Origin of the sequence: Blastococcus mobilis (assembly GCF_900188025.1) — a bacterium.
In the GTDB taxonomy this organism is placed as follows: domain Bacteria; phylum Actinomycetota; class Actinomycetes; order Mycobacteriales; family Geodermatophilaceae; genus Blastococcus_B; species Blastococcus_B mobilis.
In genome coordinates, this window is record NZ_FZNO01000012.1 from 56,695 (window position 1) to 158,389 (window position 101,695).

99 protein-coding genes and 4 pseudogenes (1 of these 103 cut by a window edge) are annotated in these 101,695 nt (G+C 72.7%); 59 read left to right on the forward strand and 44 right to left on the reverse strand.

The features are described from left to right. Positions 1 to 1,044, reverse strand: the 5' portion of a protein-coding gene (locus CHB94_RS12310) for a DEAD/DEAH box helicase (RefSeq protein WP_303395985.1). 555 nt of this gene lie to the left of the window's left edge; 1,044 of the gene's 1,599 nt are visible here — the first part of the coding sequence; it begins with the start codon at positions 1,042 to 1,044; the stop codon falls past the left edge of the window. 376 nt (positions 1,045 to 1,420) lie between these two features. Here CHB94_RS12310 and CHB94_RS12315 point away from each other — a divergent pair, with 376 nt between their 5' ends. Then, a complete protein-coding gene (locus tag CHB94_RS12315; protein WP_254920598.1) occupies positions 1,421 to 2,749 on the forward strand; it encodes an MFS transporter in 1,329 nt (442 codons plus the stop codon). A 19-nt stretch (positions 2,750 to 2,768) separates the two neighbouring features. Here the strand turns inward: CHB94_RS12315 and CHB94_RS12320 are convergent. The 3 genes and pseudogenes from CHB94_RS12320 to CHB94_RS12330 form a co-directional block, all read right to left on the reverse strand. After that, positions 2,769 to 3,026: pseudogene (locus tag CHB94_RS12320) on the reverse strand (nuclear transport factor 2 family protein); the annotation flags it as partial. Between the two features lie 55 nt (positions 3,027 to 3,081). After that, the gene (locus CHB94_RS12325) at positions 3,082 to 4,725 is read right to left on the reverse strand and encodes a GMC family oxidoreductase (RefSeq protein WP_089336865.1); all 1,644 of its coding nucleotides are present in this window, start codon (positions 4,723 to 4,725) and stop codon (positions 3,082 to 3,084) included. Next, positions 4,722 to 6,272 (reverse strand): aldehyde dehydrogenase family protein, encoded by a 1,551-nt coding sequence (locus tag CHB94_RS12330; protein ID WP_089336866.1) that lies wholly within the window; start codon positions 6,270 to 6,272, stop codon positions 4,722 to 4,724. Before CHB94_RS12330 ends, CHB94_RS12325 begins: the two co-directional genes overlap by 4 nt. Positions 6,273 to 6,715: 443 nt before the next feature. On the opposite strand from CHB94_RS12330, the gene CHB94_RS12335 reads away from it, so the two are divergent. Then, positions 6,716 to 9,700, forward strand: a complete 2,985-nt coding sequence (locus tag CHB94_RS12335; protein WP_089336867.1) for a sacsin N-terminal ATP-binding-like domain-containing protein — start codon at positions 6,716 to 6,718, stop codon at positions 9,698 to 9,700. A 365-nt stretch (positions 9,701 to 10,065) separates the two neighbouring features. Here the strand turns inward: CHB94_RS12335 and CHB94_RS12340 are convergent, their stop codons facing one another. After that, positions 10,066 to 10,434, reverse strand: a complete 369-nt coding sequence (locus CHB94_RS12340; RefSeq protein WP_089336868.1) for a hypothetical protein — start codon at positions 10,432 to 10,434, stop codon at positions 10,066 to 10,068. A gap of 216 nt (positions 10,435 to 10,650) precedes the next feature. Next, positions 10,651 to 10,980 (reverse strand): hypothetical protein, encoded by a 330-nt coding sequence (locus CHB94_RS25165; RefSeq protein WP_176445534.1) that lies wholly within the window; start codon positions 10,978 to 10,980, stop codon positions 10,651 to 10,653. Positions 10,981 to 11,183: 203 nt separating this feature from the next. Between CHB94_RS25165 and CHB94_RS25170 the strand changes: the two genes are divergently transcribed. The 3 genes from CHB94_RS25170 to fabG all read left to right on the forward strand — a co-directional run bounded on the left by CHB94_RS25170 (position 11,184) and on the right by fabG (position 13,889). After that, positions 11,184 to 11,570, forward strand: a complete 387-nt coding sequence (locus tag CHB94_RS25170; protein ID WP_176445535.1) for an STAS domain-containing protein — start codon at positions 11,184 to 11,186, stop codon at positions 11,568 to 11,570. 163 nt (positions 11,571 to 11,733) lie between these two features. Next, entirely contained in the window at positions 11,734 to 12,945 is a 1,212-nt protein-coding gene (locus CHB94_RS12350; RefSeq protein WP_089336870.1) for an acetyl-CoA C-acetyltransferase, read from the forward strand. 179 nt (positions 12,946 to 13,124) lie between these two features. Beyond that, positions 13,125 to 13,889, forward strand: a complete 765-nt coding sequence (gene fabG / locus CHB94_RS12355) for a 3-oxoacyl-ACP reductase FabG (protein WP_089336871.1) — start codon at positions 13,125 to 13,127, stop codon at positions 13,887 to 13,889. 57 nt (positions 13,890 to 13,946) lie between these two features. Here the strand turns inward: fabG and CHB94_RS12360 are convergent, their stop codons facing one another. Together CHB94_RS12360 and CHB94_RS12365 are read right to left on the reverse strand one after the other, a co-directional pair. Continuing rightward, positions 13,947 to 14,813 (reverse strand): DUF1206 domain-containing protein, encoded by an 867-nt coding sequence (locus CHB94_RS12360; protein WP_089336872.1) that lies wholly within the window; start codon positions 14,811 to 14,813, stop codon positions 13,947 to 13,949. 48 nt (positions 14,814 to 14,861) lie between these two features. Further along, complete coding sequence (locus tag CHB94_RS12365; RefSeq protein ID WP_089336873.1) at positions 14,862 to 15,713, reverse strand: DUF1206 domain-containing protein; 852 nt, start codon at positions 15,711 to 15,713, stop codon at positions 14,862 to 14,864. Between the two features lie 137 nt (positions 15,714 to 15,850). Here CHB94_RS12365 and CHB94_RS24525 point away from each other — a divergent pair, with 137 nt between their 5' ends. Genes CHB94_RS24525 through CHB94_RS12380 form a run of 3 tightly spaced genes read left to right on the forward strand, consistent with a single transcriptional unit; the run spans position 15,851 to position 18,702 of the window. After that, positions 15,851 to 16,510, forward strand: a complete 660-nt coding sequence (locus CHB94_RS24525) for a hypothetical protein (RefSeq protein WP_141137479.1) — start codon at positions 15,851 to 15,853, stop codon at positions 16,508 to 16,510. A gap of 51 nt (positions 16,511 to 16,561) precedes the next feature. Further along, entirely contained in the window at positions 16,562 to 18,181 is a 1,620-nt protein-coding gene (locus tag CHB94_RS12375) for an SIR2 family NAD-dependent protein deacylase (protein WP_089336874.1), read from the forward strand. A gap of 5 nt (positions 18,182 to 18,186) precedes the next feature. Continuing rightward, a complete protein-coding gene (locus CHB94_RS12380) occupies positions 18,187 to 18,702 on the forward strand; it encodes a hypothetical protein (protein WP_089336875.1) in 516 nt (171 codons plus the stop codon). Positions 18,703 to 18,736: 34 nt separating this feature from the next. Here CHB94_RS12380 and CHB94_RS12385 read toward each other — a convergent pair whose 3' ends face one another. Beyond that, the gene (locus CHB94_RS12385; RefSeq protein WP_254920599.1) at positions 18,737 to 21,049 is read right to left on the reverse strand and encodes a HelD family protein; all 2,313 of its coding nucleotides are present in this window, start codon (positions 21,047 to 21,049) and stop codon (positions 18,737 to 18,739) included. A 105-nt stretch (positions 21,050 to 21,154) separates the two neighbouring features. Here CHB94_RS12385 and CHB94_RS12390 point away from each other — a divergent pair, with 105 nt between their 5' ends. Then, positions 21,155 to 21,469 carry a DUF6191 domain-containing protein gene (locus CHB94_RS12390; RefSeq protein WP_141137480.1) on the forward strand — a complete coding sequence of 105 codons (315 nt, stop codon included), beginning with the start codon at positions 21,155 to 21,157 and terminating at the stop codon, positions 21,467 to 21,469. Here CHB94_RS12390 and CHB94_RS12395 read toward each other — a convergent pair. Together CHB94_RS12395 and CHB94_RS12400 are read right to left on the reverse strand one after the other, a co-directional pair. Next, positions 21,451 to 21,732 carry an alpha/beta fold hydrolase gene (locus CHB94_RS12395; RefSeq protein ID WP_176445536.1) on the reverse strand — a complete coding sequence of 94 codons (282 nt, stop codon included), beginning with the start codon at positions 21,730 to 21,732 and terminating at the stop codon, positions 21,451 to 21,453. The genes CHB94_RS12390 and CHB94_RS12395 overlap by 19 nt on opposite strands. 196 nt (positions 21,733 to 21,928) lie before the next feature. Then, positions 21,929 to 22,678, reverse strand: a complete 750-nt coding sequence (locus tag CHB94_RS12400) for a hemerythrin domain-containing protein (protein WP_089336877.1) — start codon at positions 22,676 to 22,678, stop codon at positions 21,929 to 21,931. 226 nt (positions 22,679 to 22,904) lie between these two features. On the opposite strand from CHB94_RS12400, the gene CHB94_RS12405 reads away from it, so the two are divergent. From CHB94_RS12405 to CHB94_RS12415, 3 genes are all read left to right on the forward strand, one after another. Further along, the gene (locus CHB94_RS12405) at positions 22,905 to 23,705 is read left to right on the forward strand and encodes an alpha/beta fold hydrolase (protein WP_176445537.1); all 801 of its coding nucleotides are present in this window, start codon (positions 22,905 to 22,907) and stop codon (positions 23,703 to 23,705) included. Then, positions 23,702 to 25,972, forward strand: coding sequence for a SpoIIE family protein phosphatase (locus tag CHB94_RS12410; protein WP_254920600.1), 2,271 nt, complete (start codon positions 23,702 to 23,704; stop codon positions 25,970 to 25,972). The genes CHB94_RS12405 and CHB94_RS12410 overlap by 4 nt, the downstream gene beginning before the upstream one ends. Before the next feature lie 67 nt (positions 25,973 to 26,039). Continuing rightward, positions 26,040 to 26,339 (forward strand): hypothetical protein, encoded by a 300-nt coding sequence (locus tag CHB94_RS12415; RefSeq protein ID WP_089336878.1) that lies wholly within the window; start codon positions 26,040 to 26,042, stop codon positions 26,337 to 26,339. A gap of 6 nt (positions 26,340 to 26,345) precedes the next feature. Here the strand turns inward: CHB94_RS12415 and CHB94_RS12420 are convergent, their stop codons facing one another. Beyond that, entirely contained in the window at positions 26,346 to 26,945 is a 600-nt protein-coding gene (locus tag CHB94_RS12420) for a DinB family protein (protein ID WP_089336879.1), read from the reverse strand. On the opposite strand from CHB94_RS12420, the gene CHB94_RS12425 reads away from it, so the two are divergent. The 3 genes from CHB94_RS12425 (at position 26,944) to CHB94_RS12435 (ending at position 30,481) form a co-directional block, all read left to right on the forward strand. Beyond that, positions 26,944 to 28,107: an acyl-CoA dehydrogenase family protein gene (locus CHB94_RS12425; RefSeq protein ID WP_089336880.1), complete on the forward strand. Its 1,164-nt coding sequence runs from the start codon at positions 26,944 to 26,946 to the stop codon at positions 28,105 to 28,107. The genes CHB94_RS12420 and CHB94_RS12425 overlap by 2 nt on opposite strands. Before the next feature lie 76 nt (positions 28,108 to 28,183). Beyond that, positions 28,184 to 29,254: an acyl-CoA dehydrogenase family protein gene (locus CHB94_RS12430; protein ID WP_089336881.1), complete on the forward strand. Its 1,071-nt coding sequence runs from the start codon at positions 28,184 to 28,186 to the stop codon at positions 29,252 to 29,254. A gap of 3 nt (positions 29,255 to 29,257) precedes the next feature. Next, complete coding sequence (locus CHB94_RS12435; RefSeq protein WP_089336882.1) at positions 29,258 to 30,481, forward strand: CaiB/BaiF CoA transferase family protein; 1,224 nt, start codon at positions 29,258 to 29,260, stop codon at positions 30,479 to 30,481. 3 nt (positions 30,482 to 30,484) lie between these two features. Here the strand turns inward: CHB94_RS12435 and CHB94_RS12440 are convergent, their stop codons facing one another. Both CHB94_RS12440 and CHB94_RS12445 read right to left on the reverse strand, forming a co-directional pair. Then, positions 30,485 to 31,705: an MFS transporter gene (locus CHB94_RS12440; protein WP_089336883.1), complete on the reverse strand. Its 1,221-nt coding sequence runs from the start codon at positions 31,703 to 31,705 to the stop codon at positions 30,485 to 30,487. An 82-nt stretch (positions 31,706 to 31,787) separates the two neighbouring features. Continuing rightward, positions 31,788 to 32,546: an SDR family NAD(P)-dependent oxidoreductase gene (locus tag CHB94_RS12445; RefSeq protein WP_089336884.1), complete on the reverse strand. Its 759-nt coding sequence runs from the start codon at positions 32,544 to 32,546 to the stop codon at positions 31,788 to 31,790. Positions 32,547 to 33,053: 507 nt separating this feature from the next. Here CHB94_RS12445 and CHB94_RS12450 point away from each other — a divergent pair. The 8 genes from CHB94_RS12450 to CHB94_RS12485 are packed head-to-tail and all read left to right on the forward strand — an operon-like array spanning position 33,054 to position 42,863. Then, a complete protein-coding gene (locus tag CHB94_RS12450) occupies positions 33,054 to 34,073 on the forward strand; it encodes a TAXI family TRAP transporter solute-binding subunit (protein ID WP_089336885.1) in 1,020 nt (339 codons plus the stop codon). Positions 34,074 to 34,091: 18 nt separating this feature from the next. Beyond that, positions 34,092 to 34,664 (forward strand): hypothetical protein, encoded by a 573-nt coding sequence (locus tag CHB94_RS12455; protein WP_089336886.1) that lies wholly within the window; start codon positions 34,092 to 34,094, stop codon positions 34,662 to 34,664. Continuing rightward, positions 34,661 to 36,952, forward strand: a complete 2,292-nt coding sequence (locus CHB94_RS12460) for a TRAP transporter permease (RefSeq protein ID WP_254920601.1) — start codon at positions 34,661 to 34,663, stop codon at positions 36,950 to 36,952. Before CHB94_RS12455 ends, CHB94_RS12460 begins: the two co-directional genes overlap by 4 nt. Positions 36,953 to 36,970: 18 nt before the next feature. Beyond that, complete coding sequence (locus tag CHB94_RS12465; RefSeq protein WP_089336887.1) at positions 36,971 to 37,816, forward strand: DUF6282 family protein; 846 nt, start codon at positions 36,971 to 36,973, stop codon at positions 37,814 to 37,816. Further along, entirely contained in the window at positions 37,813 to 39,993 is a 2,181-nt protein-coding gene (locus tag CHB94_RS12470; protein ID WP_176445538.1) for an Ldh family oxidoreductase, read from the forward strand. The genes CHB94_RS12465 and CHB94_RS12470 overlap by 4 nt, the downstream gene beginning before the upstream one ends. A 16-nt stretch (positions 39,994 to 40,009) precedes the next feature. Beyond that, positions 40,010 to 41,290: an MFS transporter gene (locus CHB94_RS12475; RefSeq protein WP_254920602.1), complete on the forward strand. Its 1,281-nt coding sequence runs from the start codon at positions 40,010 to 40,012 to the stop codon at positions 41,288 to 41,290. Beyond that, positions 41,287 to 41,970: an RraA family protein gene (locus CHB94_RS12480; protein ID WP_089336890.1), complete on the forward strand. Its 684-nt coding sequence runs from the start codon at positions 41,287 to 41,289 to the stop codon at positions 41,968 to 41,970. The genes CHB94_RS12475 and CHB94_RS12480 overlap by 4 nt, the downstream gene beginning before the upstream one ends. Next, positions 41,967 to 42,863, forward strand: a complete 897-nt coding sequence (locus CHB94_RS12485; RefSeq protein WP_089336891.1) for an NAD(P)-dependent oxidoreductase — start codon at positions 41,967 to 41,969, stop codon at positions 42,861 to 42,863. The genes CHB94_RS12480 and CHB94_RS12485 overlap by 4 nt, the downstream gene beginning before the upstream one ends. A 6-nt stretch (positions 42,864 to 42,869) precedes the next feature. On the opposite strand, the gene CHB94_RS12490 is transcribed toward CHB94_RS12485, so the two are convergent. The 3 genes from CHB94_RS12490 to lhgO are packed head-to-tail and all read right to left on the reverse strand — an operon-like array spanning position 42,870 to position 46,749. Beyond that, positions 42,870 to 44,096 (reverse strand): MFS transporter, encoded by a 1,227-nt coding sequence (locus tag CHB94_RS12490; protein ID WP_089336892.1) that lies wholly within the window; start codon positions 44,094 to 44,096, stop codon positions 42,870 to 42,872. Between the two features lie 5 nt (positions 44,097 to 44,101). Continuing rightward, positions 44,102 to 45,514 carry an FAD-binding oxidoreductase gene (locus CHB94_RS12495; RefSeq protein WP_089336952.1) on the reverse strand — a complete coding sequence of 471 codons (1,413 nt, stop codon included), beginning with the start codon at positions 45,512 to 45,514 and terminating at the stop codon, positions 44,102 to 44,104. Between the two features lie 11 nt (positions 45,515 to 45,525). After that, positions 45,526 to 46,749, reverse strand: coding sequence for an L-2-hydroxyglutarate dehydrogenase (lhgO, locus tag CHB94_RS12500; RefSeq protein ID WP_089336893.1), 1,224 nt, complete (start codon positions 46,747 to 46,749; stop codon positions 45,526 to 45,528). A 143-nt stretch (positions 46,750 to 46,892) separates the two neighbouring features. Here lhgO and CHB94_RS12505 point away from each other — a divergent pair, with 143 nt between their 5' ends. Genes CHB94_RS12505 through CHB94_RS12520 form a run of 4 tightly spaced genes read left to right on the forward strand, consistent with a single transcriptional unit; the run spans position 46,893 to position 50,233 of the window. Next, positions 46,893 to 47,780 carry a dihydrodipicolinate synthase family protein gene (locus CHB94_RS12505; protein WP_089336894.1) on the forward strand — a complete coding sequence of 296 codons (888 nt, stop codon included), beginning with the start codon at positions 46,893 to 46,895 and terminating at the stop codon, positions 47,778 to 47,780. A gap of 29 nt (positions 47,781 to 47,809) precedes the next feature. Continuing rightward, complete coding sequence (locus CHB94_RS12510; RefSeq protein ID WP_089336895.1) at positions 47,810 to 48,664, forward strand: fumarylacetoacetate hydrolase family protein; 855 nt, start codon at positions 47,810 to 47,812, stop codon at positions 48,662 to 48,664. A gap of 4 nt (positions 48,665 to 48,668) precedes the next feature. Next, positions 48,669 to 49,457 (forward strand): SDR family oxidoreductase, encoded by a 789-nt coding sequence (locus tag CHB94_RS12515; protein ID WP_089336896.1) that lies wholly within the window; start codon positions 48,669 to 48,671, stop codon positions 49,455 to 49,457. Further along, on the forward strand, positions 49,457 to 50,233 hold the full coding sequence (locus CHB94_RS12520) for a fumarylacetoacetate hydrolase family protein (protein WP_089336897.1): 777 nt from the start codon (positions 49,457 to 49,459) through the stop codon (positions 50,231 to 50,233). The genes CHB94_RS12515 and CHB94_RS12520 overlap by 1 nt, the downstream gene beginning before the upstream one ends. Before the next feature lie 159 nt (positions 50,234 to 50,392). Here the strand turns inward: CHB94_RS12520 and CHB94_RS12525 are convergent, their stop codons facing one another. Next, positions 50,393 to 51,064: a TetR/AcrR family transcriptional regulator gene (locus CHB94_RS12525; protein WP_254920603.1), complete on the reverse strand. Its 672-nt coding sequence runs from the start codon at positions 51,062 to 51,064 to the stop codon at positions 50,393 to 50,395. 116 nt (positions 51,065 to 51,180) lie between these two features. Here CHB94_RS12525 and CHB94_RS12530 point away from each other — a divergent pair, with 116 nt between their 5' ends. The 6 genes and pseudogenes from CHB94_RS12530 to CHB94_RS25175 all read left to right on the forward strand — a co-directional run bounded on the left by CHB94_RS12530 (position 51,181) and on the right by CHB94_RS25175 (position 58,033). Further along, positions 51,181 to 53,349 (forward strand): acetate--CoA ligase family protein, encoded by a 2,169-nt coding sequence (locus CHB94_RS12530; RefSeq protein WP_089336954.1) that lies wholly within the window; start codon positions 51,181 to 51,183, stop codon positions 53,347 to 53,349. A gap of 30 nt (positions 53,350 to 53,379) precedes the next feature. After that, positions 53,380 to 54,117 carry an enoyl-CoA hydratase/isomerase family protein gene (locus tag CHB94_RS12535; RefSeq protein ID WP_089336898.1) on the forward strand — a complete coding sequence of 246 codons (738 nt, stop codon included), beginning with the start codon at positions 53,380 to 53,382 and terminating at the stop codon, positions 54,115 to 54,117. A 124-nt stretch (positions 54,118 to 54,241) separates the two neighbouring features. Next, a pseudogene (locus CHB94_RS12540) lies at positions 54,242 to 55,687 on the forward strand (UGSC family (seleno)protein). Continuing rightward, on the forward strand, positions 55,684 to 56,727 hold the full coding sequence (locus CHB94_RS12550) for a hypothetical protein (protein ID WP_089336901.1): 1,044 nt from the start codon (positions 55,684 to 55,686) through the stop codon (positions 56,725 to 56,727). The pseudogene CHB94_RS12540 and the gene CHB94_RS12550 overlap by 4 nt, the downstream one beginning before the upstream one ends. Further along, positions 56,724 to 57,773 carry a hypothetical protein gene (locus CHB94_RS12555; RefSeq protein ID WP_089336955.1) on the forward strand — a complete coding sequence of 350 codons (1,050 nt, stop codon included), beginning with the start codon at positions 56,724 to 56,726 and terminating at the stop codon, positions 57,771 to 57,773. Before CHB94_RS12550 ends, CHB94_RS12555 begins: the two co-directional genes overlap by 4 nt. Positions 57,774 to 57,859: 86 nt before the next feature. Beyond that, on the forward strand, positions 57,860 to 58,033 hold the full coding sequence (locus tag CHB94_RS25175) for a hypothetical protein (RefSeq protein WP_176445539.1): 174 nt from the start codon (positions 57,860 to 57,862) through the stop codon (positions 58,031 to 58,033). 49 nt (positions 58,034 to 58,082) lie between these two features. Here the strand turns inward: CHB94_RS25175 and CHB94_RS12565 are convergent, their stop codons facing one another. Further along, the gene (locus tag CHB94_RS12565) at positions 58,083 to 58,703 is read right to left on the reverse strand and encodes a putative quinol monooxygenase (RefSeq protein ID WP_089336903.1); all 621 of its coding nucleotides are present in this window, start codon (positions 58,701 to 58,703) and stop codon (positions 58,083 to 58,085) included. A gap of 177 nt (positions 58,704 to 58,880) precedes the next feature. Further along, positions 58,881 to 60,125 (reverse strand): polyhydroxyalkanoate depolymerase, encoded by a 1,245-nt coding sequence (locus CHB94_RS12570; RefSeq protein WP_089336904.1) that lies wholly within the window; start codon positions 60,123 to 60,125, stop codon positions 58,881 to 58,883. A gap of 181 nt (positions 60,126 to 60,306) precedes the next feature. Here CHB94_RS12570 and CHB94_RS12575 point away from each other — a divergent pair, with 181 nt between their 5' ends. After that, positions 60,307 to 61,047 (forward strand): alanyl-tRNA editing protein, encoded by a 741-nt coding sequence (locus tag CHB94_RS12575; RefSeq protein WP_089336905.1) that lies wholly within the window; start codon positions 60,307 to 60,309, stop codon positions 61,045 to 61,047. A 636-nt stretch (positions 61,048 to 61,683) separates the two neighbouring features. Further along, positions 61,684 to 62,034 (forward strand): SGNH/GDSL hydrolase family protein, encoded by a 351-nt coding sequence (locus CHB94_RS24530; protein WP_089336906.1) that lies wholly within the window; start codon positions 61,684 to 61,686, stop codon positions 62,032 to 62,034. Between the two features lies 1 nt (position 62,035). On the opposite strand, the gene CHB94_RS12585 is transcribed toward CHB94_RS24530, so the two are convergent. The 5 genes from CHB94_RS12585 to CHB94_RS12600 all read right to left on the reverse strand — a co-directional run bounded on the left by CHB94_RS12585 (position 62,036) and on the right by CHB94_RS12600 (position 65,135). Beyond that, positions 62,036 to 62,929 (reverse strand): hypothetical protein, encoded by an 894-nt coding sequence (locus tag CHB94_RS12585; protein ID WP_089336907.1) that lies wholly within the window; start codon positions 62,927 to 62,929, stop codon positions 62,036 to 62,038. After that, positions 62,926 to 63,513 (reverse strand): DUF6318 family protein, encoded by a 588-nt coding sequence (locus CHB94_RS12590; protein ID WP_089336908.1) that lies wholly within the window; start codon positions 63,511 to 63,513, stop codon positions 62,926 to 62,928. Before CHB94_RS12590 ends, CHB94_RS12585 begins: the two co-directional genes overlap by 4 nt. Before the next feature lie 93 nt (positions 63,514 to 63,606). After that, entirely contained in the window at positions 63,607 to 63,852 is a 246-nt protein-coding gene (locus CHB94_RS26150; RefSeq protein WP_254920604.1) for a hypothetical protein, read from the reverse strand. Further along, positions 63,849 to 64,046, reverse strand: a complete 198-nt coding sequence (locus CHB94_RS26155; protein WP_254920605.1) for a hypothetical protein — start codon at positions 64,044 to 64,046, stop codon at positions 63,849 to 63,851. Before CHB94_RS26155 ends, CHB94_RS26150 begins: the two co-directional genes overlap by 4 nt. 54 nt (positions 64,047 to 64,100) lie before the next feature. Next, positions 64,101 to 65,135: a glutathione S-transferase family protein gene (locus tag CHB94_RS12600; RefSeq protein ID WP_089336909.1), complete on the reverse strand. Its 1,035-nt coding sequence runs from the start codon at positions 65,133 to 65,135 to the stop codon at positions 64,101 to 64,103. 125 nt (positions 65,136 to 65,260) lie between these two features. Here CHB94_RS12600 and CHB94_RS12605 point away from each other — a divergent pair, with 125 nt between their 5' ends. The 3 genes from CHB94_RS12605 to CHB94_RS12615 are packed head-to-tail and all read left to right on the forward strand — an operon-like array spanning position 65,261 to position 66,860. Next, a complete protein-coding gene (locus tag CHB94_RS12605; RefSeq protein ID WP_089336910.1) occupies positions 65,261 to 65,611 on the forward strand; it encodes an ArsR/SmtB family transcription factor in 351 nt (116 codons plus the stop codon). After that, entirely contained in the window at positions 65,611 to 65,895 is a 285-nt protein-coding gene (locus tag CHB94_RS12610; RefSeq protein ID WP_089336911.1) for a hypothetical protein, read from the forward strand. The genes CHB94_RS12605 and CHB94_RS12610 overlap by 1 nt, the downstream gene beginning before the upstream one ends. Then, positions 65,895 to 66,860, forward strand: a complete 966-nt coding sequence (locus tag CHB94_RS12615) for an NAD(P)-dependent alcohol dehydrogenase (RefSeq protein ID WP_089336956.1) — start codon at positions 65,895 to 65,897, stop codon at positions 66,858 to 66,860. Before CHB94_RS12610 ends, CHB94_RS12615 begins: the two co-directional genes overlap by 1 nt. 19 nt (positions 66,861 to 66,879) lie before the next feature. Here the strand turns inward: CHB94_RS12615 and CHB94_RS12620 are convergent, their stop codons facing one another. After that, positions 66,880 to 67,299 carry a DUF1810 domain-containing protein gene (locus CHB94_RS12620; protein WP_089336912.1) on the reverse strand — a complete coding sequence of 140 codons (420 nt, stop codon included), beginning with the start codon at positions 67,297 to 67,299 and terminating at the stop codon, positions 66,880 to 66,882. 62 nt (positions 67,300 to 67,361) lie between these two features. On the opposite strand from CHB94_RS12620, the gene CHB94_RS12625 reads away from it, so the two are divergent. Further along, positions 67,362 to 67,943 (forward strand): TIGR03086 family metal-binding protein, encoded by a 582-nt coding sequence (locus CHB94_RS12625; RefSeq protein ID WP_089336913.1) that lies wholly within the window; start codon positions 67,362 to 67,364, stop codon positions 67,941 to 67,943. Between the two features lie 51 nt (positions 67,944 to 67,994). Here CHB94_RS12625 and CHB94_RS12630 read toward each other — a convergent pair whose 3' ends face one another. Together CHB94_RS12630 and CHB94_RS12635 are read right to left on the reverse strand one after the other, a co-directional pair. Next, positions 67,995 to 68,615 (reverse strand): antibiotic biosynthesis monooxygenase, encoded by a 621-nt coding sequence (locus tag CHB94_RS12630; RefSeq protein WP_089336914.1) that lies wholly within the window; start codon positions 68,613 to 68,615, stop codon positions 67,995 to 67,997. Between the two features lie 114 nt (positions 68,616 to 68,729). Further along, positions 68,730 to 69,488 (reverse strand): DUF6308 family protein, encoded by a 759-nt coding sequence (locus tag CHB94_RS12635; RefSeq protein ID WP_089336915.1) that lies wholly within the window; start codon positions 69,486 to 69,488, stop codon positions 68,730 to 68,732. Positions 69,489 to 69,593: 105 nt separating this feature from the next. Here CHB94_RS12635 and CHB94_RS12640 point away from each other — a divergent pair, with 105 nt between their 5' ends. Beyond that, positions 69,594 to 69,836, forward strand: a complete 243-nt coding sequence (locus tag CHB94_RS12640; protein ID WP_089336916.1) for a hypothetical protein — start codon at positions 69,594 to 69,596, stop codon at positions 69,834 to 69,836. Positions 69,837 to 69,870: 34 nt separating this feature from the next. Here the strand turns inward: CHB94_RS12640 and CHB94_RS12645 are convergent, their stop codons facing one another. The 3 genes from CHB94_RS12645 to CHB94_RS12655 form a co-directional block, all read right to left on the reverse strand. Beyond that, the gene (locus tag CHB94_RS12645) at positions 69,871 to 70,437 is read right to left on the reverse strand and encodes a tetratricopeptide repeat protein (protein WP_089336957.1); all 567 of its coding nucleotides are present in this window, start codon (positions 70,435 to 70,437) and stop codon (positions 69,871 to 69,873) included. Positions 70,438 to 70,460: 23 nt separating this feature from the next. Further along, positions 70,461 to 71,090: an antibiotic biosynthesis monooxygenase gene (locus tag CHB94_RS12650; RefSeq protein WP_089336917.1), complete on the reverse strand. Its 630-nt coding sequence runs from the start codon at positions 71,088 to 71,090 to the stop codon at positions 70,461 to 70,463. Between the two features lie 169 nt (positions 71,091 to 71,259). Further along, entirely contained in the window at positions 71,260 to 72,093 is an 834-nt protein-coding gene (locus tag CHB94_RS12655) for a hypothetical protein (protein WP_089336918.1), read from the reverse strand. A 281-nt stretch (positions 72,094 to 72,374) separates the two neighbouring features. On the opposite strand from CHB94_RS12655, the gene CHB94_RS12660 reads away from it, so the two are divergent. The 3 genes from CHB94_RS12660 to CHB94_RS12670 all read left to right on the forward strand — a co-directional run bounded on the left by CHB94_RS12660 (position 72,375) and on the right by CHB94_RS12670 (position 75,279). Further along, on the forward strand, positions 72,375 to 73,778 hold the full coding sequence (locus CHB94_RS12660) for a DUF4407 domain-containing protein (RefSeq protein ID WP_089336958.1): 1,404 nt from the start codon (positions 72,375 to 72,377) through the stop codon (positions 73,776 to 73,778). Positions 73,779 to 74,099: 321 nt separating this feature from the next. Continuing rightward, positions 74,100 to 74,594 carry a hypothetical protein gene (locus tag CHB94_RS12665; protein ID WP_089336919.1) on the forward strand — a complete coding sequence of 165 codons (495 nt, stop codon included), beginning with the start codon at positions 74,100 to 74,102 and terminating at the stop codon, positions 74,592 to 74,594. Between the two features lie 151 nt (positions 74,595 to 74,745). Next, complete coding sequence (locus CHB94_RS12670; protein ID WP_089336920.1) at positions 74,746 to 75,279, forward strand: DUF4916 domain-containing protein; 534 nt, start codon at positions 74,746 to 74,748, stop codon at positions 75,277 to 75,279. A 208-nt stretch (positions 75,280 to 75,487) separates the two neighbouring features. Here the strand turns inward: CHB94_RS12670 and CHB94_RS12675 are convergent, their stop codons facing one another. The 5 genes and pseudogenes from CHB94_RS12675 to CHB94_RS26740 all read right to left on the reverse strand — a co-directional run bounded on the left by CHB94_RS12675 (position 75,488) and on the right by CHB94_RS26740 (position 82,127). Further along, positions 75,488 to 76,690 carry a DUF3322 domain-containing protein gene (locus CHB94_RS12675; RefSeq protein ID WP_089336921.1) on the reverse strand — a complete coding sequence of 401 codons (1,203 nt, stop codon included), beginning with the start codon at positions 76,688 to 76,690 and terminating at the stop codon, positions 75,488 to 75,490. A gap of 1 nt (position 76,691) precedes the next feature. Further along, on the reverse strand, positions 76,692 to 77,168 hold the full coding sequence (locus tag CHB94_RS26160; protein WP_254920610.1) for an SbcC/MukB-like Walker B domain-containing protein: 477 nt from the start codon (positions 77,166 to 77,168) through the stop codon (positions 76,692 to 76,694). A gap of 2,726 nt (positions 77,169 to 79,894) precedes the next feature. Continuing rightward, a pseudogene (locus tag CHB94_RS26165) lies at positions 79,895 to 80,179 on the reverse strand (ATP-binding protein); the annotation flags it as partial. Next, entirely contained in the window at positions 80,080 to 80,730 is a 651-nt protein-coding gene (locus tag CHB94_RS12685) for a DUF4194 domain-containing protein (RefSeq protein WP_089336922.1), read from the reverse strand. The pseudogene CHB94_RS26165 and the gene CHB94_RS12685, both read right to left, overlap by 100 nt. Then, positions 80,727 to 82,127, reverse strand: a pseudogene (locus tag CHB94_RS26740) (DUF3375 domain-containing protein). Before CHB94_RS26740 ends, CHB94_RS12685 begins: the two are co-directional and overlap by 4 nt. Here CHB94_RS26740 and CHB94_RS25725 point away from each other — a divergent pair. Next, positions 82,008 to 82,253: a hypothetical protein gene (locus CHB94_RS25725; protein WP_217899290.1), complete on the forward strand. Its 246-nt coding sequence runs from the start codon at positions 82,008 to 82,010 to the stop codon at positions 82,251 to 82,253. The pseudogene CHB94_RS26740 and the gene CHB94_RS25725 overlap by 120 nt on opposite strands. Before the next feature lie 14 nt (positions 82,254 to 82,267). Here CHB94_RS25725 and CHB94_RS12695 read toward each other — a convergent pair whose 3' ends face one another. After that, positions 82,268 to 83,560: a Fic family protein gene (locus CHB94_RS12695; protein ID WP_089336923.1), complete on the reverse strand. Its 1,293-nt coding sequence runs from the start codon at positions 83,558 to 83,560 to the stop codon at positions 82,268 to 82,270. Between the two features lie 187 nt (positions 83,561 to 83,747). On the opposite strand from CHB94_RS12695, the gene CHB94_RS25180 reads away from it, so the two are divergent. After that, entirely contained in the window at positions 83,748 to 84,554 is an 807-nt protein-coding gene (locus CHB94_RS25180; protein WP_176445527.1) for a hypothetical protein, read from the forward strand. Further along, complete coding sequence (locus tag CHB94_RS12705; protein WP_254920606.1) at positions 84,539 to 85,030, forward strand: plasmid pRiA4b ORF-3 family protein; 492 nt, start codon at positions 84,539 to 84,541, stop codon at positions 85,028 to 85,030. The genes CHB94_RS25180 and CHB94_RS12705 overlap by 16 nt, the downstream gene beginning before the upstream one ends. A 37-nt stretch (positions 85,031 to 85,067) precedes the next feature. Here the strand turns inward: CHB94_RS12705 and CHB94_RS12710 are convergent, their stop codons facing one another. Together CHB94_RS12710 and CHB94_RS12715 are read right to left on the reverse strand one after the other, a co-directional pair. After that, the gene (locus CHB94_RS12710; RefSeq protein WP_217899286.1) at positions 85,068 to 85,445 is read right to left on the reverse strand and encodes a type II toxin-antitoxin system VapC family toxin; all 378 of its coding nucleotides are present in this window, start codon (positions 85,443 to 85,445) and stop codon (positions 85,068 to 85,070) included. A gap of 2 nt (positions 85,446 to 85,447) precedes the next feature. Further along, positions 85,448 to 85,669: an antitoxin gene (locus tag CHB94_RS12715; protein WP_089336926.1), complete on the reverse strand. Its 222-nt coding sequence runs from the start codon at positions 85,667 to 85,669 to the stop codon at positions 85,448 to 85,450. Positions 85,670 to 85,901: 232 nt separating this feature from the next. Here CHB94_RS12715 and CHB94_RS12720 point away from each other — a divergent pair, with 232 nt between their 5' ends. Both CHB94_RS12720 and CHB94_RS25185 read left to right on the forward strand, forming a co-directional pair. After that, positions 85,902 to 87,740 (forward strand): putative bifunctional diguanylate cyclase/phosphodiesterase, encoded by a 1,839-nt coding sequence (locus CHB94_RS12720; RefSeq protein WP_089336927.1) that lies wholly within the window; start codon positions 85,902 to 85,904, stop codon positions 87,738 to 87,740. A gap of 70 nt (positions 87,741 to 87,810) precedes the next feature. Beyond that, complete coding sequence (locus CHB94_RS25185; RefSeq protein WP_176445540.1) at positions 87,811 to 87,954, forward strand: hypothetical protein; 144 nt, start codon at positions 87,811 to 87,813, stop codon at positions 87,952 to 87,954. A 36-nt stretch (positions 87,955 to 87,990) separates the two neighbouring features. Here the strand turns inward: CHB94_RS25185 and CHB94_RS12725 are convergent, their stop codons facing one another. Continuing rightward, positions 87,991 to 88,611: an antibiotic biosynthesis monooxygenase gene (locus tag CHB94_RS12725; RefSeq protein ID WP_089336928.1), complete on the reverse strand. Its 621-nt coding sequence runs from the start codon at positions 88,609 to 88,611 to the stop codon at positions 87,991 to 87,993. A gap of 451 nt (positions 88,612 to 89,062) precedes the next feature. On the opposite strand from CHB94_RS12725, the gene CHB94_RS12735 reads away from it, so the two are divergent. The 4 genes from CHB94_RS12735 (at position 89,063) to CHB94_RS12750 (ending at position 91,084) form a co-directional block, all read left to right on the forward strand. Next, positions 89,063 to 89,659 carry a hypothetical protein gene (locus CHB94_RS12735; protein ID WP_089336930.1) on the forward strand — a complete coding sequence of 199 codons (597 nt, stop codon included), beginning with the start codon at positions 89,063 to 89,065 and terminating at the stop codon, positions 89,657 to 89,659. Continuing rightward, the gene (locus CHB94_RS12740; protein WP_141137483.1) at positions 89,656 to 90,213 is read left to right on the forward strand and encodes a GIY-YIG nuclease family protein; all 558 of its coding nucleotides are present in this window, start codon (positions 89,656 to 89,658) and stop codon (positions 90,211 to 90,213) included. The genes CHB94_RS12735 and CHB94_RS12740 overlap by 4 nt, the downstream gene beginning before the upstream one ends. Before the next feature lie 251 nt (positions 90,214 to 90,464). Then, complete coding sequence (locus CHB94_RS12745) at positions 90,465 to 90,800, forward strand: hypothetical protein (protein ID WP_089336932.1); 336 nt, start codon at positions 90,465 to 90,467, stop codon at positions 90,798 to 90,800. Then, complete coding sequence (locus tag CHB94_RS12750; protein ID WP_089336933.1) at positions 90,752 to 91,084, forward strand: hypothetical protein; 333 nt, start codon at positions 90,752 to 90,754, stop codon at positions 91,082 to 91,084. Before CHB94_RS12745 ends, CHB94_RS12750 begins: the two co-directional genes overlap by 49 nt. Before the next feature lie 48 nt (positions 91,085 to 91,132). On the opposite strand, the gene CHB94_RS12755 is transcribed toward CHB94_RS12750, so the two are convergent. Beyond that, on the reverse strand, positions 91,133 to 92,908 hold the full coding sequence (locus CHB94_RS12755) for a DUF2075 domain-containing protein (protein WP_217899287.1): 1,776 nt from the start codon (positions 92,906 to 92,908) through the stop codon (positions 91,133 to 91,135). A 214-nt stretch (positions 92,909 to 93,122) separates the two neighbouring features. On the opposite strand from CHB94_RS12755, the gene CHB94_RS26170 reads away from it, so the two are divergent. The 6 genes from CHB94_RS26170 (at position 93,123) to CHB94_RS12780 (ending at position 97,377) form a co-directional block, all read left to right on the forward strand. Continuing rightward, positions 93,123 to 93,257 carry a nucleoside triphosphate pyrophosphohydrolase family protein gene (locus tag CHB94_RS26170; RefSeq protein ID WP_254920607.1) on the forward strand — a complete coding sequence of 45 codons (135 nt, stop codon included), beginning with the start codon at positions 93,123 to 93,125 and terminating at the stop codon, positions 93,255 to 93,257. 66 nt (positions 93,258 to 93,323) lie between these two features. Next, a complete protein-coding gene (locus CHB94_RS25730) occupies positions 93,324 to 93,467 on the forward strand; it encodes a nucleoside triphosphate pyrophosphohydrolase family protein (RefSeq protein WP_217899288.1) in 144 nt (47 codons plus the stop codon). A gap of 355 nt (positions 93,468 to 93,822) precedes the next feature. Continuing rightward, complete coding sequence (locus CHB94_RS12765) at positions 93,823 to 94,437, forward strand: HNH endonuclease (protein ID WP_089336961.1); 615 nt, start codon at positions 93,823 to 93,825, stop codon at positions 94,435 to 94,437. Positions 94,438 to 94,781: 344 nt separating this feature from the next. Then, the gene (locus CHB94_RS12770; RefSeq protein ID WP_089336934.1) at positions 94,782 to 95,906 is read left to right on the forward strand and encodes a hypothetical protein; all 1,125 of its coding nucleotides are present in this window, start codon (positions 94,782 to 94,784) and stop codon (positions 95,904 to 95,906) included. A gap of 65 nt (positions 95,907 to 95,971) precedes the next feature. Then, positions 95,972 to 96,466 (forward strand): helix-hairpin-helix domain-containing protein, encoded by a 495-nt coding sequence (locus CHB94_RS12775; protein WP_141137484.1) that lies wholly within the window; start codon positions 95,972 to 95,974, stop codon positions 96,464 to 96,466. A gap of 125 nt (positions 96,467 to 96,591) precedes the next feature. Further along, a complete protein-coding gene (locus CHB94_RS12780) occupies positions 96,592 to 97,377 on the forward strand; it encodes an enoyl-CoA hydratase/isomerase family protein (RefSeq protein WP_254920608.1) in 786 nt (261 codons plus the stop codon). 516 nt (positions 97,378 to 97,893) lie between these two features. On the opposite strand, the gene CHB94_RS12785 is transcribed toward CHB94_RS12780, so the two are convergent. Beyond that, entirely contained in the window at positions 97,894 to 99,255 is a 1,362-nt protein-coding gene (locus CHB94_RS12785; protein WP_089336936.1) for an ABC1 kinase family protein, read from the reverse strand. Between the two features lie 28 nt (positions 99,256 to 99,283). Further along, positions 99,284 to 99,511, reverse strand: a complete 228-nt coding sequence (locus CHB94_RS12790; RefSeq protein WP_089336937.1) for an alpha/beta fold hydrolase — start codon at positions 99,509 to 99,511, stop codon at positions 99,284 to 99,286. Positions 99,512 to 99,678: 167 nt separating this feature from the next. On the opposite strand from CHB94_RS12790, the gene CHB94_RS25190 reads away from it, so the two are divergent. Further along, positions 99,679 to 99,846 carry a hypothetical protein gene (locus tag CHB94_RS25190; protein ID WP_176445541.1) on the forward strand — a complete coding sequence of 56 codons (168 nt, stop codon included), beginning with the start codon at positions 99,679 to 99,681 and terminating at the stop codon, positions 99,844 to 99,846. A 420-nt stretch (positions 99,847 to 100,266) separates the two neighbouring features. On the opposite strand, the gene CHB94_RS12795 is transcribed toward CHB94_RS25190, so the two are convergent. Next, a complete protein-coding gene (locus CHB94_RS12795; protein WP_089336938.1) occupies positions 100,267 to 100,890 on the reverse strand; it encodes a hypothetical protein in 624 nt (207 codons plus the stop codon). Positions 100,891 to 101,695: the final 805 nt, after the last annotated feature.

Below are 101,695 nucleotides of genomic sequence, written 5' to 3' on the forward strand. Positions count from 1 at the left end.
CTCACGGGCGTTCTGGCTGAGGTTGCCGTGCAGGTCGACCGCCGGGATGCCCTGGGCGGTGAGCTGCTTGGCGAGCTTCTTGGCCTGGTGCTTGGTGCGGGTGAACAGCACGCTGCGACCCAGGCCGGAGGCGAGCTGGCGGACGACCTCGGCCTTGTCGGCGTTCTGCACCTGCAGGACGTGGTGGGTCATGGTGCTGACCGGGGCCACGGCCGGGTCGACCGAGTGCGTGATCGGGTCGGACAGGTAGCGCTTGACGAGGACGTCGACGCCGTTGTCCAGGGTGGCCGAGAAGAGCAGCCGCTGGCCGACCTTGGGGGTGCGGTCCATCAGGCGCTTGACGCCGGGCAGGAAGCCCAGGTCGGCCATGTGGTCGGCCTCGTCCAGGATCGTGATCTCGACGGCGCCCAGGTCGCAGTGGCCCTGGCCGATGAGGTCCTCGAGCCGGCCGGGACAGGCGATCAGCACGTCGATGCCGCCGGCGAGGGCGTGCACCTGCGGGTTCTGGCCGACGCCGCCGAAGATCGTCGTCGTCCGCATGCCGAGGGCGCGGGCCATCGGGTCGACGACCGCGGCGACCTGGTTGGCCAGCTCGCGGGTCGGGACGAGGATCAGCGACCGCGGCCGCTTGGGCAGCCGCTTGCTGTCCGACGCGGCGAGGCGCGCGACCAGCGGGATGCTGAAGGCCAGGGTCTTGCCCGAGCCCGTGCGGCCGCGACCGAGCACGTCACGGCCGCCGAGGCTGTCGGGCAGCGTCGCGACCTGGATCGGGAACGGCGCGGTGATGCCGCTGCCCGTGAGCACCTCCACGAGGGGGGCGGGGACGCCGAGGGCCTCGAAAGTGGTGTCGGTGGGGAGGACGGTGGCGTCACTGCCGATCGGCACGACGGCGGGCGCCGGGACGACCGGCGCGGTGGGGGCCGGGTGCTGGGTGTGCTGCTGCTCGCCGGTGGGGCGGGCACCCCGGCCGCGGCCGCCGCGACGACGCCGGGGGCGGTCGTCGGCGTTGCTGTGGGTGGACGGGGAGACGTTCTGCGAAGTCATCGGTTCCTCGACGCTCGAGTGGCCGCACGACGACCTCGGCGGAAGCGAGCGCGGGCGCACCTGCGCGGTGGGCAGGGCGGGCTCACATCGTCGCGAGACGTCGGACAGCCGGGCGCACCTCGGTGGCGCAGCCTCAGCCCGACGTCGTTTCCTGCCGCTCCGGATGAGCGAGGGCGGCGCCGGTACACCTCACTCAACCAGAGATCGACGCAGCGTGTGCCCACTGACGCGGAGTCCCCGGTCACATCGGGTGAGCGCCGCCTCACGGCCGAAGTGGCCACCATGGCCGCTCCGGCGGCGGTGGTGGCCGGATATCGGCGGTATCCGGCCGACCTGCTCGTCCCGTCCCGGGTGCCCGCAGGCCATGCTGGTCGCCGTGACCGCGCTCGACCAGCCCGCCGCGTCGCCCACGCACCGCATCCATCCCGCCTGGTGGGTGGCCGCGGTGACGTTCCTGGCGCTGGTCGGCGCCGCCGCGTTCCGGGCCGTGCCCGGCGTCCTGATCGACCCGCTGCGCGAGGAGTTCGGCTGGTCGGTCTCCACGATCTCGGCCGCCGTCGCGGTCAACATGGCGCTGTACGGACTCACCGCGCCGTTCGCCGCGGCGCTGATGGAGCGGTTCGGCATCCGCCGCGTCGTCATGTCCGCGCTGCTCGTCGTCGCCCTGGGCAGCGGCCTGACCGTCTTCATGACCGCGAGCTGGCAGCTGCTCCTGCTGTGGGGCGTGCTGGTCGGGCTCGGGACCGGGTCGATGGCGCTGTCGCTGGTGGCGACGGTGACCGGCCGCTGGTTCGTGGCCCGGCGAGGACTGGTCTCGGGGATCCTCACCGCCGGTGGCGCGGCCGGGCAGCTGATCTTCCTGCCCCTGGTGGCCTGGGTGGACTCCGTGTGGGGATGGCGGGCGGCCTCCCTCGGCACGACCGCGGCCGCCCTCGCCGTCCTCCCGCTGGTGGCCTGGCTGCTGCGGGACCGGCCTCGCGACCTCGGCGTCGTCCCGTACGGGGGGACGGCGGCAGACGACGTCGACCCCGTGCGCACCGGTGCCGCCCGCGCGGCGGTCCAGGGACTGGTCGTCGCGGCGCGGTCCCGCCCGTTCTGGCTGCTGGCCGTCGGCTTCTTCATCTGCGGGATGTCGACCAACGGGCTGGTGCAGCCGCACTTCATCCCGGCCGCGCACGACCACGGCATGCCGGTGACGACGGCGGCGGGCCTGCTCGCGGTCGTCGGTCTCTTCGACATCGCGGGCACGATCTTCTCCGGCTGGCTCACCGACCGGGTCGACCCGCGGGTGCTGCTGCTGGCCTACTACGGCCTGCGCGGCCTCTCGCTGTTCGCGCTGCCGACCCTGTTCGGGCCCGACCTGCACGTCAGCATGATCGCGTTCATCGTCTTCTACGGCCTGGACTGGGTGGCCACCGTGCCGCCGACGCTGGCGCTCTGCCGCGAGCACTTCGGCGCCCGCGCACCGGTCGTCTTCGGGTGGGTGTTCGCCTCCCACCAGCTCGGCTCGGCGGCGGCGGCGTTCGGCGGTGGCGTCATCCGCGACGTCACCGGCTCCTACGACCTGGCGTGGTTCCTCGCCGGCGGGCTGTGCATGGTCGCCGCGGCCGCGTCGATCGCCATCCGCCGGAACCCGCCGCCGCCTCCCGAGACTGCGCTCCCGACCGACCCCCAGGAGGCCGCAGCCGCCCAGGCCCACGGCTGAGCGGTGTGGCGGGACGACGTCAGGCCGTGGATTCGAGTGTGAATCGCACCGTCTGCACCCGGATCTCGTCGTCGCGGAAGACCAGCGTATCGACGCCGTCGGTGATCCGGGCGTTGCTTCCGATGGCGGTCCATTCGGTGAGCAGGACGTCGCCCTCGTAGATCCGCGTGTAGACGTCGAACGTCGCGTCCGGGATCTGACCGAGCATCGCGGTGAACGCCTCGCGGACAGCCTGCCTTCCACGGACCGCTCCTTGCGGGGTGATGAGCACGGCGTCCTCGGCGTAGTCGGCGAAGAGACGGAACCCGAGAGCCGCTCGCCGACCGAGGAGCTCAGCCGGCGGCGGCCAGCGCCGGGTCGACGGTGCGGCCCAGGATCAGGTCGGCGGCACGCTCGGCGATCATGATCGTCGGAGCGTTCGTGTTGCCCCGCACCAGCGTCGGCATCACCGACGCGTCGACCACGCGGAGGCCCTCGATGCCGCGCACCCGGAGCTGGGAGTCCACGACCGCCTGCTCGTCGGTGCCCATCCGGCAGGAGGACACCGGGTGGTACAGCGACTCCATGGTGTTCTTGACCGTCTCCCGGAGGGCGTCCCGGCCGTGCACGGTGCCGCCCGGCGACCACTCGTCGGCCAGCACGGACGCGAGCGGGCCGACCGCCGCGATGTCGCGGGCCTTCTCCACGCCGGACACCAGGGCCTCGAGGTCGCGCTCGTCGGTCAGGTATCCGGCGTCGATCGCCGGCGCCCAGGACGGGTCGGCCGACCGCAGCCGCACCGAGCCCCGCGAGTGCACGTGCACCAGCACGACCGCCGCGGTGAAGGCGTCGACGTCGGGGTCGACCTCGGCCTGCTTCCAGTACTTGACCGGCAGGAAGTGGAACTGCAGGTCCGGTTCGGGCAACTCCGGCACCGACCGGGTGAACAACCCGGCCTCGGCCAGGTTGGAGGTCAGCGGTCCACGGCGGGCGCCGAACCACTTGGCGTAGCCCGAGGGCGACTCCGCGCGGAACAGGGACTTGCCCGACCGCACGTTCCACACGACCGGCACGAGCGGGTGGTCCTGCAGACCCCCGCCGACGCCGGGCAGGTCGTGGACCACCTCGACGCCGACCTCGCGCAGATGGTCGGCCGGGCCGATGCCCGAGAGCATCAGCAGGTGGGGGGAGTTGACCGCGCCGCCGGAGAGCACGACCTCGCGGGCGGCGTACGCGGTGTGCACCCGCCCACCGGACCGGTACTCGACCCCGGTCGCGCGGCCGTTCTCCACGAGCACCCGGGTGGTGAGCGCGCCGGTCCGGACGGTCAGGTTGGGCCGGCGCTCCGCGGGATGCAGGTAGGCGTCGGCCGACGACCAGCGGCGTCCCCGCTTCTGCGTCACCTGGTACTGGCCGACGCCCTCCTGGGTGGCGCCGTTGAAGTCGTCGTTGCGCGGGTAGCCGGCGGCCACCGCCGACTGGACGACGGCGCGGGTCCACGGGTGCGGTGACCGCAGGTCCTCCACCCGCAGCGGCCCACCGACACCGTGGAAGCGGTCGGCCCCGCGGGCGTTGTCCTCCATGCGTCGGAACAGCGGGAGCACGTGGTCGTAGGACCAGGACGGGTCGCCGGTCAGCTCGGCCCACTCGTCGTAGTCGGCCCGCGCGCCCCGGATGTAGATCATCGCGTTGATCGACGACGAGCCGCCCAGCAGCTTGCCCCGGGGCCAGAACAGCTTCCGGCCGTCGAGACCCGGCTGGGGCTCGGTCGTGTAGTTCCAGTCCAGTCGGGTGCGGAAGGTCTTGTAGAGCGCGGCCGGCACCTGCACCTCGAGGACGTCGTCGGAGCCACCCGCCTCGAGCAGCAGCACCCGCAGCGTCGGGTCCTCCGACAGCCGGCCGGCCACCGCGCAGCCGGCCGATCCCGCGCCGACGACGACGACGTCGAACTCGTCCCGGCCGGCGCTGTCCGGCCGGCCGTCGAGGGGCGCGCTCACCGGTGGCGCCCGTGGATCAGGCCCATGACGCGGGCGACCGCGTCGGTGGCCGAGGCAGGGCGGCTGAAGCTCATCAGGTTCACCGGCAACGCGACCCGCTGGCGGGTGATCGCCTTCGCGCGGGTGAACTCCTTCAGGCCGTCCTCCCCGTGGATCCGGCCGAAGCCGCTCTCGCCGACCCCGCCGAAGGGCAGGGCCGGGATGGAGGCGAACGTCAGCACGGAGTTCACCGACGTCATGCCGCTGCGCATCCGGCGGGCGAGGTCCATGGCCCGCGCCTTGGAGCCGGAGAACACCGCGCCGGCCAGGCCGTAGGAGGTGGCGTTGGCGCGCTCGAGCGCGTCCTCGGCGTCGCGGACCTTCGTGATGGTCAGCGTCGGCCCGAAGGTCTCCTCGCGCACCGCGGGGGAGGACTCGGGCACGTCGAGGAGCACGGCCGGAGCGAGGTAGTTCTCGTTCGGGAACAGGGCCGGGTCGGCCTCGCCGCGCACCACCCGCCCGCTGGCCGCCACGTGGGAGACGTGCCGGCGGACGATGTCGCCCTGCGCGGCCATCGTCATCGGACCGTAGTGCGCCTCGTCGTCCGAACCGGGGCGCAGGCTGCGCACCTGGGCGGTGACCTCGGCGACGAAGCGGTCGTAGACGGCGCTGGTCGCGTAGACCCGCTCGATCCCGATGCACGTCTGGCCGGCGTTGCTCATCGAGCCCCAGACGGCGGCGTCGGCCGCGGCGACCACGTCGGCGTCGTCGTCGACGATCATCGCGTCCTTGCCGCCGAGCTCCATGAGCACCGGGGTGAGGGTCTCCGCGCACGTGGCCATGACCTTGCGGCCGGTCGGCGCGGACCCGGTGAAGGCCAGCTTGCCGACTCCCGCACGGCACAGCGCTGCGCCGGTCTCGCCGTAGCCCGTGACGACCTGGAAGGCGTCGGCGGCGTCGGGGACCGCGGCCCGCCAGGCGGCGGCCAGCCACGCGCCGACGGCGGGCGTGTACTCCGACGGCTTGAAGACGACGGCGTTGCCCGCGGCCAGCGCGTACGCGATCGAGCCCATGGGTGTGAACACGGGGTAGTTCCACGGCCCGATCACGCCGATGACGCCCAGCGGCTGGTACTCCAGGTAGGCGGCGTGGTTGGCCGCGAGCATCCCGGCCCTCACCCGGCGCGGGCCGAGCGTCTTGCGGGCATGCGCGCCGGCCCAGGCCAGGTGGTCGATGGCGAGGGTGATCTCGAGGATCGCGTCACCGTGCGGCTTGCCGTTCTCGCGGTGGACGAGGTCGGCCAGCTCGTTCATGCGCCGGGCGAGATAGCCGCGGTAGGCCGACAAGCGCTCCTTGCGCCCGTCGAAACCCAGCTCGCCCCAGTGCGTGGCGGCCGCGCGAGCCCGCTCGACGGCCTCGTTCACGGCATCGGCGTCGTGCACCGGGAAGACGCCGACGACCGCGCCGGAGGCAGGGTTCGTGGATTCGAAGGTCTGCGTGGTGGCGTGGCGGTCGACGGTTCCCGCGGAGGCGTCGGTGACCGCGTCCATCTGCTCGACGAGCGACATGGTGACGGAGGTTACCCGCGGGTCACTTGCCTGGCAGGAGAGGCGACCCGACCGGGCGAGGTCGCCCCGTCGACGCGGTCGTCGGCGTCGATGACGGCCCAGACCGTCACGGTGCCGCGCGCCTGGAACCAGCCGTGCCGCAGGGAGAGGTCGGCGACGAGGTGGAGCCCCAAGCCCCCGAGCCCCGGATCGCGGCCCTGGGCGGGGATCGGGAGAACCCCCGTCGAGGAGTCGCTGACCGCCAGGAGCCACAGGTCGCCGGTCCGGCTGAGCGACGTGGCGACGGGCGCGCCGCCGTGCCGCAGCCCGTTGGAGGCGAGCCGCCTCGTTGCCGGAATGCTCCGAACCTCCGTGTCACCCGGTGGTCGGGAAGATCCGACGGGGGCGCCGAACTAGGGTCGGCGGCGAGTGGGCCTGCCGGCCCGGTGCAGGGAAGGCGGAGCATGCAGACCGCGATCGACGGCGCCCCGGGCGACCCGTTCGGCACCGCGGAGATCCGTCGCCGGGTGCTGGCGGCCTGGGCCGAGGATCCGGCGCGCTTCCGCGAGGACGCGAACGCCGAGGAGGACCTCGTCCGGGGCGGCTACCGCGACCGGTTGCTGGTCGAGCTCGCGCAGAACGCCGCCGACGCCGCCGTCCGCGGGGGAGTGCCCGGCCGGCTGCGCCTGGAACTGGACGCAGGAACGCTGCGGGCAGCCAACACCGGAGCCCCGCTGGACGAGGGTGGCGTGCAGGGGCTGGCCACGCTGCGCGCCTCGGTCAAGCGCGACGAGACCGGCAGCGTCGGCCGCTTCGGGGTCGGCTTCGCCGCGGTGCTGGCGGTCACCGACGAGCCCGCCGTGCTGTCGGCGGCGGGCGGCGTGCGGTTCAGCGCCGCGCAGACCCACGACGAGGTCGTCGCCGTCCCGGCGCTCGCCGCCGAGGTGGCCCGTCGTGGCGGTGCGGCTCCCGTGCTGCGGCTGCCGTGGCCGGCCGAAGGCGCCCCGCCGGACGGGTTCACCACCGAGGTCGTGCTCCCGCTGCGGGACGGCGCGCCGCCCGTCGTCGCGGCCGCCCTGGACGCACTCCCCGCGGAGCTGCTGCTGGCGCTCCCGGGACTGGCGGGGATCGACGTGATCGTGGACGGCGCGCAGCGCTGCCTGCGCATCGAGCGTTCGGCCCGGTCCGCGCGGATCACCGACGGCGGCGGGACGACCTGGGCGATTGCCGAGCGGTCCGGCGAGCTGCCCGCCGAGCTCCTGGCCGACCGCCCCGTGGAGGAGCGGTCCCGTCGAGCCTGGACGGTGACGGCCGCGGTGCCCCTCGACCAGGAGGGGCGGCCGCGTCCGCTCCCGTCCGGGCAGGTGGTGCACGCGCCCACCCCGAGCGACGAGCCGCTGTCGCTGCCCGTGCGGCTGATCGCCCCCTTCCCGCTCGGCCCCGACCGCCGGCACGTGGCCCCGGGGCCGGTCACGGACGCGCTGGTGGCCGCGGCCGCCGGGACGTGCGCGGACCTGGTCGTCGGGCTGCCGGCCGACCCCGCGGTGCTCGCCCTGGTGCCGCAGGTCGGTCTGGCCGGGGCGGAACTGGACGCCGCCCTCTGCGCCGCGGTGCTCGAGCAGTTGCGTGCCACCTCCTGGCTCCCCGTCGCCGCGGACCCGACGGCCCGGCAGGCGCCCGACCGCGCCGCAGCCCTGGACGACCCCACCGAGGAGCGGGTCGCCGCGCTCGCCGACGTCGTCCCGGGCCTGCTCCCCGCGGGCTGGTCCCGCCGCTCGGACTCGCGGTCGCTGACGGCGCTGGGCGTCCGCCGCATCGGGACCGCGGCGGCGGTGGAGGCGGTGCGGGGTGTGGATCGGCTGCCGTCCTGGTGGGCCGGCCTGTACGCCGCCCTCGACGGTGCCGACCGCGAGGAACTCGGCGCGCTGCCGGTGCCGCTGGCCGACGGGCGGACCGCCCACGGACCGGCCGGCGTGCTGCTGCCGGAGGCCGGGCTGCCGGTGCACCGGCTGGGCGCGCTGGGCCTCCGGCTGGCCGAGCCGGAGGCGGTCGCCCCGCCCGCGGCCCGCCGCCTGCTCGAACGGCTGGGCGCGCAGCCGGCCACCGCGGTCGCCGTGCTCGCCGACCCGGCGGTGCGCGCCGCCGTCGAGACCTCGATGGACATCGTCGACCACGCCGTCGACGGTTCGCCCGAGCCGGAGGAGCTGGCCGAGGCCGTGCTCGCCCTCGTGGCGGTGGCCCGGCCGGCGGTGGGGGAGCTGCCCTGGCTCGCCGGGCTCGCCCTGCCCGACGCCGACGGCGGCTGGGCACCGGCGGGGGAGCTGGTGCTGCCGGGATCGCCGTTGGCGGCCGTCCTCGCCGAGGGCTCGCTGGGCGTGCTCGAGGCCGAGACCGCGGCAACCGCCGATCCCGATGCGCTCCGGGCCGTCGGCGTGCTCGACACCTTCGCGCTGGTACGCGCCGAGGACCCCGACGAGCTCGACGTCGACGGCGCCGACCGCTGGGCCGACGCGGTTCTGGACCGACTTCCGCACGACGCGCCCCCGCCGCAGTGGCCGTTGCTCACCGCCGTCCGCGACCTCGAACTGGTGGCGGACTGGGCCGGCGCGCTGCCGTTGCTGGCATCGCTGCCTCCCGAGGCGTGGGCGGACGTCGTCGTCGGCGGCGTCGCCGTGCCGGGTTATCTGCGCTGGTGGCTCTCGACCCACCCGGTCCTGGGCGGCGAGCGTCCCGACCGGCTCCGGCACCCGGAGAGCGAAGAATTACAGGGACTGTACGAATCTGCGACGGCGGCTCCGGAGGTCCTCGCGCTGCTCCGCCCGCCGGGCAGCGTGGCCGACGTCCTGGCCGACGTCGACGGCGCCATCGACCTGCTCGACCGGCTCGGGGATCCGGCCCGCACCGTGCGTCCGGGCGTGCTGCGCACGGTCTATGCGCAGCTGGCCGACGCTCTCGACGGGATCGACGTCGATCCGCCCGACCGGGTGCGCGTGGCCCCCGACCGGGTCGTCGAGGACGCCGTGGTGCTCGACGCTCCGTACCTACAGCCACTGGTCCGAAAGCCCCTCGTGCCGGCCGCAGGCGCCCCGGGCGCCGTCGCGGACCTGCTCGACCTGCCCCTGGCCGGCGAACTGGTGCGCGGCACGGTGACCGGGCGGGGGGAGCGTCGCCGCTGGGCGGATCTCCCCGGAGCAGCACTGGCCGCAGCCCGGCTGGACGTCGCCGAGCTGACCGGCGAGGTCGAGCTCCACGACGGCCTCGACGTCGACGGCCGGCCGGTTCCCTGGTGGCCCGGGGAGGACGCCGACCACGTCGACGGCACCCCGGAGAGCCTCGGGCGGGCCCTCGCCTGGCGGGCCGGCGCGTGGTCGCGCCGGCAGGCCCTGGCCGAGGCGTTCGCCTTTCCCGACCGCGCCGCCGAGCTGGCCGCCGAGGACGCCATCGGCTGAAGGGCGCGGCCCTGTCCCGGGTCCCGCCCCGAGCCTGCGAGGGGTGAGAGGGACGGGGTCGGGACCAGTGGCCCCGTCCGGAGGCTCGCCGCGAGCTTGCGAGTGGTGAGGGACGGGGTCGGGACCAGTGGCCCCGTCCGGAGGCTCGCCGCGAGCTTGCAAGTGGTGAGGGACGGGGTCGGGACCAGTGGCCCCGTCCGGAGGCTCGCCGCGAGCTTGCAAGTGGTGAGGGACGGGGTCGGGACCAGTGGCCCCGTCCGGAGGCTCGCCGCGAGCTTGCAAGTGGTGAGGGACGGGGTCGGGACCAGTGGCCCCGTCCGGAGGCTCGCCGCGAGCTTGCGAGGGGTGAGAGGGACGGGGTCCTTTCACTGGCCCCAGCGGGGGATGGCGCTCGCGCCCGGGGCGTGGCCCTGCGTCGAGGGGCGGCCGCCGCGCCGTCCGGCCGGTGCGCGGGGTCCGGGTGCCCGCGAGGCCGCGCTCCAGCACTCGTAGAGCGACAGCCACTGTGCCGGGGTGAGGGCCGTCGGCCGGGTGGTCGGCGGCAGGCCCTCCTGGTGCAACCAGCGGACGCCGGCGGCGCCGGGCAGCTGCGCCCGGAGGAGAGCCCCGAGCGGAGCGGTGGGCGAGGCGAGGACGGCGCCGGCGAGCCGGTCGAACGCCGCCGTCTCGGCCTCCGGCAGCGAGGAGCGGGCAGCGGCGGCGGGGCCGTCGCTGATCGGGGACGGGCGTGACACGGGGTACCTCCGACGAGGTCACAGCGGTGCCCGGGGACGCCGGATGCAGCCCGGCCGGCGGGGAGGAGTGGCGCCCGGGACGACACGGGCGCGGACGGCGGGCGGCGGGGCCGCTCCGCGGGAGATCGGGCTCAGACGGTGCGCAGGCGCACGGAGTACCGCATGTCCGAGACGCTAGGGCGCGGGCGTGGCCGGGTCGACCGAATTGTCCGGCCGCTACTGCTCCGGCTGTGCCGCCTGCTTCGCTTGCTGCTCCTTCGCTCGCTGCTTCGCTTCCTGGCGCGCCCGGTGGGCCTCCCACTTGGCGCGGTCGCGTGCGCGGGCGTCCTTGCCGCGCTCCCACTTCTCCGCCCGCCGGCGGGCGCGCTCGAGCTCGCGCTGTTCGAAGGTGGAGTGGCGGTCCCAGTCGCGGGCGAAGAACGCCATGGTCAGGGCGGTCACGAGCACGATCGCCACGAACGCGGCGAGGACCGGGTCCAGATAGACGAAAGCAGCCACGGACCCGACGACTGCAGCAACGCCCCACACCAGCCATCCGACGGACACGTCGACCAGTATCCGCTGTCGCCGACGGCGACCGGCGTCGCCTGCGGTGGGACACGTGGGAGGTGCGTGATCGGCAGGCCCTTGCGGTGCTGGGGTCCCGTCCCTACGTTGGGGGTGCGGTTCAACAGTCAGCCGTCTCGCCGGTGCCGTGGTCCAGCAAGCAACGAGGCCCCGATCGATTCATCTCCACGAGAGGCACCCCCGTGACCGCAGCCTCACTCGATCCGCCCCCCACCGACCTCGTGTCCATCGACGTCTCCGGCTCCCCCCCGACCGTCCGCGTGACCGTCGCCGGTGAGGTCGACTCCACGTCCGCCCCGGTCCTCCGCCAGCACATCGAGCCCCTGCTCGACGGCGACGTCCGCGAGCTCACCATCGACCTCGGGCAGGTCACGTTCCTCGACTCGGCGGGCCTCTGCGTCCTGGCCGCGGCCCACCGTCAGGCGGTCCGCCAGGACGTGACCATGCGTGTGCTGGCCTCGTCCCGTGCGGTGATCCGCCCGTTGCAGATCACCGGCCTCTGGGACCTGCTCAAGGCCGAGCGGGTCGACGGGTCGGCCACGCTGCCGACTCGGCAGGGCGTCGCTTGATCCCCACCGCTTGATCCCCACCGCTTGATCCGCACCGCTTGACCTTTCCACCGGCGTCCGGACAGGGTGCTCGCGCGGGCACTTCCGTGCCGGGGCACACTCGGTCCTGCCCTCCCACCTGCCGGGGGACGGGCTCGGTCGTGGAGGAACAGGGAGGACCACCGTGCGGGATGCGGTCATCTGCGAGCCGTTGCGGACCCCGGTCGGGGGCTTCGGCGGATCACTGCGGGACGTGCCGGCCCAGGAGCTCGCCGCGACGGTGATCCGGGCGCTCATGGAGCGCACCGGCCTTCCGCCGGAGTCGGTGGAGGACGTCCTCCTCGGCCACTGCTATCCGACGATGGACGCGCCCGCGATCGGTCGCGTCGCGGCGCTGGACGCCGGACTCCCCGTGACCGCCTCGGGTCTGCAGATCGACCGGCGCTGCGGCTCGGGCCTGCAGGCGGTCGTCTACGCGGCAATGCAGGTGCAGTCGGGCACCTCGGACGTCGTCCTGGCCGGTGGTGCGGAGTCGATGAGCAACGCGCCGTTCTACTCGACCGCCATGCGGTGGGGGGTCAAGGCCGGGCCGGGCGTGCTGCTGCAGGACGGTCTGGCCCGGGGCCGGGTCACTGCCGGCGGGCAGAACCATCCCGTGCCCGGCGGGATGCTGGAGACGGCGGAGAACCTGCGCCGGGAGTACAAGATCTCCCGCGAGGAACAGGACGAGTACGCCGTCCGCAGCCACCAGCGTGCGGCCGCCGCCGCCGAGGCCGGCCGGTTCGCCGACGAGATCGTCCCGGTCACCGTGAAGAGCCGGAAGAGCGAGATCGTCGTCGACCGTGACGAGCACATCCGTCCCGACTCGAACGTGGAGACCCTCGCCAAGCTCCGCCCGATCATGGGCAAGGACGACCCCGAGGCCACGGTCACCGCGGGCAACGCCAGTGGCCAGAACGACGGCGCCGCGGTGTGCGTCGTCACCCACCCGGACAAGGCCGCCGAGCTGGGGCTGCGGCCGCTGGCGCGACTGGTCTCCTGGGGCGTGGGCGGGGTCCCGCCCAGGACCATGGGGATCGGCCCGGTGCCGGCGACGGCCAAGGCGCTCGCCCAGGCCGACGTCAAGCTGTCCGACGTCGACCTGATCGAGCTCAACGAGGCCTTCGCCAGCCAGGTGCTCGCCGTGACCCGGGAGTGGGGCTTCACCGAGAGCGACTTCGAGCGGACCAACGTCAACGGCTCGGGCATCTCCCTCGGTCACCCGGTCGGCGCCACCGGCGGGCGGATCCTCGCGACGTTGTTGCGCGAGATGGAGCGCCGCGACGCGCGGTACGGCCTGGAGACGATGTGCATCGGCGGCGGCCAGGGCCTGGCCGCGCTGTTCGAGCGGGTCTGAAGAAGGACCCCGCTGCCCCCCGCCACTCGTAGAAGGACCCCCAGAAGGACCCCGTCCTCCCCACCCCTCGCATGCTCGGGGCGGGACTCGGGACGAGGCCCTCCGAACCGCTCGCAGGCTCGCAGCGAGCCTCCGGACGGGGCCGACCCCGCTTTCCCTCCGAGTAGTAGGAGTTCTGCATGACTGCGTCCCTCAGCTCCCGTGTCGCGATCGTCACCGGTGCCGCCCGTGGCATCGGTGCCGCCACCGCCCGGCGGCTGGCCGAGGACGGGTTCGCCGTCGCCGTCCTCGACCTCTCCGAGGACGACGCCCAGGGCACGGTGGGGGAGATCGAGGCCGCCGGGGGGCGGGCGCTGGCCGTGGGGGCCGACGTCGGTGACTCCGAGCAGGTCCAGATCGCTGTCGACCGGGTCGCCGCCGAACTCGGCCCGCCGGTGGTGCTGGTCAACAACGCGGGGGTGACGCGCGACAACCTGCTGTTCCGGATGACCGACGCCGACTGGGACCTGGTCATGCACGTGCATCTCCGGGGGGCGTTCCTGATGAGCCGTGCCGTGCAGAGGCACATGACGGAGGCCGGATGGGGCCGGATCGTCAACCTGTCCAGCACCTCGGCTCTGGGCAACCGCGGTCAGGCCAACTACGCCACCGCCAAGGCCGGACTCCAGGGCTTCACCAAGACCCTCGCCATCGAACTCGGGAAGTTCGGGGTCACGGCGAACGCGATCGCGCCCGGGTTCATCGTCACCGAGATGACGAAGGCGACCGCCGCGCGGCTCGGCCAGGAGTGGGAGCCCTACGTCCAGGCCCGCGCCGCGGCCATCCCGGTCGCGCGGGCCGGCCGACCCGAGGACATCGCGCACACGGTCTCGTTCCTCGTCAGCGAGGACGCCGGATTCGTCTCCGGTCAGGTCATCTACGTCGCCGGCGGTCCCCGCGCGTAACGGCTCCCTGCAGGGGCCCGCCGCGAGGGAGCGAGCGGCAGGGTAGGGGGTCCTTGTTCAGGACGACGGGTCGCGGTCGGGGTAGCGGGCGCGGGCCAGCGCGTACACCCCGAACGCGCCGAAGCCGACGGCGACCGCGGTGAGCAGCCAGGACCCGGCGGTGACGCCGGCGATCACCGTCATGGCGCCGTCGAGGCCGGTCGCGGTCGAGACGTCGGCCGAGCGGGCCGCCCGCCACAGCAGGACGCCGACCAGCCCGAAGGCGATGCCCTTGGCGACGTACCCGACCCGGCCGATCCCCTCGATCAGGGGCTCCCAGCGATCGGGGGCGGCCGGCAGGTCGATGTCGCGCATGAAGCCGCCGGTGAACCCGCGCACCAGCGTATAGAGCCCGACCACGACGACCCCCGCGGCGACCGCGGCCACGAGCACCCCGCCGCCGGGGATGTCCAGCGTCTCGTCGGTGAGGTCGCTCAGCCGCTCGTCGGCCTGGTAGCCGGCCCCGACGGCGAACAGCAGGGCGGTCACCCCGAGGACGGCGTAGACCAGCGCCTTCGCCAGGCACTTGGCGCACACGACCGCGGTGCGGAGGCGGTGCGCCCGGTCCAGCAACCCGTGCCACCACAGCAGCACCTCGCCGGCCTGCCAGAGCGCGAGGGCGAGCATGCCGAGGCCGATGACCCACAGCAGCACCCGGCCGCCGGGACCGTCGGCCACCGTCTGCAGTGCGCCGGTCTGGTCGGCGTCGGCACCGCGCAGCCGCCAGGCCATGCGGACGGCGAGGTAGCCGATCAGCAGGTGCATCGCGCCGTAGGCGATCAGCCCCGCGCGGGCCAGGTGGGTGAGGACCGGATGGTCGGTGACGGCTCGGGCCCGACCGACGGCGCCGTGCACGCGGTCGAGCAGTGAACGGGCGGAGGGCACGGGCTGATCGTGCGGGACGGCTGCCCCCGCGGCGACCGGGGACCCTGCCTAGGTGCGCTCGGGGTAGCGGGCCCGCACGAAGCAGTAGGCGCCGAACGCGGCGATCCCGACGGCGACGAGGGTGAGCAGGAACTGACCGAACGGCAGCCCGAGGATCGTGTGCAGGGCGCCGTCGAGACCGCGTGCCTTGGACGGGTCGACCGTGACGGCGGCGTAGGCGAGCAGGCCGCCGACGACCGCGAGGGCGAGGCCCTTGCCGGGGAACCCGACCTGCCCCAGGCGCGTGACCAGCCGGGTCGCCGACGGCGAGCTGCCGGCGGTGTCGATCTCCTTGAGGAAGCGCTTCGTGACGCCCTTGTAGACGTGGTAGGCGCCGACACCGATGAGGACGAGCCCGGCGACCCCCACCAGCCACCGTCCGGCCGGCCACCCGAAGACACCGGCCGTGGTCTGTTGCTGCTGCTGGGAGCTCGACTGGCCACCACCGGTGGCGAAGCGGATGGCCAGGACGGCCAGCGCGGCGTAGATGACCGCCTTGGTGATGGCCTTGCCGGACTTCTTGACGGCTTTCGTGCGGGTCTTGCCCGACGCCGACCAGCCGTGCCGCCAGCGCAGCACCTCGGCGGCCTGCCAGACCGCGAGGGCGATCAGCCCGACGGCGATGATCCACAGCAGGGGCTTGCCGACCGGTGACTCGGCGACGGTCTGCATCGCGCCGGACTGGTCGGCCGACTCGCCGCTGCCGCCACCCCAGGCCAGTTGCAGGGCCAGCCAGGCCACCAGCAGGTGCACGACCCCGTAGGCGATCAGCCCGACGCGGGCGAGGTGCTCGAGGCCGTCGCTCTCCCCGGCCTGGCGGGCGGCGCCCATGGCCGACCCGGCCGCTCCCTGCACGCTCATGACCGGCTCCTTCGGTGGCGTGACGACAACGGCTCAGAGTGGCACACGGCACGGTTCCCGCGCCTGCGGAAGCGCATCTCCGCCCAGGTCGGAGGCGCCGTGCCGGGGCGGGGCTGACGGTGAGGGACACTGGGCTCGTGGCGAACGGCGGAACCGGCATCCTGACGACCAGCACCGAGTCGATGGCCCCCGAGGTCGCCCGGCGCACCTGGCCCCTGTGGGCCGGGCTCGGCGTCGCGATGATCGCCGTCGCCGTCACCGCGGTCCTCTGGGGCCCCGCCGGTGCGCGGCTGCTGCTGGGGGCGCTGGGCCTCTTCCTCGCCGTCCGCGGAGCCCTGCTCCTGCGCGGCGCGCAGTCGGCCGCGCAGGATTCCGACCTGGCCGCTCGGGCGCGCGGGCTGGGGGGGACCGCGGTGGCCTGGGGCGCCGGGGCGCTCGTCGTCGCGCTCGTGTTCCCGGCCCTGGCCGCGGCCGTGCTGCTGGTCGCCGTCCCCGTCCTGCTGCTGGCGGCCGGGGCGGCGCTGACCACCCGCGGTGGCACGGCCCGCCGCGGCGGGCGGGCGCTGCTGGTGTGGGCGGTCCTGACGACCGGGCTGCTGGTCGCCACCGGCCTGGGGCAGAACTGGGAGCGGGCCGCCGACGTGGCCACGGTGATCGCCGCACTGGCCGTCGCCGTCCTGGCCGTGCCGGTCCTCGTCGGCGCCGCCGCCCTGCGCACGGTGGCCGCCCGGCCGGTGCCGGCCGTCCGGGCGGGCTGCGGCGGCTGCGCGTGCGGCGCGGGCGGCTGCGGTTCCTGATCCGACCCGGTCCCGGCGGTTCCGGACCGCAGCACGGGTAATGCTCCGGGCGTGAGTGGTCACGTCTTCGTCGTCGGCGCGGACCTGACGCGGCTGTCGTGCGACGACGTCCTGGTTCCGACCGACCGGACGCTGCGGGTGGCGCCGGGCTGGTGCCCGCTGCTGCCGTCCGGGGTCGTCACCGGGCACGTCGCGGACGGAGCCTGCGTCGGGCTGGAGTGGTCCGGGGACGAGCGGGTGCTCGAGGTGCCCGGGGACGGTGACCGGCGGGTGTGGCTCGTCGACACCGTCGCCGACAGCGGCCCCGATGGCCACGGGAGCCTGCCCTGGCTGCTGGACGGGGCCCGGCAGGCGCTGGCGGCCGTCGCGCGGCGGGACGTGCCGCGTCCCGCGCACGGCCGGGCCCGCCGGCTGGTCGGACTGCCGGCCCTGGGCACCGGCTGGGGTGGCGCGGCCGGGCAGCGTGGCGCCCTCCTCCAGCAGCTGCTGCCGGTGCTCCGCGAGGCAGCGGCAGAGCACGGGTTCGACGTCGCGCTGGTGCTGCGCGGAACCAGTGACCTCGCCGCCGCGCAGCGGGTGCGCCGCGGCGAGGACACGGGATGGGACCTGCCCGACGACCTCCGGGTGCTGGCCGAGCAACTCGGCGAGAAGGCCCGCCGCGGGCAACTGGCGGTCTTCTTCGGCGCCGGGGTGAGCGCGGCGGCTGGGCTGCCCACCTGGGAGCAGCTGGTCGACGAGCTGGCCGAGGCCTCGGGGCTGGCCGGTGAGCTCCGCGACGGGCTGTCCCGGCTGCCCCCGCAGGACTCCGCGGCGCTGCTCGCCCGAGAGCTGGGCCGCGAACGGCTGGAGGCGTTCGTCAAGGAGCGGTTCGGCCCCGGTTCCTACGCGCTGGCGCACGCGCTGATCGCCGACCTGCCGGTCCAGGAGTTCGTGACGACCAACTACGACCCGCTGGTGGAGCAGGCTGCCGCCGACATCGGCCGGCGGGTGCGGGTGCTCCCGTTCGAGGAGGCCGCCCCCGGTTCGCCGTGGCTGCTGAAGCTGCACGGGGACGCGGCGCATCCCGACAGCGTCGTCCTGACCCGTGAGGAGTACCTGCAGTTCGGCGACACCCGGGCGGCGCTGGCCGGGGTTCTGCACTCGCTGCTGCTGACCCGGCACGTGCTGTTCGTGGGCACCTCGATGCTCGACGACGACCTCATCCGGATCGCCCACCAGGTGCGCAGCGCCCTCCAGCTGCAGGGCTCCGCGTCGGGACGGCGCAACGGCACGGTGCTCGCCCTGCGCGAGGACGGGGCCCGCGCGCGCCTGTGGGAGCGGGACGTGGAGACCGTCGCGATGGGTGGGGCGGACAGCTCGTCCGCCGAGGCGGCCCGGCGGCTCGAGGTCCTGCTCGACCTGATCGGGTGCCTGTCGACGCCGCCGACCGGCTATCTCCTCGACCCGGCCTACCGCGGTCTCCTCGACGAGGAGGAGTGCGACCTGGCCGACGCACTGCAGCAGACGGCCACGGCGGTGCAGTCGGACTCGCGGTCCACCGCGGCGCAGGAAGTCGTGGCGCTGCTGCGCCGGCTGGGGCACGGCGGGTCGGCAGCGGACGGCGACGACCGGCCGCCGGACGGGGGCACCGCCGGGCCCGACGACCGCGTGCAGGAACAGCGCCCCGGATGAGGGCGGTGCGTCGTCCCTGGACCCGGCTGGCCAGTGCCGCCCTGGCCGGGCACGTGTTCTTCGAGCTGGGCGCCGGCGTCGGGATGCCGTTCGCCTCCGTGCTGGGGCCGGTCCCCGCGGCTGCCTTCTGGGCTGCGGCGACGGGAGCGGTGCAGCAGGCCGCGGGATCCCCGTCGCGGGACACCACCCTGGCCCTGGTCAACGGCGCCGGCCTGGCCGCCGTCGTGGGGCACCTGGCCGGGTGGCCGCGGCGGCGCACCCGGGTGGGGCTGCCGTGGCTGATTGACTGCGAGGGGCTCGGGCCTGAGCTCATGCGCTGGTACAACCCGATCATCTACGCCGGGGGCGTGGCCTCGGCTGTCGCGCTGCTGAGGGAGAACCGGGCGGCTCCGCGGTGGGCCGGTCTCGCCCCGCTGCTCCTGGTCCCGGCGCTGGTACGGGTCCAGCACGTCGAGCACGAGCGGCTGCGGCGGCTGGCGCTCCGGCGTCCGGGCTGGTGGAACCGGCGGCTCGCCCTCTGATGTCGCCTCGCCGAGGCGGCGTGCGCGGCCGAAGCTAGCTGCGCGCCTCCAGCCCGGAGAGTGCGGCGGGCAGGTCCCCGGGATGGACGACGCCGAGCCGCTGCGTCGCCCGGGTGAGTGCCACGTAGAGGTCGTTGTGCCCCCGGACTCCCTCCTCGACGATCCCGGACGGGTCGGCCACGAGGACCGAGTCGAACTCCAGCCCCTTCACTGCCTCCGGGGGAAGGACGACGGGCCCCGTGGTCAGGTCGCCATCCGTGGCGGCCCCGGGCAGTCGGGCACGAACGGCATCGGCGATGGCGTCCAGCCGGCGACGGGGGACGACGACGGCAAGCGTGCCGTCCTCCTTGTCGAACTCCGCGGCCGCCTCGGCGACGACGCCGGCGAGGTCGGCCTCGGGCGCCCGCTGCGACCAGGGCCGCTCGCCGGTGGAGCGCACCGCCTGGGCCGCCGTCCCGCCGGAGCCGCTGCGGGCCAGCACCTCGTCGGCCACCGCCATGATCTCGGCCGGCGTGCGGTAGTTGACGGTGAGCTCCTCCAGCCGCCAGTGCCGGCCGACGTGCGGGGTCAGCACCTCTGCCCAGCTGGAGGCCCCCGCTGCCGAGCTGGTCTGGGCGACGTCGCCGACAACGGTCATCGACCGCGTCGGGCACCGCCGCAGGAGCAGCCGCCACGCCATCGCGGAGAGCTCCTGCGCCTCGTCGACGATCACGTGCCCGTAGGTCCAGGTGCGGTCGGCGGCGGCCCGCTCGGCGGTGCTGCGGGTGTCGGCGGCCTGCTGGCGCTCGGCCAGGCTCTCGGCGTCGAGCAGGTCGCCGGCGCTGAGCTCCTCCGACTCCTCCGCGGTCTCGCTGTCCTGGGAACGGGAGCCGTGCAGGAGGTCCAGGGTCTCCTGGGCGTGCCGCAGCCGACGCTGCTCCTCCCGGCGGGTGGCCGAGCGCTGCGCCGAGTCGTCGACGCCGAGCAGCTCGTCGGCCTCGTCGAGCAGCGGGACGTCGGCGGGCGTCCACGGCGACGACGGCGGCCGGCGCAGCAGCGCCCGGTCCGCGTCGCTCCAGCCCGGGGAGGCCGTGGCCAGCTGCTCCGGCGAGGCGAGGAGGTCGGCGAGCAGCCGTTCGGCGGTGAGCCGGGGCCACAGCCGGTCGACCAGCCGGTGGACGGCGGGCTCGGCGGCCACCTCGCGGCGCAGCGCGGCGACGTCGTCCCGGCCGAGGAGGTTCGCCTCGCCGAGCACGTTCTCGCCGAGCTTGTCGGCGTACTTGCGGGCCACCAGGTCGATCACCGCGCGGGCCGCGGCGGGGCGCGCCTCGTTGTGCAGCCGCGAGGCGCTGCGGGCGCGGGAGCGGATGCGGGCGGCGTCGGCCTTGGTGAAGCGCAGCCGGGTGCCGTCGATGTCCAGCTCGACCGGCCGGTCGAGGACGGCCTGCCGGTTGCGGACGGCGGCCGCGACGACGTCGGCCATCGCCAGCCGGCCCTTCACCTCCGCCACCTCCGGTCGCTCGGAGGCCCGCGCCTGCAGGCCCGGGCGCAGTCCGCCGAGGTCGGCCAGCACCACGCCGGTCTCGCCGAGGGAGGGGAGGACGTCGGCGATGTAGCGCAGGAAGGTGGGGGTCGGGCCGACGACCAGCAGTCCGCTCCGGGCCAGTCGCTCGCGGTGGGTGTAGAGCAGGTAGGCGGCGCGGTGCAGCGCGACGGCGGTCTTCCCGGTGCCGGGACCACCCTGGACGACGACCACCCCGCGGGAATCGGCCCGGATGATCCGGTCCTGCTCGGCCTGGATGGTGCGGACGATGTCGGTCATGCGGCCGGTTCGCGTGGCGTTCAGTGCCGCCAGCAGGACCGACTCGCCGGCCAGGCCCGACCGCTCGGCCACGTCCGGATCGTCGAGGTCGAGGGTCTCGTCGGCGATCGAGACGACCGTCCGCCCGCGGGTGCGGATGTGCCGCCGGCGTCGCACGCCGAGGTCGTGCAGGGGAGTGGCCGTGTAGAAGGGCTGCGCGGCGGGAGCACGCCAGTCGACCAGCAGCGGCTCCTCGTCGCCGTCCTCCGACGACAGCCCGATCCGGCCGATGTAGCGCGGCACGTCGGCGTCGTGGCGGTCGAGCCGGCCGAAGCACAGGCCGCTCTCCGCGGCGTCCAGGGCAACGATCCGCTGGGTGTGCAGCTCGACCTGTGCCTCGCGCTCACCGATGGCCTGCGGGTTGTGCGGGACGAGGGCGAGCTGCTCCTCGAGCCGCCGCACGGTGCGCGCCCGGAGATCGTCCAGTCGCGTGTAGAGGCCGCCCACGTAGCGCTGTTCCACCGCCAGATCGGCCGCAGGGGCGACCTCGGGCCGAACCGTCGACAAGCTTTTCTCTTCCTGCTGGAATGGTTGTAGATCAATTCATCGCCGCAATTCACGGCAATTCTCTATTGTGCCACGCGCGGGCGCCGTCGCGTTACGTTCCCGCGCTTGGGTCCCCGCAGGGGTGCGGGTGCGCTGTTCGCGCTGACGATGCCGGGACTGATGATCCTCCTGGTCGTCCTGGCGGCGCTCGAGCATGCCCGGTCGCGCCTGGGCCGCCGCAGCCGGCTGCACGGTCGTGAGCGGCACGCCCTGTCCGCCCGTGGCATGGACGTCTTCTCCGCGGCGCTGATCCCGGGCAAGGCCGTGGACCTCGAGGAGCAGCGGGTTCGGGAGATGTGCCGGGACGACGTCGAGGACGGCGCCCCGCCCGGGACGCGGATCGACCTCGACAGCGGGGTGGCCTACCTCGATCCGAGGTAGCTCTCCAGCCGGTCGGCGAGCTCGGCCGGGCGACTCAGCGCCAGGCAGTGCCCGCCGGGCACCGCGTCGACGTCCAGGCCCAGCCGAACCGCTGCGATCTTCCGCTGGAATTCGAGCGGGAACAGCCGGTCCTCGCGGCCGGCCACCACCCGGGTGGGAACGGCGGGCCAGCGATCGAGCGGCCACGGTTCCTCGAACGGCCGGCCGGTGGGCCGGAACTCATCGGTCCCCTGACCGCAATCGTGGCGACACGTTCTCGTCACGGCCGCTGCCTACCGTCGTCGACGGGCCTCGGCACGAGGGCTGGGGTGAGTCCCACGGAGGGGGAGTCGACCATGAGCACGACCACCGAACGGACGACCTGGATCTGCGACAACTGCCAGGGCGTGACGGCTTCGGCCCGCAAGCGCTGTCGCGACTGCGGGACGTCCCGTTACTGAGTCGCCCGTGGGTCCCGCCTCAGGCGGCCGGTGGAGCACCGCGCAGGCGGACCACCGCAGCCCGGTAGCGCCGGGCGCCGTACACCCGCCACGCCGTGCGGACCGACCATGGCAGGCCCTCCAGCAGGCGGACCCGATCGCCGGCGCAGGAGTCCTCCAGCGCCAGCCCCAGCACGAACAGCTGCTCGGGACCGGACAGCCGGCAGTGCGACGACGCCGCGATGGCGGCCCAGTCAGCCGCTGCCAGGTGCTCCCCGAGCAGCGGCAGCAGCGTGCGCTCCTCCTCGGCGGTCTGGACCTCGACCGCCTCGGCCAGGGCCCGGCAGGCTGACGCGAAAGCGTCCCGGGCGGGGACGGTGCCGGCGACCTGCCACTGCCGAGCAGCGGTGACGACGTCACGCAGCATGTGGTCGACCCGCGCGCAGCGGGCCGTCCAGGCCTCCACCGCGTTCCGGGCGGCGGGGACGGCGCGCAGCAGCGCCGGCCACACCGCCTCCCGCTCCACGGTGTGGTGGTGCAGGAGGACACGGCTGATCAGCTCGGCGTGCCCAGCCAGGGCTGCGCTGCGCTCCTCCTCGTCGGCCGGCGCCCAGCTGCCGAGGTCGGCGAGCAGGCCGAGCTCACGCCGCACCAGCTGGTGCAGCACCCGCTGGTAGGCGACGGCTCGGCAGGCGGTCGAGGCAGGGCCTGCGGGGAGCGGGACGGTGTCGTCGGCGGCGGCGCGGGGAGCGGGGATCAGGCTCGTCGGACGGACCGCGGTGGCGGTCATGGGGCACCTCGTTCGGCGGTCGTGCCGGCGCACCGGCGGTCCTGCCGGGCGGTTGCGGGCAGGGTAGGAGCAGCCGGAGTAGGTGCGACAGGGGTTTCCGGGTACGGCCGGCGGGCCGTCGCGCTCGCGGCGCGGCGCGTCGTCTCCGCCCGTGTCCGGCCGGCTCAGCACCGTTCCGGGGGGACGGCACCACGACACCGTGCCGCACGTCGCCTAGGGTCGACCGGTGGCCACCGTGTTCGAGCGCAACTGCGTCCGCGTCAGCGGCGTGGTCGGCGGCCGGCCCATCGTCTTCGTCCACGGGTTCGGCTGCGACCAGGCCATGTGGCGGTTCGTGGTGCCGGACTTCGAGGTCGACCACCGCATCGTCCTCCTCGATCTGGTGGGGTCGGGCAACTCCGACCTGTCCGCGTACGACCCCGACAAGTACGGCTCGCTGCGCGGCTACGCCACGGACATCGTGGAGATCTGCCGGGAGCTGGCGCTCACCGACGTCGTCCTGGTCGGGCACTCGGTCAGCGCGATGATCGGCGTCCTGGCCTGGAAGCAGGCCCCCGAGCTGTTCGGGGCGCTGGTCATGGTCGGACCGAACCCCCGGTACATCGACGACGGTGACTACGTGGGCGGCTTCAGCCGGACCGACATCGCCGGCCTGCTCGACGCGCTGGATGCCAACCACCTGGGCTGGTCGGCTCAGATGGCTCCGGTGATCATGGGGAATCCGGACCACCCGGAGCTGGCCGAGGAGCTGACCAACAGCTTCTGCCGCACCGATCCCTACATCGCCCGTCAGTTCGCTCGCGTGACGTTCCTGTCCGACAACCGCACCGACCTCCCGGACGTCACCGTGCCGACCCTGGTGCTGCAGTGCAGCGAGGACGTCATCGCGCCCGAGGTGGTCGGCCGGTTCGTCCACGCGAGCATCCCCGGCAGCAGGTTCACGCAGCTGAGGGCCACCGGGCACGTGCCGCATCTGAGCGCGCCCGAAGAGACCACGGCCGCCATACGCGCCTTCCTGACGGGGTGAGCGGCACGGACCCCATCGGCAACCCGGGCCACGATCCGCGCGCGCAGCTCGGCCGCCTGCTCGAGGAGGACCCGGCCGACCTCTACGAGAACGCGCCGATGGGCTACCTCTCCACGCTGCCCGACGGGCGGATCGTCAAGGTCAACCGCACGTTCTGCGCGTGGACGGGCCGAACCCCCGGCGAGCTGATCGGCACCCGGTTCCAGGACCTGCTCAGCGTCGGCGGGCGGGTGTTCCACGAGACCCACCTCGCCCCGCTGCTGCGGATGCAGGGGGCCGTCCGCGAGATCGCGCTGGACGTCGTCCGCGTCGACGGCTCGCTGCTGCCGTGCCTGCTCAACGCCGTGGAACTCCGGGACGACGACGGCGCGCCGGTGCTGGTGCGGGCGACCCTGTTCGAGGCGACCGCGCGGCGGCGCTACGAGCGCGAGCTGCTGGCCGCGCAGCGGGCGGCGGAGGAGTCCGAGGCCCGGTCGCGGACGGTGCAGCGGGTGGTGTCCGACCTCGCAGCCGCCATGTCCGTCGACGACGTCGCGAGGGTGATCGTGGAGCGCAGCCGGGCCGTGCTGCACGCGGCCGGCGCCGCGCTGGTGCTGGTCGAAGGGAACCCCGCCAACGCGGGGTCGGTCCCGGCCCTGCGACCGGTCCGGGTGGAGGGTCTGCCGGAGGCGTTGCTGCAGGCGCTTCGCGAGGCGGCCAGCGGGCAGCTGACCCTGGAACTGGCCCAGGGGGTTCGGATCGTTCCGCTCGACGACCGGATGCGGTCGGTGCAGCCGGCGGTCGCGGCCGCGATGGCCGACGCCGGGCTGACGGCGCTCGTGATCGTGCCCGTGTCGGCCGACAGTCGCCGGCTCGGTGCGCTGGTGCTGGGCATCGGGGGCATGGGTGAGAACGAGCTGATCAACCTGGACCAGCCCGACGTGCTGCCCGGCAGTGCACCGGCCGACGTCGACCTCCTGCGGACCCTCGGCCGGCAGGCGGGGCAGGCCCTCGAGCGGGCGCGGCTGCAGGAGGAGACCGCCCGGCAGGCCCAGCGCGCTGCGTTCCTGCTGGAGGCCGCCCGACTGCTGGCCGAGGCCGCGGACGTGACCGAGACGGTGGAGCGGCTGGCCACTCTGGCGGTGGAGCGGCTCGCCGACCTGTGCGTCATCGATCTCGTCTCCGAGCAGGGGTTCACCCGGCCGGCGGCGCGGCACCGCGATCCACGGCTGCAACACCTGGCCGACGAGGTGCGGGACCGGCCGCTGACCACGCGCCGGGACAGCCATCCCAGCGTGCGGGCCCTGCGGGAGGGCCGCACGCAGTGGGTGCGGTCGCTGGATCCGGACTTCGTCTCCTCGATCGCCTCCGACGACCGGCACGCCGAGGTCGCGCAGAGCCTCGACCTCGCCGGCATCGTCGCTGTCCCGCTGATCGCGGACGGCCGCCGCCTCGGGGTGGTGACGCTGTGCGCCGACCGTCGGCGCGGGGCGTTCACCGAGGCCGACGTCGAGGTCGCCGAGCAGCTCGGACTCCAGGTGGCGCTGGTCGTCGCCAAGGCCCAGCGCTACGAGCTCGACGTCCTCACGTCCCACACCCTGCAGGCGAACCTGCTCCCGCCGGAGCCGCCGGAGCTGCCCGGGTTGACGACGGCGGTGCGCTACCTGGCTGCGACGCACGGGGTGGAGGTGGGCGGCGACTTCTACGACGTCGTCCGGCTGCCGAACGACCACGTGGCGCTGGCGGTCGGCGACGTGGTCGGCCACGACATCACGGCTGCAGCCACGATGGGGCAGCTCAACTCGGTGTACCGGGCGCTGCTCGTGGACCGGCCGGCCCCGAGCGCGATCATCGACCGGCTGCAGGCCAGTTGGTCACTGCTCGGCCTGCAGCGGATGGCGACGGCGCTGTTCGCGTCGCTGGACCCGGCGACCGGTCAGTTGCGGATCGCCTCGGCGGGGCACCTGCCGCCGCTGCTGCTGACCGAGGGCCACGCGGAGTTACTGCCGGTGACGCCCAGCCGGATGCTGGGGGCGCCGCCCGCTCCGGCTCCGGCACTGGAGTGGGCCGGGGTGCTGCCCGCCGGGGCGACGCTGCTGCTGTTCACCGACGGACTGGTGGAGAGCCGGTCCGCCGACCTCGACGAGGGGCTCTCCCACCTCCTGGCTGCCGCGGCCGGCGCGGGGACCTCGGACCCCGACGAGCTGTGCGACCGGCTCCTGGCCGACCTCACCGGCGCGCACCGTGCCGACGACATCGCGCTCCTGGCACTGACCCGGCTGGCCTGAATCGGGCTCTTCCGCCATCCCGCGGATGGGGTGACCATGACAGTGGACCCCTGCACTGGAGGCGGCCATGGACTCTTCCTCGAACCCCATAGCGACTTCCATCGATGGCGCGACCGGTGACTGGTCGATGTCCGGCGACGCGATGCGCTGGTCACCGGAGCTGGCGGACCGGGAGGGCTCACTCGGCGAGCTGCGCGGGATGGATGTCGCGGCCGGCCTCGGCGCCGGCCTCGGGCTCGACATGAACGGCGTGCGGCGGCTGGTCACGGGGGCGCTGAACTCCCTCGGTGCGGTCGCCACCGACGTCGTCACCGAGTTCCGCCAGCTCACCCGGGGCTCGTCGGAGGAGGACGGCTCCGAGCGCTGAGCCGGGTCAGCCGGCGGCACCCAGCCCGCGGTCGGCGTCCATCAGGTGGTGGCCGACCTCGTGCAGCGTGTGCCGGGCCGGCCAGTCGACGTCGCGAACGGCGGTCGCGGGGTAGTTGTAGACGCCGGTGCGCGCCCACCCGGTGTCGTCCAGGCCGTCGAGCAGCTCGGCGATCGCTGCCCCGGCCGAGTGGAGTTGCTCGGCGACCCGGGCGGGGTCCTGGTCGTCGTAGGCCTCGTCGACGGCGCGCCGGTCACGGTTCATCGGCGCGAACACCGGCTGGTCCTCGGCCTGGGTCCGGAGGATCCGGTCGCGCTGGACAGCGAGCACGTCGCGGACGTGGCAGGCGTACTCCAGCGGTGACCACACGTCCGGAGCCGGCCGGCGGCGGAGCGCGTCGGCGGCGGCGGTCAGCCGTGCGGCGTGCTGTGCCGCGCCGAGCGCGAGGGACGCCGCCAGAGCCGGGCGGGGGAGGGCCGCATGGTCGTAGCCGCAGGCGGCGCAGACGTCCATGGCGGCGGAGTATCCCGGCCCCCCCGTGCGCTTCTGGACCTCGGACGGGTAGAACCGACCTGAGCACGGCCACATCGACGTGGGGAGTCTCATGAGCAGCAACTCCTTGACGCTGGCGCCCGCGCCGGCGTCCGAGGCCGCCGAGCAGGTGCGGGCGGAGGTCCGCGAGTTCCTCGCCGCCGAGCTGGCCGCCGGCAGCTTCCAGACGCACGTGGACACCTGGCTGTCCGGCGTCGACCCGGCCTTCTCGAAGAAGCTCGGCGAACGCGGCTGGCTCGGCATGACCTGGCCGAAGGAGTACGGGGGGCACGAGCGTTCGGCGATGGAGCGCTACGCCGTCACCGAGGAGCTGCTCGCCGCCGGCGCCCCGGTCGCGGCGCACTGGATCGCCGACCGGCAGTCCGGCCCGAACCTGCTCGCCTACGGCACCGAGAAACAGCGGCAGGAGATCCTCCCCCGCATCGCCGCGGGAGAGTGCTTCTTCGTCATCGGGATGAGCGAGCCCGACTCCGGCTCCGACCTCGCCTCGATCCGCACCCGGGCGGTGCGCGACGAGGCGGGTGACTGGGTGGTCAACGGCGCCAAGGTGTGGACGTCGAACGCGCATCATTCGCACTACGGGATCGTGCTCGTGCGCACCTCGCCGTCGGACTCCTCGAACCGGCACGCCGGGCTGTCCCAGCTGCTGATCGACCTGTCGCTGCCGGGCATCACGATCAACCCGATCCGCATCCTCGACGGCGGGCACCACTTCAACGAGGTCGTGTTCGAGGACGTCGTCGTCCCCGGTGACATGCTGCTCGGCGAGGAGGGCAACGGGTGGCACCAGGTGACCGCCGAGCTCGCGTTCGAGCGATCGGGCCCGGAGCGCTTCCTGTCGACATATCCACTTGTCGCCGAGTTCGGCCGGCGGGTGGCCGAGACCGGTGACCCCGCCGCCGTGGCGACACTGGGCCGGCTCTCCGCCCGCATCCTGGCGTTGCGCCAGATGTCGCTACGGATAGCGGCTGCGCTCGACCGGGGCGAGCTGCCGAACATCCCGGCAGCGTTGGTCAAGGACGTGGGGACGACGTTCGAGGGGGACGTGATCGAGGAGATCCGGCGGGTGGTCGATGTGACGCCGTCCCTGGAGTCACCCGATCCGCTGGGCCGGGCATTGGCGGAGGCGCAGCTGCACGCGCCGGGATACACGCTGCGGGGCGGGACCAACGAGATCCTGCGAGGGATCGTGGCGCGCGGGCTGGGGCTGCGATGACGACAGCGAGCGAGCATCGCAGCGAGGAACGAGCGAGGAGCGGAACGAGCGCGGAGTCGAGCCGGGGAGAGCTGCGATGAGCGACCAGGACCTGGTGGTCGAGACCGTCCGGGACATCCTCAGCGGCTTCGAGCCGTTCGCGCTGACCGCGGAGCGGCGGTGGGACGCCGGGCTTTGGGGCGCGCTGGCCGAGGCCGGGCTGACCGGCGTCGGGCTTCCGGAGGAGGCCGGCGGCTCGGGCGGCGAGCTGGCCGACGCCGTGGCCATCGTGGCCACTGTGGCCCGGGGCGCCGGGGCGGTGCCGGTGGCCGAGCAGCTGCTGGTGGCGGGTCCGGCGCTGCTGGCGGCCGACCTGGACGTGCCGTCGCCGGAGCAGCCGATGACGTTCGCGGTCGCCGATGCGGTGACCGTGCACCCGGTCGACAACGGCGACGGTCCGGGGCGGTTCACGCTGACCGGCACGGTCACCGACGTCGCATGGGCGGGGGTGGCCGCGCACGTCGTCGTCCTGGCGCCCGCCCCGGCAGGGATCGAGGGCGCGGTGCTGGCGCTGATCGACGCCTCGGGGCTGCCGGCCACCGATGCCTTCAACCTCGCCGGTGAGCCACGCGGGTCGCTGGTGCTGGACGAGGCGCCGGCGAGCGGGTCCCTGCTGACCGAGGCGCAGGCCGGCGAGGTGCGGGCGCGGTACGCGCTGGCGCGCGCCGTGCAGCTGGCCGCGGCATCGGAGCAGGTGCTGGCGTGGACGGTGCAGTACGCGGGGGAGCGCCACCAGTTCGGCAGGCCGCTGGGCAGGTTCCAGGCGATCCAGATGGAGCTGGCCGAGATGGCCGGCGAGGTGACCGCGGTGACGGCACTGACCGACGCCGCCGTCCAGGCGCTCGACCGCGGCGAGAACGTCGTGCTCGCCGCCGCCGCGGCCAAGGTCAGGGCGGGTGCCGCCGTCGAGGTGGTCGCCAGGCTGGCGCACCAGGTGCACGGCGCGATCGGGTTCACGCAGGAGCACAAGCTGCACCACCTGACGCGGCGCTTGTGGTCATGGCGGGACGAGGCCGGCAGCGATCTCGCGTGGTCGCGCGTGCTCGCGGGCGGGCTGCTCGCCGACGGGCCGGACGGTCTCTGGCCGGCCATCACCCGGGTCGTGTGATCGGTGGGGGCGCCCCGTGGCCCGCTGGCCGGCCTCACGGTGCTCGACCTGACGTCGACGTTCCTGGGGCCGTACTGCGCTCTGCTGCTCGCGCAGATGGGCGCCCGTGTGATCAAGGTGGAGCCGCCGGAGGGCGACATCATCCGGTACGTCGCCGACGAGCGGCACACGGGCCTGGGACCCACGTTCCTGAACTTCAACCGGGGCAAGGAGTCCGTCGTCCTGGACCTCGTCGCGCCGGCAGGACGGGAGGCTCTGGATCTGCTGATCGACGACGCGGACGTCTTCCTCCACAACATGCGGCCCGGCGCGATGACGAAGCTGCGGATCGACCCCGCCACCGTGCTCGCCCGTAATCCCCGCGTCGTGTACTGCCACGCGGTCGGCTACGGCTCGGGCGGCGGCTACCGGCACGAGCCGGCCTACGACGACGTCGTGCAGGGGGTCTGCGGCCTCGCCGCCGTGCAGGGGGGCAGCGGCGAGCCGGAGTACGTGCGCACGCAGGTCGTCGACAAGACCGTGGGTGTCATGGCGCTCGCCGCGATCCTGGCGGCCGTGCACGAACGGTCGGTCTCGGGATGCGGCCAGGCCGTCGAGGTGCCGATGTTCGAGTCGATGGCCACCTTCCTGCTCATGGAGCAGCAGGGGGGCCGGGTGTACGCGGGGCGAACGGGTGGCACCGGGTACGCGCGGACGGCGTCCCCCTACCGGAAGCCCTACCGCACCGCTGACGGGATGATCTCGGTCCTGCTCTACACCGACGGGCACTGGCGGACCTTCTTCCGGTTGATCGACCGTCCCGACCTCGCCGACGACCCGCAGCTGCGCAGCATCCGCGGCCGGACCGAGCGGATCGACGAGCTCTACCGGCTGGTCGAGGAGGAGCTCGCCCGGCGCACGACCGCTGAATGGCTGGAGGTGTTGCGGAAGAACGCCGTCCCGTCGATGCCCGTGAACTCCGTCGAGGACCTCTTCGCCGACGAGCACCTCGCCGCCGTCGGCCTGTTCGAGGACGTCGAGCACCCGACCGAGGGCCCGCTCGTGCAGACCCGGCTTCCGTGGACCTTCTCCCGCACGGGCGCCGCACCGTTACCCGCGGCCCCGAGCCTCGGCCGGCACACCGTGGACGTCCTGAGCGCGGCAGGCCTGGACGACGAGGCGATCAGGGCCGCGACGGGACGACCGCACCACCCCGTCGGCGAGCCGCAGTCGGGCCCGCCTGCCTGAGCCTCAGACCGCTTTCGCGGCCCGCTCCGAGGCCAGCAGCAGCGCAGCCGCGGCCAGCGTGCACGCCGCGATGGCGGCGAAGGCCGCGCCGTACCCCAGTCCGGTGATCAGGGCGCCGACGGTGACCGGCGCGACCACCCGGCCGGCCTGGCCCGCCAGGGCCTGATGCCCCGACACGGTGGCGAACACCGACGGCGGGACATAGGTGCCGAGCAGCGCCGGGCGGGCGATGTGGATGACGCCGAAGCCCGCGCCGAAGAGCAGCACGAACACGACGGTGGCGGCCGGCTGCGGCAGGAGGAACAGCAGGCCGACCCCGATCGCCTGTCCGGTCACCATCAGTGCGGTGACCCGGCCGATGCCCGCACGCGCGGCGAGGACGGTCAGGACCACGCGACCCGCCACCGACAGGGCGCCCAGTCCGCCCGCGGCCACCGCGGCCAGCCCGGGCGGGGTGCCGCGTTCGAGCAGATACGCGACCAGGTGCACCGCGACGGCGGCGTTCGCGAGCATCTCCAGCGCCGTGGCCAGCGTCAGCCAGCGCACGGCCGGCCGACGCCACGCACCACCGGCTCCGCGGTCGGCACCGTCCTCCGGCGATTCCGTGGCGACCGGTTCGGACGTGGCCGGCGGCTCCTCGGGGAGCTCGTCGGGCCGACCGTCGGGGACCGTGCCGAGGTCGGCGGGCGAGCGGCGGAGCAGGAGGGCGTGCGGCAGGGCGCAGGCCGCGAGGATCCCGGCCAGCAGCAGCAGCGCCGTCCGCCATCCCACGCCGTCGATGAGCAGCTGCGAGGTCGGCAGGAAGATCGTGGAGGCGAACCCCGCGACCACCGTGAGGGTCAGCAACGCCTTGTGCCGGTCGCGTCGGAACCAGGTGTTGATCACCGCGTACGCGGGCTCGTACAGCACCGCCGCGCTGGCCAGCCCCACGCCGACGAAGGCGAGGTAGAGCTGGACCAGGTCCCGCGCCTGCGACCAGGCGACCACCGATGCGGCGCCGAGCAGGCTGCCCGCCGTCATCACCCAGCGCGCCCCGTACCGGTCCAGCCAGCGACCCACGACGACCGCGCCGAGGCCGGTGAGCGCCATGGCGAGGGTCAGCGCAGCCGACAGTTGCGCGGTGCTGGCGTCGAACGCTTCCCGCATGGGGACCAGGAACACCGCGAACGAGTAGTAGAGGACCCCGTAGGCGACGGTCTCGGTGACCGACAGCGCCCAGACCATGCGCCAGCCGGGGAAGTCCCGACGGCGCCAGGCGGCCGCCCGGGCCCGCGCGTCGCTGCCGGCCCCGGTGTTCAGCGCGGAGTCATCCCTTCCTGCGTGCGACCTTGCCGGAGCCGGCCTGGTCGACGGGGTAGACGAGCACGTCGGCGATCACCACGTGTGGAGGCCGGCCGGCGATCCAGGTGACCACATCGGCGATGTCGCTCGGCCGGAGCGGCGTGAGCCCCTCGTACACGGCGTTCGCGGCGGCCTCGTCGCCGTCGAAGCGGACGAGGGAGAACTCGGTTTCCACCATGCCTGGGTCCACCTGGCTGATCCGCACCCCGCTGCCCAGCACGTCCATGCGCATGCCCCGGGTGATCCGTTCGACGGCCGCCTTCGTGGCGCAGTAGACCGCGCCACCCGGATAGACCTCGCGACCGGCGTTCGAGCCGATGTTGATCACGTGGCCGGAGCCGCGCTCGACCATTCCGGGGAGGACGCACCCGGAGACGTTGAGCAGGCCGCGGACGTTCGTGTCCAGCATCCGATCCCAGTCGTCCGGGTCGTCGGTCTGGATCGGACCGCGGCCGGCGGCCAGCCCCGCGTTGTTCACCAGCACATCGATCGGCGCCCATTCGGCCGGCAGGGCCGCGAGGGCGGAACGGACGTCCTCGCGGTCGCGGACGTCCATGGGCACCGGCAGGACCGATTCCTCCCGGCCGGCGACGAGTTCCTCCAGCCGGTCGGTGCGGCGGGCGGCTGCGATCACCCGGGCGCCCTGCGCGAGGAAGGCCTCGACGCACGCCCGGCCGATGCCGCTCGACGCGCCGGTCACCAGCACCACCGGGTTGTCGGACATGGTCCTCCTCGTCGAAGCGCGCCTGGACGTGAACGGGTCAGGCGTCGATCAGGGCGCCCCGCGGGGCGGTGCCACGCCGTGGGACGCCTCCGGCCCCGAGGCCAGCACGCGGTCCGGCCCCTCCGCTCTTCGTGCCTCGAGGTACGCGTCGCGGGACATGGCGATGCGATGTGCAGGCGCATCGCCTCGGCGAGCACCACGCGGTGGAACCGGGCCGTGCGGGCGGCCATCTGCTGAGCTGGCACTCCCTGGCGGAGATCCTCGTCCGCCTCGTCCCAGACGCTCAGCATCGACCACCGTGCACCACCCTCCGCGCCGTCGCGACGAATCGTCATGGCTCGCAAGATCGTAAACAGTAGACACCGCAGATTGTGAGGTGCTTCACTCCGATCACCAGTTCACCTGTAGCCCGGATCGGGCCTGCGGGGTGGTGGCACGGTGTGCGGTGGATCGACGCGCAGGTGGCACGGCCCTCCCGCCTGGACGGTTTCGCCAGGAAGGCCGACCATGACCTCCGGTTCGATCACTGCCTCTGGACGGCGACCCCGTCTGTTCCTCGCCGCGGGCCTCGCCGCGAGCATGGTCCTCACCGCCTGTGGTGGGGACGAGCCCGACGGCGGCGGCGGCGGTGGGGGCGAGACCGCCGCCGAGGAGCGCAACGAGAACCTCACGTTCGCCACGGGTGGTACCGGCGGCGTGTACTACCCGTACGGCGGCGGCATCGCGAACCTCCTCAGCGCCGAGCTGCCGGGAGTGACGGTCACCGTTCAGGAGACCAACGCGTCGGTCGACAACATGCTGCTGCTGGAGTCCGGCCAGGCTCAGATGGTGTTCGCCCTCGGCGACGTCGTCGCCGACGCCGTCGCCGGCGAGAACACGTTCGAGGAGCCGCTGGACGTCTGCTCCCTGGGCAACATCTACAACAACTACGTCCACTTCTTCACGACCGCCGACACCGGCATCACCTCGGTGGAGGACCTGAAGGGCAAGCGTGTCTCGCCCGGAGCCGTCGGCTCGGCCTCCGAGGTCACCGCCGACCGCATCATGCAGGCGGCCGGCGTGGACCCGCAGGCCGACATCGAGCGGGTGCAGCTCGGCGTCGCAGAGACCGTCGCCGCCATCCAGGACGGCACGGTGGACGCCGGCGCGTGGTCGGGCGGTCTGCCCACCGGCGCCATCGTCGACCTGGCCAGCTCCGAGGAGCTGGTGCTGCTCGACACGGGTGAGTACGCCGACGAGCTGGCGGAGGAGTACGGGGACTACTACTTCGCCGATGACATCCCGGCCGGCACCTACGAGGGCCAGGACGAGGACGTGCCCAACGTGGTCTCGCCCAACATCCTCGTCGTCCGCACGGACATGGACGAGAGCCTGCAGGAGGACATCACCCGGACCATCTTCGAGAACAAGGAACAGCTGCTGACCGTGCACCCCGCGGCCGAGGAGCTGGACCCGGCGACCGCAGCCGACATCGAGTTCATCGAGACCTGCCCGGGCGCTCAGGCCTACTTCGACTCGGCCAACTGACGACCCGATCGGCCGAGCATGTCCCTGCTGCCGGGTGCCGGAGTTCCCTCCGGCCCCGGCAGCGCCGGCTCCACCCGTCGGCGTCCCCACCGGCTCGGCCGGCTGGTCGCACTCGTCGTCGCCGGCGCCGCGGTGGCGACGACGAGTGCGGTCGCCGCCCGGGGTGACGGGGAGCACGCTGTGACCGTGCGCACGCCGGACGACGACCTGGTCGCCCGCCTCCCGCTGGCGGGCGACAGGTTCGCGGTCAGCTACCGCAACAGCGTCTACACCACACTCGCGGAGGAGCGTTACCGGGTGCTTCCCGACGGCCGGTTCCAGCTGGTGGAGATCGCCGCCGACCAGCTGGCCGTGCTCGAGGAGTACTACGCCGTCCCGGGCGCCCCCCGCCCCGCTCCGCCCGGTGACCGCCGCGCCTACGTGGTCGATCCCGACCCGGCGCGGCCGGCCGTCTTCGAGAACCTCAACATCGCCGCCACCGACCTCGGCGAACGAACGCTCTGGGTGCCCGGACACCCGCCCGTGCCTGTCTGGCAACGCGTCGACGGTGACGACCCGACCGTGCTACTGGATATCGAGGAGACACCATGAAGCTCCTGGGGCGTGGACGCGCAGCCACCGCAGACCACCCGCAGCGGGCAGGCCACTCGCCGCACCACCACCTCGCCCACAGCGCCGGTCATCGTCCGAGCGGCGTCCTGGACGCGGCCACGATCGACGAGAGCGGACACGGTAAGCGGATCGACCCGGACCAGATCGACGAGGAGGCCCTGCTCGCCGAGTTCGAGGCCGAGAAGCCGGCCCGCCACCTCGTCGGCATCCCCGGCATGGTGGGGGCCGTCGTCGGGGTGGGGCTGTCGCTGTACGCCCTGTACTGGGTCTTCAACCCCATGCCGCGGCAGGTCTACCTGCCCACGTTCCTGAGCATCGGGCTGTTCCTGACCTTCCTGACCTACCGCGGGTGGGGCCGGTCGGACAAGGCCAAGGCGTCGGGCAAGCCCGACCACCCGAACGTGCTCGACTGGGTGCTCGCCCTGGCGTCGCTCGCCCCGGGCTTCTACATGGTCGCGGACTGGCAGGGCTTCTTCCGCCGCGCGGTGCTGCCGACCGACGTCGATCTGCTCATGGGCACGCTGCTGGTGGTGCTGATCCTCGAGGCGGCCCGCCGAACGGTCGGGGTGCTCGTGCCCCTCGTGGTCATCAGCTTCCTGGCCTACGCCTACTTCGGGTCCTCCATGCCGTCACCGTTCACCACCGCCGACTTCCAGTGGAGCCGCCTGATCGGCCACAACGTCATGGGCACGCAGGGCATCTTCGGCACGCCCCTGGAAGTGGCCGCCACCTACATCATCCTGTTCACCGTCTACGGCGCGGTCCTCGCCGCCTCCGGTGCCACCAAGTTCTTCATCGACCTGTCCTTCGCGGCCTTCGGCCAGTCCCCGGCGGGACCGGGCCGGACGGTGACCCTGTCGGGCTTCCTGCTGGGCACGGTCTCCGGTTCCGGCGTCGCCACGACCGTCACGCTCGGTGGCTTCGGCTGGCCGCTGCTGAGGAAGGCCGGCTACCCGGCGGAGGCGGGCGGCGGTGTGCTGGCCGCCGCCGGTATCGGCGCCATCCTGTCGCCGCCCACGCTGGGCGCGGCGGCGTTCATCATCGCCGAGCTGCTGAACGTCTCCTACCTCGAGGTCCTGGTCTGGGCGACGATCCCGACGATCCTCTACTACCTCGGGATCATCCTGGCGATCGAGATGGACGCCCGGCGCCACGGAACCCACAAGGTCGACGTCGATTCGCAGTCCGCCTGGAAGCTGTTCCTCCGGTTCGGGTACCACTTCAGCTCGCTGATCGCGATCGTCGGGTTCATGGCGCTGGGCTACACGCCCTTCCGTGCCGTCGTCTACGCCACCGCACTGGCCTTCGTGCTCAGCTTCCTGGACCGCCAGCACTGGATCACTCCCCAGCGGGTGTGGCACTCGCTGAGCCAGGGCGCGACCGGTGCCCTCTCGGTCATCCCCGTGATGGCCGTGGCCGGGATCATCGTCGGCGTCATGACCCTGACGGGGCTCGCACTGCGCCTGGCCGGGATCATCGTCGACCTCGCCGGTGGCAGCCTCCCCCTCACGGCTCTGCTGTCGGCGATCGTGGTGGTCCTGCTCGGCCTGGCGGTCCCGGTCACGGCCAGCTTCATCATCGCGTTCGTGATCATCTCGCCGGCCCTGCAACAGGTGGGGGTCGAGCCCTTCGCCGCCGCGATGTTCATCTTCTACTACGCCGTCCTCAGCGAGGTCTCGCCGCCCACGGCGCTCTCACCGTTCGCGGCCGCGGCCATCACCGGAGGCAAGCCGGTGAAGACGATGTGGCTGACGTGGAAGTACACGCTGCCGGCGTTCCTCGTGCCGTTCATCTTCGTCCTGTCCGAGAACGGCGTGGGCCTGCTGTTCGAGGGTGACTGGAGCACGGTCCTCATCGCCTTCGTCGCCTCGGTGTTCGCCGTGTCGGCGCTGGCCGTGGTCACCGGTGCCTGGCTGCTCGGCCCGGCGAAGATCCCGGAGCGGCTGCTGTTCGCTGTCGCCGCCGTGGCCCTCCTGGTGATGACGCCGCTGTACATGGCGATCGGTGCGGCGTTCATCGTCGCCGGCGTGGTGGTGCATCTGGTCGGGCGCCGGAACGCGGGGGGAGGGGACGCCTCAACCCCGGAGGGCACCGGAACGGACGACGCCGCGGCTCTCTCCGATGCCCCGACCGGCGCCTCCGGCGCGACGGGCGCCTCCGGCCCGACGGGAGCCGCCGTGGCCGGCAGCCCCACGGGCCGGAGCACCACGGGTGGTGGAGCGACGACCGGCGGCGCCACCTCCGTCGACCGCGACCCAGGTCGCTGAGGTGGCGGCGCGACAGCAGTGGGCGAGGTCGTGATCTCGGGGGTCGCCGATCTGCACGTCCACGGGGCCCCCAGCCTGGTGGAGCGGCACGGCCTCGATCACGAGGTGCTCGCTGCGCACGGGACGGTCGGCGTCGATTTCGCGGTGCTGAAGGCGCACGAGGGCTCGACGGTCGAGCGCGCCGTGCTCGCGGCGCGGCGGGAACCGGCCGTCCAGGTCGTCGGCGGGATCGTGCTGAACTCTCCGGTGGGGGGAGCCAACCCCGACGCGGTCGAGGTGGCCGCCCGGCTCGGGGGGCGGGTGGTGTGGATGCCGACGGTCTCGGCGCCCGCGCACATCGCCTCGTCGTCGAACCCCGAGCTGTCGGTGCACCGCAACCTCGCGTTCCGGCAGGTCGACGTGCTCGACGGCGCGGGAGCGCTGCTGCCTGCGTGGCAGGACGTGCTCGAGGTCGTCGCGGCGCACGACCTGGTCCTGGCCTCCGGGCACCTGACCTGCACCCAGGCACTGGTCCTCTTCCGGGCGGCGAAGGCGGCCGGGGTGACCCGGATGCTGCTCAACCATCCGCGGATGCCGTTCCTGGAGTGGGACGACGCCGCAGCGCCCGAGTTCGCCCGGCTCGGCGTCGTTCTCGAACTCGGCATCCTCCCGGACATCCTGACCACCGGAGGCCCGCCGTCGACCACGCTCGGGAAGGTGTACCCGCACGACATGCTGGCCTTCGGTGGCGACCTCGGGCACGCGCACTACCCGACGATGGCGGAGGCGCTCCCGGGGTGGCTCGCCGACCTCGAACGGTCGGTGGGGGAGTCCGACACCGAGCTGATCATGACCTCGGTCGGCCGCCGGCTGGTGCAGCGGTGATCCGGATCGCCCTGCTGCCAGGCGACGGTGTCGGGACGGAGGTCCTGGACGGGCCGTCCCGGTTGCTGCGCGGGCTGGCGGACCGGGGCCTGGTCGAGGTGACCGGGCCGTGGCCGGTCGGCGCGCGGGCCGCGGCCGGCACCGGGTCGGTTCTCCCGGACGAGACGCTCCAGGCGTGCGACGACGCCGACGCGTTGCTGCTCGGGGCGGTGGGGGAGGACCCCGGCGTGCCGGTCGAGGTCTGCCCACGGCCCGAGGTCGCCCTGCACCGGCTCCGGGAGCGGTACGACCTGCGCATCTCGGTCCGCGAGATCCCGGTCGACGAGCACAACGACCTCACCGTGGTCCGCAACCTGATCGGCGGCTCCTACGGCGGCGCTGCCGACCGCACCTTCAGCGTCGACGGTGGCGAGGCCGCCGACGTGCTCCGGCTGACCCCCGAGCGGGTGGCCGAGGTGGTGCACCTCGGCTACGACGTCCTCGAGCAGCGTGGTGGCGGCCGACTGGTGTCGGTGGACAAGGCCAACCTCTACGCGACCGGCCGGCTCTGGCGCCAGACCGCGGAGGCGGTCGCCCGGGAACGTGGCCGGCCGGTCGAGCACCGCTTCGTCGACCGGGCCGCCTTCGAACTCGGTTCCGGCGCGGAGCTGCCCGAGGTTCTGGTCACCGAGGGCCTGCTCGGTGACATCCTCAGCGACCTGGCCGCCGGCCGGGCCGGGTCACCGGCCCTGTGCGGCTCCGCGTCGATCCATCCCGGGGCCCCGGTCCGGGGACGGTGCCAGGGCCTGTTCGAGCCGGCCCACGGCTCGGCGCCCCGCCGCACGGGACGCGACGAGGTGAACCCGCTGGGTGGCTTCCTCGCGCTGGTGGCGTTGCTGCAGCACTTCGACGAGACCCGTGGGCTGGGCATGCGGCTGCGGACGGCGACGCTCACCGTGCTGCGCCAGGGCCCGTGGACCTACGACCTGGCGCCGGAGGACGTCCCCGCGGCGGGGACGTCGGAGGTCGCCGACGCGGTTCTCGCCGTCTTCCACTCGCTCGACCCCGAGGCCGCCCCGGCCGGCGTGGAGGACGTCGCGGTGGTGGCGGAGTCCGACGTCCGCGTTCCGGCCGACGTGCTCCGGTCATGGACCGTCGAGGTCCTCGAGGCGGTGGGCGTGCGCCCGGCACACGCCCACGACGTCGCGCGGGTGCTGGCCTACGCCGATCTCTCCGGCATCGACTCCCACGGCATCGCCCGGCTGCCCGCGTACGTCGGGGCCATCGGCACCGGCGTCATCCGGATCGACGGCGAGCCGACGGTGCACTCCGCCGGCGGCGCGGTCGCCCTGGTCGACGGGCACGGCCTGCTCGGACACCCGGTCACCGCGGTGGCGCTCACCGAGGCGGTCGACCGGGCCCGCCGGTACGGCGTCGGCTGGGTGAACGTGCGGAGCAGCAGCCACCACGGGGCCAGCGGGTGCTACGTCCACGAGGCCGCGCTGCAGGGCCTGGTCGGGCTGGCCGCCACCAACACCGGTCCGGTCGTCGCCCCCACCGGCGCCTCCCGGCCGTATCTCGGCACCAATCCGCTGGCCCTGGGCATGCCGGTGGCCGGCGAGGAGCCGATGGTGTTCGACATGGCGACCTCGGCGGTGGCCGGCGGCAAGTTCGAGATCGCGCTGCGCGCCGGCAAGCCGGTGCCACTGGGCTGGGGGATCGACGCCGAGGGCCGGCACACCACCGATCCGACCGCCGTCTACCCGGGCAAGGGCGCCCTGCTGCCGCTGGGCAGCGACCGGGAGCGGTCCAGCCACAAGGGCTACGGCCTCGGGCTGCTGGTCGAGCTGCTGACCGCGGTGCTGTCCGGAGGGCCGACCGGGCCCGGCGTCGGCAACCTGACCTTCCGGTCGGGTGCGCGGCCGCCGGGCACCAGCCACCTCGTCGTCGTCCTCGACCCCGCCCGGCTGGGAGATGCCGGCCGGATGCAGGTGGAGACGCAGCGGCTGCTCTCCGAGCTCCGGGCGATGGCGCCCGTCGACGACGAGCTGCCGGTGCGCACTCCCGGGCAGCGGTCGGCCGCCGAACGGGCGCTGCGGCGGGCGGAGGGCGTTCCGTTGGACGCCGGGACCCACCGCGCCCTGCTCGCGCTCGGTGAGCAGGTCGGCCGGTCCCTGGCCGTTCCATCCCGTCGTTGATACCGGGGCGGACACCGTGAACGGCCGGCCCTCGGCCACCGCCCGGGCGACCCTGCAGGCCGTGGCCGTCTCCGTCCTCGGTGTGCTGCCGGCGTTCCTCGTGGGCGCGCTCGCCGTGCAGATCCGCGCCGACCTGGGCGTGGGGCTCGCGCTGTTCGGCTTCGCGGCCGCGACCCTGTTCGGGGTCTCCGGCGTGTGCGCCCGCCCCGGAGGCCGGCTCGTCCAGCGGCTCGGCTTCCGGAAGGGGACGGCGCTGGCCGCGGTCCTGTCCGTCGTGTCGCTGACGGCTGTCGGCCTCGCCCAGTCGGCGGTGTGGCTCATGGTCGGTCTGGCCATCGGCGGACTCGGGAACGCGGTGGCGCAGCCGTCGGCCAACCTCGGCATCTCCGAGCTGGTCACGGAGGCGCGCCTGGGTCTGGCGTTCGGCATCAAGCAGTCGTCCGTCCCGGCCGCCACCCTGTTGGGCGGGCTGGCGGTGCCCGGTATCGCGCTGGTCTTCGGCTGGCGCTGGGCCGTGGCCGCCGCGGTGGCGCTGGCGATCGCGCTGCTGGTCTGGTCGCAGGTCACCGGTCGTGACGCTCACGGCGGGTCGCGTCCCGCCGATGGCGGCGCCCCCGACAAGGGCCTGCCCCGAGGCGGGCTCGTCGTCCTGACCCTGGGCGGCTTCCTGGGCTCGGCGGCGGCCACGCCCACGGGCGTCTTCCTCGTCGACTCGGCGGTGGCCTCGGGCGTCGCGCCGGGGACAGCCGGCCTGCTCTTCGCCGCCTGCTCCGTGCTCGGTCTGGGCAGCCGCGTCGGGTTCGGCTGGCTGGCCGACCGGCATCCCGACCGCAGCCGCTACCTGTTCATCGCCAACCTGCTCACCGGTGGGGCCGTCGGCTACGGCCTGCTGGCCACCGGCGAGGCCCCCATGGTCGTCGCGGGATCGCTGTTCGCCTACGGGATGGGCTGGGCCTGGACCGGGCTGTTCCACTTCGCCGTCGTCAAGGACAACCGTGCCGCGGCCGCCTCGGTGACCGGCTTCGTGCAGACCGGGCTCTCGCTCGGCGCGGCGACCGGGCCGCTCTTCTTCGGCATCGTGGCGCAGACGTTCTCCTACACGGCGGCCTGGCTGACCGCCGGCGTGCTGAGCCTGGCGGCGGCGGTCACCATCCGGGCCGGTCGCCGCATGGTCCGCCGCTCGCGTGGGCTGCCGGTGGCCGGGCTGCGCCGACGGGCACCGGCGGCCGACCCCCGGCCTGCAGGCACCGACGGGACCGCCACCCGCACGACCCCACCCAGAGAGAGGGCGACATGAGCACCTGCCGGCTGCACCGACCGGGGCCGCGCCCGGATACCGCCCTGCTCGAGCAGTGTCGTGACCTGCCGACCAGCATCCTGTCCGACAGCATGGACCGCGTCGGCGGCGTGCGCGGCGTCCACCGGGTCCCGGGCGGGCGGTGGCCGCGGGTCGCCGGCCCCGCCCTGACCGTGCGCACCCGCGCCGGCGACAACCTCGTCGTCCACCGGGCGCTGGATCTCGCCCGGCCCGGCGACGTGCTGGTCATCGACGCCGGCGGGTCCCTGGAGCGGGCGATCCTCGGGGAGATCATGGGCCGCTACGCCGCGGTGCGGGGGATCGCCGCCCTGGTCGTGGACGGAGCCGTCCGCGACAGCGAGGGGCTGGCGGCCGGGCCGGTGCCGGTCTTCGCCCTCGGCATCAACCACCTCGGTCCGTACAAGGACGGCCCGGGTGAGCTGCACGGGCCGGTGCAGGCCGGTGGCACGGTGGTGCGCTCGGGGGACGTCGTCGTGGGGGACGGCGACGGCGTGGTCGTGCTCCCGTACGAGCGGGCCGCCGAGGTGGTCGCACGCGGGCAGGAGCGGCTGCGCGACGAGGAGGAGCAGTTCGCCGCGATCGCGGGGGGCACGCTCGACCGGTCCTGGGTGACCCGGGCGCTGGCCGAGGTGCACGTGGGCCACGAGGTGGACCGGTGAGCCGGCGCTGGGGCCTGATCGGCTTCGGCGAGGCCGGCCGGATCATCGGTGGCGCGATCGCCGCGTCCGGCGTGGAGCTCGCGGTGCACGACCGACTGCTGCTGGACGCCGCCCGCGGGCCGGCCGCGCGCGCGGCGGTCGAGGCGGCCGGCGCGATCCCGGTCGAGGACCTCGCCGCGCTCGCCGACCGCGAGGTGGTGCTGTCGCTGGTCACGCCGGCGACCGCGGTGCCGGCGGCGGCCGGCTTCGCGCGGCACGCGTCGTCCGGCGTGCTCTACGTGGACCTGAACTCCACCGCACCGGGGGCGAAGCGCGAGGTGGCCGCGGCGCTCACCGGCGTGCGGGTGGTCGACGGCGTCATGACCGGCGGCGGCATCCAGCTCGACGGGGCGAAGATCCCGATCTCGCTGGCCGGGCCGGACGCCGCCGAGGCGGCCCGGCGGCTCGGCCAGGCGGGACTCAACGTCGCCGTCGTCGGCTCGGAGATCGGTGCGGCGGCCGCGCTGAAGATGCTGCGCAGCGTCGTCATCAAGGGGATGGAGGGTCTCTGGGTGGAGGCACTGCTCGCCGCCCGGCGGATGGACGTCGTCGAGCCCCTGGTCGCGATGATCGAGGAGACACTCGACCGGTACTCCGCTCGCGACTTCGCCACCATGCTCGTGACCACCCACGTCGGGCACGCGGGGCGCCGGCAGGTCGAGGTGCGGATGGCCCGGGACACCGTTGCGGGCACTGGAGTGCCGCCGCTGCTGTCGGACGGGATCGTCGCCCGCCACGAGCACACTGCCCGGGGACTCGCGGCCGCCGGTGCCGAGCCCGGTGCCGTTCCGCCGTCGCTGGCGGCCGCGCTGGAGATCCTGGGCAGGCTGGCGGGCGAGACGCCGCCCGGCTGAGACCGCTCAGCGATGCGCGGACCGTCGCCGGAGCTGCTGCGCGGCGACGAGCCCGGGGCGGTCCCGCAGCAGCATGCGCCGGCCCTGCACGATCACCGCACCGGCCACCACCGACGTCGCCGCGGTGCCGTACCAGGCGACGGAGTACGAGCCGGCCGACACGACGAGGCCGAACACGAGGGGGCCCAGCGCGGCACCGGCGCCCATCCCGCCCTGGGTGATCGAGGTCGCGCGGGCGGCCATGCCCGGGTGCATCCGCGCCACGGAGTAGGTGGACAGTCCCGCCCACGCCCAGCCGGTGCAGTAGCCGATCAGCGCACCTGCCGCGATCAGCACCTCCACCCCGGTGCCCAGCAGCGCATAGGACAGCCCGCCGACCGCCATCTGCGCCGCGACGACCAGCAGCCACTTGGTCCGCACCCGGTCGGCCAGCCAGCCCATGGCGATCCGGGCTGCCGCGCCGGTGCCGCTGGCCACGGCGGCCAGGACACCGGCGGTCGCGGGCGTGATGCCGCCGTCGACGGCGGTGGCGACGAAGAAGGAGCCCAGCGCGTTGCCGGTCGCGGCGCCGAGCATGAGTCCTACGGCGAGCACGATCAGCGGTCCGCGGCGGAACGGGCCGGCCGCTTCCGACGGCGCGGCCGACCCGGGCGACCGCAGCCGTGCGCCGCCCGGCACGCCCAGCATCACGACGACCGCCAGGGCGGCGCCGAGGGCGAACGCCGGTCGCCAGCCCAGCGGGATCGCGACCAGCGGAACGGCGACGCCGGCCAGCATCGTGGACAGCGGGATCGCCGCCTGCTTCGTCCCGTAGGCCAGTCCGTGCCGGTCCGGCGGCACCGCCCGGGCGATGAGGTCGTTGCTCGCCGGCTGCCCGATGCCGTTGCCCCATCCGGCCACCACCAGAGCAGCGACCAACGCGGCGGTGTACTGCGCCGCCAGTGCGATGACCAGCATCGTTCCGGCGCCCACCAGCGCCGACATCCGTACGACGGGGGAGGTCCCGAAGCGGCGCACGAGCAGCCCTGCGGTGAGCGCGGAGACCGCCGACGTGGCGAAGAAGCACGCGACGAGGACGCCGAGCAGCGACGGGCCGAAGCCGAGATCGGCACGCAGCTGCACCCAGAGCACCCCGACCATGTAGACCGGCAGCACGCCCACCGTGGTGACCGCGACCGCCGCGACGGCGGCCGAGCGGCTGCTGGCGAGGCGGTTCCGCCGGGGCGGGCGCACGGCGGTCAGCCCGGCCTGCGAGCGCCGTCGAAGGGCAGCAGGGCGCGGCCGAGGCGGCCGTCCGGGTCCAGCGCCCGCTTGACGGCCAGCATCGCGGCGACCTCGTCCCCGGTCCGGTTGAGCCGCAGCAGGTGCGCCTTGGCCCGCCCGATGCCGTGCTCGGCGCTGATGCTCCCGTCGTGCTGGGCGGCCAGCGTGAGGACGGCGTCGTCGAGCGCGTCGTCGCGGGGGTCGGCGTCGAGGATGTTCACGTGCACGTTGCCGTCCCCGAGATGGCCGAAGAAGAACGGCCGAGGGCTCCGGCCCGACAGCGGGTCCCGGGTGGGCCACTCCCGCACGAGTGCGCCGCAGCGCTCGACGAACTCCGCGGTCCGGGCGGCCGGCACCGAGAGGTCGAACTTGTGCGGCACGCCGAAGGCGCTGACCGACTCGGTGATGCGGTCCCGGTAGCCCCACAGCCGACGCACCCCCGCGGCGTCGTCCGCGGCCGCCAGATCGATCAGCGGGTCGTCGGTGACCCCGGCGCCGGCGAGTGCCGTCAGCAGCCGGTCGAGGCCGGCCGGCCCGTCGGCGAGTTCCAGGACCAGGTGGGCCGGGTGCCGCCGGGGGAGCGGATCGGGCTCGCCGGTGGCCGCGAGCACCAGGCGCAGGCACGCGTCGTCGACCAGCTCCGCAGCCCGCAGCTGCGGCACCCGGACCCGCATCTCGGCGAGCACGTCGACAGCCGCCTGCACACCGGGCAGGCCCAGCAGCACGACCGCGCGGGACGCCGATCGCGCCACGACCCGGAGCAGCAGCCGCGTGATGACGCCGAGGGTGCCCTCGCTGCCGACGAGCAGGGCCGACAGCGAGTACCCGGTGTTGTCCTTGACCAGCGGATGCATCCGCACCAGCGGGCGCCCGTCCACGGTCAGCGCGTCGACGGAGAGCACCTGCGAGCGCATCATCCCCTGCTGCAGCACCCTGATGCCTCCGGCGTTGGTGGCCGCCATGCCGCCGACGGTGCAGCTCTCCCGGGCGGCGAGGTCGACCGGCAGCTCGAGGCCGTGCGGGCGGAGGAAGTCCTGCAGCGCGGCCAGGGTGACGCCGGCCTCGGCCACCACGGTGCCCGCCACCGGGTTCACCGGGCCGATCCGGGTCAACCGTGTCGTCGACAGGAGGACGTCGCCGGCCTCGGGCACGCCGCCGGCGACCAGCCCCGTGTTGCCGCCCTGGACGACGACGCGCAGCCCCGCGGCGGCGACCTCGGCGAGCACCGCCGCGGTCTGCCCCTCGTCGGCGGGCCGGACGACCAGCGCGCAGTCGCCGCGCCATCGCCCGGTCCAGTCGCGGACGTAGCCCTCGACCACCGCCGGGTCGACGAGGACGTGGTCCGGCCCGACCACACCGGCGAGGCGCTCCGCGAGCGCCTGTGTCATCGGGGCAGAGGTCACGACGCCGGGCCGCGGCCCAGGAGGGCGTCGACGATGTGCTCGGCGATCGCCAGGGAGGACGTGGCCGCGGGCGAGGGGGCGTTGCGGACGGCGACGACCGCGCCGGTCTGGGTGATGCGGAAGTCGTCGACCAGGCTGCCGTCGGTCTCCAGCGCCTGGGCGCGAATGCCGGCCGCGGCAGGAACCATGTCCTCGACGGTCAGCTCGGGTACGTAGCGCTGCGCCGCCGCGGTGAACGCCCGCTTGCTCAAGGACCCGCGCAGCTCCTCGATGCCGGTCCGCCAGTGCTGCCTGGCGAACCTGCGGAAGCCGTCGTAACGGACGATCTCCGCCAGTTCCCGCACCGAGACGTCGCGCCGGCGGTAGCCCTCGCGGGCCAGGGCCAGCACGGCGTTCGGGCCGATGAGCACCTCGCCGTCGAACCGCGGGGTCAGGTGCACGCCGAGGAAGGGGTACCGCGGGTCGGGCACCGGATAGACGAGGCGGTTGACGAGCGAGCGCTTCTCCGGGACCAGCGCGTAGTACTCGCCGCGGAACGGGACGATGCGCGGCGCGTGGACGTCGCCGGCCAGCTCCGCGAGCCGGTCGACCTGGAGGCCCGCGCACAGCACGACCTCGTCGACGACGATCTCCTCGCCCGACGCCTCGCGGACGACCACCTCCTCGACGGGGCCGCCGGTGGTGTGGTCCAGGCCGGTGACCGTGAAGCCGGTCCGGATGGTGGCCCCCCGCGCCTCGGCGTCGGCCGCGAGGGCCCGCGTGATCCCGGCGTAGTCGACGATCGCGGTGGTGGGGGAGTGCAGGCCGGCGATGCCGGTGACGTGCGGCTCCAGCTCCTTCAGCTCGGCACGGTCGATGATCCGGATGCCCGGGACGCCGTTGGCCCGGGCGCGCTCGGCGATCGCGGCGAGCCGCTGCTGCTCCTCGGCGTCGAGGGCGACGAGCACCTTGCCGACCTCGTCGTAGGCGAGGCCCTGCTCGGCGCAGAAGTCCTTGAGCAGGCCGACGCCGCGGCGGCACAGCAGCGCCTTGAGCGAGCCGGGCTCGTAGTACAGGCCGGCGTGCACGACGCCGCTGTTGCGGCCGGTCTGGTGGGCGGCGAGGTGGTCCTCCTTCTCGAGGAGGGTGACCTGCGCATCGGGCCGCAGCTGCAGGAGCCGGCGGGCGACCGCGGTTCCGATGATGCCGCCGCCGACGACGGCGTAGCGCGAGACGGACATCGCTCTCCGATCCCTGCCACCGCCCCGGAGCCCGGACGCGACGACGGGCGTTCCGGATGCGGTGGCCGTTACGGTGTGACCATGATCGCAATCGTGGTGCATGCCGGGCGAGCGGCTCGCGCCTCCCAGCAGGGTAGTTGCCGGTGACCGCCCTCCAGGGTGTGCTACCGATCACACTGACCCCGTTCACCGACGACGGCGACGTGGACGAGGGCAGCATCGACACCCTGGTCGAGGACTACCTGGACGCCGGGGCGCACGGCCTGACGATCCTCGGGATCATGGGTGAGGCCGCCAAGCTCCTCGACGACGAGCGGGAGCGGGTGCTCCGCCGCTACATCGACGCCACCGCCGGCCGGGTGCCGGTCGTCGCCGGCGTCTCGGCGCGCGCCACCCGGATGGCACTGGAGTACGCCCGACGGGCGGAGGACGCGGGCGCGGCCGCGGTCATGCTGGCACCACCGGACAACGCCAAGAATCTCGACCTGGTCTTCGAGCACTTCCGCCGGGTCGCCGACGCCGTCTCCGTCCCGGTCGTCGTGCAGGACGAGCCCGTGAACACCGGCGTCACGATGCCGGCGCCGTTCCTGGTGCGGCTGCTCGACGAGATCGAGGGCTGCCGCTACCTCAAGCTGGAGGAGACGCCCACCCTGCCCAAGATCTCGGTGGTGCGGCACAGAGCGACGTCGCAGGTCGGGATCTTCGGCGGCCTCGGTGGGCTGTACCTCTACGAGGAGCTGCTGCGCGGGGCCGACGGGATCATGACCGGCTTCGGCTTCCCGCAGGTGCTGGTCGGCACCTACGAACGGTTCGTCGCCGGGCAGCGCAAGGAGGCGCAGGAGTACTTCTTCCGGTACCTCCCGCTGATCCGCTACGAGGCGCAGCTGGGCGTGGGGGGAGTGACGATCCGCAAGCAGGTCTTCGCCCGGCGGGGGTCGATCAGCTCGCCGCACGCGCGCTTCCCCGCCCCCCCGGTGGACGAGCTCACCCTGGCCGAACTCGACGACCTGATCGCTGCCGTCGGTCTCTGACGGCCCCTCCGACGAGAGGTAGGACTCCCATGCGGCTGACGTCCCTGCGGATGGACGGCGCCGAGCCCGCGGCACTGGTGCGTCCGTCCGGCGCGGTGCTGCTGAGCGCGGTGAACGAGGCGCTGGGTACCAGCTGGGCCGGCACCGTGCAGGAGCTGCTCGAGCAGGGCCAGGTCGAGCAGCTGCGCGACTGGGTGGGCGGCGCCCCGTCCGGGCTGCTCGACGAGCTGGCGATCCCGCAGGACCAGCTGGTGTACGCGCCGCTGTACCGGCGGCCGCGCAAGATCTGGGGGATCGGGCTGAACTACGTGGAGCACGCCGCGGATCTGTCGGCGACGGCGCCCTCGACCGAGCCGGCCAGCTTCCTCAAGCCCGACACCGCCATCATCGGCCCGGGGGAGGCGATCCGGATCCCGCCGCAGTCGCAGCGGACCACCGCCGAGGGGGAACTCGGTGTGATCATCGGCCGCGAGTGCAAGAACGTGGACGAGGCCGACGCCCCGGGCGTCGTGGCCGGCTTCACCACGGTCGTGGACATGACCGCCGAGGACATCCTCGAGAAGAACCCGCGCTACCTGACCCGGTCCAAGAGCTTCGACACCTTCTTCAGCTTCGGCCCGGAGCTGGTGACCGTCGACGAGGTGCCCGACGTCGACGCGCTGGAGGTCTCGACCCTGCACAACGGGGACGTCCACCGCCGCAACGTCGTCTCGAACATGACCTTCCGGCCGTGGTGGCTGGTGGCCTTCCACTCGCGGGTCATGACCCTGCTGCCCGGCGACATCATCTCGACCGGGACCCCGGGGGCCGCTCACATCCGCCCCGGTGACACCGCCGGCTGCTCGATCGTCGGCTTCCGCGACCTCTCGAACCCCGTGGAGTGACCCGATGGACCTGGAACTGACCGGCAGGGTCGCGCTCGTGACCGCGGCCAGCAAGGGGCTGGGGCGGGCGACCGCGACCCAGCTCGCCGCCGAAGGCGCGCGTCTGATGATCTCCAGCCGCGGCGAGGAGCAGCTGGCGAAGACGGCCTCGGAGATCGCCGAGGCCACCGGCGCGCAGGTCGAGTACTGCGCGGCCGACGTGTCCGACGCCGCCGACCTCGGCCGGCTGCTGCAGGAGACCGAGCAGCGCCTCGGCGGCGTCGACGTGCTGGTGAACAACGCCGGTGGCCCGCGCCCCGGTGGGTTCGACGCGCTCGACGACGACGCCTGGCGCGAGGCCTACGAGCTCAACCTGATGAGCACCGTCCGGCTGATCCGCGGCGTCCTGCCGCACATGCGCGAGCAGCGCTGGGGCCGGATCGTCACGGTCGCGTCGTCGTCGATCAAGCAGCCGATCGAGAACCTGCTGCTGTCCAACACCTACCGGGTGGCGATCCTGGGGCTGGCCAAGAGCCTGGCCATCGAGTTCGCGCCCGACGGCATCCTGATCAACACGATCGGCCCCGGCCGCATCGCCACCGACCGCGTCGCGGGTCTCGACGCCGGCCGCGCCGAGAAGGCGGGCCTGTCCGTCGAGGAGGTGCGGGCGCAGGCCGAGAAGGCGATCCCGCTGGGCCGCTACGGCACCGCCGAGGAGTTCGGCAAGGTGGCGGCGTTCCTCGTGTCCGGCGCGAACACGTACACGACCGGGCAGCACTTCCTGGTCGACGGCGGCATGGTGAAGGCCATCTGATGCGCGTCGCCCGCTTCGCGACCGCAGCCGGCGGCCCGGCGCGCTACGGGGTGGTGGAGGGGGACGGCGAGGGCACCGTCGTGGCGCACCTCGACGGGCCGCCCTTCGACGGCGTCCGCGAGACGGGGGAATGCACCCCGCTGTCCGAGGTGACCCTCCTGGCGCCGGTGGAGCCCAGCAAGGTCCTCGCGTTCGGGCGCAACTACGCCGAGCACGCCGAGGAACTCGGGAACGAGGTGCCCGAGATCCCGATCGTGTTCCTCAAGCCCTCCACGGCGGTCGTCGGCCCGGACGCCGAGGTCGGGTACCCGGCGCTGACCTCCGACCTGCACTACGAGGGCGAGCTGGCCGTCGTCATCGGCCGGCGCTGCAAGGCCGTCCCGGCCGGGGACGTCGCCGGCGTGGTCTTCGGGTACACCGTCGCCAACGACCTGACCATGCGCGACATTCAGAAGTCCGAGGGGCAGTGGACCCGAGGCAAGGGGTTCGACGGCGCCTGCCCGCTGGGCCCCTGGGTGGAGACCGAGCTCGACCCGTCGGCGCTGTCGCTCCGGTCGACCGTCAACGGCGTGCTGCGCCAGGACGGCACCACCGCCGACATGCTGCGCGACGTGGGCGAGTGCGTCTCGTGGGTCAGCCAGGCGATGACCCTGCTGCCCGGCGACGTGGTGCTCACCGGCACCCCCGCCGGGGTCGGCGCGCTCCAGCGCGGGGACGACATCGCGGTGACCATCGAGGGCATCGGCACCCTGGTCACCCGGATCTCCGCAGGCTGAACAAGGGGCCCCTCGCGATTCCAGTGAGGTGCGGGGCCGCCAGCCAGCCGCCGATGAAGTGCGCTGACGCCCAGTTCCCGGCGAAGAAAGGGGGCGTGGGCGCACTTCATCCCGTTGGCCGCGCTCTCATCGCGCTCAGATCGTGAGGGGGACCGGGGCTCAGTCGCCGGGCGGGAGGCCGAGCGATCGGGCCCAGAGCCCGGTCATGGTGGCCACCAGCCGGTCCTCGTCGAACTCGGCCCCCAGCACCAGCCAGTAGTGCACCAGGCCGTTGACCATGGCGACCAGTGCATGCGCGCTGTACTCCGCGTCGACGTCGGCATCGACGTGCCCCTCGGCCTGCAGCTGCGCGATGCTGTGCCCCACGCGGCCGACCATCCGCTCCCGGGCGGCCTGACGCAGCGCGCGCACCTCCGGATCGAACGTGGTCACCTGCTCGAACAACGCCATGAGCGCGGTGTTCTGGCGGTACATCGCGACGAAACGGCGGTTGGCCCGGTCGATGCGGCGGACGGCGTCCCGCGGCCGGTCCCCGCTGGGCAGATCGCCGCCCGGTGCACCGTCGCCGGTGCCGAGCGAGGCGTAGAGCTCGTCCATCGTGGCGGCGACCAGGGCCCGGAAGATCTCGGTCTTGGACCCGAAGTACGTGTAGAAGCTGCCGTGGGCGACGCCGGCCGCTGCCGAGATGTCGGTGACGCGGGCGTCGAGGAAACCGTCCCGCTCGAAGACCTCGCGGGCGGCCTCCAGCAGTCGCGCACGCATCCGGCGACCACGCTCGGTGGCGGGCAGCGCCCGGTCGACGGGACCCTCCGTCGTGCTTGGCTGGGACACGCGTCCCACCTCCCTCCCGGCCGCCGGACCGGGGTCCCGGCGGTGGGTTGACACCGACGTCGGTGTCAACTTAGCTGCGCATGTTCCTGCTGTCGCCCGTCGGGAGGCGCCGCCCGATGACCGTGCCGCCGTCCGCGACCGCCTCCGGGCCGTCGGCCGACCGCGGGTCCGACGGTCTGCAGGCGCTGCTGCGTCCGCGGGGCATCGCGCTGCTCGGCATCTCCGGGCGCTCGGAGAACCTGATGGCGCGGCCGCTGCGCTATCTCGTCGAGCACGGCTACGAGGGCGGCATCCACCCGGTCAACCCCCACTACGACGAGCTGGTCGGGCAGAAGTGCTATCCGACGCTGGCCGACGTCCCGGGCCCGGTGGACCTGGTGCTCGTGCTCGTCGCCGCCGAGCGGGTCGAGGACGCCGTCCGGCAGGCCGCCGGGGTCGGCGCCCGCGCCGCGGTCGTGTACGCCTCCGGCTTCGCGGAGGTCGGGCCCGAGGGGGTGGCCCTGCAGCAGCGGCTGGCGGCGGTCGCCCGGGAGACCGGGGTGCGCGTCCTGGGGCCGAACTGCCAGGGCTTCCTCTACGCCCCCACGGGCGTCGTCGCCACCTTCACCGCCGCGGCCGACCGGCCGCTGGCGCACGACAGCGGGGTGGCCTACGTCGGTCAGAGCGGTGCGGTCGGTGGCTCCGTGCTCGACCTGGCCACCGACATGGGCCTCGGCCTGGCCGCGTGGGCCAGCACCGGGAACCAGGCGGATCTCGATCTGGTGCAGGTCTCCCGTGAGCTGCTGGAGGACCCCGCGGTCCGGGTGCTCATGCTCTACGTCGAGGCCACCGACGACGGCGCGGCCTACGCCGCCCTGGCCCGGCGGGCGCGGGAGACGGGCAAGCATCTCGTCGTCCTGCGGTCCGGCCGGTCCAGCGCCGGCCGGCGCGCCGTGGCCAGCCACACGGGCTCGATGGTCGGCGACGACGTCGCGTTCGTGCTGACCTCCCAGGAGCACGGGGTCGTGCTGGTCCACGACATCGACGAACTGCTCGCCGTCGCCGCGGTGCTGGCCACCGGTAAGCGATCGGAGGGGCGGCGGGTCGCCGTCGTCACCACCTCGGGCGGCGCGGGAAGCCTGGCGGCGGACCAGTGCGAGGACCTCGGCCTGGAGATGCCGGAGCTGTCGGCGCAGACGCAGGACCGGCTCCGTCCGCTGATCCCGGCGTTCGGCGCACTGGCCAACCCGGTGGACGTCACCGCCCAGCTGTTCAACCGCGGCGCGCACGCCTTCGGCGACGTCTGCCGGATGGTCGCCGACGACCCGTCGGTCGACGTGGTGGCGGTCTTCGTGACGATGGTCGTCGGCGAGGCCGGTGCCCGGCTCGCGGAGGACCTCGTGGCCACCGCCGGCAAGCTGCCCGTCCCGCTCCTGGTCGGCTGGATCGCCGGCCAGGAACTCACCACCGAGGGCCGGGCGGTCTTCCGCGAGGCGGGCATCCCCGTCTTCAGCTCGGTCGGTGACGTCGTCCGGTGCGCGGCGCGCATGGCCCCGCCCCAGCGGACCGGCACCGTCCCGGCCCTGCCCCGGGCACCGCAGGTGCCCGTCGACGAGGTCAGGGCCCTCGTTCGGGCGCCGGTCGTCGACGGGCCGGCGCTGCTGCGCACCATCGGCATCGCGCAGCCGGCCTCGACACTGGTGACCGACGCGGAGGCCGCGCGCGAGGCGGTCGCCGCGCTACCCGGGCCGGGCGTGCTGAAGCTGTCGGCCGGCGAGCTGGCCCACAAGAGCGACGTCGGCGGCGTGCGGGTCGGCGTCCCGGCCGAGCAGGCCGCGGCGGTCTTCACCGAGCTGCTCGACGCCGCGAAGCGCCACCACGTACCCGACGTCGAGGGCGTGCTGGTGCAGGAGCTCATCCCTCCGGGCACCGAGCTGATCCTCGGTGCCACCGCAGGACGGGACGGCTTCCCTCCGGTGATCACCGTCGGCCTCGGCGGGGTGACCACCGAGCTCTACCGGGACATCGCCTCGGGACTGGCTCCGGTGAGCCCGGAGGGCGCCTGGGCGATGCTGCGCAGCCTGCGCGCCTGGCCGTTGCTGGCCGGGTTCCGCGGTGCCGAGCCGGCCGACGTCCCTGCAGCCGTCGACGCCGTGGTTCGGTTGTCACAGGCCATCGTCGCGGGCGGGGATCGGCTCACCGAGCTCGAGGTCAACCCGCTCATCGTCGCCCCGCGCGGCCGCGGCGCCACCGCCGTCGACGTGCTGGTCGGCACCACCGGACCGGGCGCCCCGCTCGGCGAGTGAGTCACCCAACAGAGAGGCAGGACATCCGCCGTGGGACAGGTACAGCTGGAGAGGCAGGGCGGCATCGCCGTCTTCACCATCGACAACGTCGAGGTGAAGAACGGCCTGACTCCCGAGATGGGGCTCCAGCTGTCCGGCCTGTGCGACGAGGTCGACGCCGACCCGGCGATCGGCGCGGCCGTCGTCCGAGGTGCCGGCGGCATGTTCTGCTCGGGGGCAGACCGCCGGCGCTGGACGGCGGGGGCCGACCAGGCCGAGGACCGGACCTACAAGGAGCTCGGCGCGGTCTACACCGCCTTCAAGCGGGTGGGCACCCTCCAGGTGCCGACGATCGCCGCCGTGCGCGGCGCGGCGGTCGGCGCAGGGCTCAACCTGGCCCTCTCCACGGACCTGCGCATCGTGTCGGAGAGCGCACGCCTGCTGGCCGGCTTCCTCCGCATCGGGCTGCATCCGGGCGGGGGTTACTTCACCATCTCCAGCCGCACCGCAGGCCGGGAGGCGACCGCTGCGATGGGGTTGTTCAGCGAGGAGATCGACGGCGTCCGGGCCGCCGAGATCGGACTCGCCTGGAAGGCCGTGCCCGACGAGCAGGTCGAGGACGTCGCCCTCGAGCTCGCCGGTCGCGCGGCCAAGGACCCGGAGCTGGCGCGGGAGGCGGCGCGCTCCTTCCGTACCGAGGCGGGCCCGCCCGGGATCGGCTGGGACGCCGCGCTGCACTTCGAGCGGGCCACCCAGATGTGGTCGCAGCGACGGCGCGAGACCGCCTGACCCACTCCCGCGCGGCCCGCGCGGGCACCCCCCACCCCGGGAGTCCAGCCATGACGTTCGGACCGTTCGGCCGGCCGGGCGCCGGCGAGCTGTGGCCGCAGATCCAGACGGGAAGGGTGGGGGCATGACCGACTTCGACGTGGCAGTGGTCGGCGCGGGGGTCGCGGGGCTGACGGCGGCGCGGGTGGCGGCGGAGTCGGGGCTCCGCGTCGTCGCCTTCGACCGGCTCTCTCCCGGCGGTCAGCTGGTCAACCTGACGACCGTGCACGACTACCCGGAGCCGGGCGGGTCGGCGGAGTCCTGGCCGGTGGTCTCGGAACTGGTCGCCCGGGCGGAGGCCGCCGGGGTCACGATGCGCTTCGACGAGGTCACCCACGTGCGGGCCGGGGAGCCGGTGCGGCTGGAAACCGGGGGCGGCGACGTGACCGCGGGCGCGGTGGTGATCGCCACCGGACTCGGCAACGGACGGCTGGGGCTGCCCGGTGAGGAGGCGCTCGTCGGCCGGGGCCTGTCGACCTGCGCCGGTTGCGACGGTCCGCTCTACCGCGGCAAGGCCGTCGCCGTGGTCGGTGACGACGAGTGGACCGCCGAGGAGGCGCTCGAGCTCGCGGAGCTGGCGTCGGCGGTGACGGTGCTGGTGCCGGAGTTGCCGACCTGGTCGGCTGCGCGGGCCGAGCGGCTCGCCGCGGCCGACCGGGTCGCGGTGGTGACGGGCGCCACGGTCACCGCGGTGCACGCCGACGGTGTGCTGGAGGGGGTCACCGTCCGAACCGCCGACGGGGAGCGCGAGCTCGCGGTGCAGGGCGTCTTCCCCTACGTCGGGCGCCGCGGACCGGCCGGGCTGGTCGAGGCCGCGCAGACCGACGAGGAGCAGCGGCTCGTCACCGAGGACGGCGTGCGCACCGCCGTCCCGACGATGTTCGTGGCCGGCGACGCCCGCGCCCGTGCCGGCCAGACGATGTCGGAGGCCATGGCCGACGGGGTCGCGGCGGGCCAGGCGGCGGTGGCCGCGCTGCGCCCGGTGACCGGCCCGAGCCTGACGATCGTCGACCCGACGTCCGGCGTCCTGCCCGCGGAGGAGGAGGCCGGGTCGCTCGCCGGCGGGACCGCCGGCTGGACGCAGGTCGCGCTCTTCTCCAACTCCAAGCCGAACGCGACCGAACTGCTGCAGGGCATGGGGGAGCGGCTCAAGGAGCACTGGCAGCTGGCCGACCTGGGCTTCGCCAGCAAGCCGAACGCCTCCACGGCGGCCGACAAGGACACCATCGACTGGCTCGCCCAGTGCTACAGGATGGTGCTGGTGGCGGTCGGTGATTAGGGCTCGTGCTCGTCGTGGAGTTTCCATGACTCGGTCGAACTGGAGAAGCGTGGCGTCGTGGCACCCCTCGTGGTGACCGAGACGTTCCTGCCGCTGGTGGAGGCGCAGGCGAAGGCGCGGCGGCTGACCCCGCGCGTTCTCGTGGTGCCGCACCCGGTGGGCGGGCTGAACGGCGCGGAGTTGGCCGGCCGGATCGAGGCCGCGGCGGCCTCCCTGCTGCCGATGGCCGATCAGGCGCGAGGTACGGCATGACCTCGGCCGTGTCGGACGGCGTGCTCGACCTGGTCGGCGTCACGGAGGACACCTGGCAGGAGGAGGCGCTCGCGCGCGGCTGGGGTGACGGGCTGCCGCTCGTGGCCCCGACGCCGGCGCGGGTCGAGGCAGCGCTGCGTGCCCTGGAAGGCAGGGAGCTGGAGCTGGGTCCGCTCCCGCCGTCCGGGCTCGTACCGACCCGGCAGAGTTTCGCCGCGAACGCGGTGATGGCCGGCTGCCGGCCGGCCGATCTGCCGGTGGTGCTGGCGGCGCTGCGGGCGATGCTCGCCCCGGAGTACAACCTGCACGGCGTGCTGGCGACGACGCACCCGTGCGCGCCGCTGGTGATCGTCAACGGTCCGGTGCGGACGTCGCTCGGCATCAACTGCGGCACCAACTGCTTCGGCCAGGGCACGCGGGCCAACGCGGTGATCGGGCGAGCGGTGCAGCTGCTCACGATGAACGTCGGCGGCGCGCGGCCGGGGTCGATGGACCGCGCGACGCAGGGCAATCCGGCCAAGTACTCGTGGTGCTTCGGCGAGAACGAGGAGGAGAGCCCGTTCGAGCCGTACTCGGTGCGCCGCGGGTTCGCCCCGGGGGAGTCGGTGGTGACGGTGGCCGCGGCGGAGGGTCCGCACAACATCAACGACCACGGCAGCACGACCGGCGAGGGGCTGCTGATGACCATCGCCGGGACGATGGCGCAGACGGGATCGAACAACCTGTACGTGAAGGGCCCGCACTTCCTGGTGCTCGGGCCGGAGCACGCGGCGACGCTGCACCGCGACGGGTGGACGGTCGAGGCGCTGCGGGAACGGCTGTGGGAGCAGGCGCGCATCCCGGTGTCCCAGGTGTCGGAGGAGAACCACCGCCAGTTCGAGGACTGGGGTGTGCAACCCGACGGCGGCTTCTACACGGTCAGCACCGGCCCGGAGGTGCTGCACATCCTGGTCGCGGGAGGGGCGGGCAAGCACTCCGCGTGGATCCCCTCGTTCGGCGCGACGGCCGCCGTGTCGCGCCCGGTGCCGGTCCGCGAATGACCGCTGCCGGGAGTCTGCCGGTGGCGGCCGACGACGCCGATCCTTCCGCCGTGCTCGTGGAGCTGCTCGCGGCCGGGCACGGTGACGGCCTGCCCGTGGTGCCGCCGACGGCCACCCGTCTCTCCGCCATGCTGGCCGGGGTGCGCGACGCCGACGTGTCCTACGGGCAGGTCCCACCCCTGTTCGGCGATCTGACGGTGCGCGCCGTCGCCTGGTACGCGGTGCTGGCGGGGTGCCGGCCGGCCGAGCTGCCGCTGGTGGTGGCCGCGTGCCGTGCAGCCCTGGACGACTCGTTCAACCTGCTCGGCATCGCGACGACGACCGGCGCCCCGGCGGTGGCCGTGCTGGTGCACGGGCCGGTGGCCTCCCGGCTGGGTCTGACGTCGGGCTCCGGCGGGCTCGGCACGGGTAACCGTGCCAATGCCGGCGTGGGGAGGGCGGTGTCCCTGGCGCTGGCCGGACTGGGTGGTGCGACGGCGGGGCTGACGGACATGACGACCATCGGCTCGCCGGCGAAGTACACGTGTTGCACCGCCGAGGTGCGGCGGGGGCCGCTGCCCTCGCTGGCGCAGCGGCGGGCGCTCGGGGTGGACGTCGACGCCGTGACGGTGGTGGGGGCCGCCGGTCTGGTGGAGGTGCTGCCGGGGGAGGGATATCGGGAGCCGCCGTCCGTGCTGGGTCCGGCCGCCGCGGGGATGGCGGGGGTCGCTCTGGCCGCAGGGGACCCGGCGCGCGCCGGGCAGTCCGAGCAGTTCCTGCTCCTGCCGCCGGAGCCGGCCGAGCTGCTGGCGATGCACGGGTGGGGGTACGACCGGATCGCCGGGTTCCTGTTCGAACAGGGGAACGCGCTCCTGCGGACCGGGGCGTCCGCACTGGCCTTCCGTGCCGCGGTGCCGGCCTACGCGGCCGACGACCTCCGGGTGGCCGCGTCGGCGGACGACGTCCACGTCGTCGTCACGGGCGGGGCGGGCGTGAAGATGCTCCTGCTGCCCCCATGGACGGGCGGATCCCGTTCGGTGACCGCGCCCGTCCTGCCGCTCGAGTGACCCGGGTCCAGCGGGCCGGGACGGGTGTCATCCAGTCGACCCACGACGGTCACGGCCCGGACACCCGGCGATGTTCGGATGGGGCCATGACCCGCACCCCCGCACCCCGGCACGTGCCCGACGACGTCAGCGTCGTCGAGGTGTACGGGTCGAAGTTCCTGCTCGAGTGGCTGGACCGGGACGTGCTCGCCGCAGCGGCGGCGCAGCAGCTGGCCGACCGCCCTCCGGCGGCGCACACACCACAGGACGAGGCGGCCTGAGCCGGCGGGCCGGAGCCCGCGGTCGTGACCGTGGGCTCCGGCCGACCCGTCAGACGGTCTCGGGTACCCGGAGGTGGGCGAGGATGATGTCGAACGCCGCCACCTCCGTGATCTGCGTGCCCATCCGGCTGCTGAAGTCCTGCCGCATCGCCGTGCCGGGGCCTTCGGCTTCCTTCATGGATTCGCGGCTGTCGTAGGTCACCGCTGTCGCGCTGCGACCGCTCTGCCGGTCCACCATGACGCTGACGCTGCAGAACCCCGGCAGGTCCTCCATCCGTGGGAGGAGGCCCATGCGGAAGGTGTCGAGCAGCCGATCCATCTGGCCTGGATCCCCCTGGCTCCAGATCACCCGGGCGCAGGCGCCGTAGTGGAGGCCGTGCATCCGGTGCATCAGCGCGATCTCCCACTCCTGGACCTCGGGCTCGCCGCCCATGACGGCGGCGGTGCGCTCCCGCAGCTCCATGACGCCGTCGGCACTCCGCCGCAGCGCTTCCACGTCGGTCCACGACGACGTGACGATGCACCGGCCGGTGTCCCGGTCGCACAACATCGAGAGCCCGACGCAGCCCTCCATCTGCTGCACCGCCGGCATGACCGTGTTGCGGACGTAGTAGATCCCGTCGTCCATGGCCTGCGGATTCCCGCGAATGGTGGTGGAACGGGCATACATGCCACCACTCCTCTCCAGAGCGGGCGGCGCCCCTGCGGCACCGCCGCACGTCCGAGGGTCCTCGCCGGTCACCCCGGAGGGCAATGACCCCGGCGGTTCGGCGCTGCACGGGCCCCCCGGCCGCCGCTGCGGGAACCGGAGCGGTGGCCGGTTCCCGCAGGCCCCGCGCGGGAGCGGTCAGGCCGGTGCGGCGATCCTCTCCCGGGCCTGGACGCCGTCGATGAACGTCCGGAGGACGGGGTAGATCTCGGCCTCCCAGCGGGAGCCGCTGAACACCCCGTAGTGGCCGACGCCGGGCTGCAGGTGGTGGTGCTTGTCCTCGTCCGGGATCCCGGTGCACAGCCGGTGGGCGGCCTCGGTCTGCCCGGGGGAGCAGATGTCGTCCCTGGCGCCTTCGACGGTGAGCAGGGCCGTGTGGGTGATGGCACCGGGATCGACCGGCTCGCCGCGCCAGGTGAATCGCCCCGTGGCCAGGTGGTGCTCCTGGAAGATGCGGCCGACCGTCTCGAGGTAGAACTCCGCGGGGACGTCCATCACCGCGCCGTACTCGTCGTAGAAGGCTCGGGTGTCCGCGGCGCTGGCGGTGTTGCCGGACACCAGATCCCGGTAGAGCCGCCCGTGCGCGCTCAGGTGCCGCTTCGGGTTCATGGACATGAAGGCCGTCAGCTGGACGACGCCCGGGTAGACGCGCCGGCCGGCGCCGGCGTAGCGCGCGGGCACGGTGTCGGTGAGCCGGCGTTCGAACCAGGAGATCGGCTTGGTCTCGGCCAGCGTGTTCGTCCGGTTGCGGTTGACCCGCGTGTCGACCGGTCCGGCCATGAGCGTGAGGCTGCGGGGCTGGGCGGGGTCGCCGGCGGCGGCGAGCAGCGAGACGGCCGCCAGCACGGGGACGGCGGGCTGGCAGACGGCGACGACGTGGGTGTCGGGACCCAGGTGGCGCAGCGCCTGCATGACGTGCTCGATGTATTCGTCGAGCCCGAACCGTCCGGCTTCGACCGGGATGTCGCGTGCGTTGTGCCAGTCGAGGGCGTGCACGTCGTGGTCGGCCAGCAGGGTGCGGATGGCGGGTCGGATCAGGGTCGTGAAGTGCCCGGACATCGGGCCGACGACGAGCACCCGCGGCTGGCCGGTCACCGAGGGCTTCGCGAAGTGGAGCAGGGTCGCGAACGGTGTCCTCGTCAGCGCCGTCTCGGACACGGCAGCCATCCGGTCGCCCACGGGCACGGCGTCGATGCCGAACGCAGGGCGCTCGTGGGTCGGTCGGGCGTGGGCCACGATGTCGCAGGCCGCCCGCAGCCGGCGGACGGCGGGCGCACCCGCCAGCGGGGACGGGAGCGAGTGCAGCGCCCGGGCGGTCAGCCCGGACGCGGCGACGACGGGCGCCGTTGCTCGGCGGTTCAACTCGTAGGCGCGGTAGAGCACGTGGACCTGCCTGACACGTCGGGGGCAGCGAGGTGACGGCGGTCACCTTTACGGAACATATCCGTAATCCGGGCCGCGCGCCGGAAGGCGGCTCGGTCGGCAGACGTGGCCCGCGGTGCCGTGCCGGTCGCTCGGGACAGCGGATCGTCGCTGAACGCGCGCGAGAGGGCAGCATGCGGACGTGACCAACCCGACCGATCACCACGGGCACACCCATCGCCTCGACCTCGCCGACCCGACCGTCCGCGAGTGGAACGCGATCGTGCTCGCTGCCGACCCGGAGCAGGGCATCGTCCTGGACCGGTCGGCCTTCTACCCGGGGGGCGGTGGGCAGCCGCCGGACGAGGGCGTGCTGCTGTGGGGCGGCGTCCGCACGCGGATCGCCGGCACGCGCAAGGGCGACGAGCTGTACCTGATCCCGGTCGAGGGCGACCCGGTCCCACCGGTGGGGACGGCGGTGCGCGGGGCGCTGGACGACGAGCGGCGCACGCAGCTGATGCGCACGCACTCCGGGCTGCACGTGCTCACCGGCGTCGTCTTCCGGGACTTCGGTGCGCTGGTGACCGGCGGCAACATGGAGCCGCTGACCGCTCGGATGGACTTCGACCTCGCCGAGGTGCCGCCGGACTTCAAGGAGCGCATCGCCGAGTCGGTGAACGCCGAGATCGCCGCGGACCGGCCCATCGAGGTGAAGACGCTGCCGCGGGAGGAGGCGTTCGCGATCCCGGACATCATCCGGACAGCGACCAACCTGCTGCCGCCCGACATCGAGGTGGTGCGGATCGTCGACATCGTCGGCCTGGACACGCAGGCCGACGGCGGCACGCACGTGGCCTCGACGTCGATGGTGGGCCGGGTGGAGGTCACCAAGATGGAGAACAAGGGGCGCGGGTTCCGCCGGCTGCGGATCCGCATCGTCTGAGCTCGGTCCGGGACGGGCCGTCTCACTCCGCACCTACCGTGACGGTGGGCGCTCGTGCGGCCCATGACTCGGGGAGGCCTGCGTGCGTACCGGATCCACCGGCCGGATGCGACGGGGCGCCGTCGCGCTGACGGCGACGGCGTGCGTCCTCACCACCGCCTCGTGCACGTCGGGCGGTGGCTCGGGGGAGTCCGCGGCATCCGGCAGCGCTGCCGCCTCCGCCAGCGAGTCGGGTCGCGGCGCCTACCTGGCCCTCGGGGACTCGGTGCCGTTCGGGTTCCAGGGCGGTGCGATGGCGAACTTCTCCGACGCCGAGAACTTCGTGGGCTATCCGGAGCTCGTGGGTGAGGAGCTCGGCCTCGACGTCATCAACGCGTCGTGCCCCGGTGAGACGACGGCGAGCTTCCTGGACGCCACCGCGCAGAGCAACGGCTGCCAGAACTCCCTGCAGTCGGACTTCGGCTACCGGAGGGCGTACCCGCTGCACGTGCCGTACGAGCCGGCGGACCAGTCGCAGCTGGACTTCGCGCTGGACACGTTGACCGAGAACGACGACGTCGAGCTGGTGACCTCCATATCGGGGCCAACGACGTCTTTCTCTGCCAGCAGACGACGCCCGGCCGCTGCACGGATCCCGTGGACGTGCAGGCGCTGGCGCGGACGCGGGAGACGAACGTCGACCGCATCCTGTCGACGCTGCGCGGCGAGGGCGGGTACGACGGCCAGATCGTCGTGGTCACCTACTACGGGCTGGACTACGCCGACGCGTTCGGGGACGTGACTCTGGGCCTGGACTCCCGGATCGCCGAGGTGGCGAAGGCGAACAGCGCCGACGTCGCCGACGGCTACCGGGCGTTCGAGCGAAGGGCGAACGAGGCCGGCGGCGACTCCGTCGAGGCCGGGCTGGTGCTGCCCAACGACGTGCACCCGACCGAGGAGGGTCAGCGGCTGCTCGCCGACGCCGTGACCGCGGTCGTGGAGGAGTGAGCTAGTCGTACGGGTTGGTGAGGACGGGCCTCGCCTGGAGGACGTCGAAGGTGACCGGAGGGCCATCGGTGGTGGTGGTGCCCGGGACGTCGGCCGGCGCGCTGCCGTTGACCGTGAACGTCGCACTCCAGGTGACGGTGAGGTGCGCGGTGTAGGTGCCCGACCGGTAGGAATGCTCGACCGTCTGGTTCGGATATGGGGCGCCGGGATCGATGCTGGTGATCTGGCCGGTGGCGTCGCCGGTGTGCCAGGTGAAGCGTTCGGCGGTGGCCTGGATGACGACGCTGAAGCCGCGGATGTCCACGGTGAAGGTCTGAGTCGTGGGGGAGTCGGTGTAGAAGATCACCGGCAGCCCTGTGAGGCCGTCGCCCGGCGGCTGGTGCTGCGTCGTCAGCTGGGGGAGTGGCAGCCGCTCGAAGTAGCTGAACACCTCCGCGCCAGACGGCGGCGGGTTGAGATCGGTGACGTCGTAGCAGCCCTCGCTGAAGAAACTCCAGTCGCCGATCGGGTCGCCTGGCCCGAAGCCGTCCGGGACTGGCTCGATTGCGGGTCCCTGGCTCGGGACGATCGGCCGACGGTTCACCACGAAGAAGTCGATGACGCGGCCGGGCTGCTGCGGGCATTCCCGCACGTCAGTAGGAGAGCAGTAAGCCCGCGTTTCGGCAGCCGCGAGGCACCGGTCGAGCATCTGATAGGCGTACTGGCCGGCCTCGAGACCGCTAACCCCGACGACCGCAGGAACGCTGGCGCCTTCGAACGTTACGGTCGCTGCGCCTTCTTCGAGCTCGACCGGGCACTCGATGTCATAGCCGCACGCGGCCGCAGGCGTGGCGACCAGCAGCGCACCCACTAGAGCCGCGGCGACAAAAAGTCCTCGCAAGGTTGCTCTCGTCATCCGAGCGTCATGCTCACCACGAGCCAGGAAATGTCTGCTTCAGACCAGACGAGGGTGACTCCAGAACTCAAGTTCGGTTGCGTGGGCAGCCCGGAGTCGACGGGCGTGCCGGCCGCGTCGACCATCACCACGGCCTCTTGTCGAACTCCAAAGTTGATCGACGCTTCGTCGCCGGTGAACTGCGGCTCCGTCACGTCATTCAGCGTCAGTTTGCCGCCGTCATAACGACGACCGGCAGCCAGGGCCTCGTCGTAGTTGTTGGCGATGCGCCAACAGTCGTTGCAATCAGGCCCGAGGTCTCTGAGGGGCTGCCCAGCGGGAACCGTGCGCTGACGATTGATCAGGTCGATCCAGTAACGCAGAAAGGCCTCGGCGCCGGCGGCGTCCTTGGTTCGGGCCTCGTCGGGCACGGGGAAGTCAGCGGGACCGAGCTCGGGCAGTGCTTCGGTGGTGGGCGACGCACTCGTCGAAGGCAGCGTGTCGTTGGCTTCCTGCTTCTCCGCGCAGCCGGTGAGCAACGCCGTCCCGAGCAGGACACCGATCAGCGTGCGACGCAGCCGGCCGGACCCCCGAAGATCACGCACAGCGGGAGACTACGCAGACCGAGACCGGCTCTTCTCGTTCGCTGTGGACAGAGGGGCCGTCCACCGCCGTATCGGGTGAACGGCCGCCCCCTGTCAGCGGCGCCAGCACCACTCGGGAGCTGTCACCAGTGGAACGACCTGGCCCGCCGCGGCCAGGTGCAGGCTCCAGGAGCCGTCGATCTGCCCGTCGTCCAGCGCCGACCGCAGCGCCTCCGCCCACTCGTCGTCGTCCTTGCTGATCTCCGCCTGCCCCGGCCGGCACAGTGCCATCGCGAGGTGACCGTCGCCGCCCAGCTGCTCCTCGAGGATGGAGTCGTGAACCTGCCGCAGGCCCATCACCAGGGCGGGGTCGGAACCAGCGGCAGGTCGTCGACCGGCACGACGACGGGGAGCATGCAGCCGTCGGTACCTACCCAGGACAGCCAGAGACTGCGGGCGCCGAACACCGGCGGGTTCAGCAGCGCCGTCCAGCGGCGGGTCAGGTCGTCGGCGGAGCGGATCGGGATATCAGCGAGCGGGGGCGTCGTCGTCATGCCGCCCACCGTGGCAGCCCGCGAGGTGCCTCACGGGCGTTGTCCACAGGCCGCTCAGCGGTGCGGGATGCCTCCGGGACCGTGGCCGGCCGGGACCTCCTCGCCCTTGAACACCGGCCCGGGTGGCGTTCCGTCACCGAACGGCCGGGCACCCAGCTGTTCGCGGTCGTGCGGCATCAGCCAGTTCGACGTGTCGGGTCCCGACGGGATGATCTGCGTCGGATTGATGTCGGTGTGCACGACGTAGTAGTGCTCCTTGATCTGCGGGAAGTCGATGGTGTCGCCGAATCCCGGGAGCTGGAACAGGTCGCGCGCGTAGGCCCACAGCACCGGCATCTCGCTGAGCTTCTGCCGATTGCACTTGAAGTGGCCGTGGTAGACGGTGTCGAACCGGGCCAGGGTGGTGAACAGCCGGACGTCGGCCTCGGTGATCTGCCCGCCCATCAGGAAGCGCCGGTGCTCCAGGCGCTCGCTGAGCCAGTCCAGCGCGGTGAACAGCCGCTGGTAGGCCTCGTCGTAGGCACGCTGCGAGCCGGAGAAGCCGCACCGGTAGACCCCGTTGTTGACCTCGGTGTAGATCCGCTCCATGACCTCGTCCATCTCGTCCCGGAGGTGCTCCGGGTAGAGGTCGGGCGCGCCCTCGCGGTGGTAGGCGGTCCACTGGGTGGAGAAGTCGAGGGTGATCTGCGCGAAGTCGTTGGTGACGACGGCACCGCTGGGGACGTCGACGATCGCCGGCACGGTGATGCCGCGGGGGTAGTTCGGGTCGCGCGCGAGGAAGGCCTCCTGCAGCCGCTCGTAGCCGAGCACCGGGTCGCGGCCGCCGGCGTCGAGGTCGAACGTCCAGCTGCGCTCGTCGTGGGTCGGGCCGCACATGCCCATCGAGATGACCGGCTCCAGACCCAGCAGCCGACGGACGATGACCGCCCGGTTCGCCCACGGGCAGGCACGGGCGACGACGAGCCGGTAGCGGTTCGGCTCGACCGGCCAACCGCCGGCGCCGTCGGCGGTGATCCGGTCCTGGATGTAGTTGGAGTCGCGCTTGTACTCGGCCTCGACGTAGCCGGATCCGTTGTTCTCTTCGCTCACTGCTTCAGGGTTCCCGATACGGAACGGAACCGCACCCTCACTCCGTCGGGCGAGTCCCTTGTGCTGCCATCGTCCGCATCCCTATGTTGCACGTGTCAGAAAACGCTTACACATGAAGGAGGGGCGTGACAGTAACCCGGCCGTCCGGCGACGACCTGGTCGAGATGCTGGCGGCCCTGGCCAACCCGCTCCGGCTGCGCATCGTCGCAACGCTCGCCGGTGGCCGCGACTACGTGAGCCACCTGGCGCGCGAGATCGGCATCAGCCGGCCGCTGCTGCACATGCACCTGCAGCGCCTTGAGGCCGCCGGCCTCGTCGTCGGCACGCTCGAACTGTCCGACGACGGCAAGGCCATGAAGTACTTCGAGGTCGCCGACTTCGACCTGCACCTGACCGCGACGTCGCTGGCCGAGGCGGCCGCGACGCTCACCCGTTCGGACCCGGCCAAGGGTTCCGGAGAGAAGGAGAAGAACTGATGGATGTCGCTGCCGAGAGCGGCACGACCTGGCCGCACACGATCCTGATCCTGGGCATCATGATGGGGGCGCTCGTCCTCATCCTGGGTCTGGGAGCGACGTTCCTGGAATCCCGCAAGATCCGGGCCGCCGCTCAGCAGGACGCTGATCTGCGACAGCTCGTCGGCCGCTACGAACAGTTGGCCGAGAAGACCCTCGACGCCCAGCAGCGCGCCGCCGCCGACGTCTCCGAGCTGCGCTCGCGGACGGCATCCATCGAGCAGATCCTGCGCACGGTCGAGTGATGAAGGCGATCGTGCGGGAGGCGTACTGCGCACCCGACGGGCTGCGGCTCGGTGAGGTCGAGCAGCCGGTCATCGGGGACGACGACGTGCTGGTGCGCGTGGTCGCGGCCGGCGTCGACCAGGGCGTCTGGCACCTGGTCACCGGCCTGCCGCGGCTCATCCGGCTCGCGGGGTTCGGCGTGCGGAAGCCGAAGAATCCGGTGCCCGGCATGGACGTCGCCGGCGTCGTCACGGCGGTCGGTGCGAACGTGACCCGCTTCCAGCCCGGCGACGAGGTATTCGGGCAGGGAAACGGCACCTACGCCGAGTTCGCGTCCGTGCCGGCGAAGAACCTGGTGCACAAGCCGGCGGACGTGTCGTTCGAGGAAGCCGCCGCGGTCCCGGTCTCGGCCCTCGCCGCCCTGCAGGGGCTGCGGAAGGGGAAGGTCCGGGCCGGGCAGCGGGTGCTGGTCATCGGCGCCGGCGGGGGAGTGGGCTCCTACGCGGTACAGCTGGCGGTCGCCGCCGGAGCGGACGTCACCGGCATCTGCAGCACGGCGAAGATGGAGTTCGTCCGTTCCTTGGGCGCCGACGACGTCCTCGACTACACGCGCGAGCAGATCACCGACGGCGGACGCCGCTACGACCTCATCCTCGACACCGGCGGCAACCGGAGGCTGCGCGAACTCCGGCGTGCGCTGACGCCGAACGGCACCCTCGTCATCGTCGGGGCGGAGGTCGGCGGGTGGCGGCAGGGCATCGAGCGCCAGCTCATCGGGTTGCTGCTCACCCCGTTCATCGAGCAGAACCTGCGTAGCTACGTGTCGATGCCGAACGAGGCCGATCTGCAGTCCCTCGCCGACCAGCTCGCGGCCGGGACGCTGCGGGCGCCGGTCGACCGGACCTTCCCGCTGAGCGAGGCCGGCGCGGCCATCACCTACCTGCGCGACGGCAAGGCCAGGGGCAAGGTCGTCGTCACGGTCTGAGCCGTCGAACCGGCCGGGCTCAAAGTCGGGCGGTCGTCGCGTCGTCCTCGGCGCCGTCGAAGAAGTGGTCGAGGACCGCGCGGAAGACCGGCTCGTCGGGTGCGGCGTGGGCAAAGAGGGTCATGGACGAGCGCAGCTTCTGCGCATCCACCGGTCCGAGGACGCGCTCCGGGTCCGCGGTGTCGAGGTCGGTGAGCGCCCGCGCGCACTCGACCAGTCGGCGGCCGAGCAGGGGGTGCGACAGGTAGGCCCGAGCCTCCTCGGGTCCGGAGATCGCGAAACGCTGCGCCATCCCGCTGCGGCCGAGGCCGGCGACCTGGGGAAAGACGAACCACATCCAGTGGGTGCGCTTCTCGCCGGCGCGCAGCTCCGCGAGCGCCTGGTCGTAGGTGTGGGCCTGGGCGTCGACGAACCGCCGGAGGTCGTAGGGATCGCTCACCCCGGCAGCTTGCCGCACGAGCCATCCGATGACTCCGGGACGCCGGGACCGTCTGACCTGACATGCAGACGACGACTCTGGATTTCGGTCCGCAGACCGCCGAGGTGACGCGGGTGGTCGCCGGCGTGCGCGACGACCAGCTGGGCGATCCGACCCCGTGCGAGGGCACCTCGGTCGCCGCTCTCCTCGACCATCTGGTCGGCCTGACCATGGCGTTCCGGTTGGCCGCGGAGAAGGAGGAGTTCGCCGGGGGCCCGTCCGCGGACGCCGCCCACCTGGCGCCCGACTGGCGGACGCGGCTGCCCGCGCAACTGGCGGAGTTGAGCGCGGCGTGGCGGAAGCCGAGCGCCTGGGAGGGGACGGCCGAGGTCGCCGGGGTGCGGATGCCGGCGCCCGCGATGGCCGCCGTCGCACTGAACGAGGTGCTCGTCCACGGCTGGGACCTCGCCGTCGCCACCGGTCAGCCGTACACGGCCGACCCCGCCGGCGTGCAGGCCTGCCTGGAGATGGTCGGCGACCGCAGCGACCCCACGGCCGAACCCGAAGGGCTCTTCGGACCGGTCGTGCCGGTGCCGGACGACGCGCCGGCGTTCGACCGGTTGCTCGGTCTCACCGGCCGCGACCCGCGGTGGGCGGCGTCCTGACCCGTGGACGGTGCACGTGGTGGCCACCACGTGCACCGACCGACTCGCGGATCAGACCGTCTCGGGTACGCGCAGGTGGGCGAGCACGAGATCCATCTCGGCCACGTCGGTGATCTCGCCGCTCATCTGGCGGGTGAACTCCTCACGCATCGACCGAGCCGCGTCGCTCGCGCGGTTCATCGCCTCGCGGCTGTCGTAGACCGTGGCGGTCACGGCACGGCCGCTCGCGCGGTCGACCAGCATGCTGATGCTGCAGAAGCCGGGCAGCTCCTCCACTCGCGGCAGCATGGCCATCCGGAAGGTGTCCAGCACCCGTTCCACGTCGTGGGGGTTCCCGCGACTCCAGATGAGCCGGCAGCACGCGCCGTCCGGCGCCGGGTGCGCGCGGTGCAGGATGCCGATCTCCCACTCCTGCACCTCCGGCTGGCCGCCCATCATCTCCGCGTAGCGCTGCCGCATGTCGTGCAGGCGGCTCGCGCTGTTGTGCATCGCCTCCTCGGTCTCCCAGGCGGTCGTGGCGATACATCGCCCGCTGTCGCGGTCGCACATCACCGACATGCCGACACAACCCTCGATCTCCTGGGCGGCCGGCATGACCTGATCACGGAGGTAGGCGATCGCGTCGTCGATCGACTGCGCGTTGCCGCGCACGGTGACGGATCGGGCGTACATGCCACCACTCCTCTCGGAATCGGCGGCGAGGCCCCTGCGGCATCGCCGCGCCGATCACTGTCCTCGCGGCGGCGCCCGGCGGGCAACGCCCTGGTGCGCGGTCCGGCTGCTGGATCAGGGTGGCTGCGACCCGCGCTGGAGCTCCTCCTCACCCAGCGCCACGGCGTGCGTCAGCCGCAGGCCGGCGCTGAGCCACAGCAGGACGTCGTGCAGCCGGAGGCGGGACAGCGGGACCTCCCGCGCCGCCAGCTCCTCTTCCAGCCGGGCGAACGCCGCCGCGTTGCCGGCGAGCTCCCGGTGGATCACCGCCTCCACCCCGCTGTCGCCCTCCCGCAGGTGGGGGAGCAGGTGCCAGCGGGTGGTGCGGACGACGAGGGGGAACAGGTCGGGACGGCGGTGATGGAGGGCGGCCATGACGTGGGCGGGCTGCACGTCGGGGGTCACCTCGCAGTGCTGCCAGATCCGGCGCAGCCACGAGCCGACGGTGCCCGGTTCGGCGAGCACGGAGAACTCGTCGTCCGGGAGCTCCCAGAACGGACGGCCGGCGGCGCGCTCGATCGCGGCGTCGGCGAGGGGAGGGACGTCGTCCAGGACGCTCTTCAGGGCCGTCCAGCCCGCCGGGTCCAGACGTCCGTGCAGGCCCTCGGAGCTCAGGATGTCCCCCTCACCGAGCGGGCCGTCCGGCACCGGCCGGCGGTCGAAGCGCTCGTAGCCGAAGGCGGGGACGGAGACCCACCTGCCCGTGGGGTTGCTGGGGGAGCGGAAGTGCAGCGGACGGCGTCCCCGCGCGTACCCGAGCACGGCCGCCAGCGCGGCGCTGGAGGGGAGCGGATCGGGACCGGCACTGGGGAGGATCAGCTCGGCGTCGCTCACCGGTCCTCCCTCTGGCTCGTGGCGCCCATCGTCCCAGGCCGGCGACGGTGGAAGCGCGCGCGAAGGCCTACCGCGGTGTGTAGTGGAGCCACTACGTTCCGCGCCATGGAGGTCGAGGCCGTCGGTGCCATCCCGTCCCCGCGCCGTCCGATGCAGGTCGTGGGCGTCAGCGCCGAGCTGACCGAGGCACGGACCAAGCTGCGGGAGGCCACGCCGTCCGGGCGCTGGGACGCGGTGATCGCCGAGGTGAACCGGCTGCAGTACGACGAGCACCTGTCACCGCTGGCCGCGCTGAAGGCCGTCCACGCCAAGCTCGCCTCCGGGTGGATTCCGCCGCTCGGGCGCTGACCGCGCGGCAGGTGGACACCGGCATCCTCGCCGGTCAGGTGTCCGGAGACGTGATGACCAACTCGTCGTACTCGTCCAACGGCAGGCCGAGCGATCGCCGCACGCGGGATCGGGCCATCATCAAGCCGACGGCGTTCTCCGCCGCGTCGTCGTCGCCGTCCTCGATCCGCTTGACCGACCGGAACACGCCCCGCGTGAACCACCGGTGCGCCTCGCGGAGATCATCGGCGAGTTCGTAGTCCTCGCCGATGAACAGATAGACGTCGCCGTCGACGGGGCCCTCCCGGCGCAGTTCCTCGGCGACCTGGTGAGCAGCGTCGAGGTCGCCGACCTCCAGTAGACCGTGGTGCAGGTAGCACCGGACGTCAGGGGGCACGTGTCCCCGACTCGAGGCGGCGCGACGGAACATCTCTACGGCGGCCTCCTGATCGCCGGCCGCGGACAGGTGCTCGCCGGCACTCACGAGCAGTGCGGCGGGGGAAACGTCCACGTCGAGGGAATGCTCGCCCTCGGCCAGCGTGGCGAGCTGCGCGGCCGCGGTCCGGTGCTCCTCCGGTGACCGGGCGCGCGCGTAGAGCTTCTCGAGGTCGTTCTCGGTCATGCGGCCGAGCCGGGCGTCGTCCTTCACACGGTCTCGGGTACGCGCAGGTGGGCGAGCGCGACGTCGAACTCGGCGACCTCGGTGATGCGCATGCCCATGTGGCCGGTGAACTCCTCACGCATCGCCTGGGCCTGACCCTTGGCCCGGTTCATCGTCTGGCGGTCCTCGTACACGCTGGTGATCGCGCAGCGTCCGGTCTCCCGGTTGACGAACAGGCTGACGCTGCAGAAGCCCGCGAGGTCGTCGATCCGGGGAACGATGTTCGCGCGGAAACCGTCGATGATCCGGTCGGTCTCGCCGAGGGGGCCCTTCGTCCTGATCACGCGACAGGCGGCGCGATCGGGGGCCTCGCGCACGCGGTGGAGGACGCCGACGACCCACTCGACGACCTCGGTCTCGCTCTCGAGGACGTGGACGGTCCGGATCGCCGCCTCGCGGATGGACCGCATCGCCTCGGCGCTGTCGTGCATGGCGTCGGCGTCCTCCCAGGACGTGGTGACGACGCACCGCCCGGTGTGGCGGTCGACGAGCATGGACAGGCCGATGCAGCCCTTCATCTGCTGGACGGTCGGCAGGACCTCGTCCCGGGTGTAGGCGATCCCGTCGTCGATGGCGTCCGGTTCACCGCTGAAAGTGGTCGATCGGGCGTACATGCCGGTGTTTCCCTCCAACCGGCGCGCCCCAGCGGCGTCGCCGCGCGTGATCCACTGTCCTCGCCGCGCGGCCCGCTGGGAACGGTCTTCGGTGCCGCACGGACACACCCATCGTCCCGATGGCTGCGCCGCGCGGCACTCGCTCGTCTTCCGCCGAGTCGGCCTCGGATCAGGTGCGGGAGAGCGCCGGCCGGGTCTTCGCCCAGGAGAGGAACCTCGTCGCCTGCTGGAGGTCCGGGATGTCGTTGCCGACCAGGGAGCGGAGCAGGTCGTTGCTCCAGATGGCCAGGCGGCCGATCGTCCAGGCCACCTTCTCGGCCGGCGGCAGGTCGAGCTCGAAGACCAGCTTGACGATCTCCTTCTTGCCGTCGGTCGCCGCCGAGTACCTCAGCACCGGCAGGAACCGGTCGGGCTGGGCGATGCAGAGCACCTTGGTGAGCAGCGGTTCCTTGTTGAACGAGGGGAAGCCGACCTTCCTGCCGTCGATCAGCTGGGTGAGCCGGTCCTCCAATCGGATGCTGTCGGGACCGTGGAGCAGGTACTCGATCGACTCACGGACCTTCTGCGCCGCCTTGTCGGGGCCCTGGGTCTTCCACGCCCGGGTGAAACCGGACATGTTGCCGGGGCTGGCGACGGTGTCGGTGGTGACGAAGTCGAGCAGGTCCTGGGGTGACGCGGTCGGCAGTCCCTCGCGGCTGAAGAGCGGCTGGAACCGGGCGCGGTAGTCGGCGACCTCCGGGTCGGGCGCGGGATGGTCGAGCTGGAACTCCGACACCAGCATCGCGACCCGCTCGCGGACGTCGGGTCGGACGTCGAGATTGGTCGGGAAGGCGGCGTGCAGGGAGTCGATGGTCCGCACCGCCGGGCGTCCCGGATCGCGCCGGGCCTCGCCGCGCAGCCACTCGTGACCGCAGTCTTGGCAGTGGATGAGCAGCCGGCTGTCGGGCTGGGGCGTGCCGTTGATGTCTTCGCTGTTGCACTTCGGGCAAGCGATCAGAGCCATGAGATTCCCGTTCGTTCGGTTGGTCCGTGCACGAGCACCGGCCGGTCCGTCCGTGCCTCGATGTCGTCGAGGCCATCGGGAAGGACGGCGAGCCCCGCAGGGCGCGTCGCCGTCGGTCAGATGACTGAAGCCTCCCACGCCAGCGGCGGTGGATCGGTTCACGCGCCGGTCACAGCTCCGAGCGGCGACGTCGGTCACGGTCGGAGCACCCACGGGGCTGCCGATAAAGGGTGGGAGGGCGACGGTCACTTCACGACCCCCGTCGTCCGGGGGTGTACTGCATGAAGTTCCGACGAGGGCGGATCGGCAACGGCTTGGCCGTGCTGGCCGGCGCCCGTCCTGACGTGCTGGCCGCCGCGCCCGGTGCCCGCGCCAAGTTCGTGGCGCTGGGTGGCGTGCTGCTGAGCACGGGTGGGCTGGCGCTGGTGTCGATGGCCTTCGCGGTCCACATGGCGCTGGGCGTGTGGTGGCCGTTCGCGCTGCTGGTGGGGGTGGGCTGGGGCCTCGTCGTCGTCAACCTCGACCGGATGCTGCTGGTCGGGATGGCGCACGACTCGTCGCTGAAGCGGAACCTGGTCCTCGCCGTCCCGCGCGTCGGACTCGCGCTGGTGCTCGGCGTCGTCATCGCGACGCCGCTGACCCTGCAGGTGTTCGCCCAGGAGATCGACACCGAGATCGTGACGATGCAGGCCGAGCGGGGCGACGCGTACCGCGCATCGCTGACCGACGACGCGCGGTTCGCGCACCTTCCGGAGCTGGAGGAGCGCATCGCGGCGGAGGAGGCGATCGTCGCCAGTGGGGGAGTGGCCGACACCGGGCTCGCCGTGGTGCGGGCCGAGGTGACGGCTCGCCAGGCTCAGCTCGACGCCGCTGTCACGGTCTCCCGCGAGCTCGAGGCCAAGGCGCAGTGCGAGCTCGACGGTTCGTGTGGCACGGGTGACGCCGGGACCGGCACCGCCTACCTGGAGGCCCGGGCGGCGGCCGACGCGCAACAGGCGGTCGTCGGCTCGGCGCGCTCGGAGCTGGACTCCGCCGTCGCAGCGGCCTCGGCCGCCCAGGCGCGGAGCGCCCAGCTGGCCGCTGCATCGCTGGAGACCGACCGGGCCGAGCTGACCCGGCTGACGGCGGAGCGGGACCGGCTGCAGGCCGCGTTCGACGGGACCAACGAGGGGTCCGGCGGGCTGCTCATGCGGCTGGAGGCGCTGGACCGGCTGGGCGATCGCAACGGAACGCTCGCCGCCGCGCAGTTCATGCTCTCGCTGTTGTTCATGAGCGTGGAGATCCTGCCGGTGCTGATGAAGCTGCTGCTCAACTTCAGCCCGCCGACCGCCTACGACCGGCTGACCGCCCTGCGCGACTCCGGCGACGTCGAGATCGAGGAGCTGGCGCAGGAGTCGCGGCGGACCGTGGCTCAGGCGAAGGAGGAGCTCCTGGTGATGGCCGAGAAGGAGCGGGTCGACCGGCAGAAGGAGGCGATCCTGGCCCGCCGGCGGGCGGCGCTGACCGAGGTCGCGGCCCGCACCCAGGTGCCGCAGCAGGCGCCGGTCGTGGCTGACGCTCCGGCGGAGCCCGCGCGGCAGATGTGGGACACCGGCCCGATCCGCGAGCTGGCGCGCAACGCCGCCATCCGGACGGTGCGCACCGTGCGTCGCCGTCCCGAGGACCGGGTGCCGACGACGGTCTGACCGTCTCCAGCTGCGGGTCGACCGGCCCGTCGCCCGGGTGGTGGACCTGAGGATCTGCTGTGAATCGGGCTCAGGGGCCGGTACCCCGGGGCGACCCCGCGACGCGCTGTGGCAGTGTCGGGGCAGCCGGAGGGTCCGGGCGGTGATGCCCGCGCCTCCGGCTTCCGACGGGAAGCCGGATCAGCGTCCGCAGGCCACGACACGGCCCGACGGATGCCACGGCCGACGGATGGCCTTCGAGGTCGTCGGCCTCCGGTGCCCTTCCGACGTTCCCGGCCGCGCGCGCGGCAGGGCACTCCAGACCCGAGCGAGGCAGCAGCAGTGAGCAGCGACAGCACCAACCAGACCGGTTCCGACCCGACGAGGACCGGCGAGACGACGCCCGGCACCACCGTGACGGCCCAGCCGACCGGCGGCCCGCCGGTGCCCGGCGAGCCGGTGGCCGGCCAGCCGTACTCGGTGCAGCCCACGGCGACCGGCGCGCCTGCTGACGACGTCGTGACCGCGGCGCCGAGCGAGCCGAGCTGGGTCCAGCAGCACAAGTCGCTGCTGGTGGCGGCGTTGGTGGCGGTGGCCGTCGTGGCTGCCGCGATCGGCGGGGTGGCCTGGTACCGCGGCATGGTCGACGACCGGGACGCCGCGACCGAGGCGGCCTTCGCGCAGAACATCGCCCAGCAGGGCGCCGAGGTGGAGACCGTCGACTGCAACGGGGACACCTGCTCGGCGGTCATCGGTGGCACCGCGTACACCGTGCTGGTGCAGGAGGACGCGAACGGCGAGCAGCACTTCGGCGTCGCCGCGTTCGTCGGGGACTGACTCAACCGGTGCTGAACCACGGACCGGCCCGCCGGCATGGACGCCCCACGTCCGCGTCGGAGGGCCGGTCCCTCGCGTTCGGACCAGGGACGACGGCGCGCCCGTCCGACCGGGTCGGCGCGTCAGCAATGGCATCGGTTAGACAGTCCCCATGACCGAGCTGACGACGGCGACCGGTGGCGGCATGCTCTCCCGTGAGGAGATGGACGCCGCGCGCGAGCGGTTGCCCATCCTGTACGTCGACGTGGTGCCCGTGCGGGTGGACGACCAGGGCACGGTGATCGCGGTCGGTCTGCTGCTGCGGGTCGGCGAGGACGGGCAGATCAAGCGGGCCCTGGTCTCGGGGCGGGTGCTGTACCACGAGCGGGTGCGTGCGGCCCTGCTGCGGCACATGGAGAAGGACCTCGGGCCTTTGGCGCTGCCGCGGGTCCCGCCCGCGCCGCAGCCGTTCACCGTCGCGGAGTACTTCCCGACCCCCGGCGTGACGCCGTTCCACGATCCGCGGCAGCACGCGGTGTCGCTGGCTTACGTGGTCCCGGTCGAGGGCGACTGCGCGCCGCAGCAGGACGCGCTCGAGCTGACCTGGTTCTCGCCGCTCGAGGCCCGGGACCCAGCGGTGCTCGCCGAGCTGATGAACGGGCAGAGCACGCTGCTACTGCAGGCGCTGGCGCACCTCGGCGTCTGACAGTCGACCTGTCCGGGCAGCGCCTGTGCTCCTCCGCGACCAGCGACTCGGAGGAGTGCCTGCTACTCGCGCGCGGCGGTCGGCCGTCCGCCGCAATGCGAACGGCAGCGGAGCCGTCGCCGGGGACGGCGCGTTGCACACCGAGCGCCTCGACTGTCGTGGCTGCGCCGCTCGGCCGGCCGATCTTCCGGGCCGAGTACCAGGAGCATCACCCCACATCGTCCAAGGCCTGCTGGGCGAGGGACATCCGCACCCGCTCCTGTTCCAGCCGGACGGCTGTGCCGTAGACGTCGGTGACCAGGGCGGCGTACAGCTCGCTCTCCTCCGGCGTGAGCCGGTGCAGTCGTTCAGCGGTCGGACTCGGCTCGCGCACCCATTGGCTCCGGTGGGCCAGGAGCGTGGGCCGGTCCATCAGCACCGACCGGGCGTGCGGAAACGTCCCCCGCAGCCGATCCAGGATGGCCAGGCCGTGGGTGTCGATGTCTCCCCAGTACCGGAGGTCCACGCGCGCCAGCCAGGTCAGTGGGGTGAGCCGGCGGGCCGCGTAACCCCCACCGAGGAGCACTGCCGTGCGAGGGAGGGGCGGCAACGCCAGGTAGGTGATCTCGTTCTCCACCACGATCACGGTGCCGGCGTCGACGGGCTCGTGCGCCAGTTCCTCGACGCGCACGGAGATCTCGGTGAACGGCCCGGCGTGCTCCGGCGGTAGCCGGAGTCGCAGATAGTCGGGTTTGCTCCGGAAGCCGAATCGGCCGGCGAAGTCCGACCTGAGGCGGGTGGCGTCGACCCGGTCCGGCGGCAGCTGCTGTTCCAGCAGTTCGGCGAGCAGCCCGCGATGCGTCTCCACGAACTTGGTGTCGACACCCGGCACGTCGATCTCCCGCAGATAGCTGCCGGGCCGAGCCTTCTCGTCGATCCAGAGAACCGTGGTGACCAGCCTGGCCCAATCGTCACCGGCGGCGAGCACCCGCATCGGGAAGCGGATCATCCACTCGACCAGGGCGGGGGCTACCTCGCGCGCGGATGCCAGCCGGGCGTCGAAGGTTTCGACGTCGCGCCGCACCCCGAGGACGGCGATCAGCTCGGTCCAACCTTCGACGACGACTCGAGCCGGCAACCGGTTCACCCCGATCAGCCGTCCGCCGATCGGCGCCTCCACCACGCGGAGATCCCTTGGCGCGCTGGCCCAGCGGGCGCGCCAGGCACGGACGTCGTCGAACCGTTCCCCGATGTCGCGGGGGCCGGGCCCACGGATGGGCAGGTCCAGGTGTTCGAACGGCAGGCCCGCCGCGTGGGCGCTGAGGAAGGTGCCGCGATCCCAGCGGCGCCGTAGCTGGTCGCGGACATCGGGCCACGTCGTCCACTCGTTGCGTCGACGCCCCGATGCCGCGGCCCTGCGCGTGCCCGGCATGTCAGCGTGCGTCGCCGGCGGCCCGGCGCAGTGCCTGCTGTTCGCGGTACTCCTCGATGGTCATGCTCTGCAGACGGGAGTAGTTGCCGGTCGGGTTGTCGACGAACCCGACGGCGGCCACGTGCGGCTCGATGACGTGGATCTTCTGCAGCGGCGTGACGATGAGCAGCTGCAGGCCGAGCCGGGTGAACAGGGTGAGGGCGAATCTGGTGGACTCGTCGGAGCCGCGTCCGAACGCCTCGTCGATGACGACGAAGCGGAAGGTCTTCGACCGGACGGCGGCTGGGTCGAGGCGGAACTGGTAGGCCAGCGAGGCGGCCAGGATGGTGTAGGCGAGCTTTTCCTTCTGCCCGCCGGACTTGCCGCCGGAATCGCTGTAGGTCTCGTACTCGCTGTCGTCCTCCCGCCAGCGTTCGGAGGCAGTGAAGACGAACCAGTTGCGGACGTCGGTGACGTACCGCGCCCAGTTGCGGTCGATGTCGGCGTGTCCCCGGGCGGCCGCGCAGCCGTTCGACGATGGCCTTCACCTGCAGGAAGCGCTGTTCGGAGTACTGGTCGTCGCCGTCGGCGAGGGCGTCGTCGGTGCAGGCGCGCAGGTCGCGCTTGAAGTCCTTGATCTCCGGGTGCCGGGGTGGGCTGCGTGTCCAACCGGATGTAGCGGCCGGGGTTGTAGTCGATGCCCACGAGGGACGCGTTGATCGTCGCGACCCGCTGGGCGATCAGCTCTGACCGCTTGTTCAGCTCGGCGAGGAAGCCGGCGATGTCGCGGATGGTGTTCTCGTTCAGGTAGCGCTTGAAGGTGGCTTCGAAGCGGGGCAGGTCGTCGCCGGTCAGGCGCTCGTGCAGGGCACGGAACTCGCCGGCCGCGCCCACGGAGGCGTCCATCTCGCTCGTCTCGACGGGGTGGTCGCTGATGAACTTGCCCATGGCACGGACCAGCCGGGACTCCACGCCGGACTGGCGCTTCACCCGCTGGTCGCGGTCCTCGGTCAGCTGCTGGCGTAGCGCCTCTTCCAGACCGTCGACGTCCTCGAGCGTGATGGGTGGGTCACCGGCTTGCGCCGCGGCGTGGGCGTTCAGGGCCTCCAGGACCACCTCCGGGACGCCGGCGGCACCGTCGAGCCGGGCGGCGACCGTGGTGGCGCGCTTCTCGGCGTCGGCCAATTCGCTGCCGTGCCCGCCCCGCCGCTGCTGGCAGGCCGACAGCGCGACGTCCGCCGCGGTGATGGTGGAGCGGACCACCTCGAGCTCCCGGTCGATGCGCTGCAGCTCACCCGAGGCGGACAGCAACCGGTCGCGTTCGGCGGTCAGATCGGCGATGCGTCCGACGACGGCCTGCCAGTCGAGTTCGGCCCAGGAGTCGAAGACATCCAGCTTGCTCAGCGTGCGGCTGCGCTCGGTCGCCGTGCTCTGAACCTTCGTCGCCCGGGTGCGGTCGTCGGCCAGCCGGTTGAGCCGTTCCTGCAGTTGCTGGGCCTGGTGGAGCAGTGCCTCGATCTTCTCCGCGTTGCTCCAGCCCAGCACGTAGGAGCGGCGATCATCGATCCGGGTGGCGTCGTTCTTCTCGTGTCGCCCGCCCGGTTGCTTGACCTGACCGGCGCGGGTCAGAGCCTTCGGGATGCGCTGGAACGCTTCGATGGAATCGACGCACACGTGGTCGGCGCGGTGGGCCAGCTGCGCCTCCAGCCAGGACCGCACGGGGGTGTCCTCGATCTCCAGCTTGGCGGCGAGCGAGTCGGCGGACGGCAGTGCCGGGAGTGCTGGGACCCGTGCAGGGACGCGGTAGTAGACCAGCCGGGTGCGCAGGTCGTGGGCGTCGATCCACCGGGAGACCGCAGGGTAGTGCTCGTCGGGGACGAGCAGCGACAGGGCGAAGCCGCGCAGCAGACGCTCGGCGGCACCCTCCCACTCGCGGTGGGCCGCCCCAACCTGGATGAGCTCGCCGGCGAAGGGGAGTGCGGTGCCGGGGATGCCGAGCTCGGTGACCAGCCGCTGCCGCAGTTCGAGACTCTGCCGCGGAAGGCTGCTGGTGCGCTGGCGCAGGCTGGCCAGCTCGGCACGCAGGTCCTCGGACTCCTCCTGCAGGCCGCGCGCGTCGACGGCGAGCTCCTGGAGTCGGTTCTGCGCCTCGGCGGCGTCGGACTCGGCGGCGGCGGTCGCACCTCGGACCTCGGTTCGCCGGGTGCTGAAGCCGCGCTCGTCGGCGACCGGGTCGAGGCCGGCGGCGGTGAGCAGGTCGGCGAAGACGGCGGCCTTCTGCCGGCGGGTCTCGAGGGCGCGTTCCTCCGCCTCGACCAGTTCGTCGATGCGGGCCAGGCGGTCGCTGCCGTGCCCGGCCCGCTCGACGATCAGGTCGCTCTCCCGCGCCCGCTGCCGGCCGAGGTCGTCGGCGAGCCGGGCGAGCTCGCGATCGTCCTCCGCCACCGATCCCTGGAGCTGCCCGATCCGCCGGGCGAGCAGCTCGGCCCGCAGGCGCGCGGGGTGCACCGGTAGGGCCTCGCGTTGGGCGTCGAGCGCGGCGATCTCGGCGGCGAGCCGGTCGTGGGTGTCGGCGTCGGCGATGATCGGGCGCAGTTGGTCGAGCTGCGTGCGGGCGCGGACGACCGACTCGTGCGCACGGGTCAGATCGTCGAAGTGGGCAACGAGCTGGTCGATCCAGCCGGCGGCGTCGAAGGGCTCGAGCATGTGGCTGCGGACGAAACCGTTGAGGTCGCTGACCGCTTTCATCGACACCGTCTGGTGGAACAGCTCCAGGGCCTGCTCCGAGTCGATGCCGAGGCGGCGGCGGTAGTCGCGGCCGTACTCGGGGAAGGCGTTCAGCACCGAGATGCCGGCCTGGGCCCGCAGGCGCCGCTTGAGGGCGGTGACGTCGGTGCCGAAGTCGGCGAAGTCGGCCGCGATCGTGAGGTCGCGATCGGCGGTCACGTAGCAGCGGTCGGGCTGGCCGCTGTCGCCGTCCTTCAGCCAGAACACCTGCGCGAGGGTGACCGTGGCGTCGTAGCCGGCGTTGGTGAACACGGCGAGCAGCACCGAGTAGGTGCTGCCACCGCGCAGGCCGACCTGCCGGGTGGTGCCGGTGGCCTCGTTGCGCTCGGAACGCCAGTGCCCTTGCACGTAGGACCGGAGGCTGCGCTCGCGGGTGTCAGCGCCGGCGGCCTTGTTGTAGGAGATCCGCTGCGCCGGGAGCAGCAGGGTGGTGACAGCGTCGACGACGGTGGACTTGCCCGAACCGATGTCGCCGGTGAGCAGCGTGTTGGCGCCGCCGGCCCGCAGGGCCCACACCTTCCGGTCGAACGTGCCCCAGTTGAGCAGCTCGAGGCGGTCGAGCCGGAAGCCGGGCGGCGCGTCGGGCGAAGGCTGCTCGTCGGTGGCCAGGTGGACGGTAGCGGTCACGGGTGTGCACCTTCCTCGGGGTCGAGGGCAGCATCGGGCTCGCCACGCAGTTGAGCGGCGTAGGCGGCGAGCCGGCCGTCGAAATCGGCCAGCCATTGCGCGTCGACGAAGGCCTTGAGGATGCGGCGCACCTCGACGGCGCCATCGGAGCCCGGCACCCGACGGAGGAAGCCCAGCTCGACGACCTTGGTGATGTGCTGGTCGACCTGGTCGACCAGCCGCGCCTCGTTGCTGGTGGCGGGCAGGAAGACCCGGAGCATCGCGACGACCTGCTCGCGGGTGAGGACCAGCCGGCTGCCGGCGTCGGTGGCGTCGAATTCGGCCAGCCGGCGTCGCAGCAGCGCGAGCAGCAGGCTGACGTGGAACGACAGCGAGCGGCGGGCGACCAGCCGGGGAACGGCGGACCCGGCCGGGGAGCCGTCGGTGTTCTCGGGCTCGTCGTCCCGTTGCCGGAGGAAGGCGTAGCCCTCGGCCTCGTCGACCACCGGGACCAGGCCGATGGTGGACATGTACTCGCGCACCCGGCTCTGCAAGGGCAGGAGGTGGCGCCAGACCTGCTCATGGGTGTCGCGGTAGACCACGCCCTTCATCAGCGCGGTGGCCACCAGCGGCAGGTCGAGCTCGGAGTGACTCGGGGCGGAGGTCATCGGGCGGCTCCGATCGGTGCGGCACGGCGGGCGTAGGTGACCCGGGGAACGGTGGCCCGCCGGGTGCGACCGTCGCCGTCGGTCCAGGCGACCTGCTCGGGGGTGTCGTCGAAGACGACGTCGAAGGCGCCGTCGGTGAGGGAGAAGTAGGTGACCAGCTCCGTGAGGCCCTGCTCGAGAGGGTGGTCGTGCAGGAGGGCGGCCAGGCCGACCTGTGGTCGCTGCAGCAGGGCCCGCCGCACGTGCGCGGTGAGCGGTGCCGGGTCGACGTGCACCTGCCCGAACAATGCGGCGGCATCGAAATCATCGTCCCCGCTCTGCACGTCGCTGCTGTCGAGGGTGATGCGCGCCTGCGGCGTGTAGAGGGGACGTTCCATCGGCAGGACGACGGTGGGTGCCAGCGCGTCGATCTCGACGGTCAGCTCTACGCGCCGTTCCCCGCGCAGCTGGAGCGCGGCGGTCTCGATGCTGCGCAGGATGTCCATGACTCGCCGGTTCTCCAGCCAGACCCGGTCGTCGAGGTAGCGGCGCAGCTGTTCGGAGAGGGTGCGCACGGTCGTCTGGGTGCGCTCGCCGGCGGCCAGCCATTCGTGGTGGATCGCGCGCAGCCGGTCGTCGCCGTCGGCGAGTGCGGGCAGCTCGTGCACCCGCCGCAGCAGGTCGGTGAGCTCCTCCTGACGGGTGGGGGAAAGGAGGAAGTCGTAGAAGGCGTGGAAGCTCTTGCCCTGGTCGGAGTCGGCGATGCTCGCCCGGCCGTCGACCACCTGCTCGAGCAGGCCGCCCTTCGCGCCGTCCCAGGTGGTGATCTGCTCGCGCAGCTCGCGGTCGAGCGCCCGGAAGTTGCCCCGACCTCGCGGAAGTCGGCCAGCAGCTCCCGGGCGGTGCCGGCGAACTGCTGGTAGCGGTCTCTCTGCGCGGACGGGTCCATGACGTCGACCTCGCCGCGCCGGACGCGTTCGATCTCATCATCGATCTCCTGCCTCCGGCGCTCGAGCTCGGCGAGGCGGGTGTCGGGATCGGCCTCGGCGCCGTAGACCATCTGGCGCAGCAGGTCGACGACGGTGTTGAGCCGGGACTCGGTGCCGACGAAGGTGCGGGCCCGGAGCGAGGCGCACCAGGCGACCGCCTTCTCCGCGGCGGGGGTGGCGTCGAAGTGCGGTGTCGGAACCGGTGAGGTAGTACTTGCGCAGCCAGCCGGCGTCGGGAGCGGCCCATGCGTCGAGGTAGGCCCGAGCGGGCTTCGGGAAGAGTGGCGCTTCCTGCCCCTCGTTCAGGGCGTGGAGGACGTCGTCGAGCCGGTCGGCCAGCTCACCGGCGGCGATGCCGCGGACGTTGCCCTCGACGAACACCTGGTCGAGGAAGCTGATGATCAGTGGGGCGTGGTCGGCGCGAACCAGCCGCCACGCTGGGCTGTGGCGTTGCAGTGCGGCGACGTCGTCGTAGTGCACGGCACCTCCGGCTCGGGTTCGCGATGGACGCCGATGCTAGGGACGGCCACCGACAGAACCCAGGGCCCGCGGTGACGAGTCGCCGGCACTCAGGTCTGCGGCGAGACCGGAACGGGACGGTTGGGCGGCGAGACCCGGGTGTCCCACCGCGTGCTGACGAGCTGCCGTTCGGTGTGGGTGACGAGGGAGAAGACGTCCGTGGCGGTGTAACCGGTCGTGCCGCGTTCGACCGAACGACGCGCGAGGATCCCGGCGTCGGCCAGCTCTTCCAGCGCTGCCCGCGCCGCCGGGAACGAGACGCCCAGGCGCCGCTGCGCCGTCCGGGACGTCAGAATCGGGACCTCGGGCAGGGTGCGGAGGATGCGGGAGGTCGCTGAGTCGGACCGTGGAGTCTCGCGCCGGCCCTGCGCGGTGCGGTGCTCGGCCAGCTTCGTCTCCCACTCGACCTGCAACCCGGCGATCTGGCCGGCGAACAGCTGAGCCTGTTGCGCGGCGACCGTTGTGGCGTGGAGGAAGACGTCGAGCCATGCGGCGACGGCTGCGGCGGCGTCGACGCTGTCCGGCGCGCCCACGTATCGGTAGGCGGTCAAACCCTCGACGTAGCGACCTCGCAGGGTCGAGAGCACGAGGCTCACCGGGAGGATCGCCGACGGCGTGAGGCCGCGGCGGGTCAGCACGGTATGGATGAGGGCGCGTCCCACCCGGCCGTTGCCGTCGGTGAAGGGATGGATCGTCTCGAACTGGGCGTGCACGATGCCGGCCTGCACGAGCGGGGCGTGAACGGAACCGTTCATGTAGTCGACCAGGTCGGCCATCAGGCCCGGAACCAGGTCGGGCGGTGGCGGGACGAACTCGGCTGACAGCGGGTGCCAGGCGGAGCCGCCGATCCAGTTCTGCACACGGCGCAACCCGTGGTGGGCCTCCTCGGGCAGCAGAGCGCGGTGGAGTGCCTCGATGTCGTCGACGGCGATGGCGTCTGCGGTGGCCAGCTCCTCACCGGCCCGGCGGAGGAGGGTGATGTTGTTGGCGACGAGGCGCGCCTGGTCGCTGAACCCCCGAACGTCCTCGTCCTGCGCGAGCTCCGCGAGAGCGACCTGTTGGGGGGAGGGCGCGATGCCCTCGATGAGGGAGCTGGCGATGGCCTCCGACCGCAGCAGGAAACGCGCCAGGCCCTCCAGGCCCTGCGCTCCCGGGCCGTTGGTCAGCTCCCGGACCGCTCGCTCCGCGACAGTGGCGGCGTGGTTGGCCTCGCGCGACATGCTCAAGGGCCGCGAGGTCACCAGGTCGGGCTCGTAGCGGCGGTACGGGCCGAAGAGCCGATCGGCGCGGGGGACCATGGTCAGGTCCGCGTGCTCCCACACCGCATCCAGCCATCGCGCCATGGGCACAACCTTTCACGGGGCGCCGTGCTGTTAAAGCATGACGCGCGATCCTTTGATGGGTCTGCGTCCCGTGAAAGGTTTGTGGCGTCGTTCTGAGTCAGGTCACTGCTGCTGCCGGCGCTGGCGCACCTCTCAAGGTTCGACGGCCCCGCGTGGCGGGGCTTCACGCCCTCGGCAGGATGACCTCATGCGCAACGACGCGGCGGACGTCCTCGATCGGCTGCGTGACTCGCGGGACCCGCGGTTGCTGCGGCTGATCGATGACGCGCTCCGGGCCGACACCGTGACGCCGCCCGATCCGGACGTGGTGGAGCCCTACCGCTGGTTCCTGGCGCGTGTGGGGGACGGCCTGAAGCTGACCGCCGCCGGCTACCTGCCCCCGGCGGTGGTCAGCGAGATCATGCGGAGGTTCGGCTGGGACGCCGACTGGGTCGGTGCCGGCAACCGGGAGGACCTCACCGTTCCGGTCTCCGCTCTGCGTACCTCGGCCCGGCGGCTCGGTCTGGTGCGGGTCCATCGCGGGGTCCTGCTGCAGAGCGTCGCCGGACGGCGGCTGGCCGAGGATCCGGACGGCCTCTGGCAGCACATCGCGGCGCGGCTTCCCCTGGGCAGCCGCGACGTCGAGCTGCAGGCCGGCGTCCTCTGGTTGCTCGCCATCGCGGCGAGGAGACCGGACCCGGAGCACGTGGTGGCGCTCGGCCTCCGGGCCCTCGGTTGGGTCGGCGGGACGGGGGATCGCCGGACGCGGCAGACGCCCGTGCGCTCGTCCGCGACACGGAGACGGTGTTCGACCGGCTCGGTCTCCTTGCCCGTCGCCGTCTGCCCGGGATCGTCGAATCGGCGGTCGCGCTGGCCCGTGCGGCGCTGCTCGGCGCCGCGGTCGAACCCCCGCCTTCCGCACCGAAGAGCGACGGTGTCGCCATCGAGCTCACCGTCACGCTCGCCGACGTCCACCCTCCGGTGTGGCGGCGGATCGCGGTGCCCGGGGCGTTGACGCTGCGGGAGCTGCACGCCGTGCTGCAGACGGCGATGGGCTGGCAGGACGCACACCTGCACCTGTTCCGCGTCGGGAACGTCCTCTACGGCGACATCGAGGACTTCCCCGGCGAGCTGCGCGACGACGAGACCACCACCGTCTCCGATGTGGCGCGCATCGCCGGCGAGTTCCGCTACGAGTACGACTTCGGCGACGGTTGGGAGCACGCCATCCAGGTCGGCCAGCGGCTGCTGGCGGTCGGGCTCGGCACCCCGCACTGTTTCGACGGGGCCCGCGCATGCCCACCGGAGGACTGCGGGGGCGCTCCGGGCTACGACCGGCTGCTCGTGGTGCTGGCCGACCCGGCTCACCCCGAGCACGCCGAGCTGGTCGACTGGGTCGGGGCTGAGTTCGATCCCGAGGCGTTCGACCGCGACGCGACCAACGGGCTGCTGGAGCTCTACGACCGGCACACGCGCCGGCGCCGCTCCTGAACGGGCGGACGACGGCGTGCGAATTCGTGTCAGCCGGTTACCGAGGAACGACGGTGATCGGACACCGCGATCCCGGTGCTCGACCGAGTCGGCCGTCGGCGGTCACGACGGCGCAGCCGAGGGCCTCCGCGAGTGTTACGTAGGAGGCGTCGTAGGCCGACATGTTGTCCCGCAGCTGCCAGATCCGCTCGAGCAGTGGGGACACGGGGTGGCGGACGATGCCGAGCCGGCGCCAGGTGTCCAGCGCAGCCCATGCCTGTTCGGCAGTAACTGACCGTGTGACGACCTGCCGACGCATCCCGTTGACGATCTCGGAATCGATGAGGTGGGGGACGTGGAGCTGCTCGCTGGACAGCAGCCCCCGGGCGGGGCCGGCGTTGAGCACTGCCGACAACGCAGCCGAGGCATCGACCACGATCACCGTGCGGCGCGCCCGGAGTGCAGATCCTCGACGATCGTGGCCGGATCCACGTCGAGGTCCGGCAGATCGTCCAGCAGCAATGGGTTGTCGGCTCGGCGGGAAATCTCGGCGAGTTCGCGTACCGCCAGGGCGCTGACGGACGTCGAACTCCGTGCGGCAAGTCGCTCCAGACGTTCGACGACGTCGTCCGGAACGTTGCGGAGGTAGAGCGTCCTCATGTTGCAGAATGCTAGCAGCGAGCATGCACAGTGCAAGCACTATTGTGCAGGGGGCACTGAAGCACCTCGGTGTCTGACTCGCGCCGGTCCGAGCAGAGCCGGTGCCTCCGGCATGTCCAATACCGGTCGGGAGGGGCGGAGATGTCGTCCCGGTCACAGATCGTTCCCCCCGTCGGGGTGAACCTCGCACGGTGGGCTGAGGAAGCGCACTGCAGACGACGAGAACAGGATCATGGCCATCGGCATGCTGGACGGCGGACTGAGCTCGCTCTCCGACGCGAGCGCTGCTCCTGTGACGGTGGGTGACCTCGCCTTCGACGTCGACGTGCTGCCGGGCACCAGCACCTGCGAGGACCTCGACCGCCTTTTCGGCCGCAGCTCCGGCCGCACCTGCGCGGTGATCCGGCATCCCGATCTGGACGGCGTGGTCGGCCTGGTCGAGCGCGGCCCGTTCGAGGCCCTGATGAGCGGGCCCTACGGCTACGGCCGGTCCCTCTACGGCCGCCGCCCCGTGGCCGAGATCGCCCAGTGGGACGCGCTGATCCTCCCGCCGGACACCAGCGTGGTCGACGCCTCGAGCCGGGCGATCACCCGGTCGGCCGCGCACGTGCAGGACCACGTCCTAGTGCAGGACGCGGACGGCGTGCGTGCGGTGCCGATGCCGGTGCTGCTGTCGGCGGTGGCGCGCGACCTGGCCGACCAGGCGCTCCGCGACCCGCTGACCGGCCTGGCCAACCGGGAGGCGTTCTTCGGGCGGGTGGAGGAGTCCTGCCGCCGCAGCGCCACGCAGCTCGGCCACCAGACCGCCGTCCTCTACCTCGACCTGGACGGCTTCAAGGGCGTCAACGACACCCTCGGGCACGACCGCGGCGACGCCCTGCTGTGCGAGATCGCCACCGCGTTGACCGACGTGGCCCGACCGGTCGACCTCGTCGCCCGGCTCGGCGGCGACGAGTTCGCCGTCTGCGTCGACATTGACACCGACGGTCCGGAGGGCGACTCCGCGTCGGCGGAAACCATCGCCCGCCGCATGCACCAGGCCGTCACGTCGCTGACCCGGGACGACGGCGTCGCCCAGCGGATCGCGGTGAGCGTCGGGGTCGCGGTGACGGCGACGGGCGGCCAGACCGACCCGCAGGCGCTGGTGCGCGCCGCCGACCTCGCCATGTACACGGGGAAGCGCAGCGGTGGGAACGGCGTCACCGGGCCGGTCGTGGTCTCCACCTCCGCCGACGCCGACCCGCTGCTGGACACCACCGTCAGCGAGGCCACCGACCGCGGCGAGTTCCTGCTGCTGTACCAGCCGATCGTCCACCTGGCCGACGGCCGGCTGGCGAGCCTGGAGGCCCTGGTCCGCTGGCAGCATCCCCGGCTGGGCTTCCTGATGCCGGACGCCTTCCTGCCGGCCGTGGCCCGCGCCGGGCAGCTGATCGCCCTCGACGACTGGGTGCTGCGGACCGCCACCCGCGAGTTCGCCGACTGGCGGCAGGCGGAGGCCGATGACGGTCGGGACGGGCTGGTGTCGCTCAACGTGAACGTGAGCACCGACCGGCTGCTCGCGCCCGGGCTGTGCGACGTGCTGCTGTCGGCCACGGCCGACAGCGGCCTGCAGCCGGCGCTGGTGCGCGTCGAGGTGCCCGAGCAGCTGGTCGTGGACCAGCTGTCTGCCGCGGCCGGGCCGCTGACCCAGCTGAGCGCCGCCGGCTTCAAGGTGACCCTCGACGACGTCGGAGCCGGCGGGACGGCGCTGCGACACCTGCGCGACGTGCGCACCGACGGGCTGAAGATCGACCGCTCGTACGTGCAGGGCATCCTGACCGCCGACCGCGACCGGGCCCTGGTGCAGCTGCTCGTCGACTTCGCGGCGAGCACCGGCACCGCGGTAACGGCCGAGGGCGTGGAGACGCTGGAGCAGCGCGACGCGCTGCTGGAGATGGGCTGCCGGTACGCGCAGGGCTGGCTGTTCTCGAAGGCGGCGCCGCTCGCCGAGGCCCGGGCACCGAAGCGCCGGGTCCCCGCGCAGCGGATACCGGCCGGCGGGCGCCTCGTCCGGATCGACGCGCCGGACTAGGCCGTCCCCGGCATCAACCAGTGTCGAAGTCGGCGTCTGGGTGACGACCGGACCATCGTGAGCAAGCGCCGTGGCGGCGATCCAGGAGTCGTTCGCGTTGACCCGCTGGCCGGCGCGGAGCTCGCCGTGGGTCACGATCGAGACGGCGACCTCGTCGGCGAGCGCCAAGCCGATGCTCACCGGCTCCGTCATCCGCCGGACGGTGCCCCGCTGAGCGAGCCGGCGCGCGCTCCGCGCCGGCCGCCGTCCCTCAGACCATCTCTGGGACGCGCAGGTGGTGGATCACCAGCTCGAACTCGGCCATGTCCGTGATCTCCAGGCCCATCTGCTGGGTGAACTGCTCGCGCATCCCCCGCACCGCCTCGGCGGAACGGTCCAGAGACCCACGGTCGTCGTAGGTGGCGGTCAGAACACTCATGCCGGTCTGCCGGTCTCCCATCACGCTGACGCTGCAGAAGCCCTCGATCTCATCCAGACGCGGCACGAGGCCCGTACGGAAGGTCTCGGCCATGTCGTCCATGCGGGCGGGATCGCCGCGGGTCCAGGTGACGCGGCAGCAGGCGCCCTCGGGCGCTCGGTGCGCGCGGTGCAGGACGGCGATCTCCCATTCTTGGACGTCGAACTGGCCACCCATCACATCGACGGCCCGCTCGCGCATGGCGCGGACCGCTTCTCTGCTGGCGCTCATCGACTCCTCGGAGTCCCAGCTGGTCGTGACGATGCACCGGCCGGAGTCGCGGTCGCCGAGCATGGACAGGCCCATACAGCCGGGCATGCTCTGCACCGCGGGCATGACCTCGTCGCGTACGTAGGCGATGCCCTCGTCGATGCGCTGCGGGTCGGCGTGGACGGTGGTGGAACGGGCGTACATGCCGCCCTCCTCTCGGGATGGTGGGCGACGCCCCGGCGGCGTCGCCGCGGGAGAGATGCTGCTCGCCTCTGCGGCTGACCAACAGACCGCTGCGCGTGCTGGGCACGATCTGCCGCACGGCGCACACGCACCGCCTCGGTCAGTGCTGCTGCCGCCTGGCCGGGGCGACTCCGTGGCCAGGCGTCCAGGGCGGCGGAACCGTCGTAGTGCTGTGGTCGACGAGCGTGCCGATGTCCGTTGTCGTGATCATGGACCGTGCTAGCGGCAAACCTTGTCAGCGGCTCGGGCAGAGGCGCGCCGCGGGCCCAGGCGTGCTGACTCCCACCGTCCCGTGTGAATCTTCGGGCGTGTTCATCGAGAGGAGTTGCATGGGGGAGAAGCTTCTACCGGGCGGGCAGGGCGTGTTGCTGAGCAGCCACTGCGACGTCGTCGGCTTCGAGGTGTCAAGCGCGTGAGCGCGGACGACGGCCGACTGCAGCCACCGCCGGCCCGGCTCCTGAGCGGTGAAGAACCGATCGCCGGGTCGACGGGCACGGTGCGGGACTTCTGGGCCTGGGCGCTGTCGGACCTGCGGGGGAACACGGTCCGGCCGATGCTGGCCGAGTTCCTCGTCGCTCAGGCGCTGGGCGCCACGTCTCGGCCGCGAATCGAGTGGGATGCCTACGACATCGTGACGCCGGACGGGATTCGGGTCGAGGTGAAGTCCAGCGCGTATCTGCAGGCTTGGGCGCAGGCTCGGCCATCGTCCATCCGCTTCGGCGGGCTCAACGGCCGGACCTGGGACTCAACGGTCGGCTACGCGCCTTCGGCCACCTACAACGCTGATGTCTACGTCTTCGCCCTCATGACCGCACGGGATCACGCCTCATACGACCCGCTGGACCTGGCGCAATGGCGGTACTGGGTTCTTCCCCGCCGGATCGTGGAGGCGACCGGGCAGCGCAGCATGGCACTCTCCCGAGTCGAGCACCTCGCCGGCGCTCCGGTCTCGCACGACGGGCTGGCCGAGGCCGTGTGCGCAGCCGCGGAACGGGGTGGAGCCTCGTGAGCGTGGTCGATCTGCGCGGCGGCGTCGTAACCCTCGAACGGGCACGGGACGCTGTGCCGACCGAGCCGGGTGTCTATGCGTGGTGGTCGCTGCCGGGCGCCCTGCCGGGCATCACCGGGCCGTGTCACCCGGACGGCGAGCACGAGTTGATTTACGTCGGCATCGCGCGCAGCGGGCCGTCGTCGGTTGCGACCTTGCGCAGCAGGGTGCTGGGCAACCATGTCCGGGGGACGACGGGGCAGTCGACGCTGCGTCGATCACTCGCCGCGCTTCTCTTCGAGCAGCGGAACTGGCGCAGCCGTTTCACCGACCGCCCGCTGCTCGTCCCGGACGATGAGCTGCGGCTCGACGATTGGATGCAGCAGCACCTGGCACTGACCTGGGCGGTGCACGAGGAGCCGTGGACCATGGAGGCGCAGGTGATCGCGGAGCTCACCCCGCCGCTCAACCAGTCGGCCAACTCGTCGCACCCGCTGTACCGCGTCGTCCGAGAAGCCCGGCGGCGGTGGCGGCAGGCGGCCCAGGAAGTCAGTGAGCGCACGTCCGACGAGTGAGCGACCGCTCCGCCGCTCGCAGACCTGACCGTGTCGTGCGGTCGTTCGGGGCAGGCCGACCGGTGGAATGCGGGCATGAATCAGGACGCAATCTTCCTCGCGGTCGGCAACCAACTGACGGCGCTGCACAAAACGGACTACGACAGCGAGGACGTCCTCCAGCGGGTGCTCGCGCAGTTCCCTGAGCTGGTCGCCGGTATCGGACGGCGGGGGAGAGCGGCAAATTGCTTCTCGTCCGGCGGGAAATGCCTGTGGCAGCCGCAGACAGCGTCGAGCTCTCGCTCGACCACCTGTTCCTCGATCAGTCCGGCGTGCCCGTGCTCGTCGAGGTCAAGCGTGCGTCGGACACCCGGGCGCGACGGAAGGTCGTCGCTCAGATGCTCGACTATGCGGCCAACGGTGTCGCGATGTGGCAGAACGATCTGCGCGACGCCGTGGCGCAGGCGGCGGGGGTGATGGACCCGGGCGCCTTCCTCCAGGAGCAGCTGGGGATCGAGGATGTCGAGGGCTTCTGGGCCGCCGTTGAGGACAACCTGCGGTGGGCAAGATCCGGCTCATCTTCCTGGCCGACCGGCTCGTGCCCGTGACCGGCTGGTACCTCGTCGACGGCGCGGACACCCCCGTCGGGAACATCAACGTGGGCGACACGACGGTTGCCGGCTTCCTGTACTACGTACTCCCCGAGTACTCGACGAGGCATCCCGAGCGCGTTGACGCCTACGCCGACGCCGTCGCGCAGATCCCTGGCCTGGCCGCCAAGGTGCAGCAGGTCCGGTCGCGTGGCTGGAGCGGGTGGTCATCGATGCCGCTTTCCCGCGCCGCGGAAATGCAGGAAGTGGTGTTGACCCCGATTGCAGTTGCTACGCGCTGATCGGCGGAAGCCATGGTCCGCGGCGTGGTGTGAACGGCCGGGCAGGGCTCAGCGCAGCAGACGCTCGAGGAAGCGCTGGGTCTCCGGGTCGGTCGAGTGCACGAGGACCCCTCGCAGGCCCCGGGTGAGCAGCACCTTGTAGACGTTGCGGACCAGCAGGTCGAAGTCCGCGTCGCTGACCTTCTTGGTGTTGCGGAAGTCGGGGTCGCGGTTGGCGCTGCGAACGGCGACCCACCGGTCATCCCGCCAGACGAGGTCGGGTCCCAGCAGGACGCCGTTCCACTCGTACTCGAAGCCCTGCGCGGTGTAGACGCAGCCGACCTGACCGAAGCCGCGGTCATCGCTGGCCCACAGCGCAGCGGGAGGAGCGCCGCCGACCGAGCGGTCACCCTTGAGGTTCCACGGACGCGACCAGTCCCCGATCTGCACATCCGGGACCAGCGACCCGTCAGGTCGCGGGTCGCTCCAGGTCCAGCAGTAGCCGGCCGCCATGCGGGCGTTCTGTCTCTGCGCGAGCTTCTCGGTCAGGACGGCTTCCATCGCCGACGGCGAGGACGCGGTACGCACCTCAAAGCGTTCGTCGCCGGTCCACGGCAGCGGCCCGCCCGGCGTCAGGCCGAGAAGACGTTCGACCCATGAGACGTACGCTGCGCTCCCTCCACTGCGGTACTGCGTGGACAGGTCGATCTGGAAGACGTCGAGTCCGCGTTCGCGGGCGTGCTTCTCGATGTCTTCGACGGTCCCCATCTCGCCGGGGCGTACGACCTGGTTCTGATCGAGCAGGAACACCGGAACCCTGGCCGCGTCGATGAGCTCGTCGACCTGCCGGCGCGGGTCTCCTCGGAGAGCGCCGGGGGTGTAGCGGTCGACCGATGTCTCGCGGATGCGGTGCGCTTCGTCTGCGATGAGCACATCGAGGCCGTTGCGCTCAGCCGCCATGAACTGGTTGAAGTACCGGAACAGTGCCCTGGTACGGGGCGCGCGGTGACTGGCGACCTTGCGCAGCGTCTGGGTGAACGAACGCGACCCTGTGGCGTGCACGGCACGTATCCCACGTCGTCCCAGCTCCCCGAGCAGCGACAGCGCGATGACGCTCTTCCCGCTGCCGGGCCCGCCAGACACGATGACGACGCTCTTGTGGTCACCGCGCCGGGCCTTCTCGACCTCGTGCAGCACCAGGTCGAAGGCGACTCGTTGCTCGTCGAGCAGCACGAATTGCTCACGGGTACGCAGCTCTTCGGCCGCCACGGCGAGCAGCTGCTTGCTGGGAGCGACGGAGGACCGCAGCAGCCGGTCGGCGTGCACCGACGCGTTCGCAGGGGAGAGACGACTGCGGAGGAAGCCGTGGAAGTCACCCCGGTCCTGGGCGGTGAAAAGGCGGCCTAGCTCGTCCTGCGGGTAGCCGCGCAGGGCGGCGACGCCGTCGTCCGTCGCGTTGTGCAGGTAGGCGGCCCCAGCGAGGACATCGCTCGTGCCGTGCAGGACTCCGACGAAGTCCAGCAGGTACTCGCCGTACGCCCGGACCTGGGCGACGGGGTGCAGCACCGGCCGGGGGCCGTAGGTCGGCTGCACCACGAGCTCGGGCTCGTTCTCGAAAAGGGACGCCCGTGTCCACTGCTTCAGCTCGACGACGACGTAGGACGGCCCGCCGCCCCGAGGGTGCTCTCCGGCGAGGACGACGTCGATCCGCTTGCTCGACAGCGGCAGCTGGTACTCGGCCAGAACCTCGATGCCCCCGAGTCCGGCCTGTTCGAGGTCCGCGGCCAGCGCGGCGAGGCTGGCATCCCAGGAGCGGATCTCGGCCGCGGAGGCGGAGCGGCTCATTCGGTGCGCCATCTGGGTGGCCAGTGTGGCGCCGATGCGGCCGGCGCGCGCGAGGTCGGCCAGACCCCTGGCGGATGTACGAAGGAGTGGCAAGGACCTGTCCCCGGGCAGCACGAATCAACGTGCGGGTGGGGGCATGTCCAGGGTTCGGAAGCCAGTCGGACCGCACCGCCAGCCTAGACAGGATCGACGACGGGTCGCCGATACTCGCCGAGTGAGCGATCTTTCCGAGCTGACCGCCCGCATGCGGGTCTTCACCGAGGCCCGCGACTGGGGTCAGTTCCACGACCTGAAGTCGTTGACGCTGGCGCTCGTCGGCGAGGTCGGTGAGGTGACTGAGCTGGTCTAGTGGCTGCCGACGGAGGAGGCACGCGACCTGCCGGCCGGACAGCTGCGGGAGCGGCTCGGGGAGGAGTTGGCCGACGTCCTGCTCTACCTCGTCCGACTGGCGGACGTGGCCGGGGTGGACCTCGGTGTGGCAGCGGCGGAGAAGCTGGCCGGCAACGAGTCCCGTTTCCCGGCCGACGGTTTCCGGGGTGTCGCGCCCGAGCGGCGCTGACCCTTCCTGCAGCATGACGCGTGCCGCCGTCCGGCGGACGCGAACCGCGGCCCAACAGGCTTCCGCCCAGGACATGCCTTCACCCCGGTGATCACGGGTGAGGTCATGACTGTTGACAGGCTGGGTCGATTCTTTGTCGGCGGACGATCTCTCGAACTGGGAGACCTGCAAGCGCTCGGGCCTGTGGGGAACGCCGTCGAACGCCGGTGGAGCTCGGGTCGGGGACGACCTCTTCCTGTGGAAGCCACTGCCTGACTCGGGATGGCTGGTTCACTGCCGGCTGACCAGCGTTCCCCGCAGGATTCGGACGGGTGAGCCGGTGCCCTGGGATGACAACCGTACGTACAAGTACGTGATGGGTATCGAGGTCGTCAGCGAGCCTCCGAACCACATCCCCATGCGAGGCGCCGTGGGGTCGGAGTTGGCTGGATTGGCGCACCACGTCCAACTGTCGCAATTCGCCAGGATGTCCGAGCAAGGCGTACGCGCGGTCAGCGCCCTGTTCCCCCAGCAGAGCCGCGTCGAGCGGGCGCTGGAGGAGTTCCTGGCTGCGGCGGGGATCGACCTACCGGACGAGGATCATCGCGACTACGCCAAGCGGCTCATCGCCGTCCGGCGGGGCCAGGGGCCGTTTCGGCAGGGGCTCTTGCAGGCCTTCGATCGCACCTGCTGCATCTCTGGTTCGCAGGTCGAGGCGACACTCGAAGCCGCGCACATTCGGCCGTTTCGAGAGACGGGCTCGCACGCACCCGGCAACGGGTTGCTCCTCCGAGCGGACCTTCACACCTTGTTCGACCTGCGGCTGGTAACCGTGATGCCGTTCGGGACGATCCGGGTGGCTCCGGACCTGCAGGGGAGCGAGTACGAGGACTTCGACGAGCGGCAGATCCGCAGGCCATCGGACCAGGCACACGTGCCGCACCGAGACGCGCTGGCTGAGCACAACTCCCTCTGCGGTTGGCTGACCTGAGCCTTTTCCTCCTAGCCCCGAGCGCCTGTAAGGACCTGCGCCGCCCCGTCGGCTGCTGGCGGCGAGTCGCCCCGCGGCTCGACGCGGCCGGCGGGCCGGACCGGGACTTCGCGACGTGGCATGAGTCGATCGCGATCGAGCCGCTCGAACGGGTGACGCGTGCACCTCCGTGGAGTCTGAGCGTCGGAGTCGTGTCACTGGCCTCCGCTATCCCTGAGGGAGGCAGGGTGGGTCGGAACGCGTCCGGCAGGCTGCCGACGACGGCGAACGAAAGGCACGTAGGTGATGCAGCGACTCGACGGGCGGCTGGTGCTCAGCCCGACCGACCTGACCTCCCACCAGGAGTGCTGGCACCTGACCCGGCTCGACCTCGGCGTGGCGGCGGGGAGTGGGCGGCGCCGGACGTCGAGACGACGGACGAACTTCAGTTCGTCTTCGACCGTGGCCTGGAGCACGAGAAGAAGTACCTGGCCTCGCTGGTGGCCTCCGGTAAGTCGGTCGCCGAGATCGAGACGGCGTTCGATGCCGAGGGCCGCCGGCGCGCGGAGGAGACGGTCGAGGCGATGCGGCGAGGCGTCGATGTTGTCTACCAGGGGACGTTCTTCGACGGCGCCTGGGGTGGGCAGGCCGACTTCCTGCTGCGGGTCGAGACGCCGGCGCCAGTCTTCGGAGACTGGTCGTACGAGATCGCCGATACCAAGCTCGCCCGGAAGCTGAAGGTCGCCGCGTTGCTGCAGATGGCGACGTACGCCGAGCGGCTCTCCGACCTGCAGGGGGTGGCGCCGGAGTTCATCCACGTCGCCACCGGGGACGGCGAGTCGCGTCCGTGGCGGCTGATCGACGTCGCCGCGTACGCCCGCCGTGCGCGGGGCCGGCTGGAGACCTTCGTGGCCGCGCCGCCGGCGACCGGACCCTCGCCGATCGGCTACTGCGAGCACTGCCGCTGGGCTGAGCGGTGCAACACCGAGCTGCGGCAGGCGGACGACCAGCACCTGGACGACCTCGTCGCCGAGCAGGCGCGGCTGGCTGCTGAGGCTCGCCGGAGCCGATCCGGTGAGCGGTCGAGTTCGGCCGGCTTGTCCAGTACGTCGGGAAACAGTGGATCGGGGAGCGCCACCGGTGGGACTGGCGGCGCGACGTCCGGATCTTCCGGTGGCATGGACACGCACACGGGTGCCGTACTCATGGCTCGAGCGGCACGTCGATCGCCGACAAGGGCCGCCGATACACGAAGATCCACTGCGTCACGAAGCAGCCCATCGGGTGACCTGCTGGACATCACGTCGGCTGAGGCCCACCGGTACATCGAGGAGAACGCGTGGCGCAGTCCGCCAATCATCAGCCAGCCGGCGTCGCGAAGAGGTCGCTGCGCGACAGCCTCTCCGGCGGGGGCTGGTACTTCGCCCTCACCATATTCACGGGCGGCTTCCTGGCCGCGGTTTCGTTCTGGCACGCGGCCCGTCGGTTGAACCGGCCGGCCGTCACGAGGCTGGCCTTCATCTACACCGGACTTGGCGTGTTCCTCGTAGTTCTGATGGCGCTGACTCCCCCGTCGCATCCGGACGGATCCTCCGGAAATCAGACGATCAGCACCATCGGCGGCATGACGGTCGTAGCTGTCGTCGTCGTCGGATGCTTGCAGTTGAAGAGCTTGCGCCGCGATGTCTACGGGAGCTCCATCGCGAAATCGACCCTCGTCCAGCCAGCAGTCGCGCAGGCGCTGGCTGCGCGGAAGAGACGGGTCGAGGCACGACAGCTGCGTGTCAGCGACCCCGTGTTGGCGCGCCACCTGGGCATCGGCCGCCCGGATTTGCGGCGTGACTACGACGACGGGGGCCTTGTCGACCTGAACACGGCGCCCGCCTCGGTCATCGCTCAGGTGAGCGACATCGAGCTCTCGTACGCCGAGGCGGTGGTGAGCGCGCGGGATGCCCGAGGTGGCTCCTACTTCGACCTGGCAGAGGTCTTCGTCGACCTGAATCTGCCGCCACACGTTCAGGAGCAGCTGCGCGAGCACGCGATCGTCTGACGTGCCCGTACGAGGGCTGCCCAAGTGGTCCCAGTCATCGCTCGACCGGCCGAGCGTGGTCCGATGCGAGGTGAGGACTCAGTGGCTCGCAGTGAGGCGACCGCTCGGTGATGAGAGGCGGGCTCGTGGCCGGATCCGGTGAAGTGCTGCTCGGGGTGGACGGCGGCGTCGCGGTCGTGACGCTGAACGCCCCGGACCGGCGCAACGCGCTGACGCCGGCGATGGTCGACGAGCTGATCGCGACGTTCGACGAGGTGGACGCCAAGCCGCAGGTCGGCGCGCTGGTCGTGCGGGCGGAGGGCAAGTCGTTCTGCGCGGGCGGGGACATCGCGACGCTGACCTCGGCCGGCAAGGACCCGGCGGCGCCCGAGGCCTACGAGGGCATGGGCAAGATCTACGACTCCTTCTACCGGCTGGGGCAGGTCAAGGTCCCCACCGTGGCGGCGGTGCGCGGCTCAGCGGTGGGCGCCGGCATGAACATGCTGCTGGCGACGGACCTGCGGATCGTGGCGAAGGACGCGCGGCTGTTTGCCGGCTTCCTCAAGCGCGGCATGCACCCCGGCGGCGGGCACTTCGTGATCCCTGTCGCGCCTGATCGGCCGCGAGGCCGCGGCGGCGATGGCGTTCTTCGGCGAGGAGATCAACGGAGACAGGGCCGTGGAGCTCGGCCTGGCGTGGGAGTCGGTGGACAGCGCCGCGGTGGAGGGCCGGGCGCTGGAGCTGGCTGCTCGGGTTGCGGCGGACCCGGAGCTGGCGCGGGTGGCGGTCGGCAACTTCCGCAAGGAAGTCGTCAACGGCGCCGTCGGCTGGGACGTCGCCATGCAGTACGAGCGCCCCGCCCAGATGTGGTCGATGCGCCGCTCGGCTCAGGACTGACGGAGGCACGCCGGTCGCCCGGTTGCGGGGGCTGAAGAGCCGCCTGCCCTACCGTTGTACCTGCGTCCTTCCCCCGTCTTCGGCGCGCTGTCGGCAGTCCCCCGGTCGTTCATCGGCCGGTGACACCCATGCCCGGGCAATGCCCCCTGCGGAGCGGCGAGGACCTCTCGACCGTCGTCCACACAAAGGGAGCCCGCAGCGTTGTTCGGCATGCCATCCGGCGGGGCGCCTCGGGCCATGTCCACCGGCAACCTGCTGGCCGACTGCGAACGGTGGTGCCGGGACCACCTCCCTCCCCGCGCGGTGGTGCCGCGCCAGGACCGCCGAGAGAGGACGACGCTGCGGGTTGTGGCTGGTTCGGGTTCGGTGACCGATCAGGCGCCGTCCCGTCGGGCGAACTTCCGGCCGGGACCCGGCTGGCCCGGCTTCCCGGCCACGCACACTGCGGCGACGGGCACCTGAGGGAGCGACGGGAACCCGCCACCGGTCAGGCGGTGCCTTCGGCGTCGTAGTCGTCTGTGCGTGACACGTCCTGACCGGTGACGTCCAGGTCACCCGGAGCGTCGCGGGATCGGGCCGAGGGCGTCTTGGGGAGCGACGTAGCCGGGCAGCCACCGCCGGACCTCGGCGTCGACGGCGACGGTGGCGCCGAGCGAGCAGAGGACCCCGACCATCCCGACCGCCACGCGTTGCACCAGCAGGTGCCGCGGCGGGATGGTCAGCCGGCGCTGCGTGCGGGCGGCGGGGCTGAGCGGGTCGGAGGCCCGTCGGGTCTGTTCCTGCATCCAAGAGCGCGTGAACCGGTACGCCGGGCTGCGCAGGGGCTCGAGATAGCGGTCGAGCAGCGCGAGGAGGGCCTCCGGGGTCACCTTGTCCGGCTGCAGCAGGTGGGCGGAGGCGGCGATGCGGTGCAGCGTCGCGGCGTCGCCGTCCCGCCCGGCGACGAGCAACGGCCCGAGCCGGGCCGGCCAGCCGTCCGGCAGGGCCTGGGTTGACCCGAAGTCGAGGACGGCGAGCCGGCCGTCGGGCAGCAGCCGGAAGTTGCCGGGGTGCGGGTCGCCGTGCAGCCGGCCGGCGCGCACCGGCCCGGAGGCGAACAGGCGCACCAGCAGCTGACCGGCGCGGTCGCGGTCGTCCTGGTCGCCGTCGGCGATGACGCGCGAGAGGGGAGTGCCGTCGACCCATCGGGTGATCAGCACCCGGCCCTCGGCCGCCAACACATCGGGAACGGCGATGTCCGGGTCGTCGCGGTAGGCGTCGGCGAACGCCGTCTGGGCCTCGGCCTCGCGGACGTAGTCGACCTCCTCGGCGAGCCGTTCGCGCAGCTCGGTGAACAGTTCCCGGGCGTCGAGGCCGGGCGCGGCCGCCTTCATGACCGGCGCCAGGCCCTGGAGCATCCCGATGTCGGCGACGAGAGCCTCGCCGGCGCCCGGGTACTGGATCTTCACGGCCACCGGCGTGCCGTCGGACCAGATGGCGCGGTGCACCTGCCCCACGCTGGCCGCCGCGGCGGCCTGGTCGTCGAACGAGCGGAACGGCCGCCGCCAGTCCGGTCCGAGCGATTCGTCGAGCTGCGCGTGCACTAGGTCGGCCGGCATGGCCGGCGCCGACTCCTGCAGACGGATCAGCGTCTCGCGGTACGGGCCGACCAGCTGCTTGGGGAGCGCGGCCTCCATCGCCGACAGCGCCTGACCGACCTTCATGGCGCCGCCCTTGAGCTGGCCGAGCGTGGCGAACAACTGCTCCGCGGTGCGCTGCTGCACCTGCGCCGCAACGACTTCCGCGGGGCGCCCGCCGATGCGCTTCCCGATCCCGACGGCGGTGCGGCCGGCGTACGCGGCCGGCAGCGCGGCGAGCCGGACGGTTCGGGCGAGGCGGCTCCGCGTCGGCCGGCCGTTCTCGGGCGACGTCATCGCCCGACGGTAGCGCCGGGCGGCGCGGTCACGGCAGGCCGCGGGCGAGCCGCTCGATCAGCTCGGACCAGGCGGACGGCGCCGTCCAGACAAAGCTGTGCGCGCCGGGCACGGAGCGGAACCGGCCGTCGGGAGCGAGCTCGCTGAGCTGTCGCGCCCACTGTTCGGTGCAGAGGCGGTCCTGGTCGCCGTGGACCACGAGCACGGGGACCGATACCTGGGGGACGACGTCCTCGAGCGCGTCGGCCAGGTGCACCGTGAGCGCGTGCCGGACCCATCTCAGGCCCGCGCGCTACCGCTCTGGGGTGTGCTGCTCGTCGAGGCTCTTGGGCTCCAGCTCGTATTTGCGGCGCCAGGCCAACACGACTCGCCGCATGCTGCGGAAGCTCGGGTCCATGGTCGGGCTGGCGAGGAGAGGCGCTGGTGCGTTTCCGGGCGGCGACCCGGGCGGCCACCTGGGTGCCCCCTGGAGTGGCCGACGAGGAGAACACGGTCGAGCCCGCTCGTGTCCAGCCACTACGCGAGGGCGTCGGCGAACTGGGGGACGTCGAGCGGGTGTGGCGGCTCTCCGCTGCCGGAGAAGCCGGATAGCTCGACGAGGTGCGCGCCAGTCCAGGCGCCGAGTTCGCGCACAGCCGGCTCGAGGTAGTTGGCGACGGCCAGGCCGGGGACAAGGCGCTCGCCGCCGGGGGCTGACGTTCGGGGTGCTCAGCGTCGTCGCGCCGCCCGGCGGTCGCGAACGCGTACGGGGTGCGGGTGACGCCGGCGGGACCGCGGCGGCTGTTCGGCAGCGGGGCGGCGGTGATCTCTGCCCTGGCGCTGACCGCGCGCGCAGGCGAGGAGGTCGACCGGGGACTGGCCGCGGTGGCGGCGATGAACCTGCTCGACTCGGCGACCGCGCTGCTGGCCGCGCGCGGGGCGGGGCGGAGGACGACGATGCGGGCTCTCGCGAGCTCACTGGCTTACGGAGGGGCGGCGCTGGCGGTCCGGTCGTTGAAGGGCTGTCGCTCGTCAGACGGTCTCGGGGACCCGCAGATGGGCGAGGGCGAGGTCCATCTCGGCGACGTCGACGATCTTGGCGCCCATGGCCTGCGAGAACTGCTCGCGCAGGGACCGGGCGTGCTTGCGCATCAGCGCCGCGGCCTCGCGGCTCTCGAAGCTGGTGACGCTGACGGTCCGGGCGTTGCGCCGGTCGACGAGCATGCTGACGCTGCAGAAGCCGGGCAGCTCCTGCAGCTTGGGCATCAGGTTGCTCCGGTAGGCGTCGAGCAGGTCGTCGATGTGGGTGGGGGAGATGCGCGCCCAGGTCACCTGCGCGCCAGCCCCGTCCCCGGCCGGGTGGTCGCGGTGGAGGACCGCGATCTCCCACTCGAGGACGTCGGCGTGCTCGCCACCGAGGGTGTGCAGCAGGCGGTGCCGGACGGTGCGCGCCTCCTCGGAGGACGCGCGCATGGCCTGCTCGTCGGTCCAGGCGGTGGCGACGATGCAGCGGCCGCTCTCGCGGTCGGTGAGCATGGAGAGACCGACGCAGCCTTCGGACTCCCCGATGGACGGCAGCACCTCGTCGCGGACGTAGGCGATGCCGGCGTCGAGGTTGTTTGCGTTGCCGCGGATGCTCGTTGACCGTGCGTGCATACCGCACCTCCGGTTCGGGCGTCGCCCTGCCGGCATCGCCTCGCGGCTCAGCCTCTCGACCATCGACTCGCGAGGCAACTGGGCTCGTGGCCGGATCCGGTGAGGTACTGCCCGAGGTGGACGGCGGCGTCGCGATCGTGACGCTGAACGTCCCGGACCGGCGCCTTCAGACACCCATCACCGCGCCCGGAGGTCCTCCTCCGCGTCCGGCGTCAACAACGTCCGTGGGCACTACATCTGGTGCGTGCGGCTTCTGATCTCCAATCGCGTCTGCTCATCCTTGAGCGGGACCTCTTGGCTTCTGGAGCGACGAATTGCGACTACATCGAGAAGAGCACGGTGCGGCTCCTCGGTCAGTACTTCGGCTGGGTCGAAATCCTGCGGGGCGCGAGGCCCATTCCTCGCCCTTCTCACAGCTGATGACCGCGCCAAGGCGCAGCGGCTGCTCGGGCGCATCGCTCGCGCCTACTCCTCCGACAGCTTGGGCGGCGGCGCCGAGCTACAGATCCAGAGGTCGGAGCAGACGGCGCTCGGTGAAGTGATGGTCATCCGGGGAAGGGACGCCGCGGGAGGACCGCGGTCGGACTGTCTCGGCTATGCAGCTTCCTCAGACGCAGTGAGGTTTTCTCACCAGGTTCAGCGGGCTGAATTGCATCGCCGCTGGTCGGAGCGCGGGTTCCAGATGTAGGCGCGGGCTCTCGGGGTCAAGATCGTCTCGCCAAAGCCGATCTCCTCTTCCCCGGGAGCCCGCTATGTCTCATCGTGCCAGCCTGGACGTGTCCGCACCGGTCCTGAAGGCGGTGAC

What these genes read in the sequence shown, in the direction of transcription:
- CHB94_RS12330 (WP_089336866.1), bottom strand. Translation starts at nt 6,272, where the DNA reads ATGTCGCTCGTCGAGCAGATGGACGCGGTCACCGACGCCTCCGCGGGA.
- CHB94_RS12335 (WP_089336867.1), top strand. Translation starts at nt 6,716, where the DNA reads ATGCAGACCGCGATCGACGGCGCCCCGGGCGACCCGTTCGGCACCGCG.
- fabG (WP_089336871.1), top strand. Translation starts at nt 13,125, where the DNA reads ATGACTGCGTCCCTCAGCTCCCGTGTCGCGATCGTCACCGGTGCCGCC.
- CHB94_RS12365 (WP_089336873.1), bottom strand. Translation starts at nt 15,713, where the DNA reads ATGAGCGTGCAGGGAGCGGCCGGGTCGGCCATGGGCGCCGCCCGCCAG.
- CHB94_RS12400 (WP_089336877.1), bottom strand. Translation starts at nt 22,678, where the DNA reads ATGACCGCCACCGCGGTCCGTCCGACGAGCCTGATCCCCGCTCCCCGC.
- CHB94_RS12415 (WP_089336878.1), top strand. Translation starts at nt 26,040, where the DNA reads ATGGACTCTTCCTCGAACCCCATAGCGACTTCCATCGATGGCGCGACC.
- CHB94_RS12425 (WP_089336880.1), top strand. Translation starts at nt 26,944, where the DNA reads ATGAGCAGCAACTCCTTGACGCTGGCGCCCGCGCCGGCGTCCGAGGCC.
- CHB94_RS12420 (WP_089336879.1), bottom strand. Translation starts at nt 26,945, where the DNA reads ATGAGACTCCCCACGTCGATGTGGCCGTGCTCAGGTCGGTTCTACCCG.
- CHB94_RS12430 (WP_089336881.1), top strand. Translation starts at nt 28,184, where the DNA reads ATGAGCGACCAGGACCTGGTGGTCGAGACCGTCCGGGACATCCTCAGC.
- CHB94_RS12440 (WP_089336883.1), bottom strand. Translation starts at nt 31,705, where the DNA reads ATGGTCTGGGCGCTGTCGGTCACCGAGACCGTCGCCTACGGGGTCCTC.
- CHB94_RS12445 (WP_089336884.1), bottom strand. Translation starts at nt 32,546, where the DNA reads ATGTCCGACAACCCGGTGGTGCTGGTGACCGGCGCGTCGAGCGGCATC.
- CHB94_RS12450 (WP_089336885.1), top strand. Translation starts at nt 33,054, where the DNA reads ATGACCTCCGGTTCGATCACTGCCTCTGGACGGCGACCCCGTCTGTTC.
- CHB94_RS12455 (WP_089336886.1), top strand. Translation starts at nt 34,092, where the DNA reads ATGTCCCTGCTGCCGGGTGCCGGAGTTCCCTCCGGCCCCGGCAGCGCC.
- CHB94_RS12460 (WP_254920601.1), top strand. Translation starts at nt 34,661, where the DNA reads ATGAAGCTCCTGGGGCGTGGACGCGCAGCCACCGCAGACCACCCGCAG.
- CHB94_RS12480 (WP_089336890.1), top strand. Translation starts at nt 41,287, where the DNA reads ATGAGCACCTGCCGGCTGCACCGACCGGGGCCGCGCCCGGATACCGCC.
- CHB94_RS12495 (WP_089336952.1), bottom strand. Translation starts at nt 45,514, where the DNA reads ATGACACAGGCGCTCGCGGAGCGCCTCGCCGGTGTGGTCGGGCCGGAC.
- lhgO (WP_089336893.1), bottom strand. Translation starts at nt 46,749, where the DNA reads ATGTCCGTCTCGCGCTACGCCGTCGTCGGCGGCGGCATCATCGGAACC.
- CHB94_RS12510 (WP_089336895.1), top strand. Translation starts at nt 47,810, where the DNA reads ATGCGGCTGACGTCCCTGCGGATGGACGGCGCCGAGCCCGCGGCACTG.
- CHB94_RS12515 (WP_089336896.1), top strand. Translation starts at nt 48,669, where the DNA reads ATGGACCTGGAACTGACCGGCAGGGTCGCGCTCGTGACCGCGGCCAGC.
- CHB94_RS12520 (WP_089336897.1), top strand. Translation starts at nt 49,457, where the DNA reads ATGCGCGTCGCCCGCTTCGCGACCGCAGCCGGCGGCCCGGCGCGCTAC.
- CHB94_RS12530 (WP_089336954.1), top strand. Translation starts at nt 51,181, where the DNA reads ATGACCGTGCCGCCGTCCGCGACCGCCTCCGGGCCGTCGGCCGACCGC.
- CHB94_RS12550 (WP_089336901.1), top strand. Translation starts at nt 55,684, where the DNA reads ATGACCTCGGCCGTGTCGGACGGCGTGCTCGACCTGGTCGGCGTCACG.
- CHB94_RS12555 (WP_089336955.1), top strand. Translation starts at nt 56,724, where the DNA reads ATGACCGCTGCCGGGAGTCTGCCGGTGGCGGCCGACGACGCCGATCCT.
- CHB94_RS25175 (WP_176445539.1), top strand. Translation starts at nt 57,860, where the DNA reads ATGACCCGCACCCCCGCACCCCGGCACGTGCCCGACGACGTCAGCGTC.
- CHB94_RS12565 (WP_089336903.1), bottom strand. Translation starts at nt 58,703, where the DNA reads ATGTATGCCCGTTCCACCACCATTCGCGGGAATCCGCAGGCCATGGAC.
- CHB94_RS12585 (WP_089336907.1), bottom strand. Translation starts at nt 62,929, where the DNA reads ATGACGAGAGCAACCTTGCGAGGACTTTTTGTCGCCGCGGCTCTAGTG.
- CHB94_RS26155 (WP_254920605.1), bottom strand. Translation starts at nt 64,046, where the DNA reads ATGACGACGACGCCCCCGCTCGCTGATATCCCGATCCGCTCCGCCGAC.
- CHB94_RS12610 (WP_089336911.1), top strand. Translation starts at nt 65,611, where the DNA reads ATGGATGTCGCTGCCGAGAGCGGCACGACCTGGCCGCACACGATCCTG.
- CHB94_RS12615 (WP_089336956.1), top strand. Translation starts at nt 65,895, where the DNA reads ATGAAGGCGATCGTGCGGGAGGCGTACTGCGCACCCGACGGGCTGCGG.
- CHB94_RS12625 (WP_089336913.1), top strand. Translation starts at nt 67,362, where the DNA reads ATGCAGACGACGACTCTGGATTTCGGTCCGCAGACCGCCGAGGTGACG.
- CHB94_RS12630 (WP_089336914.1), bottom strand. Translation starts at nt 68,615, where the DNA reads ATGTACGCCCGATCCGTCACCGTGCGCGGCAACGCGCAGTCGATCGAC.
- CHB94_RS12640 (WP_089336916.1), top strand. Translation starts at nt 69,594, where the DNA reads ATGGAGGTCGAGGCCGTCGGTGCCATCCCGTCCCCGCGCCGTCCGATG.
- CHB94_RS12645 (WP_089336957.1), bottom strand. Translation starts at nt 70,437, where the DNA reads ATGACCGAGAACGACCTCGAGAAGCTCTACGCGCGCGCCCGGTCACCG.
- CHB94_RS12650 (WP_089336917.1), bottom strand. Translation starts at nt 71,090, where the DNA reads ATGTACGCCCGATCGACCACTTTCAGCGGTGAACCGGACGCCATCGAC.
- CHB94_RS12655 (WP_089336918.1), bottom strand. Translation starts at nt 72,093, where the DNA reads ATGGCTCTGATCGCTTGCCCGAAGTGCAACAGCGAAGACATCAACGGC.
- CHB94_RS12660 (WP_089336958.1), top strand. Translation starts at nt 72,375, where the DNA reads ATGAAGTTCCGACGAGGGCGGATCGGCAACGGCTTGGCCGTGCTGGCC.
- CHB94_RS12670 (WP_089336920.1), top strand. Translation starts at nt 74,746, where the DNA reads ATGACCGAGCTGACGACGGCGACCGGTGGCGGCATGCTCTCCCGTGAG.
- CHB94_RS12675 (WP_089336921.1), bottom strand. Translation starts at nt 76,690, where the DNA reads ATGCCGGGCACGCGCAGGGCCGCGGCATCGGGGCGTCGACGCAACGAG.
- CHB94_RS12685 (WP_089336922.1), bottom strand. Translation starts at nt 80,730, where the DNA reads ATGACCTCCGCCCCGAGTCACTCCGAGCTCGACCTGCCGCTGGTGGCC.
- CHB94_RS12695 (WP_089336923.1), bottom strand. Translation starts at nt 83,560, where the DNA reads ATGGCGCGATGGCTGGATGCGGTGTGGGAGCACGCGGACCTGACCATG.
- CHB94_RS25180 (WP_176445527.1), top strand. Translation starts at nt 83,748, where the DNA reads ATGCGCAACGACGCGGCGGACGTCCTCGATCGGCTGCGTGACTCGCGG.
- CHB94_RS12715 (WP_089336926.1), bottom strand. Translation starts at nt 85,669, where the DNA reads ATGAGGACGCTCTACCTCCGCAACGTTCCGGACGACGTCGTCGAACGT.
- CHB94_RS12720 (WP_089336927.1), top strand. Translation starts at nt 85,902, where the DNA reads ATGGCCATCGGCATGCTGGACGGCGGACTGAGCTCGCTCTCCGACGCG.
- CHB94_RS12725 (WP_089336928.1), bottom strand. Translation starts at nt 88,611, where the DNA reads ATGTACGCCCGTTCCACCACCGTCCACGCCGACCCGCAGCGCATCGAC.
- CHB94_RS12755 (WP_217899287.1), bottom strand. Translation starts at nt 92,908, where the DNA reads ATGAGCCGCTCCGCCTCCGCGGCCGAGATCCGCTCCTGGGATGCCAGC.
- CHB94_RS12765 (WP_089336961.1), top strand. Translation starts at nt 93,823, where the DNA reads ATGGGTATCGAGGTCGTCAGCGAGCCTCCGAACCACATCCCCATGCGA.
- CHB94_RS12775 (WP_141137484.1), top strand. Translation starts at nt 95,972, where the DNA reads ATGGCGCTGACTCCCCCGTCGCATCCGGACGGATCCTCCGGAAATCAG.
- CHB94_RS12785 (WP_089336936.1), bottom strand. Translation starts at nt 99,255, where the DNA reads ATGACGTCGCCCGAGAACGGCCGGCCGACGCGGAGCCGCCTCGCCCGA.
- CHB94_RS12795 (WP_089336938.1), bottom strand. Translation starts at nt 100,890, where the DNA reads ATGCACGCACGGTCAACGAGCATCCGCGGCAACGCAAACAACCTCGAC.